This window comes from Thioclava sp. F1Mire-8 (genome assembly GCF_002213165.1).
GTDB lineage: Bacteria > Pseudomonadota > Alphaproteobacteria > Rhodobacterales > Rhodobacteraceae > Thioclava > Thioclava nitratireducens.
In genome coordinates this window covers 1,470,675-1,584,100 of sequence record NZ_NBNY01000001.1, presented here as the reverse complement: position 1 = coordinate 1,584,100, position 113,426 = coordinate 1,470,675, and the positions used below count along the sequence as shown (strand labels likewise).

The window sequence follows — 113,426 nt, the reverse complement described above, 5'->3', positions numbered from 1 at the left end:
CTATTTCGAGTGGTGCCCGATAACCCTTTGAGTCTAGGGGGAGGTCTCGCGCGATGTGTCAAAAGCCGGTCGGATCGATCTCGCCGGTCGGTCAGCCGGGTGGCGGAAAGCGGAGGGTCCCAGAGGCGTCCGCAGCGCTCGAATCGGAAATCTCGAACAGCACGCCGTCACGAAGGTCGGTGAGGTCGCGGCAGAATCGGAGCGTGATCTCGCGCCCGTCCGAGCGACGGGTGAGCGTGAAGACCCCATTGCGCTCCGAGGCTTCGGCTGCGCCCGAGCGGAACACCTCCGCCGCCGCTCTGCGTAAACTCAGCAGCTGGCGGGTGGCCTCTGACTTGCTCCGCTCGAAAGGCGTCAGCGTCTCCGGCAGGGCGAAGGGACGGCGGTTGTCGGGGTCGGTCAATTCGTAGAGCGCCCGCTCCCCGCGCTGATAGATGTCGGGCATGCCCGGAAGCATCATCTTGAGCGCCAGTTGCAGCAGCGACAAGCGTTTCCCCGTCGCGATTAGGCGCGCGAGTTCTGCCGGGGGCTGCGCCTCCCACGCCGCGCAAATCCGGCGGGCGGCGTCCAAGGCGGTTTCTTCGGCCTCGATGTCGGGGAAGGACCAGCGCGTGATCTCTCCGCCTTCGCGCAGGGCCTTTCGGAGGTGCTCTGTCAGGCGTTCGGACAGCTCCGGTCCGGGGGCGGGGTCGTCCCAGATTCCCGAGAGGCTCTGCGTGGCGTACCAGACGAAGCCGGGGGCTGCAGGTGCGGCCGCCTGCATCGCGGCATCGAACAAAGCGGCGAAAGTCTCGGGCCGATGCGAGATCGCCGCGACGCGCATCCGCGTATCCTCGCCCCGTTTCGTGTCATGGCTGGAGGTGAGTGTCAGGCCGCCGGAGCGTTGTCCCTGCGCACTCGCAAACCAGTCATTGAGCCCTTCGGCGTCCAGAACCGGCATATCCGGCTCCGCGCCCACTTCGTTCGCGGCGAGGTAGCGCGTGTGCCGGAAAAAGGCGGTGTCCTCCTGCGCCTTCGCCACCACCGCACCCGTGACCTGCTGGAAGCGTATGCGAAACTTGCGGCTCGCCTTATCTGTGCCGCCCAACAGAAGCCCCGCGAGCAGATCGAGCGCCTCGCGCTGCGGCAGTGTCTCCGCGGCCCCTGCCACGGTCCTTTCGATCACCGCGCGATCCTCGGGCGAGGCGGGCGGCGCGGTGATATAGGTCCGATAGCGCGGGAAGTGGATCAGCAACGCCAGCATCGCGTCGCGCAGCGTCTCGGCGTCGGGCGGGTCGAGGAGGTCCACCGCGAGCGCCGCCTGCGCGAGGTCGATCAGTTGGTGCAGTTCGGCGGCGAGGTCCTCGGGGATCACTTGCGCGCGGGCTTCCCGGCACAGCGTCTCGTAATCGTCGCAGCCACCGGTGCGATCGCGCCAAAGCGTGTCGAGCCGTTCGAACCCATCGGGCGCGGTGAGCACGCGGCAAATCTGGCGCCCCGCCTCGTAACCCGTGGTGCCATCGGGCTGCCATTCGGCGGGCATCGCCTCGTCGCCGGTCAGGATTTTCTCCACCCAGATCGGCACTGCGTCGCCCACAGTCCGGCGCAGCCGTTCGAGATAGGTGAAGGGATCGGCGAGCCCGTCGATATGGTCGATCCGCAGCCCGTGGGCGAGCCCCTCGCGCACCAGCCGCGCCGGCAATTCGGTCATCGCGTCGAAGACGGCGGGGTCTTCGACGCGCATCCCGATCAGACCGGTGACATTGAAGAAGCGCCTATGCGAGAGCGCGCCGCGTTCGCGCGTCCAGTCGCGCAGCTGCCAATGCTGGTGCGTCAGCACGGAGGCCACGTCGCCCAGCGTTGCCGTCCCGGGGGCGAGCGGGAGCCATCCGCCCTCCCATTCCACCGCGCCGCCCTGATCCTCGGTAAGCCGCAGCTTGCCTGCCGCCAGCATGTCGTCGAGCGGCTCGGGCAGGAAGGGCAGGATCAGCTTCTGGGACCAGTCGATCGCGAAGTATTCAGCATATGCGCTGTCGGGGCCGTGGCGCATCGCATCGCGTATCCACGGATTGTCGAGCGAGAGTGCCGTGTGGTTCGGCACAAGGTCGAGCACGACGCCCAGCCCCCGCGCCTGCGCAGCCTCCGACAGGTCGCGAAACCCTGCCTCGCCGCCGAGGACCGGGTCGATCTCCTGCGGGTTGGCGACGTCGTAGCCGTGGGTGGAGCCTTCGGTCGCGGTGAAGATCGGCGAGAGGTAGAGGTGGCTCACGCCCAGGTCTGCGAGATAGGGCAGAAAGGATTTCGCCGTCGCGAAATCTATGCCGTTTCGCAGTTGCAGCCGGTAGGTGGCGATCATCGGATGAGTGGCGGCGGGCTCCTCGGACGGCATCAATCAATCCTCACATCAATGGCGAAGGCGTCCCGACGCGGGTCGCCCATGGAAAACAGCGCGGTGTCCCGGCGCGCGGCGTTGGATGCGGGCGCGCCGAGGCAAACCAGAATGTCGAGCGTCCCGGCGCCGAATGGCCAGCGCGCATGGAAGGCTTTCAGTCCGTGGCGCGTGACCTCGCCGGGCCCCCGCTTGCCACTGCGCAGAAGCGGCAGCAGATGCCTCCGGCGCAGGCTCAGAAGTTCGCGCGTCAGCCGCAACCACTCCCGCGTGCGCCGCCTGGTGTCACCGTAAGGGTAGCACAGGCGCGGCGTGTCAGGAGAGGCGGGGTCGATCATCGCGCTCGTGTCATAGCCGAGGCCTTGCAGCTCTTTCGTTCGGCCTTCGCGCAGCGCGGCGACGGCGTGTTTCGGCGGGTCTGCGAAGAAGGGGAAGGGCGCTGTGGAGCCGACCTCCTCGCCCATGAACAGCATCGGCGTGAAGGGCATCAGCAGTAACAGCGCATGGCTCACCGCACCCGCCTCGTCGCCGATCAGGCTCAGGAGGCGTTCGCCTTTGGGGCGGTTGCCTGCCTGGTCATGGGTGAGGTTGGCATTCACGAATGCGGACCAAGGCAGATGAGCAGCGGGCGCGCCACGAGCTTTCGTCCCGTCGGCCCGCGTCTGACCTTCCTCGACCTGGCCCAGCGTCATTGCGCGTGCCAGATCACCGGACGGGTCAGCGGCATGGGCCTTGTAGTAGCCCTGCGTCTCGCCGGTCAGCGCGACATGCAGCGCATTGTGCCAATCGTCGTTCCATTGCGCATCGTAACCGGCCTCGCGCAGATCGGGGAGGTTGCGCTCGTCCTCGAGGATCAGGTGGATCGGGCGTTCGCGCTCCTTCGCGCGGATCGTTTGCAGAAGCTCAATCAGGAAATGCGGCTCGGACGGGTCACGGATCGCATGGACTGCATCGAGCCGCAGCCCGTCGAGGCGGTATTCGTCGATCCATCCCGTCGCCGTGTCGCGCAGCAGCGCGCGCAGTTCGGGCCGGGTGAAGTCGATCGCATCTCCCCAAGGCGTAGCTTCCCCTCCGAAGGCTTCGGGCGCGTAAGAATGGAGGTAATTTCCGAACGGGCCGAAGTGGTTCAGCACCAAGTCGAGTATTACCACGATCCCGTTGCTTTGGGCTGCGCGTATGAACGCCCGCATCTCATCGGGCGAGCCATAGGCGGGATGCGGGGCGCGCAGGAGCACCCCGTCATAGCCCCAGCCATACGCGCCGTGGAAGTGCGAGACCGGCATGATCTCGATGCCCGTGATGCCGAGGTCGGCCAGTTCGGGCAGGCGTTCCGCAGCGGCGGCAAAGGTACCTTCGGGAGTGAAGGTGCCGATATGAATTTCGAGGATCACCGCCTCGTCCCATGGGCGCCCGTGCCACGGGGCGCCCCAGTCGTAGGCCTCCGGGTCGTGGGTCAGCGAGGGGCCGTGAACATCGCCTTGCTGGAGACGCGCGGCGGGGTCGGGGTAGTCGGTGCCGTCGAGGCGGAACGTGTAGGATAGGCCGTCGCGCGCCGGGATCGAGGCCTGCCAGCCGCCGTTTCCGACCGGTGCCATGTCATGCGCGGTCCCGTCCAGCATCAGTTCTGCGCGCTCTGCCGCAGGGGCCCAGATGGCGAAGTCCCACGACCCGCCCGTTCCGGGATGCGCGCCCCAGCGCAGGGGCAGGGGATCGCTCGCCTCTCTCACGAAGTCGCCTCGTCGGGCGATGCCTCCTCGGCGCGACAGAACGCGTGCAGCGATTGCCAAGGCAGATTCATTTTCTCCTCCCCAGCTTCGTCGCAGCGCGGATTGTCCCGCGTCGTGTCGAGGATATGGTGCCAGCCTTTGCCGGGCAGCGTGAACTCGCAGGCGTCGCCCGCATTGGCGACGATCAGCAACTCCGGATAGCCCTCCAGCCGGTGCCGCAGCCCCACGCAGCACAGACCGCCATCCTGCCAGTCGTCGTCCTTCATCTGACGCCCGGAGGGATGCCACCAGTCGCTGACCGGGGTCGCGACGTTGGGAGCGAAGGCGGGCGGGGCGAGGTGATAGCGCCAGTCCTGCCGGAACCCGATCATCGCGCTGACGCTGTCGCGCAGATCGACCCGCGCGCCCTCCCAGTCGATCCAGGTCGTCTCGTTATCCTGACAATAGGCGTTGTTATTGCCGTTCTGGCTCTGGCCCATCTCGTCGCCCGCGAGGATCATCGGTACGCCGTGGCTGACCATCAGCGTACCCAGCATCGCGCGTGCTCGGCGCAGGCGGGCGGCGTCGATCTCGGGGTCGTCGGTCGGGCCTTCGACGCCCATATTGTCGGACAGGTTGTGGTCGTGGCCGTCGCGATTGTCCTCGCCATTGGCTTCGTTGTGCTTGTGGTTGTAGCTCAGCGTATCCCAGAGCGTGAACCCGTCATGGGCGGCGAGGAAATTGATCGACGAGGTGGCGGGCCGGTGTGTATGGTCGAACTGCACGGGCGAGCCCATCAGCCGGTCGGCAAGCTTCGGCACCATGCCGGGGTCGCGCCGCCAGAAGGCGCGGGTGTCGTCGCGGAACTTGTCGTTCCATTCGCGGAAGGGCCAGGGGAAGCCGCCCACCTGATAGCCGCCTTCGCCCACGTCCCATGGCTCGGCGATCAGCTTCACGCCAGAGAGTACCGGGTCCTGTCGGATCGCGTTGAAGAACGCTCCTTCACGTTCGAAGCCGTCCGGCTCGCGCCCCAAGGTGGACGCAAGATCGAAGCGGAAGCCGTCGACATGCACCGCCTCAACCCAGTAGCGCAGGCTGTCCATGACGAGGCGAAGCACCATCGGATGGGCCACGTTGAGCGTGTTGCCGGTGCCGGTGGTATCGAAGCCGTGGCGGCGGTTTTCCGGCGAGAGGAGGTAGTAGCTGCGGTTGTCGATGCCCTTGAAGCTGAGCGTCGGGCCAAGCTCGTTGCCCTCGGCGGTGTGGTTATAGACGACGTCAAGGATCACCTCGATCCCGGCCTCGTGGAAGCGCTTTACCGCGGCGCGTACCTCGTGCACGTCTTCGCCCGGCAGATAGCTGCGATTGGGGGCGAAGAAACCGATGGAATTGTAGCCCCAGTAATTCGACAGGCCGTTCTCGACCAGATGTCGGTCCTGCACGATGGCGTGGATCGGCAGCAGCTCGATCGTCGTCACGCCGAGCTTCAGCAGGTGGTCGATGATCGGCGGCGAGGCCAACGCCCGGAATGTCCCGCGATCGGCCTGCACGACACCCGGATGGCGCATCGTCATACCTTTCACATGAGCCTCGTAGATCACGGTCTCCGACCACGGGCGATGGAGCACCTGATCCTGATCCCAGTCGAATTGCGGATCGGCCACTATCGCCTTCGGCATGAAGGGCGCGGAATCGCGTGTGTCCTGTTCGAGGTCAGAGTCTCCGACGGGATAGCCAAAGAGCGCGTCGTCCCATTTCAGATAGCCGCGCATCGCCATCGCGTAGGGATCGAGCAGCAGCTTGTTGGGATTGAAGCGAAGGCCGTCCTCGGGGGCAAACGGCCCATGCACGCGGTAGCCATAGGCGAGGCCTTCCTGCGCGCCGGGCAGATGCCCGAACCAGATCCCGCCCTCCTGCTGCGGCATTTCCAGCCGCGTCAATTCCTCTTTGCCCTCGTCGTCGAAAAGGCAGAGCTCCACCTTCTCGGCCTCTCCGGAAAAAATCGCGAAATTCACGCCGTCTCCCGTGACGCGCGCGCCAAGAGTATCGGGTCGCCCCGCAAACGGATCGAAACGCAGCGAACTCGGGGTCATTGAGGGCTCCATATGCGGAAGAAACGGCGACGCGCCAACGGGACCAATGCGCCGCAACGTAATCGGTTCCTGAGCGTGACACGCAAAAACCGGAGGCGATCGAGCTGGCGATCGTGCCCAGCCGGGCTGCGTCATATGCCGTAGCCGTGAATTCTGTCGGGAAAACTTCAAGGAACTCCGCCATACCCCCCGCGTTTCGGAACCATTATTCTCCAATATCAGAGGTTCCGACATGACGAACGACAAGCGCGGACGCCCCGCCACCACAGACGGGGGCGCCCCCGTCCAAAGTCTCGAACATTCGCTCACGGTCGGTTCCGACGGTCCGATCGTTCTGAACGATCACTACCTCATCGAACAGATGGCGAATTTTAACCGCGAACGTATTCCGGAGCGTCAGCCGCACGCCAAGGGCTCGGGCGCGTTCGGTTATTTCGAGGTCACGGGCGACGTCTCGAAATACACCAAGGCGAAAGTGTTTCAGCCGGGTGCGAAGACCGACATCGTCGCGCGCTTTTCCACCGTGGCCGGCGAGCGCGGCAGCCCCGACACATGGCGCGACCCGCGCGGCTTCTCGGTGAAGATGTATACCGAGGACGGCAATTTCGACATGGTGGGCAACAACACCCCGATCTTCTTCGTGCGCGACCCGCTGAAGTTCCAGAGCTTCATCCGAAGCCAGAAGCGCCGCGCCGATAACGGGTTGCGCGATCACGACATGCAGTGGGATTTCTGGACCCTCTCGCCCGAAAGCGCGCATCAGGTGACCTATCTGATGGGCGATCGCGGCATCCCGCGCACCTGGCGAGAGATGAACGGCTATTCGAGCCACACCTATTCGCTCGTCAACGAAGCCGGCGAGATGTTCTGGGTGAAGTTCCATTTCAAGACCGACCAAGGCGACGGCAACGCCCATTTCACGCAGGACGAAGCCGACCAGATGGCCGGCGCCGATAGCGACTTTCACCGCCGCGACCTGTTCAACGCGATCGCCGAAGGCAACCATCCGAGCTGGACGCTGTATTTCCAGATCATGCCCTTCGAGGATGCCAAGACCTATCGCATCAACCCGTTCGACCTGACCAAAATCTGGCCGCACGAAGACTACCCGCTGATCGAGGTCGGCAAGATGGTTCTCGACCGCAATCCCACCGATTTCCACACCGAGATCGAGCAGGCGGCCTTCGAGCCCAACAACATGGTGCCCGGCGTCGGTCTCTCGCCCGACAAGATGCTTCTGGCGCGCGGCTTCTCCTATGCCGATGCGCATCGCGCGCGGCTCGGGGTGAACTACAAGCAGATCCCGGTGAACAAGCCGCAAAGCGAGGTCAACGCCTATACCAAGGACGGCGAGATGCGGGTGAACAAGTCGGAAGACCCGGTCTATTTCCCGAATTCCTACGGCGGTCCGGAGGCGCATCCGCAGCAGGCCGAGGCCGGCCTCTGGTATGCCGATGGCGAGATGGTGCGCGAGGCCTACAAACAGCGCGAGGATGACGACGACTGGAGCCAGGCGGGCGCGTTGGTGCGCGAGGTGATGGATGACGCGGCGCGCGAGCGTTTCGTGACCAACGTCACCGGACACCTCTGCGATGGCGTCAGCGAGAAGGTGCTGCAGCGGGCGTTTGAGTACTGGCGTAACGTCGATGGTGACATTGGCGCTCGGATCGAGAAAGCGGTCCGCGACAAGCTGGGCGGTGAATCGAAAGCGCCGGGCATGGCCTCGGCCAAGAGCATCAGCGGCTGAGCCGGTCGTCTACGAGAACGGGAAAAGGCGGGGGGGCGGCCCCGCCTTTTTGCTGTCACGCTCACTGTCTGCAGCAGGCATCATTCCTCGCCGTCGGCATAGAGCGCGACGACGTCTTCTTCCAGCACGCCGCCGATCGCCTCGAAAGCCCCGCCCGCAGTGCGGAATTCCGACAGTGTCAGGTCGGGGAAGACGAAATATTTTCCGGCGACGTTTTCCTTCTGCGCGCCGAAAATGATCCGCGTGATCCCGGCGAAGCGCGCTGCCGAGAGGCACATTTCGCAGGGCTGCAGGGTGGTGAGCAACACGCAGCCATCGAGCGACGGGTCGTTCTGCGCGCGTGTCGCCTTCGCAATCGCGACGATCTCGGCATGGCGGGTCGGATCGCAGTCGAGATGCACCTCGTTCTCGCCTTCGGCGATGATCTCCCCGTCGCGCAGGATCGCGGCGGCGATCCCCGCCTTGCCCGGTTCTTGTGCGGCTTCTTTGGCCTTGGCGATCAAACGGGCCATCGCCTCGCGTTCGGTCGGGGTCGGTTGCTCGGGCATGGGTCGGTCCTTTCGGCGGTCTGAGGATGAGAGGCGGGCAAGGATGGCGCGCAGGGACGAACGCCCCCAGCTGCGCGCTGTTCCCCGCGCGCGAGTGCGACCAATCCCACACGCATGCCGATTTTTTCCGGAACCCATGTCGACATTCGGCGTTAGGCAGGACTTACAGGTGACCGAAAGGCGCACCGCGAAGCTGCTGCGTCTTCGTGGGGTCCAAGTCTCCACGGGGCGAATCGGGTGGAGCTTTCAGGCGCGGTGACGTGTCCGGAAGCGGAAATCCGGCCTCTCCCCCGTGTGAGGCTGCCCTCGCGCTCCCTCTCGCCGTCGTGACCTGCAAGGGCTGAGCGGGTTTCAAGAGATCACAACCGTTCAGATGACCTTGAGGCAAAGGCATCTGTCGGCAAGTCGTCGCTGACAACTCGGCATTTGGCTGCCGGTTCCATCAATGGAACCCGGGCCCGCCCTTTTGTTCCGTCCCGAAATTTCGAATTTGCGCCCTTCGATACGAATTTGAAGGGACATCTATCATGGCAAAGGCAACGGGTCTGGCTCGGCGCGAGTTTCTCCTGGGCGCGGCGGGCGTACTTGCAACCCCCTACATCGTCACCCCGGCACAGGCAGCAGGTCAGACGGACGAGCGTCGCCTGAGCTTCCACAACCCCCATACCAACGAGAATTTCGACGCGGTCTATTTCTCGAAGGGGCAATATGACGAGCAGGCGATGCGCGAGTTTTACCGGATCGCCCGCGACTGGCGTCAGGAGAAGGAGGTGAAGATCGACAACCGCACGATCAACATCGCCTACAACATGCAGAAACTCCTCGAGCAGAGCACGCCGCTGATGCTGGTGTCGGGCTATCGCACGCCCAAGACGAACCGGCTGGTGCATGGCGCGACGCACAGCTTCCACATGCGCGGCGAGGCGCTCGACATCACGCACCCCCATGTCTCGACCAGCATGCTGCACAAGGTGGCCCTGCGTATCCGTGGCGGCGGTGTCGGCTACTATCCGAGCGAGCATTTCGTGCATGTCGATTGCGGCCCCGTCCGCACCTGGCGCGGCTGAGCGCAAGCGCCACGCGCGTCTCGAACGGCATCGGCGCGGTGCGCTGTGTCCCTGCCTTCACGGAACCGGAACGAGGGCAGGGCGTCGCGCCGCGCTGACGCCTCGACACCCGAGACGGTTCCCTCTTCTCGCGAAGTTTTCACGAAAATTTAGTGCCTCGCGCCGTGTGCGCCCTAGGTGAAGGTCGGCCAACAAGCGCCGCGCGGGCGCTCACCGATAAAACGGCGAGGAGGAACTCATGAAATTGAAGATCAACGGCAAGTCCGTCGACGTGCAGTCCGGCCCGGATACCCCGCTCCTATGGGTGATCCGCGATGAGCTGGGCATGACCGGCACGAAATTCGGCTGCGGGATCGCGCAATGCGGCGCCTGTTCGGTGCTGCTCGACGGGACCGTGCAGCGCAGCTGCGTGCTGCCGGTCAGCGCGGTGGGCGACAGTGAAGTCACCACCATCGAAGAGATCGAGAACGACCCCGTCGGTAAGCGTGTCGTCGAGGCGTGGGTCGACAAGGAAGTGCCGCAATGCGGCTATTGCCAATCGGGTCAGGTGATGGCGGCGACCTCGCTGCTGAAGTCGAACGACAAGCCCACCGAAGATGACATCACGGCAGCTATGACCAACCTGTGCCGCTGCGGCACCTACAACGCGATCAACGATACGATCGCCTCGATTGCCGGTACCGATGCAGCGAAAGCGGGGGATGCGCAATGAACGACCACGATCCCAAGATTTCCGATCCCGGCTACCCGACCGGCGCGCCCGAGAACGTCTCGCGTCGCCGCTTCCTGCTGGCTTCGGCCGGTATCACCGCGGGCTCGCTCGTGCTGGGCTTCGGCCTGAGCGTCGCGCCCAACAAGGCTGCGGCTGCCGCGCAGGAGATGCCGCCCGGCGCCAACGTCCCGGCCTTCCTCGAGCTGCGCAAGGACGGCAAGGTCCGTCTGCTGAGCCCGTTCAACGAAGGCGGGCAGGGTGTCTTCACCGCGATGGCGCAGATCGTGGGCGAGGAAATGGACGTCGCCCCCGACAGCTTCATCGTCGAGAACGCACCTGCAGGCAGCGATTACCTCGTGGTCTACGGCAAGATGAGGATCACCGGCGGCTCGATGTCGGTGCGTACCAGCTACGACACGATGCGCAAGCTGGGCGCGGCTGCCCGGCAGATGATGCTCGAAGCGGCGGCGAAGAAGCTCGACGCGCCGGTGTCCGAACTCTCGACCGAGCCAGGCAAGGTGGTCCACAAGGGCTCCGGCAAGTCGGTGGGCTACGGCGAGCTGGCGGGCGATGCGCTCGACCAGGAAGTGCCCAGCCCGGAGTCCGTGACGCTGAAAGACCCGAAAGACTTCAAGTGGATCGGCGAGCCCGTGAAGCGCGTCGACGTCTACGAGAAATCGACCGGCAAGGCGATGTATGCGATGGATGCCAAGGTCGACGGCATGCTCCACGCAGCCGTCCAGCACGCACCGCGTCTGGGGCTGAAACCCGGCGATATCAGCAACCTCGACGAGGTGAAGGGCATGGCCGGCGTCATGTCGGTGCATAAGCTCGACGGCGCGGTGGCTGTCGTGGCCGAGCGCTTCTGGGACGCGAAAACGGCGGTCGAAGCCGCCAAGGTCGACTGGCAGGAGCCGAGCGAGGAGGAGAAGTCCAAAATCCGCTACATGCCCGCCGATTTCTCGACCGAGGAGTTCGCCAAGCAACTGGCCAACACCAAGGGCGACGGCACCGAGGCCGAGAGCGAAGGCGACATCAAGTCGGGCTTCGACGGGGCAGCGAAGACGGTCGATGCGACCTATCAGAGCCAGTACCTGCACCACGCCCAGATCGAGCCTGCCTCGACGCTGGCGCGGTTCAACGAGGATGGCACGCTCGACATCTGGCTGCCCAACCAGGCGCCCGAGCAGTTCCAGACCCAGATCGCCGATGCGGCGGGGATCAAGCCCGAGCAGGTGAAGGTCAACTCGCCGATGCTGGGTGGTTTCTTCGGGCGGCACTTCCTGTACCCGTCGGCCAACCCCTTCCCGCAGGCGGTCCAGCTTGCGAAGGAGGTCGGCAAGCCGATCAAGGTGATCTGGACGCGCGAGCAGGAATTCCTGCGCGACCCGCTGCGCCCGATGGCGGCGGTGCGTTTCCGTGGCGCGCTGGACGATCAGGGCATGCCGGTGGCGCTGGAGGCGATCTCCGCCTGTGAAGGCCCGACCGAGGCGCTGAACGGTCACAACCCCGACAAGGTCGATGCGATGGCCGTCGAGGGGCTGACCGGCAAGAGCTACGCGATCCCGAACCGCCGCATTGCGCAGAACTATGTCGAGAACCCGACCTCGCTCGCCTATTGGCGCTCGGTCGGCCATTCGATGAACGACTTCTTCTACGAAGCCTTCCTCGACGAGATGGCCGATGCGGGCGGTCAGGACCCCTATGATCTGCGCATGAAGCTGCTCGAAGGGAACGAGCGTCTCACCAACCTGCTGAAAGCGGTCGGCGATCTGTCGGGCGGCTGGAAGCGTGGTCCCTTCGATGCCGAGGACGGCACCCGCCGCGCTCGCGGTGTCGCGATGGCCTCGCCCTTCGGCAGCGAGGCTGCGGCGATTGCCGAAGTCTCGATCCAGGACGGCAAGATCGTGGTGCATGACGTCTGGGACGTGCTCGACCCGGGCAGCATCGTGAATCCGTCGATCATCAAGGCGCAGATCATGGGTGCTGCGACCCTCGGCACCTCGGAGGCGCTGATCGAAGAGGTCGTCTACAAGGATGGCAAGCCGACGGCGCGCAACTTCGACTACTACCCGATCCTCGGGGGTGCGCGGGCGCCGCGCATCCATGCGAAGGTGATCGAGAGTGGCGCGAAGATGGGGGGCGTGGGCGAGCCGCCGCTGCCCGCCGTGCCGCCGGCGATCGCGAACGCGGTCTCGGCGCTGACCGGGCAGCGCGTGCGTTCGATGCCGATGGACAAGCTCGACTTGAAGAAGGGCTGAGCCCGTCCGGACGGAAAGATTTGGGGGAGGCGGCGCGATCCGCCTCCCTTTTCAGTCCTGCGGGGCGACCGCCTTGCGGGCGAGCACGATGAACTGCGCGGCCTCTTCCTCGCTCAACCCTTCCAGGATTTCCGCCTGCAGCCGGGTCACCACTGGCCGTGCGCCCTCCAGCGCCTCCGCGCCTTTGGGGCTCAGATGCAAGCTGCGCGCGCGCCGATCCGTCTCGCTGACGGTCCGCTCGACGAGCCCCTTTTGCACCAGCCGTTTCACCACGTCCCCGATCGTCGCGCGGTCATAGGCAATGCGCGCCGCCAGCTGCGCCTGATCCATCCCCGGTTCGCGCGACAGGGCATCGAGCGCCGCGAATTGCACAGAAGTCAGCTCCAGCGGGGCGTCCTTGATCCGTTTCTGAAACACCGCCGTCGAGCGTTGGTTCAGCCGCCGGATAAGGTGGCCGGGCATGGTCTCGAATTCGTTCGGCATAAGCTGCGCTCCGGTTCTTCCGCGATTTATGTAAGTGTACTTACTATATTGACGCGGCGCCAGTCCCTCCGCTAATAGTAAGTATGCATATCAATTAGGAGGGCGAGCTATGCAGTTTCATCTGAACGGGTTCAACCCCGGCGATCCGGCCATCGCGCCGCGTCATCCGCAGGCGGGTGAGAAGCTCGACACGGTCGACGTTCTGATTGTCGGCTGCGGCCCGGCAGGGCTGACGCTTGCGGCGCAGCTTGCAGCCTTCCCCGAGATTTCCGTGCGCATCACCGAGCGCAAACCCGGCCCGCTCGAAGTCGGGCAGGCGGATGGCATCGCCTGCCGCTCGGTCGAGATGTTCGAGGCTTTCGGCTTCGCCGAAAAGGTGATGAAAGAGGGCTATTGGGTGAACGAGGTCGCCTTCTGGCGGCCCGGCGCGCAAGGCGACGGGCTGCAACGGGCCGACCGGATTCAGGACGTGGCCGACGATCTCTCCGAGATGCCGCATGTCATCCTCAATCAGGCGCGGGTCCATGATTTCTACCTCGAGACGATGCGCAACGGCGCACGCCGTCTGACCCCGGATTACGACCGCGCGCTGACCATGCTCACCCGCACCGACGATCCCGATTATCCGCTCGTCGCTACATTCGACTGCCTCGATGCGCCGGGCGGGACCGAGACGATCCGCGCGCGCTATGTCGTCGGCTGCGACGGCGCGCACAGCACGGTGCGCAAATCCATCGGGCGCGAATTGCACGGCGAATCCGCGCGCCAGCTTTGGGGCGTGATGGATGTGCTGCCGGTCACCGATTTCCCCGATATCCGGCTCAAGGCGGCGATCCAGTCATCCGCCGAGGGCAGCGTACTGATCATCCCGCGCGAAGGCGGCTATCTGGTGCGGTTCTATATCGAGCTCGACGCGCTGCATAGCGACGAACGCGCCGCCGACCGAAATGTCCGCGCCGAGATGCTGATCGAAAAGGCGCAGGCCATCCTCGCTCCCTATACGTTGGAGGTGAAGGAGGTCGCATGGTGGTCGGCCTATGAGATCGGCCAGCGTGTCTGCGACGGGTTCGACGATAGCGACAGCGACAGAGACGGCGACGGCGCGACCGAGCCGCGCATCTTCATCGCGGGCGACGCCTGTCACACCCACAGCCCGAAGGCCGGGCAGGGGATGAATGTCTCGATGGCCGATACGTTCAACCTCGGCTGGAAACTGGCGGCCGTGCTGCGCGGGCAGGCGCGGCCAGGCCTTCTCCGGACCTATTCGGAGGAGCGGCAGGCCAAGGCGCAGGAGCTCGTCGATTTCGACCGCGACATGGCGCGGCTGTTCAGCGCGAAGCCGCAGACCAAGGAGGAAGAGGCGCAGTTTCAGGCCTATTTCCAGAAGCACGGGCGCTATACCGCAGGGGTCGAGACGCAATACGCGCCGGGGCTTCTGATCGGCCACACAGCGCATCAGGCACTCGCTGCCGGGCAGGTCGTGGGCAAGCGGTTCCACTCTGCGCCGGTGGTGCGCTTGGCGGATGCGAAGCCGATGCAGCTGGGCCATGCATTCAAGGCGGATGGACGCTGGCGGCTTCTGGCCTTCGCGCCGGAAGGCGACAGTGGTGAGACGGGCGGGGCGATCGCGCAGCTATGCGACCGGCTCGACGGGCCGGAGGGGCTGCTTCACCGCTTCACGCCGGAGGGCGCGGATATCGACAGCGTCATCGACCTTCGCGCAGTCTTCCAGACGCCCCACCGCGAGATGCTGATCGAGGCGCTGCCCGCGCTCCTGCGGCCCAAGAAGGGGCGCTACGGGCTGGTCGATTACGAGAAGGTCTTCTGCCCCGACGTCACCGGCCCCGACATCTTCGATCTGCGCGGCATCGACCGGGTGCAGGGCGCCTTGCTGGTGCTGCGCCCCGATCAATATGTCGCGCAGGTTCTGCCGCTCGATGCGGTGGACGCGGTCGCGGATTTCTTCGACCGCATCCTGATCCTGCAATCGGCTGGCTGAGGGCGCGTCAGTCGCGGTTCACCTGCACGACGCCGGTCATGTTCTCATCGCCATGGCCGGCTTCGCTCGCCCGCGCGAAGAGGCGTTTGGCGGCTTCGGTCATCGGCATCCGCGCTTCTCCGCCCTCGGCGATGGCATAGCGGAAATCCTTCGAGATCAGGTCGACCGGGAATTGCGGGGTGAAATCCGAGCGCTGCATCGTGCCGGTGATATAGGGCGCGTTCGGCGTCCAGATCGGGGTGGAGGAGAGCGCCTCCAGCGCAAGATCGATATCCATGCCGCCGCGCTCCAGCATCGGAATGATCTCCGCCCAGGCCGCGACCTGAACGCCCAGCATGGCGTTCGTCGCGAGCTTCATTCGCGCGCCCATGCCCCACGTGCCGACATGATGCTGTGCCTTGGCGAGCGGCTCGAGCACGTCATGCACGCGTTTGACGGTCTCGGCCTCACCGCCGAGGAAATAGACCAGCGCGCCGTTCTCGGCCTGTGGCAGCGTGCCCGATACCGGCGCTTCCAGAAAGGTCAGCCCACGTTCGCGGGCGAATTCGCCCAGCTCTGCCGCACCTTCGGGCGTAATGGTCGAGCTTTCGATTGCGACGGAGCTTTCCGGAAGACCTGCGAAAGCGCCCGTTTCCGGGTCGCACCAGACCTCGCGCGAGACATCGGTGTCGCGCAGCATCGAGATCGTGAACTCGGCGGCTGCGGCGGCGTCGCGCGGGGTCTTCGCGCCGGTGGCTCCGGCCTCGATCAGCGGGTCGCAGCGCTCCGGCGTCCGGTTCCAGACGACAAGATCGTGGCCCGCATCCAGAAGGGTTCGCGCCATCCGCGAGCCCATCGCTCCCATGCCAAGAAATGCGATTTTCGCCATGCTCTGCTCCTGTTCGTGATGCTGTTGCTGACCGAATGCGAGGCGCCTTCGCAAGGTTCCGAGAGCGGCAGGCACATGCTGGTGACCGCAAGGGGGCCAAAGGCGCTTCCATCGGTATGAAGATAAATCCGACAGGGGGGCGAACGCTCGTTATCCGGCCTTTGTTCCATGACCGATTGCCCCGGCGGCCACCGTGCCGCTCGCCGGTTCTCCGATTTCTCGTGTGCCGGCTTTGATAAGGGCAAAAATGGAGGCGACGCTCGACATTGCGCGGGTCTATGCGGAAGATGCATCAAGCGCCCGAGCCCGGCGCGGAACCCCGCGCGGCAGCGGGCGTTCTCCCAGGGTCAAGCCAAAGGAGCCGCTCATGGCCTCACGCGCGATCTGGAAAGGCCAGCTCAGACTGTCGCTGGTCAGCATCCCCGTCGAAATTCACTCCGCGACCAAATCCGGCGCGCGACTGTCGTTCCGGCAAATCCATGGGCCTTCGGGCAAGCGTGTCCATTACGAGAAGACCGTCCCCGGCATCGGGCCCATCGACGCCGACGAGATCCTCAAGGGCTACGAGCTCGGCGACGATGAATATCTGCTGCTGGAGCCCGAAGAGATCGACGCGATCAAGCTGGAAACAAAGAAGACGCTTGAGCTTGTGCAATTCGTCGACGCGTCCGAAATCCCGCCGCTTTATTACGACCGGCCCTATTACGTCGTGCCGACCGACGATCTGGCGCAGGATGCCTACCGGGTGGTGCGCGATGCGCTGCGGCAATCGAAGAAGGTGGGGCTTGGCCAACTGGTGATGCGCGGCAAGGAATATCTCTGCGCGCTGCGCCCCTGCGGCGACGGCATCCTGCTGGAGACGCTGCATTATGCGGACGAGATCCGCGAAGCCGACCCGCTGTTCTCCGACATCGAGGACGAAACTGCGGACAAAGAGCTTCTGGAGGTCGCCACTCAGTTGATCGACCGCAAGACCGACAGCTTCGATGCCTCCGCCTTCACCGATCACTACGACGCGGCTTTGCGCGATCTGATCGACCGCAAACGCAAGTCGAAGAAGACGCCCCGCGCCAAGGCGGGCGAGGATGACAGCAGCAGAGGCGGCGATAACGTGGTCGACCTGATGTCGGCGCTGCAGGACAGCCTCAAGGCCGATGGCAGCGACAAATCCGGGGGCAAATCGACGGGTCGCAAATCGTCATCGAAAACCTCCGGCGCGAAGTCATCCGGGTCGAAATCCAGCAAATCCTCCGGCGCGAAGTCCTCAACCAAGAAGTCGGCGTGATGGGAAGCCTCGATCGTTATCTCGAGATGCGCGACTTCGCGCAGACGCCAGAGCCCGATGGCGGCACCGCCTCGGGCCATCTCGCGCCGCGCTATTCGATCCAGAAACACGACGCGACGCGCACCCATTTCGATCTGCGCCTCGAATGGGAGGGCGTGCTGCTGTCCTGGGCGATCACCAAGGGACCGTCTTTCGATCCGGGTGAAAAGCGGCTCGCGGTGCGGACCGAGGATCACCCGCTCGACTATCTCACCTTCGAGGGGACGATCCCGAAGGACAACTATGGCGCGGGCACGGTGATGCTGTGGGATCTGGGGCATTGGCAGCCGCTGATCCCGGTCGGCAAGGCGCTCAAGAAAGGGCATCTGCACCTGCGCCTGCATGGCGCGCGACTGACAGGCGAGTGGCACCTGATCCGCATGAAAACCGAAGGCAAGCGCGAGAACTGGCTGCTGACGAAGGCGGAGGACGCGGCCAGCGGCGCGCGCGATCCGGTTGCGCGCTATCGCCGCTCTGTTATCAGCCAGCGCACGATGCGCGAGATCGCCGCCGACAAGCCGTCCGTCGAGACGCAAGGCGGCAAACGCACTGGCTTCTCCAAGCCGCAGTTGGCGACCCTGTCGGACAAGATGGTCGCGGGCGCGGGGTGGTGGCACGAGCTGAAATTCGACGGCTACCGGGCACTGATCGCGCTTGGAGACGGCGGCCCGCGTGTCTTCACACGCAACGGCAAGGATTGGACGGATCGCTTCGAAGGCCTGCTGCCCGCCTTGGCTGAGACCGATTGCGACAGCGCCCTGATCGACGGCGAGATCGTCGCAGGCGCAGGTCTCGACGGGTTCTCGGCATTGCAAAAGGCGATCACGGCAGGCGGGCCGTTCCGCTTCTACGGATTCGATATCCTGTCGCGCGACGGCGAGGACCTGCGCAAGGCGCCGCTCTCCGAACGCCGCGAGGTGCTGGAGGAGGTGATGAAGCCGCTCCCCGCGCTGGGGCCTGCGCAGCTCTCCCCGGTGATCTCCAAAGACCCCGAAAGTGCCTTCGACACGATCTGCAAAGCGGGCGGCGAGGGGCTGATCGCAAAGCGCATCGACGCACCATATCGCGGGACCCGCTCCAAATCGTGGATGAAGGTCAAATGCGAGCGCCGCGACGAGTTCGTCATTCTCGGCTGGCAGGAAAGCGACAAGCGTGGCCGGCCCTTCGCCTCGCTCGCGCTGGGGACCGCCGAGGGCGACGGCTGGCGCTATGTCGGCAAGGTCGGCACCGGCTTCGACGAGGATCAGGCGGAGGCGTTGGCCAAGGCGATGAAACCGCTCGCCCGCAAGACCGCGCCCGCCGATGTCGAGGCATCGGAGGCCAAGGGCATGCACTGGATCACGCCCGAACTGGTCGCCGAGATTCGCTATGCGGAGCGCACCGGGGGCGACCGGTTGCGGCATGCGGTCTTCCTCGGGCTGCGCGAGGACAAGCCCGCGCGCACGGTACGGCTGGATAACGACGCGCCTTCCGAGGAGCGCCCGAACGTCGCGGGGATCGGGATTTCCTCGCCCGAGCGGGTGGTATTCGAGGGCGTCGGCTATACCAAGCTCGATGTCGCGCGTTATTACGAGGCGATGGCCGATCGCGTCCTGCCGCATCTTGCCGAGCATCCGGTGTCGCTGCTCCGGCTGCCCGAAGGTCTGGGCGGCGAGCGCTTCTTCCAGAAACACGCGGGCCGGGGCTTTCCCGACGGGATCGAGAATGTCGAGATCACCGAGAGTGACGGCAAGACCGCGCAGTACATGATGATCCGCACAGCGGAGGGTCTGGTCGCGGCCGCGCAGATGGGCACGATCGAGTTCCACATCTGGGGCAGCCGCGTCGATCGGCTGGAGCGGCCCGACCGGCTGGTCTTCGACCTCGACCCCGACGAGGGATTGGATTTCGCCGGGGTCAAAGATGCGGCCATCGAGATCCGCGATCTGCTGGCCGAGTTGGATATGCCGAGCTGGCCGCTCTTGTCCGGCGGCAAGGGTATCCACGTGACGGTGCCGCTGCGGCGCAGCGCCGGATGGGACACCGTGAGGCTTTTTGCGCGGGTCTTCTCGCATCTTCTCGTCGCGCGGTCGCCCAAACGCTATACCGCCGAAATGTCGAAGTCGAAGCGGAAGGGTCGGATTTTCGTCGACTGGCTGCGCAACGGCGAGGGAGCGACAGCGATCGCGCCCTATTCGCTGCGCGCACGGCCCGGTGCGCCGGTCGCGATGCCGGTCTCGTGGGACGAGCTGAAGAAAGTCCGCAAGGCCAACACCTTCGATCTGGGCGCGGCGCTGGAGCGTGATGCAGAGATCGCGTTTCCCGATGCCGTCTCGATTAGCCAGGGTCGGGTCGACAAGCTCAAAGATATGCTCGACGCCTCGGAGTGACTGCCTCCCTCACGCGGTGGGCAGGTCGACCAGCGTGTGATGCCCGTCGTCGCGCATCTCGTAACGCAACGTGGCCCCCAGACGCGCCAACGCATCGCGCGCGATCGCGAGGCCTAGGCCAGAGCCATTCGCATCGGCACCTTTGCCCTTGACGAATTTCTGTCCCGCCTGCTGCGCGATCTCTGGCGGCAGGCCGGGCCCGCCATCATGGATGTCGATCAAAAGCGCGTCGTCGGACCCGGTCACACGCGCCTTGATCGCTGCTCCGTCCGGGCTCGCCTGCACCGCGTTCTCGATCAGGTTGCGCAGGGCGAGGGACAGAAGCAGCGGATCGCTGCCGACGCTCGGGGCGTCCAGAGCGCTCTCGAGTTCCAGTGTCACCCCCCGCAGCGTCGCAAGCCCCGCCAGATCGCCCAGCACCTGCCGCAGCAGCCCGGTCAGTTCGACCGGGGTCGCCCGCGTCTCGCGGCTATCCACCTGCGCCAGATCGAGAAGTTGCCGCACCATCCGGTCGGTCCGGTCGACGGAGGTCGAGATTGCGGCAAGGGCGTGTTCCCGGGTGTCGGTATTGGGCGCATGGCGCGCGATATGGGCCTGCGTCTTCAGCCCGGCGAGCGGCGTTTTCATCTCATGCGCGGCGTAGGCGATGAACTCGCGCTCGCGTCCGCGCGCGGCGGCCAGTCGTGCCAGAAGGTCGTCGAGCGCTCCGGCGAGCGGGCGGATCTCGCGCGGTTGCTGGGCAGTGCCGGGCAACGCGCGCAGATCCTCGCTGGGCCGCGCGTCCAGATCGCGGGCGAAGCGGTCTAGCGGTGCCAACCCGCGCGAGATCGCAAGCCAGATCAATCCCCACATCACCGGCAGGATCACCACTGCGGGCCACAGGAACCCTTCGATCACGTCGCGCACCAGCCGGTTGCGCATCGCGAGACTGTCGCCCACCGTGACCTGCCCGCCCAGATCGGGGTCGATGATCGTGTAGACCCGCAGCGCCTTGCCGTCGCGCGTCACATCGCGAAAGCCCGTTGCATCGGCGGGCACCAGCTGCGCGCTCGGCGCCCCGTTCGAGCGTCCGACGAGACCTTGGGTGAAAGACCAGATCTGGCAAAATTGCTGATGCTCGTAGCTCTCGTCATGCGAGAGGGTGATCTGCGCCGGATCGTCACGGTTCAGCGCGATCTGGTTTTTCGAGACCAGAGACGAGACCATGCGCGCCGCCTCCACCAGACGCGCGTCGAGCACGCGCGTCACCTCGGCGCGGGTGGAATTCTCGATCCAGAGCACCGCCGAAAGCCAGACGGCCAGCGTCGCGCCGGTGAGGATCAGGAAGAGGCGGAGGCGGAGCGAGATGGCGAGGTCTCCTCTGGGCGCAGCCGGTAGCCGATGCCGCGCAGCGTTTCGATGAAATCGCGCCCGAGCTTCGCGCGCAGATGGTGGATATGAACTTCGACGGCGTTGCTCTCGACCTCTTCGTCCCAGCCGTAGAGCCGGTCTTCGAGATCCGATTTCGCAAGCACCCGTCCGGGGCGTTCGGCCAGCGCCTGCAACACTGCGAATTCGCGGCGCGAGAGTTTCAGCGGTTGGCCGTTGAAGGCCGCGCTACGGGTGCCGGGGTCGAGCTCCAGCCCGGCATGGGCGATCTGCGCTGCCGCTCGCCCGTCCGACCGGCGCGACAGGGCGCGCAGCCTAGCGGCCAGCTCGTCCAGGTCGAAAGGCTTGCCGAGATAGTCATCAGCGCCTGCGTCCAACCCCGCGACCCGGTCCTCGACCTGATCGCGCGCGGTCAGCAGCAACACCGGCAGCCCGGCGCGGCCTGCGCGCAATTCGCGCAGCAGTTCGAGCCCGGAGCCATCGGGTAGCATCAGGTCCAGCACGAGCGCGCGATATTCCGCCCCTGCGAGTGCCGCGCGCGCGTCCTCGAGGCAGGACACGACATCGGCTGTGAACCCGGCCATGCCGAGCCCCACCCGCAGGCCATCCGCCAATATGCTGTCATCTTCGACGACGAGTATGCGCATCTTTTCTCCTTCGCGGCGGATACACCGCACGAATCTTAAGACTGACTTAAGCTTCGCCCGCGATCCGGCCAACATGAACGCAAAGGCTCTTTCCCGTCTATCGCTGCGCGCCCTCTGGGGCGTGTTTCTGATCTCGCTGCTGTTGCCCGGCCTCGCTGCGGCGCAACGCTTCGATCTTCTGAAGCCCAAAGGGGGCAGCGGTCCGCTGTCGCCCGAAGCGGCGTTTCAGGTCGAGACCGAGTGGCAGGATGACGGGACGCTCGCCGTCTCGTTTGACATCGCGCCGGGCTATTACCTCTATCGCGATCACCTGACGGTCAGCGCCGAGGACGGCGATGCGCCGGTGATCGAGACGCAGACGGGCGAGATGAAGGACGATCCGAATTTCGGCACGGTCGAGGTCTGGCATGATCACACCGAGGCCGTGGTGAGCGACATCACCGGCCCCTTCACGCTGCACTGGCAGGGCTGCGAAGAAAAGGGGCTTTGCTACCCGCCGCAAAGCCGCGAGATCGTGCCGCCGGGTGGGGCCGCGACTGCGTCTGCATCCGGCGCGGCGCAGTCGAACCAAGCCGCTGGGGTGCCGGATTATGCGCAGAGCGACGCGCCTGCCTCGTCTTCCGCGTCTGCGGCGTCCTCAGAGGCCGAAAGCCCTTCACCGGCTGCATCCAATTCCGAAGAAAGCGGGAGCGAGCTGAGCCTCTCTTCAGATGACGGGCTCGTCGCAGGGATAGCGGCGAAAGGCGGCTGGGCGCTGGTGGTGGCCTCGTTCTTCGGTTTCGGTCTGCTTCTGGCCTTCACCCCTTGCGTTCTGCCAATGGTGCCGATCGTGGCCGGGATGCTCGGCGCGCAAGGAAAAGACCTGACGCCTGCGCGCGGGCTCGCATTGACCGGAACCTATGTGCTGGCGATGGCGGTGGCCTTCGGGCTTCTGGGCATCGTGGCAGCGTGGTCTGGGCAGAACCTGCAATTCCTGATGCAGGCCCCTCCGACGGTGATCGCGCTGGCGCTGCTGTTTGCCGTCCTCGCGCTGTCCTCCTTCGGGTTGTTCGAGCTGCGCCTGCCGCAGGCGCTGACCAACAAGGTGAGCTCCGTGCAGGGGCGGCGCGGCACGCTTGCGGGGGCGGCGATCCTCGGCTTCACGTCGACGCTGATCGTCGGACCTTGCGTGACGGCCCCGCTGGCCGGGGCCTTCCTCTATATCGCGCAGACGGGTGACGCCGGGCTCGGGGCCTCGGCGCTGTTCGCGCTGGGGTTGGGACAGGGCGTGTTGCTGATGGCCGTGGGGCTCTTCGGTTCGGCGATCCTGCCGCGCATGGGCGAATGGATGGTCGGCGTGAACCGCGCCTTCGGCTTCGTCTTCCTGGGCGTGGCGATCTGGCTGCTGAGCCGCGTCATCGCCGGTCCTGCGATCCTCGCGCTCTGGGCGCTGTTGATGATCGGCGCAGGCGTGGCCCTGGGCGGTCGCGACCGGTTCGGACCGGAAAGCTCGGGCTTGCGCCGCACCGGGGGCGCGCTTGGCGTCGCGGCACTGCTGGCCGGTGCCATCGAGGGTATCGGTGCGGCAAGCGGGGCCAGCGATCCACTGCGGCCGCTTGCTCCCTTCGCAGCGAGCCAGACCGTCGCGGCTGCCACGTCGGACGTGCTGACGGAGGATGACTTCACCCATGTCGAGACGCCCGAAGCGCTCGACGCCGCACTGGCCGCTGCGAAGGGCGCGCCGGTGATGCTGATCACCACGGCCGAATGGTGCACCGAATGCGCGACCATCGCGCGCGAGGTGATCCCCGACCCGCGGGTGCAGGCCGCGCTGCGCCACGTCACGCCCATCGCGGTCGATGTGACCAATACCGGCGCGCCGCAGCAGGCGCTTCTGAAACGGTTGGGCGTGATCGGCCCGCCGACGCTGATCTTCCTCAACCCAGATCACACGGAGGCGCAGGGCACCCGCCTGATCGGGGATGTCACCGCGCCGAAACTCACGACCTCGCTTTCGGAGATCGCTCAATGACCCTCACCCGCCTCGTCCCCTTTGCCCTGATCGCACTCGCGGCCTGTGCACCCGAGCCGCCTGCCTCTAACCCACAGCCCGCGCCGCAAGCGCCGCAGCTCAGCGCACGCGTAAAAGCGATCTACAGCGCGATGGAGGACGACGGGCGCACGATCCCCGCGGTGAAGCCCAAGTATCTGAGCGAGGAGAAAGCGCGGCAGGAAGTCGATTACTGGACCGACGAGCCGCCCGGCACCATTGTGGTCGACCCTTGGGCGCGCAAGCTCTACCTCGTGCAGAAGAATAACCGCGCGCTACGCTACACCGTCGCGGTGGGCGAGGACGGGCGCGGCTTTTCCGGCAAGGGACGCATCCCGTATCAGCGGGACTGGCCAAGCTGGACGCCGACGCAGAGCATGATCAAGGAGGATCCCGAACTTTACGGGCCGGTCAAGGATGGGCTCGAAGGCGGGTTGGATAATCCCTTGGGCGCGCGGGCGCTTTATATCCACCGCGGGAACAAGGATACGCTCTACCGCATTCATGGAACGATGGATGACAGTTCCATCGGCAAGGCGACCTCGGCGGGCTGCATACGGCTGTTCAATCAGGACATCATCGACCTCGCCGACCGCGTCCGCTCTGGCACGCATGTCGTCGTGCTGACCCGTGCCGAGAGCGGCAAGGGCACGGTGCCGCCGGGCCAGCCGCTGCCGCCCGTTCCCTACTCACCCGAAGATTTCCCCCAGACCACAGGAGACAATACATGATCGATCGCCGGAATTTTCTCACCCTTGCCGGCGTCGCCGCGGGCTCCACGCTGATCCTGCCGACGGCGAGCCTTGCCGAGGTCGACATCTCGCCGGACGCGGTGTTCCACGATCCGGTCGCGCCCGCGATTGGCAACCCGGATGGCGATATCACGCTGGTCGAGTATTTTGACTACCAGTGTCCCTACTGCAAATCGAACCACCCGGTGGTCGAGAAGGTGACCCGCGAAGACGGCAATCTGCGCGTCGTGATGAAGGACTGGCCGATCTTCGGCGCGCCCTCCGTCTATGCCTCGCAGCTGGTACTCGGCGCGCAGAGCATGGGCAAATACAAGGAAGGGCTCGAGGCACTGATGGCGACGGAAGGAAAGCTGTCGAACGATCTGATCGACAAGACACTCTCCGGCGCCGGCGTCGATCCGGACAAGGCGATGGCGGGCTACAAGGCCAACCGCAAGAAGATCGACGCGCTGCTGTCGCGTAACGATGCGCAGGCAGTCGCGATCGGGCTGCGCGGCACGCCCGCCTATATCGTCGGGCGCGACGTCTATCCCGGCGCGGTCGATGCCGACACGCTGCGCAAGGCGATCAGCGACGCGCGCAAGGCCTGAGCTGCGCGCTCTACTATGGCAAAAAAGGCCCCGGGGAGGATCATTCCCCGGGGCCTTTCTCATCGCGGGCCTTCCCTCGGCGGGAAGGGCGCCGGCGATTAGCTGTTGTCGCCGTCTTTCCAGATGCGCAGGGTGCTGATCTTCGCGCCGCCGTTCAGACCCGAGCTGTCGAAGACATAGACGCGCGGATTGCCGGAGGACGCGTTCGCGGTGGCATTGGCGTTTACCACGGTGATGCCTGCGCCGGCGCCGACATGCCATTCGCCGCCGCTCTGCACTTGCTTGACGGACTCTTTGGTCGGGAAGACATAGATCTGGCTGGCCTGCTTAGCGCCGATCTGGAGACCGACCGAGGCTTTGCCGATGTCATAATAGCCTTGGATCTTGCCGTTCTGGACCATGGCACCCGAGCCACCCGAGCCACCGACGCCGAGGTCGATCGTGGTCACTTCGGGGAAGACGAGGACGGCAGCGGAGTCGGTGGCGACTTTCTTGCAGGAATCCTCGAGGCTGGCGCATTGCTTAAGCGCTGCGGCGACCTGCTGGTCCAGGTCGGGGCGCGGCTGGACGCCCTTCGCGTGGTCGATCGTGGATGCGGGCGTGGCGGCCATCGCCATCGTGCCCATGAGCGATGCGGCAATACCAGCGGTCAGGGTGCGAATCTTGGATTGCATGAGATGCCTCCTTTTCAAATTACGGGAATGAAACGAGCCCGCACGGCCCACGTTCCTTTTCGGATCACTCACGTAATTCAGAAAAACGTGTCGGAACCGGAAGCGGACACGCTGAATTCGCGCGCGCGCAGGGAGGCGGCGCGGGAGGCTGAGTGCGGTCACGCCATGAGGCTGTCCAGCACGGCCCCCATGATCGCCGAGGTGTCGCGCCAGTCGGGCAGAGCCGTCCCCGCGGTTGCCGATGCCGCACCCATCCGGGCGCGCAGTTCGGCATCTCCGAGAAGCTGTCTTAGCGCCTCGGCGACGTCGAGGTGGGCATCCACCGGAACGAGAAAACCTGCGTCTGGCGGCACCGTGTCGGGCACGGCGCCGGTGCGACAGGTCACGATGGGCAGCCCGTGCAGCATGGCCTCGCCGAAGACCATCCCGTAGCCCTCGTAGCGGGTCGCCAGCGCGAAGATCGCGGCGTCGCGATAGGCCGCGTCGAGCGCGTCGCGTTCCATCCGTCCGGCAAGCTGTACCCGCGCAGCCAGTCCGAGCCGATCGATCTGCTGGGCGAGCGCGTCCGCCACGTCGGGATCGCGCGCGCCGCCCACGATCTGTGCGCGCCAGTCCAGGTCTCCGATCTCCGCCAAGGCGTCGATCAGGACGTCATGGCCCTTGCGCGCGGCCAACAGCCCGACCGACAGGATCAAGGGCGGGGTCGGTTTCGCGCTCTCCAGCGCCGGAGGACGGTCGAAGCCGGGCAGGGCGATGGAAATCTTCTCCGGAGCGACGCCGAACTCCTTTTGCAGGATCGTGCTGGTATGCGGGCTCGGCACCACGACATGCGCGGCGCGGCGCAGATTTTCTCTCTCGCGCCTCAGCAGATGACGCGCGCGGTCTTCGGCGAGGCCGGTCTCGAGGCCTAGCGGATGGTGCAGCATCGCCACCACGGGCGCCGCCATGTCATCGAGTACCTGCGTATCGATCGAGCCGAACACAAGCCCGTCTAGGATCACCGGAACATTCCTGGGGATCGCGGTCAGCTGCGCGCGCGCGGCCTTGGTTTCCTCGGGTGTCGGATCGGGAAAACCGGGCGGCAGTTCGAGATGCTCGACGTTGCGGCCCTCCGCCCGCAGCGCCTCGAGCAACTTGCGCTCGTAGATGAACCCGCCGGATAGCTGGGCGATGTCTCCCGGAATGGCGAAAACGGCTGGCGTCATTTGATCTCTCTCCCGATTCTGTTTGGCGCGCTGCTCGGCCCCGTCGCGGCGCGGCGCGTTCGGTCCCCTCGTCAGCCAGATAGGCCGCGACCCGCGCGAGGGCGAGGAGAACGGCCGAATGCCACAACAGTGCGTCATCCGGTGGCGAGCCAGTCAGCGCGAGCAGCCTGCCGACCCCGCACCCCGTTGCACCTCGCGTTTCCTCGCGTCTCGCGGCGGGCTTACGCTCAGTGCCCCCGCGTGGAGCGACGCTGCACGATCTGGTAGCCGAGGTCGACGATCTTCTCCTGTGCCGCGGTACCAGAGAGGGAGTCGAGGATCAGTTGCACGGCCCCTTCGCCCATTTCGCGCCGGAACGTGCGCACGGAGGAAATCGACGGCTCGGCGGCTGCCATCATCTCCATGTCGTTGAAGCCGCAGATGCCGAGATCGTCGGGGATGCGCAGGTTGCGGCGCTGCGCTTCGAACATCGCGCCGAGGGCGAGGTCGTCGTTGATGCAGAAAATCGCGTCGGTCTCGGGAGCAATATCCATAAGCTGTGCGAGCAGGTGGCTGCCCAGCGTCACCGAGGAGGCGCGGGTGGTCGTCTGGATACGCTTGCCTTCCTCGACGCCCTGCGCGCGCAACTCGTCGCGGAAACCGTGGAGACGGCGCTGCGTGCGCGGGTCCATCCGCGCGCCGAGGAAACCGGGACGGCGATAGCCCTGTGCGAACAGGTGCGCGGTGGCGGCGCGGGCGGCGTCGTAATGCGAAAAGCCGATCATCCGGTCATAGGGGGCGTCGCCGGTCTCCATGATCTGCACCACCGGGCAGCCCGCCTCGCGCAACAGCGCCTGCGCGGCCTCGGTCTGGTCGATCCCGGTCACGATCAGTCCCGCCGGGCGCTGCCGCAGGAAGACCCGGATCAGGTTCTCTTCCGACAGCGGCGCATAGCGCGAATAGCCGAGCTGGACTGAGTGGTGCGTGCCTTCGACCGCGGAATAGATACCGTCCATCACATCGGCAAAGACGTTGTTCGACACCGAGGGCAGGATCACCCCGATGATGTCCGAGCGGGTCGAGGCGAGGGCGCGGGCCGCGGGGTCGGGAAGGTATCCGAGCGATTCGATGGCGGCGGCGATCTTGTCGCGCACGGCCTGCGAAACGACCTCGGGATTGCGCAGGGTACGCGAAACCGTGGCAACGCTTACACCGACATGATCGGCGACGTCGCGCATCGTAACTGATTTTGTTTCCTTGTTTTTATTCATTTATCCTCCCTGCGAGCGCGCCCCTGCTCAAAAGTGCGATTGACGAATGTAACCGCTTACATTACCCCTCAGTGCCCAAGAAACACCTGTGAACCCGGTAAGGCAAGATGGCAAACAGCAGCAGCGCGAACGCGACACCGGTCCTAGTGATGGGCGTCTGCGGCACCGGCAAGACGACGGTGGCGCGGCTCGTGGCGCAGGCCGTGGGCGGCGTGTTCCTCGATGCTGACGATTTCCATCCGCCCGAGAATGTCGCGCATATGGCCGCCGGTCTGCCGCTCAACGACGAGATGCGCTGGGACTGGCTGGACCTCGTGGCGAAGGGCGTGATCGAGGCGGGGCGCGACGGCAAGACGGTCGCCTTCGCCTGTTCGGCGCTCAAGCGGTCCTATCGGGATCGCCTGCGTCAGAGCCTCGGCGTGATTCATCTCGCGCATCTCACCGGGCCGCACGACCTGATCGCAGCGCGAATGGCCGCGCGCGAAAATCACTACATGCCGATTGCGCTGCTCGACAGCCAATTGGCCGATCTGGAATTGCCGGGGCCCGACGAGGCCCCGCAGACCTGCGATATCCGCGAAGCGCCCGAGGCGCTTTGTTCGCAGATATTGAACGCCTGGGGCCTCACGGCCTCGCAAGTTTGATTTCGTCTATTAAGGGAGGACACCATGACGAAACCGATCCGTAAAATCGCCCTCGCGAGCGTCGCCGTTCTGGCGCTGGCCAGCGCTGCGAATGCCGAAACCCACAAGTACAAGTTCCAGAGCTCGGACCCGGCAGGCAATCCGAACTTCGAACTCCAGCAGAACTGGGCGAAGAACCTCGCCGAGCGCACCGACAACCAGATCCAGGTGGAGATGATGCCCGTGGGCTCCGTCGTCGAGCATAACGAGACGCTGGACGCGACCGGCGCCGGAATCATCGACGGCATCGTGACCGACATCTCCTACTTCGCGGGCAAGGACCCGGCCTTCTCGCTGCTGGGCAACCCGGTCGGCGCATGGTCGAGCACCGATCAGCTGCTGGACTTCATGAACAATGGCGGTGGCCAGAAGCTCGCGAACGACCTGTTCGAGCCCTATGACGTTCATTACATCGGCTCGACAACCACCGGTCTTGAAGCGCTCGTGTCGAAAGTGCCGCTCGACGGCGTGGCTGACCTGAAGGGCCTGAAGATGCGCGCGCCGGAAGGTCTCGTGCAGGACGTCTTCGCGGCGGCGGGTGCTGCTCCGGTGAACCTGCCGGGGTCCGAAGTCTACACCGCGCTCGACAAGGGCGTGATCGACGCGGCCGACTACACCGTGTTCTCGACCAACCAGGCGCAGGGCCTCAACGACATCGCGCCGAACCCGGTCTATCCGGGCTTCCACTCGATGCCGCTCGTCGGCGTCGCGATGAACAAGAAAGAGTGGGATGCGCTCTCGCCCGATCTGCAGAAAGCCTTCGAAGAGTCGGTTAAGGAATTCGCGGACAAGGAAGTCAGCGATCTCGCGGCTGCCGACAAGAAGGCCGTGGCCAAGGCCGAAGCAGGCGGCAAGATCCACGTCCACGACTGGTCGGATGAAGAGCGCGCGAAGTTCCGCCGCATCGCGATCACCCAGTGGGAAAAGGTCGCCAAGAAGTCGGAGAAGGCGCAGCACGTCTATGACGTCCTGACCGACTATCTGAAGAAGAACAACCTTCTCTGATCTGATACCCTAACGGTGCGGGGCTGCCATTGCGGCCCCGCATTTTTCCAGTTTCCTGACAGCAGCGGTTTTTGCAATGTCACAACCCGACAAGACCGGGGTGGATCACCCCGCACATGATCCGCACACGCCGGAACCGGTGCAGAGCGAGGACGAAGCGGCGACCATCGCCGAAGCGGGCATCCTCGGCCGCGCGATCAACGCCGTGGGGATCGTTTTCGCGATCGGTATCATCGCCTCTGCGCTGATCCTGCTAAACGAGGTCGTGCTGCGCTACGGCTTCAACAGCCCGACGATCTGGGCGCATGAGACCACGATCTTCCTCTGCGCGATGGCTTTCGTCTATGGCGGGCTCTACTGCGTTGTGCGCAACAGCCATATCCGCGTCGTGCTGATCTACGATCTGGTGACCGGCCGGGCGAAGCGCATCCTCGACGCGATCATCTCGCTGATCTGTCTCTTCGCGGCGGGCTTCTTCGCCTGGGCCGCCTACGGCATGGTCATCAAGGCGACGATGCGCCCCGGCGGCGGCGTCCATTTCGAGACCTCGGGCAGCGCCTGGGATCCGCCGTTCCCGGCTTACCTGAAGATTTTCCTCCTCGTGGTGCTCGGCCTGATGGTGGTGCAATTCGTGATCATGGCGGTGAACTACCTGCGGGCTGCCTTCGCATCGGAGGCGGGTAAATGATCGAGCATCTGCTGAGTTTCGACCTCTCCGCTCTGGGGATCGGCTACGGGACGGTCCTGCTGTTCGCGCTGCTGATCGGCCTGCTGCTGACCGGCATGCCGCTGGCTTTCGTGACCCTGCTGGTGGCGCTGATCTTCGCGCTCGGCTGGTTCGGCCCGATGGCGGTGCCGCTGATCACCAGCCGCGTCTATTCCTTCGTATCGAGTTTCGTCTTCGTCTCGGTGCCGATGTTCGTGATGATGGCGGCGCTTCTGGACCGATCGGGCATCGCGCGCGATCTGTTCGAGGCGATGAAGCTCGTCGGTGGCCGGATGCGCGGCGCGGTGGCGATCCAGACAATCTTCGTCTCGGTCATTCTCGCGGCGATGTCTGGCATCATCGGCGGCGAGATCGTGTTGCTGGGTCTGCTGGCCCTGCCGCAGATGATCCGCCAGGGCTATGACCGCAAGCTCGCCATCGGCGTGATCTGTGCGGGCGGCTCGCTGGGCACCATGGTGCCGCCGTCGATCGTGCTGATCATCTACGGTCTCACCGCGAACGTCTCCATCGGCGATCTGTTCACCTCTGCCTTCATCCCGGGCTTCATGCTCGCGGCCTTCTACGTGATCTTCGTGATCATCCGGGTGAAGCTGAACCCCGATCTGGCGCCTGCGCCGGAGCCCGACGACCGTCCGTGGTCGGAAAAGATCAAACTGCTGAAGGGCCTGATCCTGCCGGTCCTGGTTATCGGTTTCGTGCTGGGCTCGATCTATGGCGGCATCGCCTCGGTGACCGAGGCCTCGGCGCTTGGTGTGGCGGGCGTGATGCTCTCGACCATCATCCGGGGCGAGCTGACGCTCTCGATGCTCAAAGGGGCCGCGCTGCAGACGCTCGCGACCTGCGGGATGATCGTCTGGATCGGTATCGGTGCTTCGGCTTTGGTCGGCGTGTTCAACCTGATGGGCGGGATCGACTTCGTCTCGGCGCTGCTGAAAGGCGTGTCGGATACCCCGATCATCGTGATCCTCACGATGATGGCGATCCTGTTCTTCCTCGGCATGTTCCTCGACTGGGTCGGGATCGCGCTGCTGACGATGCCGATCTTCGTGCCGATCGTGAAAGACCTTGGCTACGACCCGGTCTGGTTCGGCGTCGTGTTCGCGATGAACATGCAGGTGAGCTTCCTGTCGCCGCCCTTCGGGCCAGCTGCTTTCTACCTGAAGTCGGTCGCGCCGAAGGACATTTCTCTGGGCGAGATCTTCCGCTCGCTGCTCCCCTTCATCGCGATCCAGATCTTCGCTGTGGGGCTGCTGGTGGCCTTCCCGGCGATCACCGGGCACTGAGGCCAACCGGATTGAAACGAAAAGAGGCGGGCTTCCGGGCCCGCCTCTTTGCATGTCTGAGTGTCACGCCGTGCCTCAGGCCGCGGCAGGTTGCTCGCGAAACTCGCTCAGCACCTCGGCGGCGATCTTGAAGGACTTCTGACGCGCCTCCGCGTCGTGGATCATCCCGGTCACCATCAGCTCGTCGGGCTCGTATTGCGCGATCAGACGCGCCAGATCGTCCCGTACCTTGTCCTTGGAACCCGTGGCCGAGCAGGACAGCGCGCGCTGCACCTGAACCATCATCTGCGGCGGCACCTCGGACAGATCCTCGGTCGGGCGCGGCAGCTTGCCCGGCATACCCGAGCGCAGCCGCGCGAAGGCCAGCACCTGAGACGAGCGCAGATATTGCGCCTCCTCATCGGTGTCGGCGGCGAAGACCCCGGCGGCCATCATCGCATAGGGCTTGTCGAGATGGACCGAGGGACGGAAGCTCCTGCGATAGATGTCGAGCGCATCGCCCAGCATATCGGGCGCGAAATGCGACGCGAAGGCGTAGGGCAGGCCGAGGTAGGCGGCAAGCTGCGCGCCGTAGAGGCTCGAGCCGAGGATCCAGATCGGCACATGCGTGCCTGCGCCCGGAATGGCGCGCACCCGGAAATTCTCTGCCTCGTCGCTGAAATAGGCGAGCAGCTCCTGTACGTCTGCGGGGAACGTGTCCTCGGGCGACATGTTGCGGCGCAGGGCGCGGGCGGTGCCGCCATCGGTGCCGGGCGCGCGGCCCAGCCCGAGGTCGATCCGGTCGGGATAGAGCGTGGCCAGAGTGCCGAACTGCTCGGCGATCACCAGCGGCGCGTGGTTGGGCAGCATGATGCCGCCCGCGCCGACGCGCATCCTCTTGGTCACCGAGGCGACATGGCCGATCAGCACCGAGGTCGCGGCGCTGGCGATGCCGGGCATGTTGTGATGCTCGGCCAGCCAGAAGCGGTGATAGCCCGCGTCTTCGGCCATCCGGGCCAGGTCGGCTGTTCCCGCCAGCGCATCGGCTGCGGTCTTGCCTTCGGGCACGGGCGACAGATCGAGAAGTGAGAATTGCTGCATGGGGAACCTCCGTCGGGGCAGAGCTAGCGCGCCGCGCAGGGCTGTCCAACGCCGCGCGCGCCTGTTGATCTCCTACCTATGACCCCGCGTTCCGCTTTGCGAGGGGGCGGCGGGTCTGCATAGTGCGCAGAGCCAAGCGAGGAGGATGGACATGGCCGACCCGGTGCAGATTTCGGTGAGCGCGGAGGGTGTCGCGGAGGTGATCCTCAACCGCCCCGAAAAGAAGAACGCCTGGACCTTGGAGATGTTCGACGTGCTGGCCGAGGCGGCGCAGAGCCTGTCGCAGCAAAAGGGCCTGCGCGCGGTCATCCTGAGCGGCGCGGGCGGCTGTTTCTCGGCCGGGCTCGACCTGAGTGTGATGCAAAGCTTCGCGGCCGATCTGGCGGGGGTGAAGGCGCAGATGGCCGAACCCGATGCGCAGGGCGCGAACCGATTTCAGCGCCCGGTGACGCGATGGGCGCAGCTGCCGGTTCCGGTGATCGCCGCGATCGAGGGCGTGGCCTTCGGGGCGGGGATGCAGCTCGCGCTCGGTGCAGATTTCCGGATCGCGGCGCCGGATGCGCGGCTGTCGATCATGGAGGCGAAATGGGGGCTGATCCCCGATATGGGCATCTCGCAGAGCCTGCCGAAACTGGTCAGCGCGGATATCGCGAAAGAGCTGATGATGACGGGCCGGGTGCTAGAGGCCGGTGAGGCGCAGAAGCTGGGGCTGATCACGCGCGTGGCCGAGACCCCGCTGCGGGCGGCGCGCGACATGGCCGCCGAATTCACCCTGCGCTCCCCCGAGGCGCTGGCGGCGAGCAAGGCGCTGGTGGAGCAGGCATGGACGATGCCGCCCGGCGACGGGTTGGCGCTGGAGGCCGAGTTGCAGGCCGAGATCATCGGCGGTCCCGCGCAGATGGAAATGGTGATGGCGAACCTGCAAAAGCGCGCGCCGAATTTCTCTCAAGGATAGAATGTCAGCGAAATGTCTATAAGGTGAGGGCGTAAACGCACGAAAGGAGAGTGCCGCTCATGCCCGCAGGAGAACGCCGCATAGTCTCATCCCGTCATCTGGCCGAAGGGCCGGGCTGGGAAGCCTCGGAATTCGAATACGGGATGATCATCGCCTACAACTCCTTCGCGCGATGGATGCAGCGCTGCATGGCGGCCTCGGGGATGGAGCTTTCGCCGCTCGAAATCCTCGTGCTGCACAACACCAATCACCGCGACCGCGAAAAGCGGCTCAACGACATCACGTTCCTGCTCAATATCGAGGACACGCATACGGTCAATTATGCGCTGCGCAAGCTGTTGAAGCTGGGGCTGCTGGATTCCGAGAAGCGCGGCAAGGAAGTGTTCTACCGCACCTCGGAAAGCGGGCGCGATCTGTGCGAACGCTATCGGAAAGTGCGCGAGGAATGCCTGCTCGAGCCGATCCAGAAAGGCGGTATGGCGGGCGAAGATCTACGTGAGATCGCCTCGGCCCTGCGTGTGCTCTCGGGCTATTACGATCAGGCGAGCCGCGCGGCCTCTTCGCTCTGAGGTCGCGCGGGTCGTTGGCTCAGTTGCCCATCAGCGAGGGCAGGTAGGTCACGATCCCCGGGACCAGCGTAATCAGCAGAACCGCCAGCAACAGCAGCCCGAAGAAAGGCAGCGCCGCGCGGGCGACCTTGAGGATGTTGTAGCCGGTCAGCCCCTGGATCACGAAGAGGTTGAAGCCCACGGGCGGGGTGATCTGGCTCATCTCGACGACCAGCACGAGGTAGATGCCGAACCACAGCGGGTCGATCCCGGCGGCTTCCACCATCGGCAGGATGATCGAGGTGGTCAGCACCACGACCGAGATCCCGTCGAGGAAGCAACCCAGCAGGATGAAGAACACGGTCAGCACTGCAAGCAGCGCGGTGGGCGACAGCCCGAAGGTGCCGATCCACGCGGCGAGGTTGCGCGGGATGCCGGTGAAGCCCATCGAAACCGACAGCACCGAGGCGCCGAGCAGGATGAAAGCGATCATCGCGCTGGTGCGGGTGGCCGAGAACAGCGCGTCCTTGAAGTCGCGCCAGCGGAAGCTGCCCGTCGCGACCGCGAGGATCACCGAAAAGACTACGCCCACGGCCGCCGCATCGGTGGGCGAGGCGACACCAGTATAGATCGAGCCGATCACGCCGCCGATCAGGATCACGATCGGGATCAGGCGGCGCGACGCCCGCAGCTTCTCGCGCAGGTTCAGGGTGATGTCCTCGCGCGGGATCGACGCGGGATTCATCCACGCCCGGAGCGCGACATAGCCGCCGAACAGGCTGACCAGCATCAGCCCCGGCAGGATTCCCGCGATGAAGAGGCGCGCGATGGATTGCTCGGTCGCGACGCCGTAGACGATCAGGATCACCGAGGGCGGGATCAGAAAGCCAAGCGTGGCCGAGCCCGCCAGCGTGCCGAGGATCAGGCTCTCGGGATAGCCGCGGCGGGTGAGCTCGGGCACCGACATCCGCCCGATCGTGGCCGCCGTCGCCGCGGACGACCCCGAAACGGCCGCGAAGATCGCACAGCCCAGCACGTTCACATGCAGCAAGCGGCCCGGTGCGCGGCCCAGCCACGGGGCGAGGCCGGAGAACATGTCCTCGGACAGCCGCGAGCGGAGCAGGATCTCCCCCATCAGAATGAAAAGCGGCAGCGCGGCGAGCGGCCAGCTATGGCTGTTGCCCCAAAGCGTGGTCGCCATGACGAGCCCGGTCGGCGCGCCGGAGAAGAAGCTGAGCCCCGCCAGCGCCACGATCAGCAGAGACAGCGCCACCCAGACGCCGCCTGCGAGCAGCACGAGAAGCAGGCCCAGAAGAATTGCGAAGGTCATCGGATCGGACATGGTTTACTCCGAAACATCATCGACGAGCACCGGGCGCTTGGCGCGGACGCTCTCGATCAGCGTATCGATGAAGGCGAGCGCCAGAAGGCCCAGCCCGACGACCATCGCACATTGCGGGATCCAGATCGGGATCGCGACGATGCCGGTGGACATATCGCCGTAATGCAGGCTCTCGAGCATCAGCGAGGTCGCGAACCACACAGCGTAGGCGCTGGCCGCGAAGCCAAGCGCGAGCGCTACGAGCTCGGCGACCCATTGGCCACGGGCGGGCAGGCGGGTCAGCACGAGATTGACGCGAATATGGCTGCCGTGGCGCAGTGTGTGGGCCAGCGCCATGAAGCTTGCCGTCGCGAGGAAATAGCCCGCGAAATCGGCATAGGAGGGGATCGTGTAGGAGAGAGCGGGCCCGCCCAGACGGGCGAGCACGTTCAGCCCGACCTGGGCCGTGACCAGCAGGCAGATCGCGAGGATCGAGACGGCGGCGATCCCTCCGGACAGAAGATAGACCTGATCGAGCAGGCGACGCATGGTGGATACTCCGGGGGCTTGTGTGAGGAAGAGCATCGAAAAAGGCCCTCCCGCAGTGGCGGAAGGGCCCCGGATCGAGCGGGCTCAGTTGCCCTGATAGGCCTTGAGCACCTCAAGCGCGTCGGGGCTGGCCTTTTCTTTCCAGTTGGCCAGCATCTCGTCGCCGATCTTCTTCAGACCCTGCTCCAATTCGGGGCTCGGATCGACGATCGCCATGCCGTTATCCTTCATCTCGGCGGTCTTCTCGGCGGCCTCTTTCTTCGACATCTCCCAACCGCGGGTCTGCGCGGTGGCGGCGGCATCCATCACGGCCTTCTGTTCGTCTTCGCTCAGACGGTCGAAGGCGCGCTTGTTCACCACGACGATGTTCTTGGGCAGCCAGGCGTCGATCTTGGTGTAGGTGTCGACGAAGTCCCACGCCTTGGAATTCGCGCCGGTCGAGGGCGAGGTGATCATCGCTTGCAGCTGACCCGTCGAGAAGGCCTGCGGAATGTCGACCGCTTCGACCTGCACGGGCGCGGCCTTGGCGAGCGTCGCAAATTCTTCCAGCGCGGGATTATATGCGCGGAAGCGCAGCCCTGCGAGGTCGTCCACGGATTTGATCTCGCCATTGGTATAGAGCCCCTGCGCCGGCCACGGCACCGAGAACAGCGGCATCAGCCCTTGCTTGTCGAGAAGCTTGGTGATGACGGGCTTCTGCGCCTCCCAAAGCTTTTCGGCCTGATCGTAGCTGGTGGCGAGGAAAGGCTGGCTGTCGACGCCGAAAGCCAGATCTTCGTTCGAGAGCGTCGAGAGGAAGAACTCTCCGATCGGCACCTGACCCGAGCGCACGGCGTTCTTGATCTCGGAATGCGGGAAGAGCGAGCCCGCCGAATGCACCTTGATCTCCAGCTTGCCGTCGGTCGCTTTCGACACGTCCTCGGCGAAGTCGCGGATATTCACGGTGTGGAAGGTGGTGTCGCCATAGGGCGTCGGCATGTCCCAGGTCTGCGCCTGAACGGCTGTGCCCAGTCCCAGCGCAACCGCGAAGCTTGCAGCAAATCTGATCATATCTCTCTCCTGTCGGGTCGCGGCGGAATTCGTGTCCGCCTCTTTTTCATAACGTTGACAAATTGTCTGTAAAATGAAATCAAAGTCAACGATAAGTTTCAAAATCGCGGTCTGAGCCAGTGGAGATGCCCTGACATGATGCTCGAAGAAGCATTGCGGCCCGGAACGGCCCAAGCGCATAGCCCGCAGATTTTGCCGGCTGGCGGAGACGGGCTGCTCGTGCGGTTCGCGCTGGTCGCAGAGCCCAACGCGATTGCGGCGGCGCAGAGCTTTCATCAGCGCGTGACGGAGAGCGATCTGGCCGGTTTGCGCGAGGTCGTCCCCAGCCTCGTGTCGGTTCTGCTGCGTTTCGATCCGGAGGCGGTAACGCGGGCCGAGATGGCCGAGCGGCTGGAGACCCTGCTGTCCGAGGCCGATTGGCTGAGTGCGGCGCCGCATCCCGCGCAGCGCGTCTGGCATTTGCCCGTGGCGTTCGGCGGCGAACACGGTCCCGATCTGGAAGAGGCGGCGAAGCTTGCGGGGCTTTCTCCGCAAGCGGCCATCGACGAGATCACGGCGACCCAGCTGAGCGTCCTCGCCATCGGCTTCGCGCCCGGTCAACCCTATCTCGGTCTGCTGCCCGAGCATTGGAATCTCGCGCGCCGCTCCGAGCTGAACCCGCGCGTTCCGAAAGGGGCGCTCTGCCTGGCGGTGCGCCAATTGGTGCTGTTCGCGAATGCCTCGCCCACCGGCTGGCATCAGATCGCGCGGACGGCCTTCGATGTGTTCCGCCCCGACCAAACCGACCCCGTGCCGCTGCATGCGGGCGACGAGGTTCGCCTCGCGCCGGTCTCCGGCACCGAGATGGACGCGCTTTTGAAGGCGGGCGATCCGATGGGCGGCGCGCGTTGCGAGGTGCGGTCATGAGCGGCGGATCGCTGATCCTGCGGAGCGTCGGGCCAAGCGTGAGCGTGCAGGACATGGGCCGCCCCGGTCGCATGGCGCAAGGCATCTCGCGCGGTGGCGCGGTCGATCCGCTCGCATTGGTCGAGGCGGCGGCGCTTCTGGGGTCGCGCAAACCGCTTCCCGCGTTGGAAATGGCGGTGAGCGGCGGGCGGTTCGAGGTCACGGCTCCGACGCGGATCGCCCTGACGGGTGCGCCGATGCAGGCGGAGCTTGACGGACGCCCCCTGCGCTGGGGCGCGAGCCACAGAATGGAACCGGGCGAGGTGCTGTCGATCGGTGCCGCGCGCGCGAGCATGTTCGGCTATCTCACCTTCGCGGGCGGGATCGAGACGCCCGAAGTCCTGGGCAGCCGCTCGGCGCATCTCACCGCCGGGATCGGATCGGCGCTGGAAGCGGGCGCGCGCCTGCCGCTCGGTGCGGACCCCGAGCCCGACGCGCCCGGGATGGTTCTCACGCAGGACGACCGTTTCTCGGGCGGCACGTTGCGGATCATCCCGGGACCGCAGACGGGCCTGTTCGACGAGGCCACTTTCGCGCGGCTCAGCACGACCGAATTCACCCGCGCCCGGCAGGGCAACCGTCAGGGCGTGGCGCTCGAGAGCGATGCGCCTGCGCTGACCTCGGACAAGGCCAAAGGGCTCGCCTCGGACGTGATCTTCGAGGGCGATATTCAGATGACGGGCGCGGGCACGCCCTATGTGCTGCTCGCCGAATGCCAGACCATCGGCGGCTACCCTCGGATCGGCACCGTGCTGCCCTGCGATCTGCCGCGCATCGCCCAAGCCGCGCCGGGGACGAAACTGCGGTTCAAAGCGGTGACACTGGAAGAGGCCGACGCCTTGGCCCTGCGCTGGGAGGCGCAGCTTCAGGCACAGCGGGCCAAGCTGCGCCCGTTGATCCGCGATCCGCACGACATTCATGACCTGCTCAGCTACCAATTGATCAGCGGCGTGACGGCAGGGCGCGAATTGGAGGAAGAAAATGGCTAAGATCGACCTGAACGCCGATATCGGAGAAAGCTTCGGCCCGTGGATCATGGGCAACGACGCCGCGCTGATGGAGGTCATTACCTCCGCCAATGTCGCCTGCGGTTTCCACGCGGGCGACCCGGATGTGATGGCGCAGACGATGCGCGCAGCTGTGGCCAACGATGTCGGTATCGGCGCGCATCCGGGCTTTGCGGATCTGCAGGGCTTCGGCCGTCGGCGGATCAAGCTCAGCGCCGAGGAGCTGACGAATCTGGTCACTTATCAACTGGGCGCCGCGCAGGCGATGGCCCGCGCGGCGGGTGGCGCGGTGCGGCATTTCAAGCTGCACGGGGCGCTGTCGAACATGGCCTCGGAGGATATCGAGATCGCGCGGGCCTGCTATTCCGCCGCCCTGAAAGTGCAGCCCGACATCATCCTCGTCGTTCTGCCGCAGACCCCGATGGAGCAGGTTGCGCGCGAGTTGCAGGCCAATTGGGCGGGCGAGATTTTCGCCGATCGCGCCTATGAGGACGACGCTTCGCTGATGGCGCGATCGAAGCCCGGTGCGGTGCTGCATGACGCCGGAGAGGTCGGCGCGCGGATCGAGGAGATGCTGCGCAAGGGCGCGATCGTGACCGCCTCGGGCAAGGAAATCCCCTGCAAGATCGACACGGTCTGCCTGCACGGCGACGGGGCAGAGGCGCTGGCGATGGCGCGGGCACTGCGCGGGCACCTGACCGAGGCTGGCTTCGAGATCGGCCGCTTCGGGGCCTGATCGGCTCAGATCATCCGCGCGTGCAGGTTCCACAGCAGCCACAGCGTCCCGCCGCCCATCAGCAGCAAGATCAGCGTGGTGAACAGGATCAGATGCAGGTCTTCCTGCTTCTGCCCCTTCAGGCGGATATGCAGGAAGAAGCGGAAATGGACCACGATCTGCACGATCGCGGCCACGGCGGTTGTCCACCAGATCGCCACTTTCGGCAGCAGATCCCACGCCACCAGTGCGAAGATCGGCAGTGTCAGCGCCAGCGCGAGCGCATAGCCGATCAGGTAGCTGCGGGCCTCTTGGCGTCTTTCGTCATGTTCGCTCATGCCAGCCCCCCGATATAGACGATGGAGAAAATTCCGATCCAGACGATGTCGAGGAAGTGCCAGAGCACCGCGAGACGCACCATCGACAGCTTCACCCGGTCGTCCAGGCCGTAAACGAGCATCTGCCCCAGGATCGCGACGGCCCAGAGGCAGGAGAACGTGACGTGCAGCCCATGCAGCGGCACCAGCGCGAAGAAGGACGACAGGAATCCGCTGCGCTGAGGTGTGCCGCCTTCCGAGAACATCTTCAGGAAGTCGTGGATCTCGAAGCCCACGAAGGTCAGCGCGAGCGCCATCGCGATCAGCAACCACAGCACCATCTTCACCGGGCGCGGCTCGTGCTTGAGTGCGAGATGCGAAAAGCCGATCGCGACCGATGACGTCAGCAGCAGCATCGTCTCGATGAAGATCGACTTCAGCTCGAACAGTTCCTGCGGGCCGGGGCCGCCATTCGTGTTGGGCCGCATCACCACATAGGTCGCCATCAGCAGGCCGAACAGGATCGCATCGGACATCATGAAGACCCAGAAGCCGAAGACTTCGGTTTCGGCTTGGTCGTCGGCGCTCTGGTGCTTGGAACCAAGGTTGAGGCCGGGATGGCGGGTGGTCTGGCTCATCGCGTGGCCTCCTGCGACATCGGTATGGCGTGGCCGCGGTTGTCGCGGGTGTATTCGGACGTGCGGGGCACGCGCGGCGTGCGAGCGGCCAGTTCGCGGAAGGCGCGCCATTCCTTGCGGACTTCCTCGGCAGGGACGCGCTTCTCGGTGTCGCGCCGGAAGCCCTGAGCGATGATCACCAGCGGCACCAGTGCCGCAAGCGGCAGAACCGCCCACCACATGTACCATGTCAGCGTGAAGGCCAGCGCCGTGCCGAGCGCCCCGATCACCGGGCCGAACGCGGCGTTCTTCGGCAGCCAGATATCCTCGAACCCGTCCTCGGGCGGGCCGAGATCATGACCCGAGGCTTTCAGCGTCGCAAAGGCGTCGCGGCCCTCGACACGGGGCAGGGCGGGGAAGTTCCATTCCGGCGCGGGGGCGGGGATGCCCCATTCGAGCGAGCGCCCGTCCCACGGATCGCCTACCGGCACGGCCAGCCGCTTGCGATCGCGCACCGAAACCCAGAGTTGCACGATCAGCGCGAGGAAACCGGCGAGGATCAGGACCGCGCCGCCCAACGCGATGATCGTCCATGGCAGCCACTGCCCGGAGAAATAGCCCGACATCCGCCGCGGCATTCCCATCAGCCCCAGTACGTAGAGCGGGAAGAACGCCCCCACGAAGCCGAGTATCCAGCACCACGCGGCGCGGTAGCCCCATTTCTCGTCGAGCCGGAACCCGAAGGCCTTGGGAAACCACATCGTGTAGCCCGCGATCATTCCGTAAAGCAGTCCGGGGATCAGCATGTTGTGGAAATGCGCCACGAGGAACAGCGTGTTGTGGACCTGGTAGTCGACCGACGGGTTCGCCAGAATGATGCCCGACAGCCCGCCGATGGTGAACAGGAACAGGAAGGCGATGGCGTAGAGCATCGGCACCGAGATGCGCACCCGCCCGCGAAACATCGTCAGCATCCAGTCGTAGATCTTGACCCCTGTGGGCACCCCGATCGTCATCGTGGCAATGCCGAAGGCGGCATTCAGATTGGCGCTCTGGCCCATCGTGAAGAAATGGTGGACCCAAACGGTGAAGCTCAGCACCGCGATTGCCATCGTCGCGATCACCAGTGCGGTGTAGCCGTAGAGCGTCTTGCCCGAGAAGGTCGAGAATACCTCCGACCAGACGCCGAACGCGGGCAGGATGAGGATATAGACCTCCGGATGGCCGAACAGCCAGAACAGGTTGGCGTAGTTCATCATGTTGCCGCCACCCCCATTGGTGAAGAAGTGGAAGCCCATGTAGCGATCCAGCGCGAGCAGCGCCGTCGCGATGGTCAGCGGCGGCATCGCGAAGATCATCAGGATCGAGGTGCAGAGCGACGTCCAGGTGAACAGCGGCATCCGCATAAGCTTCATGCCGGGGCAGCGCTTCTTGTAGATCGTCACGGCGAAATTCAGCCCCGTGAAAGTCGACCCGATCGACGACAGCGTCACCGCCCAGATCCAGTAATCCGGCCCCGCGCCGGGGTTGTAGGCGGCTTCCGTATAGGGCGGGTAACCGGACCAGCCGCCGGTCGAGAAGGGCTCGAGCACCAGCGAGATCATCAGGATCAGGCCGCCCGCGATCGTCAGCATCAGCGAGACCGAGTTCAGCACCGGGAAGGCCACATCGCGCGCGCCGATCTGCAACGGCATCACGAAATTGATCATGCCGGTCAGGAAGGGCATCGCCATGAAGAAGATCATGATCGTGCCATGGGTGGTGAAGAGCTGCGCGAAATGGTCGGGCATCACGATCCCACCGCCGTCATGGCCCACCACCTGCTGGCTTCGCATCACGAAGGCTTCGGCCAGCGCCCGCGCCAGCATCACGAAGGAGAAGACGATATACATGATGCCGATCTTCTTGTGATCGACCGAAGTCAGCCACTCGCTCCAGAGCGGGCGCCACCATCCTTTCACCGTGATCAAGATAACCACGACGACGAAGCCCAGCACCGCCATGCCCGCAGCGGCAGTGCCAGTGATGCCGGAGAGCAACTCGGTCCTGCCATCGGCGCGCACGATATCGCTGACCGGTAGCGCGTCCAGCGTCAGGCGTCCGAAGGGGAAACCCCAGATGCTGCTCCATGTGTTCATTGTTGCGTCTCCTTCAGGCCGGCGATCTCGTCGAACATTCCGCTCGGCGCGGTCGAGAACAGGATCGGCTGCTCGGTAGGCTGGTCGAGCGCGCGGGCCAGTTCGACCTTGTTGCTTTTTTCCTCCAGCGCTGCGCGTGCCTTGTCGTCGAGAGGCAGGCCGCGCGCCTTCGCCGCCTTCACCCAGCGTGCGAATACCTCGTCGTTCATGGCGCTCGCCTTGAAATTCTGCGTGTAGAACCCTTCGCCGTTAAACTGCGTGTTGCGGCCCTCGAAGGTGCCGGGGCCGTCGGCGGCCAGATGCAGCTTCGTCTGCATCCCCTTCATCGCGTAGATCTGGCTGCCCAGCCGCGGGATCATGAAGCTCTGCATCACCGTGTCGGAGGTCAGATGCAGCTCGAGCGGGCGCGAGGCAGGGAAGGCCAGCTCGCCCACGCTCGCCACGCCTTCTTCGGGATAGAGGAACAGCCATTTCCAGTCATAGGCGACCACATCGACGACCAGCGGCTTGCCCGCCTTGCCCGCCACCGGGTTGTAAGGATCGAGGGTGTGGGTCCGCTGCCACAGATAAACGGCAAGCATCAGCACGACCAGGATCGGCACGCCCCAGGCCAGAATTTCGAACACCGTGGCGAACGACCAGTCGGGGCGGTATTCGCCCTTCGAGCGTCCGTAGCGGTAGCGCCGGATCAACCACGGGGTCGCCGCGAAAACCGGGATCACGACGATCGCCATGAGGATCAGGATGATCTTCAGATGAGTAACCTGAGCGGAGGCGATCGGCCCGGCCGGGTCGAGAAAACTCTCTGCTCGCGCCTCTCCCGCGCCGGTCCAGCCCCAGCCCATCCAGAGGGCCACGACCGCTCCGGAAAGGAGGGGGGCTCTGCGGATCGAGGCGGCAAGGGACATGGCAAACTCGCGTGCACAAGGGGGTGTGCGGAAACGGTAGACCGACCTCCTCGTCGGACAAGTTCGGCTGCCCAACACGTTTTTTTCACGGAACCATGCGGGCCGCTCCACGTTATGCGCGTTTCTTGGTCCTGCGAGGCTGTGTGTCATTGGCTGCGCCTCATCTCGTTCGGGCACAGGTCGTGGCGCATCGCCCAGTCGAGAAGCGCGCCGTCGAACCGCTCGGGTGCGACCTCCTCCAGCCCGGGGATTTCATGCAGGATGATCCGGAGCGCGCGGCGCTGTGTCTCTGTCAGGCGTGCGTCTCTCCAGAGGCGGTAGATCCCGCGCGGCAGTCTCCTCTGCGGCCGCGCGGTGCTGTAGAAAAGAGCGAAGGGAATGGATTTCACCTGTGCGACGTAGCTGGAAAATTGCGGCAGGAACTGCCCGGTGAACTCGTCGGAGCCCGGGGGAAATACCTCAGCCAGCGCCATCACCGCGCGGCCCTGCGCTGCCGCCTGCGTGGTGGAGAAGACAAAGCTCACCGCCAGCGTAAGCACCAGCATTCCCGTCACCCCGGTGATGACCGAGATCAGCGACCAGCCGGTGCCCGCGGGGTTGGCGTAGCCGCCGCCCAGCGTCGAAAGAAGGTGCCCGGCGTAGGAGAGGCTGTCGGCGAAGCTCGCCGCAGGCAGGCCCTTTGTCGTTTCGAGCGATCGGCTCGCTGCGAAGAAGATCAGGCTCCAGCCAAAGGCGACCGCAGCGATCCAGACCGCGCCCAGCCACGCCATCGTCACCGGTCCGCAAATCCGATGCGCGATCCGCGTGTGACCGATCGTGCGCATCCGCGCGAAGCCGAACCGCGCGACGGCACGCGAGAGCGCCCCGGACTGTCCTGCGCCCAACGCGCACAGAAGGATATCCCAAAGTGAAATCGCGACGAGGGCGGCGCCGAGGAGGATGAGGAAAGTGGTCAACGAAAGCTCCGGAAGGATGGAAAGGAAAGGTGGTCAGGCGGTCTCGGGTCTGACGAGCGGCAGGTAATGGCGCCGCGTCATCAGCATCAGGACCGCGAGCAGAGGCGTCGCGAGCGCGAGCCCGAGAATGCCGAAGAAGCTGCCCATCAGCAGTTGGAACGCGATCACCAGCGCCGGCGGCAGCGACATCGCCCTCTCCTGGATCTGCGGTGTGACGACATTGCTCTCGAGCGCCTGAACGCCGAGATAGAGCAGCACGACCCAAAGCATCGTGATCGGACTCACCGTCAGACCCATCGCCATGGCGGGGATCGCTGACAGGACAGGGCCGATATTGGGAATGAAGGTCAGAAGCCCTGCGAGGATCGCGAGGATCGCGGCCAGCGGCACGTTCAGCGCCCAAAGGCCGATGAAGGTCAGCACGCCGATCACCGTCATCGAAATCATCTGCGCGAAGAGCCAGCCAGACAGGGCCGCCCAGCCGGTCGCGAAACTCGCGACGATCCAGTCGCGGTCAGAGGCCGGAAAGAGCGCGGCGATCCCGCGCCGATACAGCTGCGGCTCCACCGCGCCGTAGACACCGATGAAGGTTATCAGCAACGCGTTCCCGAGCATGCCAATCGACACCATCACGGTCGTCGCGGCTCCTTCGCCGGACGGCGCCATCGCGCCCAGATCGATCGAGCGCGTGAAGGAATGCAGCCAGCCATGCGAGTCGATGAATTGCTGTGCCTGCTTTCGTGCCTCGGGCAGGGCGCTCAGCAACTGGTCGAGCTGGTCTGACAGCCCCTGCGCTGCATATACGAAGAACAGCACCCCAAGCCCGATCAGCAGCAGCGCGTAGATCAGGAGCCCCCAGCCTTCGCCAATACGCAGCCTGCGCGCGATCGCGTTCCCGCCCATGCGCAGAAAAACCGCGATGAGCAGCCCGGCGAAGATCAGCAGCAGGATATGGGGAGCGATCAGGACCAGCAGAAGGAAAATCGCGATCGGCAGCCAGAAGGCGATCCGCTCGCGCGTGACCCATGTGCGCAGCCCCCGCGGCGCCTGACGCGCGTCTTCGGTGCGGGGTTGAGCCGGGTGTGACATGTCGCTCTCCGTGGCAGGTTTCGCTTGCTGAAAAGCCAACCAGTCGCCTCCGTCGAGGTTCCGTGCTCGCGACACTGCGGAAGTGAATTGTCATCCCGCTTTGGCGTCCCCTCGTACGCGCGCGAAGCAGACTGTTTTTCCCGGACTTCTCGGAACAAGATGAAAAGATATGAAAAAATGTACCCGAAAAAAAAGTTCGGAATGTCTTATGTTAATCGCCTAAACTTTTTTGCCGACGCTCCGCCATCGGGCGGAACTGCGCGCTTCAAGGGGGCGTTGAGCGGACGAATATTTCAGACGTGACAGCCGTCACCATTCGTTCAATCCGGAGGTTTTTTCAGTCATGCCCGCCCGTCTCATCGTCGTGTCCAACCGCATTCCCTCCGAGGCGACGCCCTCGGGTGGGCTCGTGGTGGCGCTCCACGAGGCGCTGCGCGAAAAGGGCGGCATCTGGATCGGCGCGCATCCCGAGATCGGGTCCGAAGAGCCCGCCCTCATCGATATGGGGGGCACCCAATACGAGAAGCTCGCCTTCCGTCTGACCGAGGAAGACCGCGAGGCCTATTACCTCGGCTTCGCCAATTCCGTGCTCTGGCCGATCGCGCATCACCGCACCGATCTGGTCGAGATCAATCGCAGCTTCGACGAGGGCTACCTCCGGGTGAACCGCCGTATCGCGCAGCAGATGGCCGAGGTGATTTCGCCCGAAGATCACATCTGGATTCACGACTACCATTTCTTCCCGTTGGCCGAGGAACTGCGCAGCCTCGGCGTAACCAATCGCATCGGCTTTTTCCTTCACATCCCTTTCCCCAACATCACCGATCTCGACGTGTTGCCCGATCCGCCCGCCTTCGCGCGCTGGCTGGCGCATTACGATCTCGTCGGGTTGCAGACGCGGGCCGACGTGGCGCGCTGTCTCGAGATGTTCCGCGCCGATCCGAGGGCAGAAATGTTGCCCGACGGTGCGATCAAATTCGGCGCGCAGGAGGTATCCGTCCGGTCCTTTCCGATCGGTATCTCGGCTGAGAGTTTCGCCCGGGCGGCGCAGGACTGCGCGCCGCCGCCCGCGCACGAATTGTTCGGAGACGCCTATGTCATCGGCGTCGACCGGCTCGACTACTCCAAGGGCTTGCCGCAACGCTTCCGCGCGTTCGAGCGCTATCTGGAGACCTACGACACGGGGCCGCGCGCCTCGCTGGTGCAGATCGCGCCGCCGTCGCGCGAAAGCGTGCGGGCCTATCAGGAGATCACCACCGACCTGCAGCAGATCGCGGGGCAGGTGAACGGGCGCTTCGGCGAGGTCCATTGGGCGCCGATCCGTTTCCTGCACCGCCCCGTGCCGCGCGACGAGATCGCGGGGTTGCTGCGCGGCGCACGGGCCGCGCTCGTCACGCCGCTTGCGGACGGGATGAACCTCGTGGCGAAGGAATATGTCGCGGCACAGGACCCGGAAGATCCGGGCGTGTTGGTGCTGTCGCGCTTCGCGGGCGCCGCAGAGGACATGACCGAGGCCCTGCTGGTCAACCCGCATGACGTCGACGAGACGGCGGCCGCGATCCGCCGGGCGCTCACGATGCCGCTCGAGGAGCGTCAGGCGCGCCATACCGCCTGCCTGAAGGTAGTCGAGGCGACCGATACGCGGATCTGGGCGCGCAGCTTCCTCAATCGGCTCGCCGCCTGCACACCCGCGTTGCGCATTACCGGGCGCGCCGCCGAATGGCTTCGGGACGAAGAAGAGGGCCGGGAATTCGACCCGGGCGCGCGCCGCTCTATTTCAAAGGAGGAGGTCTGATATGACCATGATGTCACGAAATCTGGAGACGACCGCGTCGGAGGAGGGCGCGCTCGTCCTGATGCTTCATCCCGGGAATTGCGATCTCGAGTGCCACGGCGCGTTCATCGAGGCACTGAAGGATGACCGCTCTCACATCGTTTGCCTGTCGCAAGAAGGCGGTGGGCGCGGGGCGCTGATCGCCCAGCTCGGCGCTTGTGGCGCGACGCCGATCTGCGCATCCTTCCTGACCTATAAAGACGAGGCGCTCTCCGATCCGGAAGAGCATGGCTCGATCGCGCATGTGCTGTCCTACATCATGCAGGCGCATGGTTTGACGCGCATCTTCGTGCCCAAGCACGATGGCGATCACGCGTGCCATGTCGCAATCGAAGCAATCGCGCAGAACCTGTCGCGTATCACCGGAGCGCCGGTCATTCACGCCGACGATCTGCCCGCGGAAAGCGACCTGGTCGCCGGTGGCGGCGATCCTGGCGGGAGCGGCTCGATCCTGAGCGCACATGCCTGAACGGGTTCTCTCCGGGGCCGAGCGCTCGGTCAAAGAACAAGCCGCTCGCGCATGAAGCTGCGCGAACGGCCCGGGATCGGCTTGTCGAAAAGCGGACCCTCGACAGGCCTCCCTAATGCTCGGGGCTTTGCCTGAAGCCCGTCACTTGGGCATGATCACCTTGTCGATTACGTGGATCACGCCGTTGCTGGCTTCGATATCTGCCTGCGTGACGCTGGCGTCGTCGACCATGACCGCGGGGTCGGTCTTGATCGTGACTTCCGAGCCCTGCACCGTCGCGGCCATCATCCCGTCGCTCAGATCGCCGGACATTACCTTTCCGGGCACGACGTGATAAGTCAGGATCGAGGTCAGCTTGTCCTTGTTCTCGGGTTTGAGCAGGTCATCGACGGTGCCTTCGGGCAACGCGGCGAAGGCCTCATCCGTGGGCGCGAAGACGGTGAAGGGGCCTTCGCCCTTGAGCGTGTCGACGAGACCCGCAGCCTGCACGGCGGCCACGAGCGTCTCGAAGCTGCCTGCGTTCACGGCGGTGTCGACGATATCCATTCCGCCATGATTGTCGGCATGGGCGGGGGCGGAAACGAGCGCCGTTCCGGCGAGGACAGCGGCCATGAAGGTTCTTCTCAGCATTCTCTTTCTCCCTTGGTTGGATCGTTGGCAGATCCGATGTTGGATCATGTGAGAGATACGGGAGATGCGCGGTAGCGGATCACGCGCGGCTCGCAATTTTGCGCGTATTCGTGATGTCGCGTGATCGCGGGCGTTCGAAGCGGTCAGCCGTCGAGAAGATGGAGCAACTGCGCCTCGGCGCGGCGCAGCCCGTCCACCGCCGGAGCGTCCTGAGCGATGCTGGCGAGCGCCTCCGGCTCGGCCTCGCTCAGTGCAATTACCTTGGGGTGGATATAGGAATTGCGCGCGATCGCCGGCGTGTTGTGAAGGCGCGCGGCGGCAGCCTCCGCCATCGCCTTGATCGTCACCCGCCCGTCATCCGCCTGCCGCATCGCCGCCTCGAGCGCCGCGGCCGATCCGTTCCAGGTCCGGAAGGTCTTCGCCGTCAGCCCTTCGGCCCCGGTGCGATCAGTGAGGAAGGCGTTCACCTCCTCGGAGCGCACGGAGTGGGGCTCCCCCGCCTCGTCCAGCCACGTGATCAGCTCGGCGCCCGGCAAATCGTCGAGCCGCGTCAGGGCGCGTTCCAGCGTCTTGTCGCGGAGCTCGCTTTCGACCTGCGCGCCCCCCTTGCCGGTGAAGGAGAAATGCAGCGTGTCCCCGTCGAGCGTCATATGCGCCCCACGCAATGTCGTCGCGCCGAAACTGCGGTTCTCGCGGGCGTAATCGGCATTGCCGACGCGGATCGCGGTCCGGTCGAGCAGCGCCAGAACCGCGGCCAGCGCGAAGGCCCGGTCGCCCGGATCATGGCCGCGCAGATCGTTCAGGATCGCGCGACGCAGGCGTGGCAGCACGGTGCCGAATTCCGCGAGCCGGTCGAATTTGCGCTGCGCGCGAAACTCGGTCCAGTCAGGGTGATAGCGGTATTGCTTGCGCGCCCGCGTATCGCGCCCCGTCGCCTGCAGATGCCCGTTCGGACGTGGTGAAATCCAGACGTCCTCGTAGGCAGGGGGCACCGCCAGCGCCTCGATCCTCCTACGCTCGGCACCGCGCGCGATGGTCGTGCCATCCGGGGCGGTATAGGTGAACCCGCGCCCGCAGCGCCGGCGCGTGATGCCTGGTCGGTCATCGGGATAATAGACGAGATCGGGCAGATCTTTCATGGGGCGAGAACGCCGGGGGTCTCGGCGCAGTTCCCCGCGTGTCGCGCCTATCGCGGGGCTTCGCGCAAGTCATCGGGGCGGTCGATATCGTGCAGCGTTCCGGGCGGCAGCGAAATCCGTCGCAAGTCGGGGGCGCGGCGCAGCAACGCCCCGGCGCCGCGGTCGCCTGTCAGCCGCAAAGCCGCGCCGAACAGCCTGCGCGGGATCAGCGCGGGCGGTGCGAGGCGGCCCTCGGAAGTGGCCATCCCCGGATGCGGTCCGGGTGTCGCGAGAAGCTGGCGCAGATGCGCCCGCGAGACATTGGGCATGTCGCCAAGGACGATCAGGAGATGGCTGGCCCCGCTGGCGTGCGCGGCGCGGATCGCGCGATGCAAGCTCGCGCTCTGGGCGCGGCCCGGACCGATGCAGAGAAGGTCGAGGCCCGCGCCGCGTAGCTCCTTCGGAAGCCGGGGGCTGCGGGTGATCGCGGCACGTCGGGGGAGGCCAAGGCCCCGCAGCGTCTTCGCGGCACGCAGCACGAGCGCGGCCTCTCCGCCGGAACGCGCGGCCAGCTTGTCACGGGCACCGAAGCGCCGCGACGCGCCCGCCGCAAGAACCACGCCCATGATCTTGCGCGCCAAGCTTCAGACCCGCGCGAGTTGCAGCACTTCGGCCAGCACGGAGACCGCCAACAGCCGCGGCTCGCGCGCCTGTTCGATGAGGCCGACCGGACCGCGCAGCCGAGAGATCGCGGCTTCCGAGAGCCCTTTGCGGCGCAGCGCCACCGCGCGCTGACGTGCCGTTCGGCGGCTTCCCTGCGCGCCGATGAAGAACGCGTCGCTTTCCAGAAGCTGCGCGAGGATCGGGATTTCCCGGTCGTGATCGTGGAAGAACAACAGCGCCGCCATGCGTGGATCGGGCGCGATCTCGCCAAGCGGGTTGCTGCGCCGGAATTCGTGGCTCGTCACGCCGGGCAGGGTCACCGGTTCGGGCATGACGAGATCGGCCTGATAGCCCGCGCCCGCCGCGAGCTGGGCAAAAGTCTCGGCTTCGATCCCGGTGCCGAAGACCACGAAACGCGGCTCGGGCACGAGATGCAGGCTCAGATCGGTCTCGGGCTGCGGCGCGAGCGTCAGAACGCCCTGCGCGCCCGAGAGGTGTAGCGAAAACGGCATGCGGGCAGCGATCGCCTTGGCCATCCGCTCTTGAGCGGAGACCGGCGGGGCAGGAATCACGGCGATGTCGAGCGCGCCGCCGCAGGGCAGCACGAGGTCGATGAAGGGCGAGCCTTCGCCGTAGCGCAAGTGCCGCGGGCAGCCGTCCTGTGCGACCTTTTTCAGATGTAGCTCAATATCGGCATCGATGCAGCCCGCCGAGAGATGGCCCCGGATGTCGCCGCGATCGTCGAGGCTCATAGCGGCACCGAGGGGGCGGTAACCCGCCCCCTCGATCCGCGTCAGAATGGCCAGCGCCGCCAACCGTCCCGGCGCGGGCAGCGGTATCTCCGCCATGCCGAGCCGGGTTTCAGTATGTGCGCGCGCGCGGAGCGGACTACCGTCCATCAGCAAACCCCTCGAGAACCTTGTCCGGCGTGGCCGGATAGTGATGCAGCCGAATGCCCGTGGCGTTGTGGATCGCGTTGATCACCGCGGCGCCGGAGCCCGAGATCCCGAGCTCGCCGACGCCCTTCGACTGGATCGGGTTGGCCTCGTCGTCGCGTTCGGGCAAGAAGACCACTTCGATGTCGCGCGGAATATCCGCATGCGAGGCGACATGGTAATTGGCCAGATCCCGGGTGACAATATGGCCGGTGCGCGGATCGTGACCAAGCTCTTCGAGCAATGCCGCGCCCACGCCCCAGACCATGCCACCGACGGCCTGGCTGCGCGCGGTCTTCTCGTTCAGCACGCGACCGATCCCGAGAACGCCGAGCATCCGACGCACCCGCACCTCGCCCGACACCTCGTTCACGGCGACTTCAACGAAATGCGCGCCATACCCTGCGGAGAAGTGGGTCTCGGCGGTTTTGCCGCCCTCGATCCTGCCTTCAGCGCTGATCGGATCGCTGAGCAGATCGACCAGCTTCGCGCTCTTGCCGTCGCCGGAGACCTCGCCGTTGCCGAGCTTCAGATCCTCGATCCGGCAGCCGAGCTTGTCGGCAAGCTGTTCGCGGATCTTGCGCGCGGCGAGGAAGACTGAAGACCCAGACGACGACGCCCCGAAGGAGCCGCCCGAGCCCGACGCGCCCGGCAGGTCGCTATCGGCCAGATGCACGGAGACCTTATCGATCGGCAGGCCCAGCATCTCGCCCGCGATCTGGCCGAGGATGGCGTAGCTACCGGTGCCGATATCGGTCATGTCGGTCTCGACCAACGCACCGTCCGCGCTGAGCGTGACGCGCGCCGCAGAGGGCACGAGGAAGTTCGACCGCCCGGCGCCCGCAACGCCCATGCCGATCAGCCATTCGCCTTCGCGGCGCGTCCCTGTCTTGGGGCGCTGGTCCCAGCCGAAGCGCTTCGCGCCTTCGCGCAGGCTTTCCTCCAGCGCGCGGGCCGAATAGGCCTGACCGGTTTCGGGATGCTTTTCGGGTATGTTGCGCAGCCGCAGTTCCACCGGGCAGATACCCAGCTTCTCCGCGAGTTCGTCCATCGCAGTCTCCATTGCGAAGGTGCCGACCGCTTCACCGGGTGCGCGGACCGAGCCCGAGGGCGTGCGGTGATTGCGAGAGATATGCTGACGCATCACCCGGTTGGGCGCGGCATACATGAAGCGGCTCGCGGCATTCACCGGTTCGGAGAAGGCTTCCTCTTCGAGATTGGAGACTCGATCCTCGTGACCGATCCCGGTCAGCTTGCCGCTCTCGTCGGCGGCGAGACGAAGACGCTGCCACGTCTCGGTGCGGCGCAGCACGGCGTCGAAAACGGTCTGACGGCTCAGCACGATCCGCACCGGGCGTTCGAGCTCGCGCGAGGCCAGCGCCGCCGCGATATGTTCCGAAGAAATGCCCAGCTTGGAGCCGAACCCGCCGCCCACATAGGGCGCGAGGATATGCACCTTGTCCGACTCGACGCCAATCGCATCGGCCAGCTCCTCCTTGTTGAATCGCACCATCTGCAGCGACCCATGTAGAACAAGGCGACCGTCCTTCCACTCGGCGATACCGGCATGCGGCTCCATCGCCGCCGAGACGTGACCAGCGGTGGTGTATTCGATATCCACCGACTGCGCGGCCTTCTCCATCGCGGCGTCGAGGTCGCCCTGGATGCTTTCGCGGCCCTCGTTCAGTTCGAGATCCACCCCGGCCGGGTCGACCGGTGCGCCGGGGTTCTGTTCGTAGCTGATCTTGATCCGTGCGGCGGCATCGCGCGCGGTCTCGAAGCTTTCCGCGACCACGAGGCCGATCGGCTGGCCGTGATAATCGATGCGGTCTCCGGGCTGCACGGGCGACGCACCCGCCATGCCCTGCGCCGGGTTGCGAACGAATTTCGGCCCGTGGAACAGCCCGACATATCCGGGCAGTTTCTTCGCTTCGCTCTCGTCGAAGCCGGTGACCTTGCCGCGCGTGATCGTCGCGCGCAGCATCACGCCGTGGACCATGCCTTCAAGCGCGAATTCGGCGGCATAGGGCGCGGTGCCGGTGACTTTCAGCTTGCCCTCGGGACGATCGAGCGGGGCGCCGACCAGACCCTGATTGGTTTCATCCAGCAGCCGCGGCTGCGCTTCATCCATCGTGAACGTGTCGCTCATGCCAGCGCCTCCACCTTGTCCGTTCCGGTCGAGGCCGGGGCCATGCCCGTCGCCTCGCGCATCACCGCGACCAATGCGCGGCGGGTCATCTCGCGTTTGAAATCGTTGCCCTCGTCGGTGACAGCGTCGGCCAGCAGCACGTCGGCGGCCCTGCCGAACAGCTCCTCCGAGGGGGTCTCGCCTTCGAGCATCGCGTTTACTTGCGCATCCGCCCAGGGGCGCGCGCCGATGCCGCCGAAAGCGAGCGAGGCGGTCTTGATCGTCTCGCCGTCCATTTCGACCACGGCGGCGACCGAGACGAGCGCGAATGCATAAGAGGCGCGGTCGCGGATCTTGCGATAGCTCTGCGTCGCGTTCGGCTGCGGGGCAGGGAGGATCACTGCGGTGATGATCTCGCCCGGCTCGAGGCAGGTCTCGATCTCCGGGGTTTCGCCGGGCAGCTGATAAAGCTCGTCCAGCGCCACGGTGCGGGTCGCTCCATCGGTGCCACGGATTTCCACCCGCGCATCGAGCGCGCGCATCGCCACCGCCATATCGGAGGGGTGGGCTGCGCGACAGGCGGCCGAGGTGCCCAGGATCGCGAGCATGCGGCTGACGCCGCCCTTCGCGGCGCAGCCCGCACCGGGGTCGCGCTTGTTGCAGGCCATTGCGGGATCATAGAAATAGGGGCAACGGGTGCGTTGCAGCAGGTTGCCGCCCGTGGTCGCCTTGTTGCGAATCTGGCCCGAAGCGCCGGCGAGCAGCGCGCGCGACAGCACCGGATAGGCGCGGCGCACCTGCGGATCGGCCGCAAGGTCGGCATTGCGCACCAACGTGCCGATCTTCAGCCCGCCCTCATGCGGCTCGATCTTGTCCAGCCCGTCGATATTGTTGATGTCGATAACCGTCTCGGGGGTCATCACCTGCAGCTTCATCAGGTCGAGCAGGTTGGTGCCTCCGGCGATGAACTGCGCGCCGTCACCCGCCTTGGAGGCCGCGTCATCGAGTGCGTTGGCGCGGAGATAATCGAAAGGTCTCATTATTTCTCCTCCGCTTCGGCGACACGCGAGATGGCCTCGCGGATGAAGGGATAGGCCGAACAGCGGCAGAGATTGCCGCTCATTCGCTCGGCGATTTCGGCATCGGTCAGCTCCGACGTGCCGGTGAGGCTGTCGCTGACATGGCTGGGCGCGCCTTCCCTGGCCTCGGCCAGCATGCCCGTCGCCGACATGATCTGCCCCGGCGTGCAATAGCCGCACTGGTAGCCATCGCAGGAAACGAATTCCTGCTGCAGCGGGTTGAGGTTCTCGGGCGTGCCGAGCCCTTCGATCGTCGTGATCTCGGAGCCTTCATGCATCACTGCGAGGCTCAGGCAGGAATTCACCCGGCGGCCATCGACGAGCACCGTACAGGCGCCGCACTGGCCATGATCGCAGCCCTTCTTCGAGCCGGTGAGTTGTAGATGATCGCGCAGCGCGTCGAGCAGCGTCACGCGCGGATCGAGGTCGAGCGCGCGCGCCTCGCCATTGACGTGAAATGAAACCTTCATGGGGTCCCCCTTGTCCGGAATTCGGGCTTGGCGCAGCCATCTGGGGAGGCAGGCGCTCAAACCAGCTGAATGTGGAACACCGCGCGCGCGGCACAGGTTCCTGAGATAAAGCCCTCACGTTGCGGTGAGGGCTTTGCGGACGCGGTTCGCGTCTTGGGCGGGGGCGAGGTCCGTGCCGCGCCGCCCGGCCTGTGTTTTGCGCCGCGATCAGTTCTGCGGCAGCGCGTAGACGGCCACCAGATCACCCACGGCGGGCTTCAGGATCGAGTTGCCGCCCGAGATGAAGGCCACGTATTCGCGCCCCTTGTACTCGTAGATCGCCGGGTTCGCGACGACCGGGGCCGACAACTGCGAGGACCACAGTTCCTTGCCGGTCTGGATGTCGTAGGCGCGCGCCTTGGCATCCATCGTCGCGCCGATGAAGATCAGCCCCGACTTGGTCACCGCCGGACCGCCGATCGTGGGCGAGCCCATGCTCTCTGGCATGAAGAACCCGTATTTCTGCGAGCTGCCCAGCGGCTTGCGCCACTTGACGTCGCCGGTGTGCATGTCGATCGCGACCAGCTCGCCAAAGGGCGGTTTCCAGCACGGCATCCCGAGCCAGTTCAGCGCGTTGCCGAGGCTCATGCCGTAGGGCGCGCCTTTCTGCGGGTAGAAGCCCGCTTCGTTGCCCGAGCCGCTGGCGTTCTTCTCGTAGTTCTGGCGCTCCCACAGTTTGATGTACTGCACGATATGCGAGGTGTTCACGACCGCGATCTGAGCGTTAGGATCGAAGGCCACGCCGCCCCACTGCACGCCGCCCGCACTGTCGGGATAGGCCAGCGTGCCTTCGCCGGTGGTGGTCGGGGGGGTGTACATCCCCTTGTAGGTGAGGTTGTCGAACAGCTTCGAGCAGGCGCCGCCGGAAACTAGATCGGCAATCCCCCAGACCTCCGGCTTTTTCGACTGGTCGAGAAGCGGCGCCGGTTTGGTCGGGAAGGGCTGGGTCTTCGCATAGACCTCACCTTTCACCGTGCCGTCGCCTTGCGGGACGGGACGTTCCTCGATCGGCCAGACATCTTCGCCGGTCTCGCGGTTCACGACGAACAGGAAGCCCATCTTGGTGCCCTGCATCAGCGCCGGGATTTCCTTGCCGTCGACGGTGATGTCCATCAGCGTCGGCGCGGAGTTGATGTCATAGTCCCAGATGTCGTGGTGGACCCATTGGCGCGACCAGACGACCTTGCCGGTATCGAGATCGAGCGCGGTGGTCGAGGTTGCGTAGGGGATTTGCTGCGTCCGGTTGCCGCCCCAATAGTTCGGCGAGGGCGAGGCCACCGGGAGGTACACCATGTTCAGACCCGGATCGACGGACATCGCGGTCCAGACATTCGCGGTGCCGGTCTTGCGGCGGATGTTCTCGGGCAGGGTCTCGAAGGACCATTGCAGCTTGCCGGTCTGCGCATCGACCGAGAAGACCGCACCGGGAGGAGCTTCGGCCCATTCCCAGTCCTGACCGGCCCAGCCGAGGATCAGGTGATTGCCCGCAACAGTCGGCGGCTGCAGCACGGAGAGCGGGAAGCGGTCATTGACCGTGTTCCACTGGTTCACGTCCAGCACGCCGTCCTTGCCGAAATCGGGGCAGGGCTTGCCGGTATCGGCGTCGAGCGCGAAGAGCCGCGCGTCCATCGTGCCGATATAGACGATTTTCTGACAGACCTTGCCCGCGACCGGGTTCTCGGCCTGCCAATAGGCGACGCCGCGGTTCTTCAGCGCGGGCTGGGTCAGCGCCTCGAGCTTGGATTTCGTGTCGAAGGCCCATTTCTGCTCGCCCGTGGCCGGGTCGAGCGCCAGCACGCGGTAGAAGGGCGTGCCGATATAGAGCGTATCATTGGCGAAGATCGGCGTGGCCGACCAAACGGTCGCGGGCTTGTCGCCCGAGCCATCTGAGACGTCGCCGGTATGGACCTGCCAGACCTTCTCCAGATCGCCCACGTTGTCGGGATTGATCTGGGTCAGCGGCGAATATTTCTGTGCGGAGAGCTGGCCGTGGAAGCTGTTCCAGACGGGCTTCTCGGGCACCAGCGGTTTGCCGTTGCGCTCGCGCGTGCCGCTGGCGAGCATCGGCTGAGCGACGCTATCCGCCACCGGTTTGGCCTGATCCGCGCTGGCCTCGGGGCCGGAAGGCGTGGACTCGTTGGCGGCAGGGTCGTTGGTCTGCTGGTTCTGATTGGTTTGGGTGTCGGATTGGGTGCCCGTGGAACCCGTCTCCGTGGAACCGCTGTCTGCGGTAGCGCCCGTATCGGTGTTCGTGCCGGCGTCGGTGCTCGAGTTCGTACCGGCGCCCGTGCCGGACGTGTCCGATTGCGTGGCTGCATCCGTGGTTGCCGTATCCGTGCCCGACGTGGTGCCGGTATCGGTCGTGCCGCTGTCGGCTGCGGGTTGGGTCGTCGTATCTGTTGCGGTGCTGTCGGTCGCGGTCGTGTCCTGCGCGTACCCGGCGGCCGCAAAGAAGGCGAGGGCGAAGGCGAGCGAGACGGTCTTGCGGTTCATGCGTAAGCTCCTTTCGAACGCGCGCCCCGGCTCGAGGCGATGTCGTAAATGAGGCCGATCAGCACGACGCCCATCGCCGCGATCAGCCACCATTCATGCAGGAAATAGCCAGCTGCAGCGGTGCCGATCAGGCCGAGCGCCACGAGGACGCGCAATGTCGTGCGGATTCCGCCCGGCTCTGTCATCTGGATCGCGATCCCTGCGAGAGCGATCAAAACGGAGGAGGCGATCACCAGCCCTGCGCCGAACGTGCCGGTTACGCCGGTCATGGGGGTGACGTAATTCCAGATCGCGATGGCGGCGCCGACGAGCGCCCCCAAAACAGTCAGGATGCTGCGTGGCCGTGACGCTGAGCGGGAATGTGCCAACGGAACTCTCCTTGGTAGGTGCTTTATCGCCCAACGCGCGGTGTGTCTTTTGAGGTCCATGAAAATTGAACTGATTTGAGCCCCGGGCGCAGGAACGCGCTTGGCACGGGGGCCTCTGCCGCTTTGGTGGCCAGCATGCGAGAGGATGCAGCAGCACGAAAAAGCGGGCGGAGCGATTTCGTCGCCCCGCCCGCCGCGGTGTCGTGAGAGATGTGCGCCCCTATTTCAGCGCTGGCGGTATTCGCCCTGACGCTCCAGCATCCAGCCGGGATATTCCGCGGGCAGGGCACTGAGCTTGTCGAGGCTCTCCAACTCCTCCGCGTCGAGCGTGATCTTCGTCGCGGCGATGTTGTCGGTCAGTTGGTCCTCGCGCTTCGCACCGACGATGACGCTGGTGACTACTTCCTGATGCAGAAGCCATGCCAGCGCGATCTGCGCCACGCTCGCATCGCGCTTCTCCGCCATCGGACGCATCGCGTCGATCAGGTCGAAAGCGCGGTCCTTTTCGACCGGCGGGAAGTCGAAATTGGCGCGGCGCCCGTCGGAGCCCTTGCCGTCGCGGTCGTATTTGCCGGACAGCAGACCGCCTGCGAGCGGGCTCCAGACCATCAGGCCCATGCCGGTGTCGCGCAGCATCGGCACCACTTCGCGTTCCAGATCGCGCCCGGCGATCGTGTAATAGGCTTGCAGCGACAGGATCGGGGCGAGCTTGCGGGCCTCGGCGATGCCGATCGCCTTCATCACCTGCCACGCGGCCCAGTTCGACAGGCCGATATAGCGGATATGGCCGTGCTGAACGAGCGTGGTCAGCGCCTCCAGCGTTTCCGAGATCGGCGTCATCGGGTCGAAGCCGTGGATCTGATAGAGGTCGATATGGTCGAGCTGCAGCCGCTCCAGGCTCTGCTTGCACTGCTCCATGATGTGATAGCGCGACGCACCGCGCTGGTTGATGCCTTCGCCCATCGGGCCGAGCACCTTGGTCGCGATGACCACCTCGTCGCGGGCGATACCGAGATTGCGCAGGCTCTGGCCGAGGATGCGCTCGCTCTCGCCACCGGCATAGACATTCGCGGTGTCGATGAAGTTGATGCCCGCGTCGATCGCGGTCTTCACCAGCCCGTCGGCGTCATCCTGCCGCAGCTGGCCGATCTGGCCCCACATGCCCTCCGACCCGCCGAAGGTCATCGTGCCGAGGCAAAGTTCCGAGACGAGGAGGCCGCTGGGGCCGAGAGGTCTGTAACGCATGGATCGCTCCTTTCGCATCTGTAGGGGCCCGGTTCGGACGGCCCCTCTGGTCCGGGTAGATGGCGCGCGCCGCGCTCGCGGCGAGCGTCGCAGGGTAGGGCTGGCGCGCACGATCGTGTCATCGCGCGAGGGGGCGGAGGCGTCAGTCCTTGGCGCGCTCCAGCTTCATCGGCGTGAACCACGGTGTGAGGATCACCCCCGTCGCTACAACGAGCGCGTAGCCGATCGCCGACATCATCGCGCTGCGATAGGCCTCGTGATCGCCCTGATCCGCGCCGCCCAACATGCCGAAGAAAATCCCGCCCATGATCGCGATCCCGAAGGAGATTCCGACCTGACGGAGCGCCTGCACCGCACCCGAGGCCGAGCCGCTGTCATTGCTGTCCGCCGACGAGAGCGCGACCTGGAACAGCGGCGACACCGTGTTGCCCATGCCGAAGCCGCCAAGGAAGAACCAAGGTGCCATTCGCCACCAGCTGATCGCGTCGCCCATCGACCAGATCGCCCATAGCTGGCCCGCAAAGCCCGTCGCAAGCAGCATGCCGCCTCCGGTCACGCGCCAGCGTATCCAGCGGTCGCCGAACCAGCCGGTCGTGGCCGAAGCAAGCAGGACGCCGACCGGGAAGGGCGTCGTCGTCAGGCCCGATTGCAGCGGGGTGAGCCCGTAGCCCGCCTGCAGGTAGAGGGCGATGGTGAAGAAATAGCTCGGTACCGCAGTGAATAGCGCCGCGTTCAGAAGGCTGCCCGACAGGAACGAGCCGGAACGCAGCAGGCGCATCGGCAGAAGCTGCGGGGCTTTGCGCTCTTCCTGATGGCGTTGCCAGCGGATGAAGATCCAGCCAAGGACTGGGGCCGCGAGCATCATCGGATACATCCATCCCTGCCAGCCGATCGACGGCGCCTCGACCAGCGGGAACAGCAGCGCCAGCATCGCCACGGCGGCGATCGCGATGCCCACCTTGTCGATGCCCAGCTTGCGGTTGCCCTGTCCCTTGGGCACCAGCATCAGCGCGGCGATGAAGGTGGCGATGCCGAGGGGAATGTTCACGAGGAAGATCGGACGCCAGCCGAGCCCGTAGATATCGGCGGTGAGCAGGAACCCACCCATGATCGGCCCTGCCACCGAGGCCAGCCCGGCGGTCAGCGCGAACAGGCCGAAGGCAGCGCCGCGCTGCTCCGGCGGGAACAGGCGCGGCACCAGCGCCAGCGTCTGCGGCGTCATGATCGCGGCACCGACGCCCTGCGCGATGCGTGCGGTGACCAGCGTGCCGATCCCCGGGGCGATGCCGCATATCAGCGAGGCGGTAGTGAACAGCGCGATGCCCGAGACGAATAGCTTGCGCCGTCCCAGCAAGTCGCCCATCCGTCCCGCCGGCAGCAATAGGATCGCGAAGGAGAAGGTATAGCCCGCGACGATCCACTCGATCAGGTTCGGCGGGGCCGACAACTCTTCCTTCATCGACGGCAGGGCGACGTTGACGATCGTGATGTCGATCAGGTTCATGAAGTTCGCCAGCAGCAACACGGCTGCGGCGGCCCAGCGGCGGGTGGGCGAAAGCGGGGATGCTTGTTCGGGTTCGGCCATTCGGAGTCCGTTCTGTCGCGGCTGTAACGCCAAGGGTAGCTAGCGGAGGGGCGAAGCTGGTCAATAGTGGGTCTTTCGGAGGGGTCACGCGGAACAACTTTCGAGTGTGTCAAAATACATACGCACAGGGGCGCGCGAGTGGATGCATCGCGGGCGCAGGGATTCGAAGGGGAACGGCGCGGGGAGGCTTGGGTGCGGGCAACGGGGCTTGGCGTTCGTTGCGAAAAAAAAGGGCCTCGCGCAAGTTTCAAAAAGATTTCTCGGAGGCCCGTGAAATGCGCTCTCACATGGGTGTGAGCACCGTTACGTCAGACTTGCGCCATGCCGCGATCATGCCCTTGATGCCCTATCAACGAAAAAACGGGGCCCCGCGCTCGCCTTAACGTTGCGCGCGACCGGACCCCGGAAATGGAGGTATCCCTTGAAGTCGATTGCCGCGATCTCCGCTTTTGCCCTGATGTTGGGCAGCGCCGCACCCGTTCTCGCCCAGTCGAGCAAAGTGCCCGAAGGCACCAAGCTCGCCGCTGACCAGACCTTTACCTACTGGCTGCAGGACGATCTGAAGACGCTCGATCCGGATCTGAGCACATCGAAGGACGGTAACGACGTTCTTCAGCAGATGTTCGAAGGTCTCTACCAGCAGGACGATCACGGCAATCTCGTGCCTGCGCTCGCCAAGAGCTACGAGGTCTCCGACGACAAGAAGACCTACACCTTCCACCTGCGCGACGAGAAATGGTCGAACGGCGATCCCGTCACCGCGCAGGATTTCGTCTATGCATGGCGTCGTCTCGCCGATCCGGCTACCGCCTCGCAATACTCGTGGTATATCGAGCTGATGCAGGTGAAGAACGCCCATGATGTGATCGCGGGCGACAAGAAGCCGAGCGAACTTGGCGTGAAGGCGCTCGATGACCACACGCTGCAGGTGACGCTCGACAGCGCGATCCCCTATTTCCGCCAGATGCTCGTTCTGTCCTCGACCTTCCCGGTGCCGCAAAAGGTCGTGGAGAAATACGGTTCCGACTGGACCAAGCCCGAGAACATGGTCGTCAACGGTCCTTACAAGCTGAAGAGCTGGAAAATCGGCGACTCGATCGAGCTGGTGAAGAACGACGCTTATTACGATGCCGCGAATGTCACGCTGACCGATCTGAAATTCATCCCGATCCAGGACAACGACCAGGCGCTGACGCGCTACGAGGCGGGGGAGCTGGACTTCGTGCAGACCCCGGCGGGTCAGTATCCGCGTCTGAAAGATGAGTATCCGGATGCCGCGCACGCTCCGCCGCGCTCCTGCGTCTACGCCTACCGCTTCAACGTCGGCCCGAACGGCCCCGAGGCGCTGAAGGACGTCAAGGTCCGCAAGGCGCTGTCCTACGCGATCAACCGCGACATCATCGTCGACAAGATCCTCAAGGGCGGCCAGAAACCGGCCTATACCTGGACCCACTGGGCGACCGCGAACTTCAAGGCGCCGGACGTGGCTTATGCCGACATGACCCAGCAGGAACGGATGGACAAGGCCAAGGAGCTTCTGAAGGAAGCCGGCTACGGTCCCGATCACCCGCTGAACCTGCGGATCATGTACAACACCTCGGCCGACCACAAGAAAATCGCGATCGCGGTGCAGCAGTTCTGGAAGCAGATCGGCGTGAAGTCGACGCTCGAGAACTACGAGTGGAAGGTCTATCTCGACAAGCTCAACGGGCAGCATGACTTCGACGTGGCCCGCACCGCATGGTGTGCCGACTACAACGAGGCCTCGACCTATCTCGACGTGAACACCTCGTGGTCGGATCAGAACTCGGGTCAGTGGTCGAATTCCGAATACGACAAGTTGATGAAGGACTCGAAGACGGCGGAAGATCCGCAAGAGGACTATACCAAGGCGGAAAAGATCCTCGCCGAGGACATGCCGCTCGCGCCGATCTACGCCTACTCGCTGCCGATGCTGCTGAACCCGCAGATCAAGGGCTACCCGTTCGATAACGTCCAGCTGAACTGGTACGCGAAGAACATGTACAAGGTCGCAAAGTAAGCCGGCTGAAACGATAACGGGCGGGCCGCGCGATCGGCCCGCCCGACTTATTTCGGGACACTCTTATGATCGTCTACATTCTCAAGCGTCTGGCCATCGCGATCCCGACGCTCCTGGTGCTCATCATCGCGAGCTTCCTCTTGATGCACACGGCGCCTGGCGGGCCGTTCTCGTCGGAGCGGGCCGTGCCGCCCGAGGTGCTCGCCAATCTCAACGCGAAATACGGGCTCGACCAGCCGCTGTGGAAGCAGATCGCGACCTATCTCTGGAACGTGGTCGCCCATTTCGATTTCGGGCCGTCGTTCTCGTATAAGGACCGCTCGGTGAACGACATCATCGCGCAGGGCTTCCCGGTCACGCTGACCTACGGCTTCCTCAGCTTCATCGCCGCCGTTCTGGTCGGCGTCACTCTCGGCGTCACCGCCGCGATCAAGCGCAACTCGTGGCTCGACTACCTCGCCGTCGGCATTTCCATCGGCGCGCAGGTGCTGCCGAACTTCGTGATGGCGCCGATCCTCGTGCTGGTGTTTACGCTGTCGCTGCACTGGCTGCCCGGCGGCGGCTGGAGCTTCGACGATCCGCGCTTCTGGATCATGCCGGTGATCGCGCTTTCGACCTCTTACATGGCCTCGATCGCGCGGATCACGCGCTCGTCGATGCTGGAGACGCTGAGCTCAAACCACATCCGCACCGCGCGGGCCAAGGGTCTGCCGAAGCGCAAGATCATCATGCGGCACGCACTGAAACCCGCGCTGCTGCCGGTGATCTCCTATCTCGGTCCGGCCTTCGTTTCGATGATCACCGGCTCGGTGATCGTGGACGTGTATTTCACCACGGGCGGGATCGGCAAAAGCTTCGTGGATAGCGCGCTCAACCGCGATTACGCGGTGATGATGGGGATCACGATCCTGCTGGGCACGCTGACCATCCTGTTCAACCTTGTCGTCGATATCGTCTACGGATGGATCGACCCGAAAATCCGGTACTGACATGGTCATAGACGAATCCAAGATGACCTCGCTCGCCGAGGCAACGAGCCGCGAAGACGTGGCGGGCCGCTCGCTCTGGGCGGACGCGCGCCGGCGGTTCTTCAACAATAAGGCCGCGATTTTCGGGCTGGCGCTGCTCGTCTTCGTCGTGGCCTTCGCGCTGTTTGGCAACCTGATCGCGGCGTGGAACAATTCCGACATCGACTACAACGTGATGGGCGATGCCACGGCCTCTGCGCCGTCCTTCGCGAACGGCCATTACTTCGGCGCCGACGATCTGGGCCGCGATCTGTTCGCGCGCACCGTGCAGGGCACGCAGATCTCGCTGTTGGTCGGCGTGATCGGCACGCTGATCGCGGTGTCCGTGGGCACGGTCTATGGCGCGATCTCGGGCTATTTCGGGGGCCGCGTCGACGGCTTCATGATGCGCCTCGTCGATATCCTGCTGGCGATCCCTTACATGTTCGTGCTGATCCTGCTGCTGGTCATGTATGGCCGCTCGATCGGGATGCTCTTCGTGGGCGTCGGGTTGATATCCTGGCTGGAGATGGCGCGGATCGTGCGCGGCCAGACGCTGACCCTGAAGAACCGCGACTATGTCGAGGCCGCGCGCGCCATCGGCGTGCCTGCGCCGACGATCATCCGCCGCCACATCCTGCCAAACCTCGTGGGCGTGGTCGTGGTCTTCGCGACGCTTCTGGTGCCGCTGATGATCCTGACGGAGAGTTTCATCTCTTTCCTCGGGCTCGGCGTGCAGGAGCCGCAGACCTCGCTGGGGGCGCTGATCTCTGAAGGGGCGGGGACGATGAGCTACGGCACGCTGTGGCAGCTGGCCTTCCCGCTGTTCTTCTTCGTCACCACCCTGTTCGGTTTCTATTTCGTAGGGGACGGGCTGCGTGACGCGCTCGACCCGAAGGAGCGCTGATATGCCATTGTTGGAAGTCAACGACCTCAACGTCCGGTTCGCAACGCAGGAGGGCGAGGTTCACGCCGTCAACGGCGTCAGTTTCGCGCTCGAGCGCGGCGAGGCGCTGGGCATCGTCGGCGAGTCCGGTTCGGGCAAGTCGCAGCTCAGCTTCTCGATCCTCGGACTGCTGGCCGCGAATGGGAAGGCCTCGGGCTCGGTGAAATTCGACGGGCGGGAGATCCTGAACCTGCCCGAGCCCGAGTTGAACAAGTTGCGCTCCGACCGGATCTCGATGGTCTTTCAGGATCCGATGACCGCGCTCAACCCCTATATGCGGATTTCGGACCAGATGGCCGAAGTGCTGATGCTGCATAAGGGCTTGGGCAAGCGCGCCGCCGTGGCTGAGGCCGCGCATATGCTCGAACTGGTGAAGATCCCGGACGCGAAGAACCGCGTGCGTCTGTTCCCGCATGAATTCTCGGGCGGGATGCGCCAGCGCGTGATGATCGCGATGGCCCTTCTGTGCAAACCAGATGTGCTGATCGCAGATGAGCCGACGACCGCGCTCGACGTCACCGTGCAGGCGCAGATCATGGACCTGCTGGGCGAGCTGCGCCGCGAGCTGGGCATGGCGACCGTGCTGATTACTCACGATCTGGGCGTCGTCGCGGGCTTCTGCGAGCGGGCGATCGTCATGTATGGCGGTCAGGTGATGGAGCAGTCGCCCGTGGATCCTTTGTTCGCCAACCCGACCCATCCCTATACCAAGGGCTTGCTGGCCGCGCTGCCGCGTCTCGATGCGGAAGTCGCGATGACCCCGATCCGGGGCAATCCGCCGAACATGACCGGCGCGCCGAAGGGCTGCCCGTTCTGCCCGCGCTGCGATTTCGTCGAAGAGGTCTGCGCCGACGTTATGCCGCCGCTGACGGAGTTCGCGCCGGGCCGCGCCCGCGCTTGCCACCGTTCCATTGAAACGATCGAGGAGGCCGCCGCATGACGACCCCGCTGATCGAGGCCCGCGACGTTCGGGTCACTTTCGAAATCCGCCGCGCCTCGGACCTGCCGTGGACCGAGCCGCCGAAGCTGCGCGCGGTCAATGGCGTGAACTTCAAGCTGGAGCAGGGCAAGACGCTCGGCATCGTGGGCGAGTCAGGCTGTGGCAAGTCCACGTTGGCCCGCGCGCTGATCCGGATGCTGCCCGCCGAGGGCGAGATCATTTGGGAGGGCAAGACCGATCTGCTGCCGCTCTCGCCGCGGCAGATGCTGAAATACCGTTCCGACATCCAGATGATCTTTCAGGATCCGCTGGCCTCGCTCGACCCACGGATGACCGTAGGCGAGATCATCGCGGAGCCGCTGCGCACCCATCGCCCGAAGATGGGCCGCAAGGAGCGCAAGCAGAAGGTCCGCGAGGTGATGGAGAAGGTCGGTCTTCTGCCGAACCAGATCAACCGCTACCCGCACGAGTTCTCGGGCGGTCAGTGTCAGCGCATCGGCATCGCCCGCGCGCTGGTCGTGGAGCCGAAGCTGTTGATCTGCGATGAGCCGGTCTCGGCGCTCGATGTCTCGATTCAGGCGCAGGTGATCGCGCTTCTCGAAGATCTGCGCCGCGATCTGGGCCTGACGGTCATCTTCATCGCCCATGACCTCAGCGTTGTGCGCCATGTTTGCGACGAGGTGATGGTGCTTTATCTGGGCCAGATGATGGAGGCGGGCGCTACCGAGAAGATCTTTGCAGAGCCACAGCACCCGTACACGCAGGCGCTTCTGTCGGCGGTGCCGATCCCAGACCCGGAGATCGAGCGCAACAAGACCCTGATCGCGCTGGAAGGCGATCTGCCGAGCCCGCTGAACCCGCCATCGGGCTGCCCGCTGCGCACCCGCTGCCCGCGGGCGAGCGAGGTCTGCGCCACGACTCCGCCGACCGAGGAGGTCGCCGGGCGTCAGGTCTTCTGTCACCATCCCGGCCCTGCGGCCGAAGTGCAGGCGGTGCTGTCGGAGAGCTGAAATCTTGTGCGGCGGGCGGTGATGCATCGCCCGCTCACGCGGATTTGCGCAGGTTGACGCAAGGTCTTTGTCCAATCGGTCAAAAGACTGTTACGATCCCCGGATAGAGCGCTCCGGCAAGGAGCCAATTGTCTCGGAGGATCCCCCTATGTCGCTTATTTCGCGTCGTCAGTTTCTCGTTACCACCACCGCCGCAGGCGGTCTCGTGATGGTCCACCCGTTCACCGCGCGCGCGGCTGAAGGTCAGGCCCACCTGCGCCTGCTGTGCACTACCGATATTCACTGCCATATCCGGCCCTACGATTATTATGCCGACAAGCCTGTCGATACCGTGGGCCTGTCGCGCACTGCGACCCTGATCGAGGGCGTACGCGCGGAAGCCGCCAACACCCTGACCTTCGATAACGGCGATTACATGCAGGGCAACCCGATGGCCGATTACATTGCATACTCCAAGGGAATGAAGGAGGGCGACACCCACCCGGTCATCGCGGCGATGAACCTGCTGGGCTATGATTGCGGCACTCTGGGCAATCACGAGTTCAACTACGGGATGGATTTCCTCAAGAAGGTGAACGACCGCGCAAACTACCCGATGGTCTGCGCGAACTTCGCCCATAAGCTGGGCGCGACCCCGCGCGAGGACGACCTTTACCTGCCGCCCTACCTGATCCTCGACCGCGAACTGACCGATGGGGCTGGAAACAAGATGCCGATCCGCGTCGGCGTGATCGGCTTCGTGCCGCCGCAGATCATGCAATGGGACCGCGCGCATCTCGAGGGCAATTACCAGACCCGCGACATCGTGGAGGCCGCGAAAGCATGGGTTCCGCAGATGCGCGAGGAGGGCGCCGATCTGGTCGTGGCGCTCGCCCATACCGGAATCGACAACGGTCCTCAGACCGACGGCATGGAGAACGCTGCCTTCTACGTCGCAGGCGTCGACGGTATCGACGCGGTGATCACCGGGCACCAGCACCGTAACTTCCCCGGCAAGGATTTCTCGGGCCCCGGGATCGACAATGAGAAGGGCACGCTGCAGGGCAAGCCCGCGGTGCAGGCGGGCTTCTGGGGCAACCACATGGGGCTGATCGACCTTATGCTGAGCCGCGACGGCGGCAAGTGGAAGATCGATAGCCACAGCTCCGAGATCCGCCCGATCTTCGCGCGCGGCGAGGATCGTTCGATCACGCCGCTGACCATCGATTACAAGCCGATCCTCGCGGCCACCGATCAGGTGCATGAAGAGACGCTCAAATATGTCCGCGCCAAGGTGGGCGAGACCGAAGCGCCGCTCTATTCCTACTTCGCGCTGGTGGCCGACGATCCCTCTGTGCAGATCGTCTCGAACGCGCAGATCTGGTACGTGAAGAAACTGCTGGAGGGCACGCCCGAAGGCAAGCTGCCGCTTCTGTCGGCGGCGGCGCCGTTCAAGGCCGGCGGGCGCGGCGGTCCGGATTACTTCACCGATGTTCCGAAAGGGCCGGTGGCGATCAAGAACGTCTCCGACCTCTATCTCTATCCGAACACGCTACAGGCGGTGAAGGTCACCGGCGCGCAGGTGAAGGACTGGCTGGAGCGCTCTGCAGGCATGTTCAACCAGATCGAGCCGGGTGCGAAGGACGCGACGCTGCTGAACCCCGATTTCCCGTCCTACAATTTCGACGTGATCGACGGGGTGACCTACCAGATCGACATCACCCAGCCCGCGAAATTCGACAAGGACGGCGTGGCGGTGAACCCCGACGCGAACCGCATCGTCGATCTGAAATTCGAGGGCAAGCCGATCGATCCGAAGGCCGAGTTCGTGATCGCGACGAACAACTACCGCGCCTCGGGGGGCGGCAGCTTCCCCGGCGCGGACGGCTCGACCGTGATCTACCGTGCGCCCGACACCAACCGCGACGTGATCGTACGCTACATCCACGACAAGGGCACGATCAACCCGAAGGCCGACGCGAACTGGTCCTTCGCGCCCGCGGGCGGCGCGACGGTGCTGTTCGAGACCGGGCCGAAGGCACAGGCCTATGTCGAGGACGTGAAATCCCGGGGTCTCGACATCGAGCAGGCGGGCGACGGCGAGGGCGGCTTCGCGCTCTATCGCATCACGCTCTGAACTGCCTTGGACAGAGGCTGAAAGGGGCGCCATCGGCGCCCCTTTTCCACGCAGTGCTGTCGCGAGGCGCTTTGCCTCCGGTATCTCGCGAATACGTGAACTCCGCGCGGGGCGCGAACTGACACCGGAATTGCGGTGCGGATGTCGCGAGCGGCTGCGTTGATTGGAAAGTTTACCATTTAAAACAATAAGTAAGACAAGCCGTCTTTCCAGAGCCTCACGGCACGCAGCATTTGTTTCCTGCATTTCCCGCCGCGCGCGAGTGGCGACAGAACCAAGCGGGCCTATCGTAGAAATGGAACAACGCCGGGACAACCGGGCTGCGGACAGGAGTTTCAGTATGAGCATTGGTCGGATGACGCGGCGCGCCGCGCTTGGGATGCTGCTTGCGGGCGGGGTCGCCGCGCAGGCATTGGCGCAGGGAATGCCGGGCGGCGCGCGTGGCCCGACCGAGGTCGGCGTGATGCAGGTCGAGACACGGTCCGTGCCCTATACCGTCACCCTGCCGGGCCGCGCCGTGGCCTATGAGCAGACCGATATCCGCCCGCGCGTCGCCGGCACCATCGCCTCGATTGATTACGAGGCGGGTCACAAGGTCGCGACGGGCGACGCTCTGTTTCACATCGACGACGACACCTATCAGGCCGAGCTGACCGCAGCCGAGGCCGAGAAGGCGAGCGCCGACGCCAATGTGCAGGCCGCGCAATCGCAGGTGGACCGCTACACCAAGCTGGAGAAGACTTCGATTTCGGTGAGCGATCTGGAGACGGCGAGGGTTACGCTGGCCCAAGCCAAGGCCTCCGCGCTGAGTGCCGAGGCCGATCTTCAGACCGCGCAGCTCAATCTCGACCGCACGGTGATCCGCTCGCCTATCGACGGCTACCCGGATGTGGCGAACGTCTCCGTCGGCTCGCTGGTCACGGCGAACCAGTCCGACGCGCTGACCACGGTAACGCGGCTCGATCCGATCTATGTCGATGTTTCCGAGAGTGCGGCGCGGATCATGCGGGTGCGTCAACGGATCGATCAGGGTACGCTTCAACGCGGCGATCAACTGAAGGTCTCGCTGCTGCTGGAGACCGGTGAGGAATATGACGGCACCGGCACGCTGGTCAGCCCCGGCGCGACCGTATCCTCGACCACCGGCACGGTCGATTTCCGGTTTAAGTTCGACAATCCCGACCGGCTGATCCTGCCGGGCCAGTTCCTGCGCGCGAAGATCACGCTGGGCACGACTCAGGCGATCCTCGTGCCGCAGCGAGCGACCACGCGGGAAGGGGATGGGTCGCTTTCGGCCTTCGTCGCCGCGGATGGCACGGCGAAGAAGGTGACGCTGACGACGGCGGGGACCTATCAGAACGCGTGGATCGTGACCGGCGGCATCGAGAGCGGCGATCAGGTGATCCTCGACGGGCTGAAGAACCTGCGTGACGGGGCCGAGATCAAGACGGTGCCGGTGACGATCAACGCGCAGGGGGTCGTGAAGGATGCGAGCCCCTCGAGTGACGAGACCGATACGGCGAAGGCGGAGTGAACCCGGCATGATCCGCTTCTTCATCCATCGCCCCGTCTTCGCGATCGTGCTCGCGCTGGTGACGATGCTCGCCGGCGGCTACGCGCTCACGCAGCTTCCCGTCTCGCAATATCCAGAGGTCGCGCCGACCACGATCCGCATCTCCGCCAGCTATTCCGGGGCGACCGCGCAGGCGGTCGAGAACTCGGTGACGACGCCGATCGAGGACTCGCTGACCGGGCTCGATGGGCTGCTCTACATGGAGAGCTCTTCCAACCAGGGCTCTGCGCGGCTGACGCTGACCTTCGACGGCTCGGTCGATCCGATCGATGCCGAAAACGAGGTGCAGACCAAGATCCGCAAGGTCGAGAATGCGCTGCCTGATGCGGTGCAGACCTCCGGGGTGAATGTCTCGCGCTCGTCCTCGGACATCCTGATGGTCGGGGCACTGGTCTCGACCGATGGCAAATATTCGACCGTCGAGCTGGGCAACATTCTGGACACCGAAGTAAAAGGCGCGATCGAGCGCACTGCGGGCGTGGGCGGGATCAACGTCTTCGGCTCGGGCTACGCGATGCGGGTCTGGCTCGATCCCTACAAGCTCGAGCAATACCAGCTGACGCCGACGGACGTGACCGCGGCAGTACAGGCGCAGAACACCACCGTCTCGGTCGGCTCGCTGGGCGATCTGCCCACCACCGAAGGCCAGCAGTTCACCGCCACGATCACCGCACAGAGCCAGCTGACCTCGGTCGAACAGTTCGAGAAGATCCTGCTGAAAACAGAACCCGACGGCTCTGCGGTCTATCTGGGCGATGTCGCGCGGATCGAGATCGGGCAGGAGAATTACGGCACCAATTCCAGGTTCAACGGCATGAATGCGGCAGGGTTCGGCGTGAACCTCGCGAACGGCGCGAATGCAGTCGATACGGCGGCGGCAGTGCGTGCGACGCTGGATCGGATGTCATCGTCGCTGCCCGAGGGTGTCAAGTTCCAGATCGCCTACGACACCTCGCCCTTCGTGCAGCTTTCCATCGAGAAGGTCTATCACACGCTGGCCGAAGCGATCGTGCTGGTGCTGCTGGTGATCCTCGTATTCTTGCAGAAATGGCGCGCGACATTGATCCCGATCGTCGCAGTTCCCGTGGTGCTGCTGGGCACATTCGCGGTGCTGCTGGTCGCGGGCTATTCGATCAACACGCTGACAATGTTCGCGATGGTGCTGGCGATTGGCCTCTTGGTCGATGACGCGATCGTCGTGGTGGAGAACGTCGAGCGCGTGATGGAGGAGGAGGGGCTCAGTCCCCTCCAAGCCACCGAGAAAAGCATGTCCCAGATCACCGGCGCACTGATCGGGGTGGCGCTTGTGCTGTCGGCGGTGTTCCTGCCGATGGCGTTCTTTCCCGGCTCGACGGGCGTGATCTATCGGCAATTCTCGGTAACGATCATCACCGCGATGGTGCTCTCTGCCGTGGTTGCGCTGATCCTGACGCCTGCGCTGGCGGCCAAACTCCTGCGCCCCTCGACGGGCCGCGCGATTGCGCCGGCGCGCGCTTTCAATATCGGTTTCGCGAAAGTGCAGCGTGGCTACGCCGGTGCGGTCGCGCGCATCGTGCACAAACCCTTCCTGATGGCGCTGGTGCTGGTTCTCGTGCTGGCGGGCGCTTGGGGCGTGATGACCCGGCTGCCGTCCTCCTTCCTTCCGAAGGAAGATCAAGGCGTGCTCATGGCGATGGTGAACCTTTCGGAAGGGTCGACGACGGCACAGACGTCGGATGTGGTCGACCAGATCACCCAATACCTGCTGACGCAGGAGAAGTCCGATGTGGCTTCGGTCTTCGCGACGCTCGGGTTTTCCTTCGGGGGTGGCGGACAGAACACTGCGATGGTCTTCGCCAAGCTGAAGGATTTTGGTGAGCGCACTGGCGCGGATCAAACCGCCGCCGCGATTTCGGGGCGGGCGAACGCCCATTTCGCAGGTCTGCGCGCGGGGCAGGTCTTCTTTCTGCAACCGCCGGCGATCCGCGGGATCGGCAATTCTTCGGGCTTCCAGATGTACCTGGTGGATCAGGGCAATAACGGGACCGCTGCGCTGAAGGAGGCAGGCGATCAGCTCGTGGCCGAGGCGAAATCGGATAGCCGCCTGACCAATGTCCGGGTCAGCGGCGATGAGGACAAGGCAGCACTGCAGCTGGATATCGACCAGCAGAAGGCCGAAAGCTTCGGTCTGACGCTGAGCAACCTCAATTCGATGCTCTCAGTGATCTTCAGCGGGAGATCGGTGAACGACTTCGATCTCAATGGCAATCTGCGCCCGGTGATCGTGCAGGCCGATGCGCCCTACCGGATGCAGCCGGAGGATATCGACACTTGGTATGCGCGCAACGCCTCCGGTGAAATGGTGCCGTTCTCGTCTTTCGCGACGACGAAATGGGTCTCCGTCGCGCCGAAATTGTCGCGCTATGACGCGGCCAATGCGATCGAAATCTCGGGCCAGGCGTCGGACAGCGCAAGCTCCGGCGCGGCGATGGACGCGATGGAGCAGCTGGTCAATGACCTGCCCGGCGGCTACGCGGTCGCCTGGACGGGGTTGAGCTATCAGGAACGCCAGTCCGGCGATCAGGCGCCCTATCTCTATGCGCTCTCGGTGCTTGTGGTCTTTCTCTGCCTTGCCGCGCTTTACGAGAGCTGGTCGATCCCGCTGTCAGTGATGCTCGCCGTGCCGGTGGGCGTTCTGGGGGCGCTGGTCTCGGCGTGGGTCTTCGGGCAGTCGAATGACGTCTATTTCAAGGTGGGTATCCTGACGACCATCGGTCTGGCGGCGAAGAACGCGATCCTGATCGTGGAATTCGCCAAGAACCTCGAGGCCGAGGGCAAGGAGCTGATCCCCGCGACCATCGAGGCGGCACGGCTCCGCCTGCGCCCGATCCTGATGACCTCGCTCGCCTTCATGCTCGGCGTGGTGCCGCTGGCGATCGCGACCGGGGCAGGGGCCGCGGCGCAGAACGCGATCGGCATCGGCGTGCTGGGCGGGATGGCGGCGGCAACCTTCATCGGTGTCTTCATGGTGCCCGCCTTCTACGTCCTGATCCGCAAACTCACTCCGGGGCGCTGAGGCGGGGGGCGATTCCGTCGCGGAGCCGGCGGCGTCAGGCCCATGACCGCCTCAGCGACCTGTCACATCCGCCTGAATCGGGGAATGCGGGGAACAAAGCGTTGAAGACGCAAGTTTCCCCGCCAAGGAAAGCCGGCAAATGCCGGAAAGAACCGATAAAGGAGTGAAGTTATGCTGAGCATGATCGGGGGCCTCATCGTCCTCATCCTCGACATCTGGGCCATCGTGTCGATCTTTGGTTCGGGAACGTCCACCGGCAAGAAAGTGCTGTGGATCTTGCTGATCATCATCCTGCCGGTGATTGGCTTCATCATCTGGCTGATCGCCGGACCGAAGGGCGCGAAGGCGACAGTTTGAACGACGCGGAGGCAAAGGGACGAGCCGCGCAGTGCCCTGCGTATCGTTCCTATCGGCTCTGCTACCCTATTGCTGCTGGCGCTCGCGCTGGCTGTCTGGATCAGCCCTTGGTGGCTGATCCTTTCGCTTTTTGCGAGGCCGTTACGCCAACTGCTGCGAGCCGCGCCGGGAACGCCTTCCTGCGATGAGCGGGGTCGGGTGAACGCAGCCGCCGCAAGGGGTTCGCGGCGGCTGCTGCCCGACGGAGACGAGTGTGGGGAATCTCCGTCAGGGTCTCGTACTGTTCCCGAACGGGAACGTAAAAGCGGACGGTCCCACGGGTCGAGAGCGCTACGCGCATGTCCTCGACACGAAGGCGTCCGGAATGTCTAAGCTGCGCGAAGGGCTGACCCGCAAAGGAGAAGCGGATCGACGGCAACAAAGGGCATTTGCACCGGATGGGGGCACGCACGCAACCGTAATCGGGCTGCACAGGGCGGATATTCGCCGGTAGCCGCGACGGAACGGGCAAACCGAGCGGACCGGGAGGACGAGATGGACGAAGCCGAACGGATAGGAACCGAAGCTGCACGCTTGCTGGATATGAGCCCGCAGCGGGTCAAGCCGTTGGCGGGCGGCGATCTGAGCCCGGTTCTGGCGATGGACCTGCCGAGTGGGGAGCGGGTGATCGCCAAGGGCGGGCCGAGCCCGGAGACCGAGGCAGAGATGCTTCGAACGCTGGCCGACGCGGGCGCGCGGGTGCCGAAGGTGCTTGCGGTCTCTCGGATCTGCCTCGTTATGGAGGCGCTATCCCAGAGCGGCGGGCTGAGGGGCGCGGGCTGGCTGGAACTCGGCGAGTCGCTTCTCCGCCAGCACCGTGCGCCGGGGGCGCCCGATGATACGCCCTATGGTTGGCCCGTCGATTACGCTTTCGGCCCGGTGCCGATCCCGAACGCAGGGCAAGCGACATGGACCGAGTTCTGGGCCGAGGCAAGGCTGCGCCCGTCGCTGCCCGAACTGCCCGCGCCGCTCGCCCGCCGGGTCGAGAGGCTCGCGGCGCAGATCGACGAGCATCTGCCGCCACGCCCGTTCCCGTCCTTGCTGCATGGCGATCTCTGGGCGGGAAACGTGTTGGGCGACCAGGGGCACCTGAGCGGGTTGATCGACCCGGCATGTTATTACGGCGACGCGGAGGTCGATCTCGCGATGCTTCATCTCTTCGGCGCGCCGGGGCGGGAATTTGCCGTGGGCTACGGCGCGCTGCCGCCCGGTTGGGAAGCGCGCCGGGTGATCTATCAGCTATGGCCCGCGCTCGTGCATCTGCGCCTGTTCGGGGCCGGTTATCACGGAATGGTGGCGGGGCTTCTGGACCGGATCGGCGTCTAACGGGGAACCAGCGCGGCCATGAGGCGCTTTGGCTGCATTGAGAGGTGTTCACGGTGTCCCTGCCCAATGTCTCGATCTCGCGGCTGCCCGCGCTCAACTGGTCGCGCGGATTGCCCGCAGCGCTGGCGCTGAGCGGGCTGGTCGGGATCGTGCTGATGCTCGACCTGCCGCGCGGGCAGGAACTGGCGGCGCTCGGCGCGGGGTTTGCCACCTCGACGGGGCAGGGCAAGTCGATCCGCAACCGCCGCTGGCCCGTCACCTTCCTCGACATCGCCGGTAAGCTCGTCGGGATCTTCGCCGGGATGGTCGCTGCGAAGATCATGATCGGCGGCGTCGCGCTGAGCGTGCCGGGAATGCTGCTCGGCGCCTTCGCGGTGGGCTTGTTGTCACGCCGAGATATGAGCCTGTGGTGGCTGTTCCTGCAAAGTTGGCTGTTCTTCTCGCTCTCGACCTTTCTCGTACAGTTCATCCCGTCGCCCGGGCCGGTGCTGCTCGCCGTCGGCGGCGCGATGGTCTGGGTCTTGGCCGTGGAAGAGGCGGTTCGGGTGATCTGGAAACACTTCGCGCCCGAAACCGGTCCAACGCTCGACGGGCAGGTGCCGCCCGACGGCATCGCGCCGCGCAACTCGCTGATCGGGCAGGGGCTGCAGGCGATGGGCGCGGTGGGGCTGTCCTACGGGATCGCGGTCGCCCTCTCGATCAACCACCCCTACTGGGCACCGCTGTCAGCGCTGCTGATGTTGCGCCCGCGCCCGGGCATGACATGGGAGCGCGTCTTCGTGCGCAGCCTCGCGACGCTTGCAGGTGCGGTCGGAGCGAGCCTGCTTGTGCTGTGGCTCGGGCCGCACAGCGCGCTTATGCCGGGGCTCTACGTGATATTCGGCGTGACCGCGATCCTGTTTGCTCCGCCCGCGCATTACCCGACCTTCGTGGCTTTCCTGACCGCGCTGATCGTGGTGATGGTCTCGATGGGCAATGATGCGCCGCTGTCGAACGCATGGGGCCGGATCGCGGGGACGGTGCTGGGTGGGGCCTCGGCCCTGGCAATGAGCTATCTCGCCCATGCGATCCGCAAGCGGCTCGGCTGGGAGGAAAGCCTTCCCGAGAGCGATGCCGCGTGAACGAAAACGGCCGCCCCGAGGGACGGCCGTTTCAAATCGCGATGTCAGCCGATCAATCGGGCAGGATGCGTACGCCGCCCTTCGCCGCCGAGCTGGCCAGCAGCGCATAAGCCTTGAGTGCGGTCGAGACGGCCCGCTTGCGCGGCTCTGCCGGTTTCCACGGCAGCGGCCCTTTTGCCTCGCGGCGCGCGGCCAGAACATTGTCGGCCACGGCGAGGTTGATCGTGCGGTTCGGGATGTCGATCTCGATGATGTCGCCGGTCTCGACGAGGCCGATCGTGCCGCCTTCTTCCGCTTCCGGGCTCACATGGCCGATTGAGAGGCCCGACGTGCCGCCCGAGAACCGCCCGTCGGTCAACAGCGCGCATTTGGCGCCGAGGCCTTTCGATTTCAGATAGGAGGTCGGGTAGAGCATCTCCTGCATCCCCGGTCCGCCGCGCGGACCTTCATAGCGGATGATGACCACTTCGCCCTCGACGACCTTGCCGGTGAGGATGCCCGACACCGCGTCGTCCTGGCTCTCGAACACCTTCGCGGGGCCCGAGAATTTCAGGATCGAGTCGTCCACGCCTGCGGTTTTCACGATGCAGCCCTGCTCGGCGATGTTGCCGTAGAGCACCGCCAAACCGCCATCCTGCGAGAAGGCATGTTCCGCGGTGCGGATCACGCCGCCCTTACGGTCGCGGTCGAGCTCCTTGTAGCGGTTCTCTGTCGAAAACGCCTGCGTGGTGCGCACGCCGCCCGGAGCCGCGCGATAGAACTGGTGGATGGCGTCGTCATTCGCGACCATCACGTCCCACTTCGCGAGCGCTTCGCCCATCGTTTCCGAGTGCACGGTGCGCACGTGTTCGTGGATCAGGCCGGCGCGGTTCATCTCGCCGAGGATGCCCATGATGCCGCCTGCGCGGTGGACGTCTTCCATATGGACGTCCTGCTTCGCCGGCGCGACCTTGCAGAACACCGGAACCTTGCGGCTCAGCCGGTCGATGTCTTCCATCGTGAACTCGACCTTGCCCTCATGCGCGATCGCCAACAGGTGCAGCACGGTATTCGTGGACCCGCCCATCGCGATATCGAGGCTCATCGCGTTCTCGAAGGCCTCGAAGGTCGCGATCTCGCGCGGCAGCAGGCCCTTGTCTTCCAGCTCGTAATGGCGGCGCGTGATCTCGACGATCTTGCGGCCCGCCTCGAGGAACAGTTCCTTACGGTCAGCATGGGTGGCGAGCATCGAGCCGTTGCCGGGCAGGGCCAGACCCAGCGCCTCGGCGAGACAGTTCATCGAGTTCGCGGTGAACATGCCAGAGCACGACCCGCAAGTCGGGCAGGCGGCCTTCTCGATCGCGAGCACGTCCTCGTCGGAGTATTTCTCGTCGGCCGCCGCGACCATCGCATCGACCAGATCAAGGTCGTGACCGATGATTTCCGCGCCTTCCTTCCCGGCCTCCATCGGGCCGCCGGAGACGAAGATCACCGGGATGTTCAGGCGCATCGCGGCCATCATCATGCCGGGGGTGATCTTGTCGCAGTTCGAGATGCAGACCATCGCATCGGCGCAGTGGGCGTTGACCATGTACTCGACGCTGTCGGCGATCACTTCGCGCGAAGGCAGGGAGTAGAGCATCCCGTCATGGCCCATCGCGATCCCGTCGTCGACGGCGATGGTGTTGAATTCCTTCGCGACACCGCCCGCGCTTTCGATCTCGCGCGCGACCATCTGGCCGAGGTCCTTGAGGTGGACGTGACCGGGCACGAATTGGGTGAAGGAGTTCACGACCGCGATGATCGGCTTGCCGAAGTCGTCATCCTTCATGCCGGTGGCGCGCCACAGACCGCGCGCACCTGCCATGTTGCGGCCATGGGTGGATCTACGGGAACGATAAAAGGCCATAAGATTTCCGTTTCTGTCGCGCCCGAGGGGACTCGGGCAATTTCCTGTCGCGGGCCTGAATATAACATGGATCGCCCGATGAACAGTGGCGAGATGGCGCGGGTGGACTGTGCGATGGTGCGAGATGTTGGGGAGAGCGCGTCTCGGCGGGCTTCCAGTGGAAGCCTGAGCGGGGAGCGCGCCGCGTGGCGCGACGCAGGGCGCCTCATACGGGAGACGATGGTCTTGCGCGGCGCGCGCGCGACGCCCCCGGAAGACACGCGGCAAAGCTTGCGCATCCGCCGCCTTCACCTACCTTTCATCCGATGCCCGACACCGCCGCCACGCCCCTCCTGCCGCAACGCTTCTCCGACTGGTTCGCCAGCCGCGGCTGGGAGCCGCATAGACACCAATTGGAGGTGCTGGCGTCGCGCGAAGATACGCTCCTGATCGCGCCGACCGGGGGGGGCAAAACGCTGGCCGGTTTCCTGCCGTCGCTCGTCGATCTTGCGGAGAACCATGACGGCCTGCACACGCTCTATGTCTCGCCCCTGAAGGCGCTCTCGAAGGATATCGCCCGCAACCTGCGCGCGCCGGTGGACGAGATCGGGCTGGACCTGCGGATCGAGGATCGCACCGGCGACACCTCGGCCACGCAGCGCCGTCGTCAGCGGGTCGATCCACCGCAGATCCTGCTGACGACGCCGGAGAGCCTCGCGCTGATGCTGTCATACCCCGAGGCGCCGAAGATTTTCGCGGGGGTGAAACGGGTGGTGCTCGACGAGATCCATGCGCTGGCCGAAAGCAAGCGGGGCGACCAGTTGATGCTGGGCGTCGCGCGGTTGCGCAGCCTGTCGCCGGGCCTGACCGTTACCGGGCTGTCGGCGACGGTCGAGGCCCCGCAGGCGCTCGCAGATTTCATGGGCGGCGCGCGGTTGCGCAGCCTGTCGCCGGGCCTGACCGTTACCGGGCTGTCGGCGACGGTCGAGGCCCCGCAGGCGCTCGCAGATTTCATGGGCGGCGCGCGGTTGCGCAGCCTGTCGCCGGGCCTGACCGTTACCGGGCTGTCGGCGACGGTCGAGGCCCCGCAGGCGCTCGCAGATTTCATGGGCGGCGCGCGGGTGATCATGGCCGACCCGGGCCCGCCGCCTGATATCGAGATGTTGCCGACCGAGCTCCCCGCGCCTTGGGCCGGCGGCGGCGGACGGCACGCCGCGCGCGACGTGATGGCGGCGATCGAGGACGCACGCCTCAGCCTCGTTTTTCTTAACACGCGCGCACAGGCGGAGCTGTTCTTTCAGGCGCTCTGGGAGGTGAATGACAACGCCCTGCCGATCGGGCTGCATCACGGCTCGCTTTCGCGGGAAGCGCGGCACAAGGTCGAGGAGGCGATGGCGAATGGCGCTCTGCGCGCCGTGGTCTGTACCGGCTCGCTCGATCTGGGGCTCGACTGGGGCGATGTCGATCTGGTCCTGCAGGTCGGCGCACCGAAGAACGTCAAACGCCTCGTGCAGCGGATCGGGCGCGCCAATCACCGATATGACGAGCCTTCGCGCGCCCGGATAGTGCCCGCGAACCGCTTCGAGATTGTCGAATGCGCCGCCGCTTTGGAGGCCGTGCGCGAGAACGATCTCGACGGCGGCGGACGACGTTGGCGCGGCCCGCTCGACGTGCTGTGCCAGCATATCCTGCTGACGGCCTGCGCCGGGCCGTTCGAGGCGGATGCGCTTTATGCCGAGGTGCTGGGGGCGGGGCCCTACGCCACGCTGCCGCGCGCCGATTTCGATGCCTGTCTCGAGTTCTGCGCGACGGGCGGCTACGCGCTGCGGGCCTATGACCGCTGGCAGCGCCTGCTGCCGCGCGACGGAAAATGGCAGCTCCGCGACCCCCGCGCGACCCGCGATCTGCGGATGAATATCGGCACGATCACCGAGACCGAGAAGCTGAAAGTTCGCCGCAAATCCCGGCGCGGCGGCACGCCTCTGGGCGAGGTCGAGGAAGGCTTTGCCTCGTCTCTGACCCCCGGCGATACCTTTTTGATCGGCGGGCAGGTGGTGCGCTACGAGAGCCTGCGCGAGATGGTCGTCGAGGTGACGAGTGCCGCCACGCGCGAGCCGAAGATCGCCGTCTTCTCGGGGCTGAAGATGGCGACCTCGCTGGAGCTGTCGCAACGGGTGCAACGGCTGATCGCCTCGCCGGAAGACTGGGACCAGTTGCCGCCCCACACCCGCGATTGGCTGGCACTGCAGCGCGATATCTCGACCCTGCCAGCACCCGGCACACTGACCTGCGAGACCTTCCTGCGCGGCGGACGGGCATTCTTTTGTCTTTATGGCTTCGCGGGGCGCAACGCGCATCAGACGCTCGCACTGCTGCTGACGCACCGGATGGAGCAGGCGGGACTGGGGCCGCTCGGCTTCGTTGCCACCGATTACGCGCTGCTGATCTGGTCGATCGACCCGGTCGAGGATCCCGCCCCGCTGCTGTCGGCAGAAGGTCTGCGGGAAGGCCTGCGCGACTGGCTGGAGAGCAACGCGGTGATGAAGCGCGCGTTTCGGTCGATCGCGACGATTGCAGGGCTCATTCAGCGCAATCTGCCGGGGCAGCGCAAATCGGGCAAACAGGCGACGTTTTCCTCGGACATCCTCTATGACACGTTGCGCCGCTACGATCCCGATCACCTCCTTCTGCGCATCACTCGCGAAGAGGCTAGCCGCGGTCTTGTCGATTTCGAGCGGATCGAGGAGATGCTGGCCCAAGGGCAGAGAATCGTGCATATCCGCGCCCCGCATGTGACGCCGCTGGCCGCGCCGCTGTTGCTCGAACATGGGCAGGTCGGCATTCGCGGCGGCACGGGCGAGGCACGACTGATGGAAGAAGAGGCGCAGGCGATGATGCGCGAGGCGGGGCTGGAATGAGAGAGATCACCTTCGCGGGGCAGCGGTTCGAGGCGCAACCGTCGGGCGCGCTCTATTGGCGCGAGGAGGGCGCGCTGATCGTGGCCGATCTTCACTTGGGCAAGTCCGAGCGGATGGCGCGGCGCGGCGGTGCGCTGCTGCCGCCCTTCGAGAGCCTCGACACGGTAATCCGGCTCGAGGCCGAGGTGCTGCGCCTGCGGCCTTCGCGGCTGATCAGCCTTGGTGACGCCTTCGATGACGACGCGGCCGCGAGCGAAATCGCCCCGGAGATCGCCGGGCGTCTAACCCAGCTCGCGGCCCTGACCAAGCTGCTATGGATCGCGGGAAACCACGATCCGATCGGCCTGGGCCGGACCGTCGAGGAGACGCAGATCGGCCCGCTCACGCTGCGCCATATCGCCGGTTTCGGGCCGGACCTCTCCGGCCATTACCATCCCAAAGCCAAGATCGCCCGGCGCGCCTATCGGGCGTTTCTCATCGGTCGCGATCACCTGATCCTACCCGCGTTCGGCACCTATACCGGCGGGTTGGATTGCGACGGGCCGGAGCTGTCGTCGCTGGTCGGGCCGGGGGTAGCGGTGCTGACGGGGCCGGGGATGCCGATGCGCCCGATCGGTCAGAGCGCGCTGCGCCAGTCGCGATAGCCCGCCCGTTCCAGCGCCTCGCGCGCCGCGATGAAGCCGGGGCGATCGGGCTCCGGGTCGGGGATCGGCACGACCGGCGCGAGGTCGTCCAGACCCAGACCATGCTCGCGCCGCCCTGCGCGGATCAGGGCGAGATACCATTCGAACGGCGCGATCCCGTCCCGGCGCTGCAAGGCGCGATAGGTGAAGGCACGTGCGCCGTCCTCGAGTACTAGCGCGATTTTCTCGTAATGCAGCCCGGCCCCCTCGGCGGCATCGAGCGCTGGAATGTCGTTCTCCGCGATCTCAAACAACACGCCTCGGGTGCTCGCGTCGCCCTGCGTGATCGTGGCCTTTGCGCTCCCGTCGCGCCCGCGTTTCGAGAAATCGAGCGAATGTCCGGGGATCTCCGCATGGCCGATGACGCGCGCCGAAGGGCAGCGCGCGGCAAGCCGGGTGGTCAGCAAGTTGGACCCGTAGGCGAGGTAGGGGATCATCCGCTTACCCTCAGGCTCATCGCGAATGTCTCCTGCCCGCCGGGGGGCAAGATCATGCTGTCGAGTCGCGCGGCCAGTTCCGGCCCGGCGCCTTCCGAAGCAGGCAGCCCGTGCCACGGCTCAATGCAGATATAGGGCGCACCGGGTTTCTGCCACAGCGCGAGATTGGGCAGGTTGGAAAAGCGGAAATCGAGCACCGGCCCGCCCTCTCCGCAATAGCGCAGCCCGTCGCCCGCGCCTTCAGGGAAGATCATCGCGTCGTCTTCAAACTGTGCCGGATCGAGGGTCAGCGCGCCCGTCGTGAAGGGCGAAGGCATCCGCGCGCGCCCCAGCATACCATCCACGAGCCGAGCGAGCGCAGGCTCCGCGCCGTTGCTCAGCTCGATCCGATGCGGGCCGGTCGCACCGGGCAGCGGCCAACGAAACGCGGGGTGAAAGCCGAAGGAAAACGGCATCTCTCGCTCGCCCGCATTGCTCACAGTAGCGGTGACGCGCAGTTCCGACCCCACGACTTCGTGGACGATCTCAAGACGGAAATCGAACGGATAGGCCGCCGTGTCATGCGAGGGTTCGAGCAGGTGGCAGCAGCGGGATTGCGTCAGCTCGGTCACGCGAAAGGGCAGGTCGCGGGCGAAGCCGTGCTTGGAGATCGCGTGGGGCGTTCCATCGATCGTCACCCCGTCGGGCGCGGGAAGGCCGACGATGGGGAAAAGGATCGGGGCCTGCCCGCTCCACCAGGCCGGGTCGCCCTCCCAGAGCAGCTCCTGCCCCTGATAGCTCAGCCCCTGCATCTCAGCGCCCAGATCGGCGATGGTGACGCTGAGGCTGTCGGAAGAAATCTGCGGCATGTGTCGGGATCCGGAGGTTGTGACGTGTCTCGCCTTGGTATCGCGCCGCCGGAGATGATCCAAGCCCGCGTCCGTTTCGTGCCGAGTGAGGGGGGGCAGCGCCCGACCTTGGGGTGAGCCGCGTCTCGGAGGGCTTCCTTTGGAAGCCTTCAGCGGCGAACGCGCCGCGCGTCGCGGCGCAGGGGGGCTTTGCTGTCGTCCGGTTTGGGCGATTTATCTCGCAAGCCCGGAGGACGGGGAGGCTGTGAGCTGCATCGCCAATGCGCCCCTCCCGGGGGGAGGGGTGAGCCGGGACTAGCGGCCTTCCAGTGGAAGGACGCCCGGCAAACGCCCGGAGTGCAAGCGAAGGGCCAGACGGGCGCCTGTGATGAGAAATGAGGGCAGCGCCCGAGCCTTGGGGTGAGCCGCGTCTCGGAAGGCTTCCAGTGGAAGCCTTCAGCGGCGAACGCGCCGCGCGTCGCGGCGCAGGGCGGGCTTCGCTGTCGGTTGGTTTGAGCGGTTTATCTTGCAAGCCCGGAAGACGGGGAGGCTGTGGGCTGCGTCGCCAATGCGCCCTCCCTGGGGGAGGGTCGGGCGCTGCCCGGGCTGGTCGCCCGGGCGGGGGGGCGAAGAACTCACCCGATCTCTGAATAAAAACGCATTAGAGCCGTCAGGATGTCATCCGCGTTCTTGAGGGCCTGATCGATTTCGGACATGGAATATTCGTTTTCTTCGTTGACACGTGCTCCCTTCGGCCGGGCATTTACGCGAACGGTTCCTTCCCGTTGGACGTGGACGCCATGGATCGCGAGGTGGCGCGCGTCATGATAGCGATGGAGCCACCCTGTCAGTTCGCTTATGTAGGGGCGCCACCTGTTACCTTTTTCCAGTTGTGCTGCTGTTTTTCCAAAGGCGGAAATAAGGTCACGGGTTCCGAAGCTACGCAGCTCATTCCGACGCTCGATGTATTCTGGTGTTTCCGTGACACGCTTCTCAACCGCACAGATCACATTCGAAATGGTAAGCTCAATACGCGCACAAGTCTGAACATATACTCCGAGCTTTCGGAGATAGTCTGGGTCGAGTTCCTGTTCGACTGAATAGCGAGGCTCCGTCACCGCGCCTCCTCAAACATCCAGCTCCTCCACGAACTGGGCGTTCTCCTGAATATACTGGAACCGCAGCTCGGGCTTCTTGCCCATAAGGCGCTCGACCAGATCGCCGGTCTCGTTCGGCTCGTCGTCGTGGATCGTGACCCGGATCAGCTTGCGCGTCTCGGGATTCATCGTGGTCTCTTTCAGGTCCTTCGCGTCCATCTCGCCCAGACCCTTGAAACGCTGCACGTCGATCTTGCCCTTGCCGCCCAGACCTTTCTCCAGCATCGCCTCCTTCTCGGCGTCGTCGGCCACATAGATGCGTTTGGCGCCCTGGGTCAGGCGGTAGAGCGGCGGGCAGGCGAGATAGAGGTGCCCCTGATCGATCATCGGGCGCATCTGGGTGAAGAAGAAGGTCATCAGGAGCGAGGCGATATGCGCGCCGTCCACGTCCGCGTCGGTCATGATGATGATCTTGTCATAGCGCAGGTCGTCGACGTTGAACTTGGTGCCGAGGCCGACGCCGAGCGCCTGCGTCAGGTCGTTGATCTCCTGGTTCGAGCCGAGCTTTGAGCTTGCCGCGCCGAGCACGTTGAGGATTTTGCCGCGCAGCGGCAGCAGCGCCTGGTTTTTGCGGTCGCGGGCCATCTTGGCCGAGCCACCCGCCGAGTCGCCCTCGACGATGAACAGCTCGGTGCCCGAACGGTTCGTGGCCGAACAGTCGACCAGCTTGCCGGGGAGGCGCAGCCGCTTGGTGGCCGATTTGCGCTGGGTCTCTTTCTCCTGCCGGCGCTTGAGGCGTTCCTCGGCGCGCAGCACGAGGAAATCGAGGATCGCGCCTGCGGATTTCGTGTCCGAGGCCAGCCAGTTGTCGAAGTGGTCGCGCACCGCGCCCTCGACCAGACGCTGCGCCTCGACGGTGGCCAGACGGTCCTTGGTCTGGCCCACGAATTCCGGCTCGCGGATGAAGCACGAGACCAGCGCGCAGCCGCCGGTGATCAGGTCGTCGCGGGTGATCTGCGCGGCCTTCTTGTTGTTCACCAGCTCGCCATAGGCGCGGATGCCCTTGAGGATGGCGGACCAGAAGCCCGCCTCATGGGTGCCGCCCTCGGGGGTGGGCACGGTGTTACAGTAGGACTGGATGAAACCGTCGCGCGAGGGCGTCCAGTTGATCGCCCATTCGACCGAACCCGGCACGTTGAACTTCTCGCGGAACTCGACCTTGCCCGAGAAGGGGCGGTCGGCATAGGTGCTGGCGCCGCTCAGCGTCTCGGTCAGGTAATCGGCGAGGCCGCCGGGGAAGTGGAAGGTGGCCTCGGTCGGCGTCTCGCCGTCGTCGATCTCGGATTTCCAGCGAATCTCCACGCCCGAGAAGAGATACGCCTTCGAGCGCACCATCTTCAGCAGACGTGCGGGCTTGAACCGGTGATGGCCGAAGATCTGCTCGTCGGCATGGAAAGTGACCGTGGTGCCGCGCCGGTTCGGCGCCGCGCCGATCTTTTCGACCGGACCTTCCGGGATGCCGCGCGAGAAGCGCTGTTCATATAGCTCCTTGTTCTTGGCTACCTGAACGACCATCGAATCCGACAGCGCGTTCACCACCGAAGCGCCCACCCCGTGCAGACCGCCCGAGGTTTCGTAGGCGTCGCCCGAGAACTTGCCGCCTGCGTGCAGTGTGCAGAGGATGACTTCCAGCGCGGATTTGCCCGGGAATTTCGGGTGCGGGTCAATCGGGATGCCGCGCCCGTTGTCGCGCACGACGATCGAGTGATCGGCCAGCAGCTCGACCTCGATGCGGCTGGCGTGACCGGCCACCGCTTCGTCCATCGAGTTGTCGAGCACCTCGGCCACCATGTGATGAAGCGCGCGTTCGTCCGTGCCGCCGATATACATGCCGGGGCGTTTTCGCACGGGTTCGAGACCTTCGAGCACCTCGATCGAGGAGGCGTCATAGGAATCGGTCTGGGGCGTCAGAAGATCGTCGGCCATGCTGCTCGCTTTCTCTTGTAGTTTTCTAAACAAGAGATACCGCAGGTTGGGGCGGAGGAGCAAGAAGACCCCACCGCCCCGATGCGTTCCGAAAGCCCCACAACCCCCGGAAACGACCGACTCTCAAGCGACGCGCGCCATGAGCAGCATCGACCCCACCGCCATTGCGATACCGAGGACTTCCCGCAGGGCGAGTTTTCCGCCGAACAGTACGACCCCCATCGTCACCAGAGCCATCAACGTGAAAAGCGTCGGGGCCACGCCGGTTTGCGCCAGCGACACCTGCCGCAAGGCCAGAAACCAACCTGCTGCCGAGGCGGCATAAAGCGCGCCACCGAGCAAGACAGACGGCGAATGCAGCGCGTGCCCCCTTTCAACCGCGGATTTCAGAATGAAATCGCCCGCGATCACGACCAGCGTCGCACTCAAACACAAGCTGTATCCAAGCAAGGCAGGCATGGTGTCCTCTAACCCTCTTCACCCCGTTAAGATGACGTAAGGGAAAGATCTTGGCCAAACCTGAATTTGCCCTGCTGCGGAAATCCTGACCGCTTGGTAAGGCGGACCTGACCGAAAGGCGAAGTAGTGGCTAAGCGCCTGCCCATGGTTTGAGCAAAGACGCGGAGGTGCATCCCTGCGCGTATACCTTTCGGTCTAGACGTTACGCCGAACCCGCCGAATCAAATCGCCTCGGCCTCGCGCTTGTCCCACATTGCCCGGAAGGCCTTGCGGCTCTGGCAAAGCTTGATCCAGCTTTGCAGTCGCGGATAGGGGGCGAGGAACTCGGGGTGGTCCTGCCCGTAGCGCAGAACCTCCGCCAGATTGAGATCGGTCACGGTAAACCGGCCACCCACGATATGGCTATGCGTCTCCAGATGGGTCTCGAGCGCGGTCAGCGGGCGAGCGAGCTTCGAGCAGAGGGATGCGATCTCGGCCTTGCCCTCGGGCGTGTCCTGTTCCTTGCGGCGATAGACGAAGCTGAGCGCGAGCGCGTCGGTCTCGATCCAGGTCGCGGCGAAGAGCGCCCATTGCTCCATCAGCGACAGCTCGCGCTCATGCGCGGGGGCAAGGGGCCCGCCCGCCTTGCGAGCGAGATGCAGGTTGATCGCAAGCGACTCCGTTAGGATCAACCCGTCTTCCTCCAGCACCGGGATCGCGCCCATCGGCGAGAGCTTGCGGAACTCCGGCGAGCGGGTGTTGAGCGGCACCTCCGGCGCGAGCGGATCCTTGAACCGGTTCACCTGCACGACTCGGCGCAGACGGAACGGCAGGCCCAACTCCTCGAGCAGCCAGAGCGCCCGGCTCGCCCGCGAATGATAGTTGCCGTAGATCGTGATCATGTCCGTTCCCTCGTTTCGAGCGATTTTGGGGGCGTTTTTATCCGCCGGAAGGCCAGCAGACACGGGTTTTTGACACGTATCAAGGCACATCACGCGGGATTGCGCGACGCTTCGCAAGGTTCAGCCAACGGAGGGATAGGCATGAAGGATCAGGCCACGACCGAACGGGATACGACTGCAAAAGCCGCGGTCGCCGAGATGGCGGTCGACGCGCCTTCCCTTCCGGCGGAGGGATCGCCCGCAAGCGTCGAGGCCCTGCTGAAGGAGGCGGGCCCGAAGCAATTCCCGCGCGTCGATCCCAACGCGGTGCGGCTGGCCTTCGAGACGGGCAAATATCCCTATCGTCGCAAAATGGCGCGCCCCGCTTACGAGACGGAGAAAGCGCAGCTTCAGGCCGAATTGCTCAAGGTCCAGAAATGGGCGCAGGAGACCGGCGAGAAATTCGTGATCCTCTTCGAGGGCCGCGACGCCGCGGGCAAGGGCGGCACGATCAAGCGCTTCACCGAGCATCTCAATCCGCGCTTCGCCCGGGTCGTGGCGCTCAACAAGCCCTCCGAGGAGGAGCAGGGTCAATGGTATTTCCAGCGTTATGTCGAGCATCTGCCGACCGCGGGGGAGATGACCTTCTACGATCGCAGCTGGTATAACCGCGCGGGCGTCGAACGCGTGATGGGCTTCTGCAAACCCAACGACTACCTCGAATTCATGCGCCAAACCCCGGAGTTGGAGCGGATGTTCGTGCGCTCGGGCATCCGGCTCTACAAATACTGGTTCTCGGTCACCCGCGAGGAGCAACGCCGCCGGTTCACGGCACGTGAAACCGATCCGCTCAAGCGCTGGAAGCTGTCGCCGATCGATCTGGCAAGCCTCGATCGCTGGGACGATTACACCGAGGCGAAGGAGGCGATGTTTTTCTATACAGATACCGCCGATGCCCCTTGGACCATCGTGAAATCGAACGACAAGAAGCGCGCGCGGCTGAACTGCATGAAGCATTTCCTCTCGACGCTGGACTATCCCGACAAGGATCCCTCGATCGCGACACCGCCCGATCCGCTGATCGTCGGCCATGCGAGCCATGTCGTGCATTCCTCGCAGCATATTCTTGGTGCATCTCTTCATCCCGATCAGCGTCGCGTGACCAAATCCTGAGCATGTGATCGCCGAGCGGGAACTCCCGGGCCCCTTTCGCCTTGTCCCTTGGCGTGTCGCAATCCATGTCAAAGAGAGGAACCGGAGGAGCGCATGGGCTGGAACGAAAGATTCGCCGGAGACGAGTATCTCTATGGCACGACACCGGCGGATTTCGTGGCGCGTCAGGCGTGGCGTCTCGCGCCTGGGGCGCGGCTTCTGAGTATCGCCGATGGCGAAGGTCGCAACGGCACCTATCTCGCGAGCCTCGGGCTGCAGGTGACCGCCCTGGAACCCTCGGAAAACGCGCGCCGAAAGGCTGCCGAACTGGCGCAGGAGCGGGGCGTGTCTATGCAGACGATCGACGCCGATCTGCGCGGCTACGACTGGCCGCGGGGGGAATACGACGCCGTGCTCGCCTGCTTCATCCAGTTCGCCGACCCCGCCTTTCGGGCAGAGATTTTCGACGGCATTGCGACCGCACTCAAACCCGGCGGTCTCGCTTTGATCCACGGCTTCGCGCGCCGCCAGCCGCGCTACGGCACGGGCGGCCCGGGGATCGTGGAACAGCTTTACGATCTCGATCTCCTGCGTGACGCCTTCCCGCGCTGGGAGGTGCTGCATCAGGCCGATTACGATGCCGATCTAGACGAGGGCGCGGGCCATTCCGGGCGCGCGGCGCTGATCGATTTCGTCGCCCGCAAACCCGCGCGGTGATTCTGCAGCTTTCGGCAGGAAATTCGGGACTTCGCGCGGCTTCTACGCATAGCGCTCGATGTTCCGTCGCGCTTTCTGCACGGTATTCAGGCGTTTTTGCATCCTCCCTCGGCGGTCGGCCGGAACTCGCCGAAGCGCCCGCGCGTGCCTATCGCTCCGCGAGGGGAGATGTGTGTTTGCGCACAAAGGAGTGTCTTCGGAATGACACGATTGCGTGTAACATCAATTCGATACGTTTTCGCCATCGCAGACTGGAGTTCCTCATGCGCAAGCCTCTCCTCGCCCTGACCTTGACCCTCGCCGCTACCGCCTCTTTCGCGCAATCGCCCAAGGATGCGGTGGACGCGCGCCAGGGCTATTTCGATCTGCTCGGCGCCCAGATGGCCGTGCTCGCGCCAATGGCGCAGGGCAAGACCGAGTTCGACGCGGCCAAGGCACAGACCGCCGCTGACAACATCGCGGCGCTCGCCAAGGTCGATATCCGTCCGCTCTTCGTCGAGGGCACCTCGGTCGACGACATGATGGAGACCCACGCGAAGTCGGAAATCTGGTCGAACATGGATCTCTTCGGACAGAAGCTCGACGGTTTGCATCAGGCCGCGGCGGAGATGCCTGCCGCAGCGGGAAGCCTCGACACGCTTCAGCCGGCCGTCGGGAAACTCGGCGGCGCCTGCAAGAGCTGCCATGACGAGTTCCGCGCGAAGTAACACCTGATGAAAGACACTGCCGCCGCCCCCGCGAAGAAGACCGTCACGGTCTGGGATCCCGTCGTGCGCCTGTTCCACTGGCTTCTGGTACTGGCTTTTGCCGTTGCCTGGGGCCTGGGGGAGTGGGGGCCGAACCAGATGACATGGCATTTCTATGCGGGCTACGTCATCGCGGGACTGTTGGCGGTGCGTCTGATCTGGGGGTTCGTGGGGCCGCGCACGGCGCGGTTCTCGCACTTCCTCTATGGGCCCAAGGAGGTGGCGGATTATCTTCGCCACCTGCCATCCAAAGAAAGCTCCGACCATGTCGGGCATAATCCGCTTGGCGGCTGGTCTGTCGTCGTGATGCTGGGGCTTCTGATCGTGCAGGTCGTGACCGGGCTGACATCCGATCCGCAGGACTATATCAACGTCGGTCCGCTTGCGGGCTCCGTGCCCGAGAGCATCAGCACGAGCTGGGCGCCCAAGATCCACGAGCTTGTCTCGACCTTGCTGCTGATCGTGGTCGGCATCCATATCGCGGCCATCGTCTATTACCGGGCGTGGAAGGGCGTGAATCTCGTCAAGCCGATGATTACCGGCAAGAAAGAGGTGGGGGAGTAACCGCTCTCTTGACCGCCGCAGCGGGCGGGGCTAGCGCTCGCTCATGACGAGCAACGATCCCCATCAGAGCGCGCCGCCGCCCCAGTCGCAGAGCCAAGCGATGCCTCTCGCCCGCCATGTGCGGGCGATCTTCACTCTGGGCCTGCCGCTGATCGGCTCCAATCTCGCGCAGATGCTGCTCAACGTGACCGATACGGTGATGGTGGGCTGGTATGGTGTCGAGGCGCTGGCGGCGCTGGTGCTGGGCACCTCCTATTTCTTCTCTATCTTCATGCTGGGCAACGGGATCGCGCTGGCGGTGATGGGGCGCGTCTCAGCGAGCTTGGGCGCGGATGACGAGGTGCAGGCGCGGCGCGACACCCGAATGGGAATCTGGCTGTCGGTCGTGTTCGGCGTCGCGATGCTCCCGCTGTTCTGGAATTCCGGCGCGGTGCTGGAGATGCTGGGTCAGAAGCCCGAGATCGCGGCGCTCGCACAGGATTACCTACGTATCCTCGGCTTCGCGCTCGCGCCGGGGCTCGCGATGATGGTGATCCGGTCCTACCTGTCGGCGCAGGAGCGCACAGCGGTGCTGCTCTGGATCACGCTTGCGGCGGTTCTGCTGAACGCGGGCGTCAACTGGATCCTGATCTTCGGCAATTGGGGCGCGCCTGAACTGGGCGTGCGCGGTGCGGCGGTCGCTTCGCTCAGCGCGATGGTGCTGAACCTCGTCGCGCAGGCGATCTATGCCGCGCGTGCGCCAGGACTGACTCATATCCGGCTGTTCCAGCGCTTCTGGCGGCCCGATTGGGAGGCGTTCTGGATCGTTGCGAAGATGGGGCTGCCGGTGGGGCTGACCTCCGTCGCGGAAGGCTCGATGTTCCAGGCCTCGGCGCTGATGATGGGCTGGATCGGCACGGTCGAACTGGCCGCGCACGGGATCGCGCTGCAGGTCTCCTCGATCACCTTCATGGTGCATGTCGGTCTCTCGAATGCAGCCACCGTGCGGGCAGGTCGGGCGCATGGGCGGCGTGACCCGCGCCTGCTGCGTGACGGGGCGTTGGCGGTGACGGGGATGTCGCTGGGCTTCGGTTTGCTGACGGTCGCGGTCTTCGTCTTCGCGGGGCCTTGGCTCACGCGCCTGTTTCTCGATGCGGACAACCCGGCCACGCCCGAGATCGTCCTCTACGGCGTTCGCTTTCTGATGGTCGCGGCGATCTTCCAGCTGTTCGACCTGATGCAGGTGATGGCTCTGGGACTGCTGCGTGGCGTGCAGGATACGCGCGTGCCGATGTGGATGGCGGTGGCGAGCTATTGGCTGATCGGCATCCCGGCCAGCTACTTTCTCGCCTTCACGCTGAATCTTGGCGGGGTGGGTCTGTGGTTCGGCCTCGTCCTCGGCCTCGCATCGGCGGGGGCGATGATGATGCGCCGGTTCTGGCGCGGTGCATGGCTGCATCCGCGCCCGGCAGCGGCTTAACGCACGCCAAGTCCCGCTTTCATCAACGTCTTGCGCACCGGTCCGAGCGAATAGAGCGCGCCCAAGACGCCCGCGCGAAGATCGCGCAGTGGCTGGGCCTCGACCATCGAGGCACGGTTGAGCAGATCGATCCCCACCTCGCGCGCCTTCACCTCCGGCCAGCGGCGACGGTGATAGGCGTCGAGCATCTTCGTCTCGCCCAGATGCACCGGCTCTTCCTCGGCCAGCTTCAGAAGGCAGGCCAGATCGGCGAGGCTCATGTTCAGCCCCTGTGCGCCGATCGGCGGAATGACATGGGCGGCCTCGGCGATCAGGGCCACGCGCTGGCCCGAGAACCGATCCGCGATCTGCGTCATCATCGGCCAGACCGCGCGGCGGGTCTCCAGCTTCAGCGGCCCGAGAAGCCCGGTCGAGCGTTCCATGATCGCTGCTTCGAATTCCTCCGTGGGCAGCGCGGCGAGGCGCTCGGCCTCGGCGGCGCGCTCCATCCAGACGATCGCGGAAGACGGCTTGCCATCGCGGTCGGGCAGCGGCACCAGCGTGAACGGCCCACCCGAGCGGTGGATCTCGGTAGAGACGTTGTCATGCGGGATCGGGTGGGTGACAGCGAAGGCCAGTGCCTTCTGGCCGTAGCGGATCGTCTTTACGCCGAGGCCAGCCGCTTCGCGCACGAAGGAATTGCGGCCATCGGCCCCGATCACGAGACGGGCCCGCACATGGGTGCCGTCCGACAGCGTCACCTCGGCGCCGCGTTCGCGGGTCACGAGGCCAGTCGTCGCGATGCCGGGGCGGAAATCGACGAGCGGATTATCGGCAAGAGCGGCCACCAGCTCGCGGCGCAGCAGCCAGTTCGGGAAGTTCCAGCCGAAGGGTTCGTCGGACAAGTCGGCCGCGTCGAAATCGCGGGTCAGCCGTGCGGTCGGGCTTTCGCCGCCCGCATCGACGATCCGCATGATCTGCAGCGGCGCGGCATAGGGCAGGAGCCGATCCCAGATTCCCGCCGCTTTCAGCACCTCCCGCGAAGGACGCAGGAACGCGGTCGAGCGCATATCCGCGCCCTCGGCTGCTTCTTCGGTGACCGGCGGCGTGGGATCGACGCAGATCGTGGTGAAGCCGGCCTGCCCGAAGGCCGCGGCTGCGGTCAGGCCGGCGACCCCGCCGCCGGAGATCAGGATATCGGTGTCGATGGGTGTGCGGGTCTCGGCCATGGGGCGCCTCCGTCAATGTCCGTGCCATTTTGCCCTCCGGCGCGGGCAGGTGCAATGATCCGCCGCTGGGATGCGACGTGGCGACACAGCGGAACGCGAGACGGCCCCGTGCAAATCCCGAAGGGGGAGCACAAAAAGAAACAGCCCGGATCGCGCGGATCCGGGCCGTGTTCGCCATGGGCGAGAATTCTTCGAATACGAGGTCAGCCGCCTGCGGTCATCACCACGAGAAGGGCGAGCATGATCCAAGTCGCGCCAACAGCCCAGAGGATGAGGCCACCGAGGCCCATGGTCACAACCATGCCAGCGGCCAGAGCCACGACGACAAGCGCGAGGGTGAACATGAAAGCAGGCGTAATCTGCTTGTGCTCGGTTTCGGAATGATTGGCCGCATAGGCCGAAACGCCGGAGTCGGCAGTCGTCATGGTCATATCGATTCTCCCGTTTGCTGTCTCCCTGACAGGCCCCCGTCACTTAAAGATGCATCGCGGACCGATAAAGACGCGAAGCCGTGCCATATTGTCGCAGAGTCGTCACTTTGCCTTCAATCGCGCGTGATCTCGCGCAGGAACGCGGCGAGATCGGCGGTGTGGTAGTGGATGTGATCCTCTGGCGCAGGGGCGGGGGCGACATGCACGGTCTTCATGCCGAGCGCGTGGGGATGGCGCAGGTTGCGGGCGTCGTCCTCGAACATAGCGCCGCGCGTGGGCTCGATCCCGGCCTGCGCGAATATCCGGTCGAAGGCTTCGCCGCGCGGCTTTGGATGAAACTCCGCATGCTCGACACCATAGACCCCGTCGAAAAGCCCGGTCAGCCCACGCGCCTCGATGACCCGTGTGGCATAGGGGGCCGAGCCGTTCGTGTAGACGATCTTGCGGCCCGGGAGCGCGTCGATGCCTTCGCGCAGCGCATCATCCTTGACCAAATGATCGAGTGAGATCTCGTGGACTTCGTGCAGATAGGGCGCCGGGTCGACGTCGTGCTCGTGCATCAGCCCGGCCAGCGTGGTGCCGTAAAGCTGCCAGTAGTGGTTGCGCAGGTGATCGGCCCGCGCCCGATCAACGCCCAGCGAGCGCATCACGAAATCGGTCATCTTCACCTCGATCTGGTCGAAGAGTCGCGCCTCCGGCGGGTAGAGCGTGTTGTCGAGATCGAACACCCAGGCGTCGACATGCGCGAACTCGGCAGCGAGGTCGCGGTCGGCGGGGGAGGCGGAGGCGGGGGCAGGCGCGGTGCTGTCTGTCATGGGCTGCAAGCTAAGTTGCGGGGCGCGCGGGTGCAATCTGCTTGTCACCGGGTGCGCGCCGCGCCTAATCTCTGGCAGATCTCGAAAGCAGGATGCATGCAAAAAGACGCCTACACTCTCATACTCGACGCCATCGACGAAGGCGTCTACCGCCCCGGGGACCGCTTGGTCGAATCCGAATTGGCGGAGCGGTTCGGAGTGTCACGCACCCCGGTGCGCGAGGCGTTGCAGCGGCTCGAAACCCAACAGATGCTGGCCCGCGACGGGCGTTCGCTCATCGTCGCCTCGCTCGATCACAACCAGTTGGCGGAGTTGTATGTCGTGCGCGCCGAACTGGAGGCGCTGGCGGCGCAGCTGGCTGCGAAACATGCGGCTCCCGAAGAGGTCCGGGTGCTGCAGAACATGATCGACGAAGATCGCGGCCAACTCGACGATCCGGAAGCGTTGAGCCGGGCCAACCGCCGGTTCCACCACCAAATTCACCTCGCCTCGCATAATCGTTACCTCGTCCAGCAGCTCGATCTTGTGCACCGCTCGATGGCGCTTCTCGCGACCACCTCTCTTGCGGTGAAGGGCCGGGGCGAGGCGGCGCTCGACGAGCATCAGGCGATTGTCGATGCGATCCGCGAGGGCAATGGCGACGCGGCGGCCTCGGCGCTGCGCGCCCACATCTCGCGCGCCTTCGAGACGCGCCTCACGCTCGACGCGGCGCATCACGGGACGGCGGGCCACTGGGCCGAGGCTCTCTGATTATCCGATAAGCGGTGCATGGGCCTCGCGTTGCGGGGGCGGGCGCGCCGAGGCCTCTGCGGGGGCGATCTCGTCGCCGGGTCGGGCCTCCGACGCTGTCGCGTCACTGTCGTCGAAAATGCCGTGGCTCGTCTTGTCCCAGTAGAAGGGGCGCGCGATCAGTTCGTAGAGCGCCTTCCAGCCCGCCAGCGCGCCCAGCGGATAATAGAGGTGGAGCGTCGGGATCCATTTTATCAGGTTGCGATGCTCCGCCCCCCGGCAGGCCCAGGCAGAGGTCGTGATCGCGATCAACTCGGACAGAATGAAAGTCCCCATAACCAACGCGAAGACCGGGCCGGGCAGGGCGCTCGCGATCGGATGCCACAGCCCGAACAGCGCGAGCCAAAAGCTCCACAAGACCGGCGCCAGAACATATTGTGAGAGCGAGCCGAGGATCAGGATCTGCACGCCGAGAAAGCGTTTCGTGCCCAGATCCCGCCAGAGCTGCACCGGATCGCGCATATGCACCGCCCATGTCATCGCGTAGCCCTTGAGCCAGCGCGAGCGCTGTTTGACCCAAGGCAGGGCGCGGCAATTCGCCTCCTCGAAGGTGGCGGCAGCGATCAATTCGGTGCGGTAGCCGTGCCGCGCGAGACGTACGCCAAGATCGGCATCCTCGGTCACGTTATGCGCGTCCCAGCCGCCCAGCTCCTCCAGCGCGTCGCGGCGGAAGAAGAGGGTTGTTCCGCCCAAGGGCACGACGAAGCCGAGCCGCGCGAGCCCGGGCAGGAACATCCGGAACCACGTCGCATATTCCACGGTGAAGCAGCGCGCGAGCCAATTGGTGCGCGGGTTGTAATAGTCGAGAACCCCTTGCAGGCAGGCCGTCTCGGGCGGGGCCGCGAGGAAACGTTGGGCGACGATCTGCAGTTGATCCGGCTCGGGCGCGTCCTCGGCGTCCCAGACGCCGATCACCGAGCCGCGACAGAAGTTCAGCGCGTAGTTCAATGCGCGCGGCTTCGTCTTAATCGGCCCGTCGGGTACCGTGACCACCCGCATCCAGCGTGGCAGATCGGCGTTCGCAAGAGCCGCACGGGTCATCGTGTCGCTGTGTTCGATGACAAGGATCACATCGATCAATTCGCGCGGATAGCGCAGCTTGCCGAGCCGCGAGACGAGCCGCGCCGCGATGTCGGTCTCGCGAAACAGCGGGACCATCACCGAGATGATCGGCAGCCGCCCTTTCGGCGCGCCCCGGATGAGTGCGTCCGGGCGGGGCTTGCGCTGTTCGGTGATCTCGCTCGCAAAGGCTGCGAGCTTGAGCGCCATCGAACCCACGAGCGTCAGCATCACCCACCCGAAGAAAAGCCCGAGAAGCAGGTTGGGCGCAAGCAACATTCCGAGCCCGGTCACCGCGACAAGCCCCGCCGCGATTTGGCTGGCGCGCCGTTCGTTATGGTTGCGGCAGCTCTCGACCGGGTCGACCTTGATCTCTGCGTGTCGGATCAGCGCGGTCTCGCGGCATGTGAGCAGGCTGTCATGCACGCAGCATTCCGCGGCCAGTACGAGCCGGTAGGGCGCATGGCACGTGGGTAGCGAAGCCTGTAGAGCCTCGAAATCCTCGGGCCGTGCGGTCGCGATGAGGGTGACGCCGCCGACGCGCCGCCAGGGAACCATCGCGTGCTTCAGGCAAAGCTCAGGTCCGATGGCATCGATGAGGCGAGGATCGGGCGGCTCGGCTTGCAGGTCGACCACTGAGGCATGTCGTTGTTCAGCCAAGGCGGCCATCAGATCGGTCTCATGTACCCAGCCATTCGCGAGAAGGATATCACCAAGCCTTACATCTTCGCGCTGCCGAAGCGCCGAGGCCGTGAGCAGATCGGCCGGATCGACCGCGTCCCGATCCAGCAGGATTTCTCCCAGAGGTGGGCGCGCGGCGCGGCCGGCGTGTCGTTTTGGCTTGGCATCAAGGCTGCGCCGTCTGAGCGGAGCAATGGAATTCGCGATTGGATTGGTCAGCAGCAGCGGCGCCGGTTTGGCGTTAGTCGCTGGTGTTTTGAAAAGCTTTTGCCGCGCGCCCATGCCAAACCTCGCATCTGTCCTTGAAGGCAGGATGCGAGCGTTTGATTAATAGGCAGTTAACCTCAGTTCGGAGCCTATAGTCGCCGGAAGAGCGTTACGACTTGCGCGCGCGCATCGCGGTCGCGAAGCGCTCGAACAGGTAGTAGCTGTCCTGCGGGCCAGGGCTCGCCTCGGGGTGATACTGCACCGAGAAGACCGGGCGATCGGCCATCGCAATGCCGCAGTTCGAGCCGTCGAACAGCGAGACATGGGTCTCGGTCACACCCTTGGGCAGGGTCTGGCTGTCGACCGCGAAACCGTGGTTCATCGAGGTGATCTCGACCTTGCCGGTGGTCAGGTCCTTCACCGGGTGGTTCGCCCCGTGGTGTCCGTGGTTCATCTTGACGGTCTTCGCGCCAAGGGCGAGCGCCAGCATCTGGTGGCCGAGGCAGATACCGAAGACCGGAAGCTCGGTTTCCAGAACGCCCTTGATCATCGGCACGGCATATTCCCCGGTCGCTGCCGGATCGCCCGGACCGTTCGACAGGAAGACCCCATCGGGTTCAAGCGCGAGCACGTCCTCGGCCGTCGCGGTGGCTGGCAGCACGGTCACGTCGCAGCCAGCCGAGGCGAGGCAGCGCAGGATGTTGCGCTTCGCGCCGTAGTCGATGGCGACAACTTTCAGGTCGTTGCCTTCGGCTTTCTTGTAACCCTCGGGCCAGGCCCACCGCATCTCGTCCCAGCGGTAGCTTTGCGCACAGGTCACGTCTTTCGCGAGATCGAGCCCTTCGAGCCCGGACCATTCGCGGGCCTTGCGTACCAGCGCCTCGATGTCGAAGACCCCGTCGGGGTTGTAGGCGATCGCGACATGCGGCGCGCCTTGCTGGCGGATTTCGCGGGTGAGGCGGCGAGTGTCGATGCCGCCGATGCCGATGCGACCGCGCTTCTCGAGCCACTCGACCAGAGTCTCGGCGGCGCGCCAGTTCGACGGCTCGGTCGGGTCCCATTTCACCACCATTCCGGCGGCAACGGGATCGTTGGTTTCGTCATCTTCCGGGTTCACGCCGGTATTGCCGATATGGGGGAAGGTGAAGGTCACGACCTGGCCCGCATAGGAGGGGTCGGTCATGATTTCCTGATAGCCGGTCATCGACGTGTTGAAGACCAGTTCGGCCACTGTCTCGCCCGGGCGGCCGAAGCCCTTCCCGTAGAACAGCGAGCCATCAGCGAGTGCGATCAATGCAGTGGGCTTTTCCGATGCGGACTGGCTTGCAGGCATGGCGCGACTCCCCGATGTCAAAATTCGCCGGAACCTAGACGCGCTGGGCGCGGGGGTCAAGAGGGCACGAGATAATTGCGAATTGCTTATTTATCAACAACTTGCAAGAGTTGTGCGCGTTTCGCAATACCGCTATTCTGGCGCCTTCACGGAAGTAGGGACACGATGTGATGCAAATGCGCGACAAGATCGCCGCCGCGTTGAAAACGGCGATGAAGGAAAAGGATCAGGAGCGGCTCTCGACGCTGCGGCTGGTCAATGCCGCCATCAAGGACCGCGAGATCGCGATGCGTGCCGAAGGCGAGGGCGAGGGCACTGTCGGCGACGCCGAAGTGCTTGCGATCATGGGAAAGATGGTGAAACAGCGTCAGGAAAGCGCGCGTGCCTATGAAGAGGGCGGGCGGCTGGAACTGGCCGAGAAGGAACAGGCCGAGATCCGCGTGATCGAGGAATTCCTGCCGCGCCAGCTGACCGAAGACGAGGTGAATGCTGCCATCGAAGCGGCCATCGCGAAACTCGGTGCGGATTCGATTCGCGACATGGGCCGCGTGATGGGTGAGCTGAAAGGCCAATACACCGGACAGATGGATTTCTCGAAGGCGGGCCCGATGGTGAAGGATCGCCTCGCCTCGTGATCGGCAGCTGCCTTCGCTGGCCGGGAACAACGCCCCCTCGTGGGGCGTTTTCTTTTGCGCATTTTTGAAAGGAGGCGGCGATGCCAGCACAATCGAAGGCACAGCAGAAAGCTGCGGGCGCGGCGCTTGCCGCCAAGCGCGGCGAGATGAAGGTGGGCGATCTTCAGGGCGCCTCGAAGGAAATGTATGACAGCATGTCCGAGAGCGAGCTCGACGATATCGCGAGCACCAAGCGCAAGGATCTTCCCGACAGCAAGGACGACTGATCCGTCCGCTTGCCGCGGGGATCAGGAGGGCAGCGGCGCACGCGCGGCTGCGAGCCGGATCACCAGTTCGCGGTGCAGTCGTTGCCGTTCCTCGGGCGTGAGGAAAGCACCGATCTCGACCTCGCGAGGGCCGCCTCGCAGGGTCAGGTAGGCTGCGACCGGCCCGCCTTTTCCGTGAAGATCGACCTGTACCCAATGTGGATTCGCCGCCCAGTCGCGCGACGGCTTGCCCGGTTCGTGGCGGATAAGGTGCAGCTCGGGCCCGTTGAATGTCAGGATCTCGAGCACTTCGCCCGTGCGATAGCTGTGCGAGATCGCCCACCACACCCCCGCGATGGCGAGCGCGATGAAGGGCAAGAGCCCCCAAAGCTCCACGTGACCCAGCAGTGAAAGTAGCGGCAGGCTGACCATGACGACGGTCGCCGCGATGAAGAAGACGAAACCTTTACGCGGCAGGGAGCGGTAGGGCCACAGGTGCAGCTGATCGGGCAGGGGCGCCGCCTCGGAGCGGGGCGCCTCCATGGTTTGGCCTTCGGTATCCGTCCAGCGATAGGGCATGATCCGCCCGGTCCTTCCTGCAACCTTTCGCCCTTTTGCAAACGGCCCCGGATCGCTCCGGGGCCGTTCTCGTTATCAGGAGATGTAGATCACTAGTGCGCGTGGGCGTGATCCCAATCCTCGCGCTTCGGGAGCTCTTCGAAAGTGTGCTCCGGCGGCGGGGAGGGCAGGGTCCACTCCAGCGTATCGGCATACTCGTTCCAGTAGTTGTTCTCGGTGACGCGCTTACCCTTGAACAGGGTGTAGAACACGATGCCGAGGAAGAACACGAAGCTGGCGAACGAGATGAACGCACCGATCGAGCTGACGAAGTTCCAGGTGGCGAAGGCCTCCGGGTAGTCGATGTAGCGGCGCGGCATGCCCTGACGGCCGAGGAAGTGCTGCGGGAAGAAGATCAGGTTGGACCCGATGAACATCATCCAGAAGTGCAGCTTGCCGGCCCATTCCGGGTATTGGCGCCCCGACATCTTGCCGATCCAGAAGTAGACGCCGGCGAAGATCGCGAACACCGCCCCCAGCGACATCACGTAGTGGAAGTGCGCCACGACGTAATAGGTGTCGTGGTAGACGCGGTCGAGCGGGGCTTGGCTGAGCACCACGCCGGTCACGCCGCCGATTGTGAACAGGAACAGGAACCCGATCGCCCAGAGCATCGGTGTCTTGAACTCGATCGAGCCGCCCCACATCGTCGCGATCCAGCTGAACACCTTCACGCCGGTTGGCACCGCGATCACCATCGTCGCCACCATGAAGTAGCTCTGCTGGGTCAGCGACAGGCCGACCGTGTACATGTGGTGCGCCCAGACGACGAAGCCCAGAACACCGATCGCCACCATCGCATAGACCATCGGCAGGTAGCCGAAGACCGGCTTACGCGAGAAGGTCGCGATGACGTGGCTGATGATGCCGAAGCCCGGCAGGATGATGATGTAGACCTCGGGGTGTCCGAAGAACCACAGGATGTGCTGGTACAGGATCGGATCGCCGCCACCCGACGGATCGAAGAAGGTGGTGCCGAAGTTGCGGTCCATCAGCAGCATGGTGATCGCGCCTGCCAGAACCGGCAGCGAGAGCAGGATCAGCCAGGAGGTCACGAAGATCGACCAGGCGAAGAGCGGCACCTTGTGCAGCGTCATGCCCGGCGTGCGCATGTTGAGGAAGGTCGTGATCATGTTGATCGCGCCAAGGATCGAACTGGCGCCCGAGACGTGCACGGCGAAGATCGCGAGGTCCATGGAATAACCGCCCTCGTGGACCGATAGCGGCGGGTAGAGCACCCAGCCCACGCCCGAGCCCGAGCCGCCACCGCCACCCGGCGCCAGCAGCGAGGCGATCCCGAGCGAGGTGCCCGCGACATAGAGCCAGTAGCTGAGGTTGTTCATCCGCGGAAAGGCCATGTCCGGCGCGCCGATCTGGAGCGGCATGAAGTAGTTGCCGAAGCCCCCGAACAGCGCCGGGATGACGACGAAGAACATCATCAGGACGCCGTGATAGGTAATCATCACGTTCCAGAGGTGCCCGTCGGGGGTGCATTCCTCGGCCGAAGCGATGAAGCGCGCGCCTTCGGCGCACATGTATTGCACGCCCGGCTCCATCAGCTCGAGGCGCATGTAAACTGTGAACAGGACCGAGATCAGCCCCACCGCGCCTGCGGTGAAGAGATACAAGATCCCGATATCCTTGTGATTGGTCGACATGAACCAGCGGGTAAAGAACCCGCGCGACTCATGTGCGCCCTCGCCGTGAACGGCTGCGTCCGCCATAGTGATCTCCCATTTCTCCCGACAGACCCGGGTCTCCCGTCCCTTTGGGTCTGAATGTCGGGAGGTTATGAAGATTTGGAGGGCAGGGCAAGAATTCAGCACACGATGCCGTGAAAAAATGTCGCAGCTCTGTCAGGTGTGAGTGATCCGTGATCTCGCGCCCTTGGCACGCGGAACGCGGGCTGAGACCGCCCCGCGCGACAGTTGCGAATCCGCGACGCGGCTCACAAAAAAGCGGACCCTCGAAAGGGTCCGCCAACGAACGCGTGATATGTTCGTTTCGCGATCAGGACTCGGGCGCGTCGGGCGACACTTCTTCCGAGCCGAGATAGGCCGCAATGTCTTCCTGGTTCTTGCGCTGCTTGTAGGCCATGCCGGATTTCGCCTTGGGATCGCCGGTTTGTTCCTCGAGGAACTTCGTGGGATCGGTGATGTATTCAGCGAGCAGCTCTTCGGTCCAGACGGCGCCGGTTTCGGCGTATTCCTTGATCCCGTCCTTGTATTTATAGCCATCGACGGATGCGACCTTGCGGCCGATGACATTGTAGAGGTTCGGGCCGACCTTGCCGCCTTTGAAGATCGCCGTGCCATCGGGGGCGACGATCGAGTGACAGGCCTTGCACCGTTTGAATTCGTCTTTGCCTTTCTCGACGTCCTGCGCGAGCGCGGGGCCCGCAACGGCGACGGCGGTGATCATGGCAATAAGGCTGAGTTTCATCGCGTCTTCCTTGTTGGTTTTGAGTTAAAGCTCGAGCCCTCCCGACCCGGCTTTCACAGGGCAGTCACGCTGCCTTGAAGGGCGTTCTAACATGCATGATTGCCTATGTGTCCACTAAACTTCCGAGGTCGCATTTAGTTTACTCACGAAAATGCGACTGAATGTCGCACGCAGCGCGACGTCAAGATCGGCCATTCCCACCGGCAGGCCGAGGTCGACGAGGCTGGTGACCCCGTGCTCGCGAATCCCGCAAGGGACGATTCCGTCGAAATGCGAAAGATCGGGCTCCACGTTGATCGAGATGCCGTGGAAGCTGACCCATTTGCGCAGCTTCACTCCAATCGCGGCGATCTTGTCTTCGCGCAGGCTGCCGTCTGCCGCCTTCGGTTTGTCGGGACGTTGCACCCAGACGCCGACGCGGCCGTCGCGAATTTCGCCTTTCACGTTGAATTCGTCGAGCGCGGCGATCACCCAGTCTTCGAGCTGGCGCACGAAGCAGCGCACGTCGCGCCCGCGCTTGTTCAGGTCGAGCATGACATAGGCGACGCGCTGGCCGGGCCCGTGATAGGTGTACTGACCGCCGCGCCCGGCCTCGAAGACGGGGAAACGCTCGGGATCGACAAGGTCTTCACGCTTGGCGGAGGTGCCGGCCGTGTAGAGCGGTGGATGCTCGAGCAGCCAGATCATCTCCTCGGCCTCGCCTGCGGCGATCTTGGCGACGCGGTCTTCCATGAAGGCAAGTGCCTCGTCGTACGGGACCGGGCTGTCACTTACGCGCCATTCCACCATTTCTTAACCTCACCCGCCGGAATTCCTCACCCGGCGTCAATAATTCTTGCCACATCACCGATTCGGAGCGCAAACTTTACCTATTGGTAAGGTCGCGCACCCCCCGCGCCGGTCACATTCCGACCGGTCCTGTCGTGCAGAAACATGGAATTTGCGGGGCAACAGGCAAGACCGGAAGTCATTTGATTGGAGGGTTCAGGAATGAAACACAAGTTCGTTCTGGCGGGTCTTGCGCTCGCCGTCGCTACGGGCGGACCGGCCACGCCAGCATTGGCGGGCGGTTCGGATATCGTCGGCGGGGTGATCGGAGGGATCATCGGCGGCGCGATCGTGAACGAGGCCAACCGCCAGCCGCGTACGGTCACCAAGCGCACCTATTACAAGAAGCCGACCATGTCGTCGGCGCAGCGCGAGGCCAATCGCGAGGTGCAGGTCTCGCTCAACCACTTCGGATGGAATGTCGGCACACCGGACGGGGTGCTGGGGCGCAACTCGCGCGCGGGTATCTCGCAATACCAGGCTTTCATGGATTTCCCGATTACGGGTGAGCTGACCGATATTCAGCGCAGCATCCTCACCACCGCCTATCAGAAGGCGAGCCTTGGCGGTTCGGCGGTTGCGCAGACGATCTCGACCCATCCGCAGGGGATGCGCGGGCTTCTGATGCAGACGCGCGACCAGATGCTGGGCACCGGAGATGCGACTTATGCCGGCAACTCGATCGGTGGTTTGCCGCCGCAGATTTCCGAGGCCGTGTTCGAGATCGCGCGCAGCTCCAATGTCGAACCGCAGCAGTTGATGGCGCGGTCGGGCTTCGTGCAGCTGGCCGATCTGAACAATGACGGTCGAACCGATTACCTGCTCGACACCTCGGTGCTGGGGCCGGGCTTCTGGTGCAACGACAAGAGCTGCGCGGTGCGGGTCTTCGCCTCGACGCCGAGCGGCTTCTCGCGCAACGATTTCCAGGCCTATAACGCGACGCCTGCCATGTTTACCTGTCAGGCGGGGGCCTGTCAGAAGATTGGAGCGAACGTTCAGAACAACGCGCCGGTCACGGCTGCAGCACCTGCGCCAGCTCCGGCCCCTGCTGCGCCGTCTTTCTCGACGCAGATGGCGTCGCAGCCGGCGCCTGCGATGCCGTCCTTCGTTGCGCCCGCGCCGGTTGCCGAACCGGTGCCGGTGTCGCTTGCGTCTTTCTGTTCGAAGACCAGTCTCATCACCTCGTCGAATGGCGGCTTCGTCACGGAGGCCTCGCTGACCGATCCGGGGCAGGCTCTGGGCGAGCAGTTCTGCCTCGCGCGCGGGTACGCGCTCGATGAAGGTGCGGCGCTGGAGGCCAAGATCGGTGGCTTCACGCCCGAGCAGATCGCTGCGCAATGCCGCGATTTCGGGGCGCTTCTGTCCGAGCAGGTGGCCGCCATCGGCAGCACCCCGCGCGAGGCGACGCTTGCCAAGGTGAAAAGCTTCATCGCCGGTTCGGGCATGAGCCCGGCGCAGCTGTCGGGCACCGCGAAGGTCTGCCTGTCGGTCGGCTACCGCACCGACGACATGGAGGTGGCGCTGGGATCGGCGCTGGTTCTGGGTGGTCTGGGCGAGGGAGCCTATGACGAGCTTGTCGGCCATCACCTTATGCAGGGAATCGGCACCGCCGAGCGCCCCGATCTCGCGATGGATTGGTACGAGAATGCGCTTTCGGCGCAGCCGGTCTTCGCGCCCGCACAGCCCGAGCGTAGCGGTCTCATCCGCAAGGCGGCCCTGATGATGAACGGCCGCGCCGATGCGTCGTCGGCGCCGAAGCCCGCGATGGCCCTGCCAAGCTTTGCCGCGAAAGCGGCAGAGCTCGTGGAAACCGCGGCGCCGCAATAACCTATCGCTTGCGCAGGCCGGGACCGCCCGGCCTGTCGCGACGGCAAGAGCGTGAATGAGAAAAATTCTCGCCAATCCCGAAATACCCCCTTTTCATCCCCCAAGCCTTTGGCTAATACGCGCCACACCAAGCCTAGACAGTGCGGTCGTGGCGGAATTGGTAGACGCGCAGCGTTGAGGTCGCTGTGGGGTAACTCCCGTGGAAGTTCGAGTCTTCTCGACCGCACCATCTCTCTCCCTAGGAGAGATCTGACTGACCCGACGCGGGTTATCCCCCACATCAAGTTCACCGTGACACGTCGAAGATGCGTGTGCATCGCCGCTTGGCGGATTCCTGGGGTTTTTCATTATCTTTCAGATGGTTAGTTCGCTTTTGCGGGCGCCGTGCGCTCGGCTCAGCGCTCGGAAGGTGCTCTTGCTGGTCCTGTTCCTCGACAGCGGCTTACGCTGAGCGAGGATCGCATGACCTGCCACATCACCGGAATCGTCATCCCCGAGAGCACGATCAGCCCCAATTGTACGGTCAGCTTCGAGCGGCTCGGCGGAATCGTCACGAGCGTCGAGAAGGGGGGGACGCAGCGCGGGGGCCTCGGATCGTCTCGGCATAGATTGACGCGAATGGCGCGCTCGTGAGCGATCTCCCCGCGGGCGTCTTTGCGCGAGTCGGGTGGCGACGCGGATAGAATAGTTTCCGCCACTCGATCCGGCGGGGTCGCCGCAGCTTTACGCGATGGGAATCCCCGTGCGTCACGAAAGGCACCCGGCTCTCGACGCCGCGCGGTCCGCGCCGGGTCAAGAGCCTGCAGCCGGGCGACCTTGTCACCACGCTGGATGACGGGCCGCAGCCGGTTCTATGGTGCGCGCACCGCCGGTTCGGGGCAGCTCGCTGCCAATTCGCGGCTGCGTCCGGTCCGGCTGCAGCCCTGCGCGTCCGGTAATCGCCGGGCGCTCGTCCTATACGCGCAACATTGCGTCTGGCTGCTGCTGCCGCGTCACACCTTGGTCAAGGCCTAAGGCGCGTGGGTCGAAGGCTTCTGGACCGGGCCGCTGGCGCTACCTGCGCTGCCCTCCTTCGACCTGGCCGCTCCGCTGCGCGCGCGACCCGATCTGACCCAGGTCCATTTCCTCGGCGCGACGCTCAATACGGTCTATGGTCCGCGTGTCCGGCCAAGGTGACGCAGCGGCAATTTTGCCGCTCCAAATGCAAGTCTTGGTCGCTCCTTGCGCGACAGGTGACGCAAAACGGCAATTTTTCGGGCGAATCCGTGCTGTGATAGCCCTGTGACGCGGGTTTTTGATTTCCGGGTTGAAAAACGGAAGTGCCCTTGCTTTAGTCACATGCACGGGAAATGACCAACGACAAAAAACAACGGGGAGCCCGCTTTGAACAACGCAGCTAGCGGCGATGGATTCGTCGTATTCGACCGCGTGCAGAAGAGCTATGACGGCGAAACGCTCGTCGTGAAAGATCTCAATCTCTCGATCGGCAAGGGTGAGTTTCTAACGATGCTCGGCCCGTCTGGATCCGGAAAAACGACCTGCCTTATGATGCTTGCAGGTTTCGAGACCGCCACGAATGGCGAGATACGCCTCGACGGCGAGAACATCAACATGGTGCCTCCGCACAAGCGTGGCATCGGCATGGTGTTCCAGAACTACGCACTCTTTCCTCACATGACCGTAGGCGAGAATCTCGCCTTTCCGCTCGAGGTGCGGGGCATGGGCAAGGATGAGCGCGAAACCAAGATCAAGCGTGCGCTGGACATGGTGCAGATGGGGAGCTTCATCCATCGCCGTCCGGCGCAGCTTTCAGGCGGTCAGCAGCAGCGGATCGCACTGGCGCGCGCGCTGGTGTTCGACCCCGAGCTGGTCCTGATGGACGAACCGCTCGGTGCGCTCGACAAGCAGCTTCGCGAACATATGCAGTTCGAGATCAAGCACCTGCACGAAAGCCTCGGGATTACCGTGGTTTACGTCACCCACGATCAGGGCGAGGCGCTGACCATGTCGGACCGCGTCGCTGTGTTCAACGACGGGCGCATCCAGCAGCTCGCACCGCCGGATGAACTCTACGAGCGCCCGCAGAACAGCTTCGTCGCGCAGTTCATCGGCGAGAACAACAAGCTTCCGGGCAAGGTCGAGACGCTGAACGGCGACACCTGCACGGTGCGACTCGAGAATGGCGAGATCATTGACGCGACGGCGGTCAACATCCGCGAGGCGGGGCAGGAGACGCTGGTCTCGATCCGCCCCGAGCGGGTCGAATTCAAGCCCGAGATGATGCCTTCGGGCGCCCATACGATCACCGCGGACGTACTCGAAGTGATCTACATGGGGGACATACTGCGCACCCGGATGAAGGTCGCGGGATCGCGGGAATTCGTCATGAAATCGCGCAACACGCTCGATCAGGTGCGACTGACGGAAGGCCAGACGGTCAAGATCGGCTGGCACCCGCAGGACGCGCGCGCGCTCGATCTCTGAGAATGCGGAGTGTGCGGACCAAGCTCCGCACGCTCCGATCTGCCGCAACACGCGGCCAAGCGGCGAAAACGCCGTAAAACCACAAAAGCTCAACCAACTGGGAGTAAAACCAAGATGAAAAAAGCTATGATCCTGAGCACGGCGCTCGTCGGCCTCGTGGCCGGGGCGGCGCAGGCCGAGCAAGTCACTGTCCTGTCCTGGGGCGGGGCCTACGAAAAGAGCCAGGTCGAGGCCTATAACAAGCCCTTCACCGAGGCGACCGGCATCGACGTGAACATGGAAGCCGCCGACAATCCCGGCACCCCGATCAAGGCGCAGGTCGAGGCGAACAACGTCTCGGTCGACGTGGCCGACGTCGAGAAGTCCGACGCGATCCGCCTGTGCGACGAAGGTCTGCTCGAGCCGATCGACCCCGACACCGACCTCGCCGCCGCCCCCGACGGCACCCCAGCGAGCGAGGACTTCATCGACGGCTCCTTCACCGATTGCGGCGTCGCCAACATCGTGTGGTCGACCGTGATGTCCTACAATGCGGACAAGGTCGACGGCACGCCGACCTCGATCGCCGATTTCTTCGACACCGCGAAATACCCGGGTAAGCGCGGGCTGCGCAAGTCGGCGAAAGGCACGCTCGAAGTGGCGCTGATGGGCGCAGGCGTTCCGGCCGCGGACGTCTACAAGGTGCTCGGCACACCCGAGGGCGTCGACAAGGCCTTCGCCGAGCTCGACAAGATCAAGAGCGATGTCGTGTGGTGGGATGCCGGCGCGCAGCCGCCGCAGCTGCTGGCCGATGGCGAAGTGGTGATGTCGACCGCCTATAACGGCCGTATCTTCAACGCCGAGGTCGCCGAGGGCCAGCCCTTCAAGATCGTCTGGGACGGCCAGCTTCTGGACTTCGACTTCTTCGTGATCCCGAAAGGGGCGCCGCATATGGAAGCCGCGAAGAAATACTTGAAGTTCGCGACCGAGACCCAGCAGCTCGCCAATCAGGCGAAGTGGATCTCCTACGGTCCGGCGCGCAAGTCCTCGGCTCCGTTGGTCGGCATGTATCAGGACGGCAAGACCAAGATGGGCCCGCATATGCCCACCGCGCCTGAGAACATGTCGAACGCTCTGGTCAATGACTCGGAGTTCTGGGCGGACCACGACACCGAACTGAGCGAGCGCTTCAACGCTTGGCTCGCTGGCTAAGTCCTGCGAGGGTCGCGCGGCACTCCGCCGCGCGGCCCGACCTGTTCGATGTCAGGAGCCCCGTGGATGTCAGCCTTCCGGTCGTCTCTGGCCAGCTTGTGCCTCGGCTTTTTTCTGTCGCTGTCCGTCACCTTGCCCGCACGAGCGGATGAAGATGCGGTGGTCGGCTACGAGACCGGCGATACGCAGATGAACATGGCGATCGGCCAAGCCCGCGCGACTTATGAAACCGTCTTCATTCCCGCGGTGCGCGCCCGGTCCGGCTCGCGTTTCATGCTCAAGGCAGGGATCGATACCCCCGCCAATGGCCTCGAACATATCTGGATCGCGCCGATTTCGATCTCCGCGCAGAAAATCACCGGCACGTTGATGAACGAGCCCGTGCATTTCAAGGCGCATGCAGGAGACGAGATTACCTTCGCGCCGAACCAGATTTCCGACTGGAGCTTCCGACGCGAAGGCAAGCTCCACGGTAACTATACGACGCGGGTGATGCTGCCCGATATTCCCGCCGAGCAAGCCGCGAAACTGCGCGCACAGCTCGCCCCGCTGCCCTGAGGGGCCAAGGAGACACGATGAGCGACGCAACGATGGATGCGAGCCTAAACGGCCCTGAACCAACACAGTTGAAGACCGCCGACGGGCTGCCGCTGAAGGTCGCCCTCGCGAAATCGCAGGCCCGCGCGAAACGCCGCGCCTTCCTGCTGGTCGCGCCTCTGTTCCTTTTTGTCCTGATCACCTTCGTGGTCCCGATCGGGCAGATGCTGCTGCAATCGGTCTATAACGACGGCTTCTCGAAGAATGCGCCGGCGCTTGGGCAATGGTTCGACGCGCATCCGCTGGGCTCGCCCATCGACGAGAGCGCCTATGCGGCGCTCGCCTCGGACCTCAAGCAGATGAAGGAAAACCGGACGCAGGGCGAGGCGGGGACGCGGATCAACTATGACGTCGCGGGCACGCGCTCGCTCTTCACCTCGACCGCGCGCAAGATCGAGCGTCTCGAGCCGCCATGGAAAGAGGCCATCCTCGGCGTGGACGAGGGGTGGAGCGATCCGAACCTGTGGCGGGCGATGCGCTCTGCCTCGAGCCCCTATACGGTGGATTTCTACCTCGCCGCGATGGATCACAGCCGCGACAAGGACAACAATATCGTGCCGGTCGATCCGCAGCGCGCGATCTACGGCAAGCTGTTCACCCGAACCGCGATCCTGTCTCTGGTGATCACCGTGCTGTGCATGATCCTCGCCTTCCCGATCGCGCATCTTCTGGCCTCGCTGCCGCTGGCGAAATCCAATCTTCTGATGATCTTCGTGCTGCTGCCCTTCTGGACCTCGCTGCTGGTGCGGACGACCTCGTGGATGGTGCTCTTGCAGCAGCAGGGCGTGATCAACGATCTGCTCGTCTGGTCGGGCCTGATCGGCAACGATAACCGGCTGGAGATGATGTATAACCAGACCGGCACGATCGTTGCGATGACCCACATCCTGCTGCCCTTCATGGTGCTGCCGCTCTATTCGGTCATGCGGACCATCCCGCCGAGCTATGTCCGCGCGGCCCGCAGCCTTGGGGCCACCTCGTGGACCGCTTTCCGCCGCATCTACCTGCCGCAGACGCTGCCGGGGATCGGGGCAGGGGCGCTTCTAGTGTTCATCCTCTCGGTCGGCTACTACATCACCCCCGCCCTTGTCGGTGGTGCAGACGGTCAGCTGATCTCGAACATGATCGCGTTCCATATGCAGAAATCGCTCAACTGGTCGCTCGCGGCAGCACTCGCCTCGATGCTGCTGGGCGGCGTCATCATCCTCTACTGGCTCTATGACCGGCTGGTGGGCATCGACAACATGAAGCTGGGCTGAGGAGAAACACAGATGGCCGTTCCCGCATATGCAAGCCCGCTCGAGAGAACCTGGCACTACGCCTATCTCGTGATCTGTGGCCTGATCTTCTTCTTCCTGATCGCGCCGATCGTGGTGATCATTCCGCTTTCCTTCAACGCGGAGCCTTACTTCACCTTCACCGAGAAGATGCTGAGCTTCGACCCCTCCGGCTATTCGATGCGCTGGTATGACATGCTGCTGACCTTCGGGATGCAGGAGCCGCAGGTCGAGCGCAGCTGGTCGTGGTGGATGGATGCCTGGCAGCATTCGACCTGGATCGACGTGGCGAAGAACTCGATCATCATCGGCTTCTTCTCGACGATCCTCGCGACGGTGCTGGGCACGCTGGCCGCCCTCGGCCTGTCGCGCCCCGAGATGCCGTTCCGCCGTGCCATCATGGCGGTGCTGATCTCGCCGATGATCGTGCCGATCATCATCACCGCGACGGGGCTGTTCTTCTTCTACTCGAAGACCGGGCTCGCGCATTCCTATCCGGGCATCATCATGGCCCACGCGACCTTGGGCATCCCCTTCGTGATCATCACCGTGACCGCGACGCTGGTGGGCTTCGATCACTCGCTGACCCGCGCGGCGCAGAACCTCGGCGCGGATCCGCGCACGACCTTCTTCAAGATCGTGATGCCGCTGATCCTGCCGGGCGTGGTCTCGGGTGCGCTGTTCGCCTTCGTTACCTCCTTCGACGAAGTCGTCGTGGTGCTCTTCGTGGCAGGCTACGACCAGCAGACGATCCCGCGTCAGATGTGGAACGGTATCCGCGAGCAGATCAGCCCCGCGATCCTTGCGGTGGCGACGATCCTCGTCTTCGTGTCGATCGCGCTGCTGACCACCGTCGAGCTGCTGCGCCGCCGCTCCGAGCGCCTGCGTGGGATGTCACCTGGCTAAGGCGTCAAGCGTCAGCGGGCAGCGCTCGCCCTCATAAAACGTCTCAAGGAGCCGGGTGAACACCGGCTCCTTTTTCTTTGAGGCGGCCTCGAACAGCGTCGCGCAGGAGCGCAGCTTCAGCGCATCGACCGGCCCCATGATCTCCTCGATGGGCGTGTCCGCATGGGCGAGCACCGCCTCGGAGGCCTCTACCAGCCGCGCCCGCAACACCGGATCGGCAAGATAGGCTCGCGCCTCGGCCAGATCCGCGATCCCGTATTCCACCGCTCGGGGCGACCGCCCGAGCGAGGCCAGTTGCGGGAAGATCCACCAGATCCAATGGCTAGTCTTGCGACCTTGGCGGAGCTCGCGCAACGCGGTCGGATAGTCGCGGGCTTGGGGGGCGTGGAAGCGTTGGGTCATGGGATGAGCCTAGCACGCTCTGGACATCGCGAGGAGGGCCGCGACCGATCCGAGGGTGGGCGCAATCGCGCCCGCCCTGGGGGCGGGTCGGGCGCGGCCCGGCCTAGGGGCCGGGCGAAGAAAACCTGCTAGAGCGGCTTGTCTTTATTTGCGCCAATTGCATTCAGCCAGATTACGAAGTCTCGGCCAATAGGAGTTAGGCGAATACATTCTGCATCTACGTCGACTAGACGAAAATCAGTCAAGTAACGGATGTAACCTTCGAAGGGTACAGACGCGAGATCAGTGAGTTCCTTTTGGAGTATTGCATACTCCTTCCGCGCTTCTTCGAGAGAAATCTGCCCACCGCGCTGGTTGAGCAATTCAAGAGCTCGAATCTGACTGCCAAAAATGTTGCTGTATGCGGACGCAAAATGTCTCAGCAACCGTTCTTTCGCCACAGCCGCGATCAGAATTTCTAGACGTTCGTGCTCTGGATGGTCTTCAAGTTCTTCTCTGACGCTATCCCTTATTTCTCGCTGTGCAGGCGTCAAATTCTCCTCAAGGATTGGTAAAACCTTATTCGACCGTTGTTCACCGGGCAGTGAATCGTCTAGCGCACCGGAGTTCCCGCGTTGCTGCGGAATAAACTCTGCGCGATTGTTTCCAACGGTTAGGTGCTTGATATTTCGCAACAAACCTTTGAGTGGTTCACGGAAAATAAACGCAATGACAACGATCGCCACCGGCCAAGAAAGCCATCTTAGCGCTTCCACTAAAAGCGCTATGTAAGGCAAACCGGTGGACGGTTCATAACTAACGTTCAGCACTCGTTACCCCCAAACCTCCGTAAACTCCCGCCACTCGCCTTTGCTCATGCCAGACGTCTCCTGCGTGATCTCCTCGCCCGCAAGACGGCGCTTGAGCAGCTCCACCGCCTTGCCCGACAGGTTCACCCCGCCCAACCTATAATCCTCGAAGGCCGAATAGGCCGCGGGGACCCAGTCACGCACGATGTCGCACATGGTCTCGGCATAGACGCGGATCTCGTATTGCGCGTGGCTGTCGGCGCGCAGGCGCAGGAAGTGGAAGAGGTTGTGCAGGTCCACCTTCCAATACCATTGCGTGTAGATATTGGTCGGCAGGTTCATCCGCGCCAG

General features: G+C 64.7%; 101 protein-coding genes and 1 tRNA gene (1 of these 102 only partly in view). 51 read left to right on the top strand and 51 right to left on the bottom strand.

Annotated features, from left to right (window positions below; genetic code table 11):
• Nucleotides 1-91: 91 nt before the first annotated feature.
• The 3 genes from treY to glgX are packed head-to-tail and all read right to left on the bottom strand — an operon-like array spanning nt 92 to nt 6,167.
• Nucleotides 92-2,368 (bottom strand): malto-oligosyltrehalose synthase, encoded by a 2,277-nt coding sequence (gene treY / locus B6V75_RS07250; RefSeq protein WP_088719166.1) that lies wholly within the window; start codon nt 2,366-2,368, stop codon nt 92-94.
• Complete coding sequence (treZ, locus tag B6V75_RS07245) at nt 2,368-4,095, bottom strand: malto-oligosyltrehalose trehalohydrolase (protein WP_240496922.1); 1,728 nt, start codon at nt 4,093-4,095, stop codon at nt 2,368-2,370. The genes treY and treZ overlap by 1 nt, the downstream gene beginning before the upstream one ends.
• Nucleotides 4,092-6,167 (bottom strand): glycogen debranching protein GlgX, encoded by a 2,076-nt coding sequence (gene glgX / locus B6V75_RS07240; protein WP_240496921.1) that lies wholly within the window; start codon nt 6,165-6,167, stop codon nt 4,092-4,094. The genes treZ and glgX overlap by 4 nt, the downstream gene beginning before the upstream one ends.
• Before the next feature lie 232 nt (nt 6,168-6,399).
• Here glgX and B6V75_RS07235 point away from each other — a divergent pair, with 232 nt between their 5' ends.
• Nucleotides 6,400-7,914 carry a catalase gene (locus B6V75_RS07235; protein WP_088719164.1) on the top strand — a complete coding sequence of 505 codons (1,515 nt, stop codon included), beginning with the start codon at nt 6,400-6,402 and terminating at the stop codon, nt 7,912-7,914.
• An 80-nt stretch (nt 7,915-7,994) separates the two neighbouring features.
• On the opposite strand, the gene B6V75_RS07230 is transcribed toward B6V75_RS07235, so the two are convergent.
• On the bottom strand, nt 7,995-8,462 hold the full coding sequence (locus B6V75_RS07230; RefSeq protein WP_166504562.1) for a nucleoside deaminase: 468 nt from the start codon (nt 8,460-8,462) through the stop codon (nt 7,995-7,997).
• Between the two features lie 527 nt (nt 8,463-8,989).
• Here B6V75_RS07230 and B6V75_RS07225 point away from each other — a divergent pair.
• From B6V75_RS07225 to B6V75_RS07215, 3 genes are all read left to right on the top strand, one after another.
• Entirely contained in the window at nt 8,990-9,529 is a 540-nt protein-coding gene (locus tag B6V75_RS07225; RefSeq protein WP_075776331.1) for a DUF882 domain-containing protein, read from the top strand.
• A gap of 238 nt (nt 9,530-9,767) precedes the next feature.
• Nucleotides 9,768-10,241 carry a (2Fe-2S)-binding protein gene (locus tag B6V75_RS07220; protein WP_075776330.1) on the top strand — a complete coding sequence of 158 codons (474 nt, stop codon included), beginning with the start codon at nt 9,768-9,770 and terminating at the stop codon, nt 10,239-10,241.
• Complete coding sequence (locus tag B6V75_RS07215) at nt 10,238-12,502, top strand: molybdopterin cofactor-binding domain-containing protein (RefSeq protein ID WP_088719162.1); 2,265 nt, start codon at nt 10,238-10,240, stop codon at nt 12,500-12,502. Before B6V75_RS07220 ends, B6V75_RS07215 begins: the two co-directional genes overlap by 4 nt.
• Nucleotides 12,503-12,553: 51 nt before the next feature.
• Here the strand turns inward: B6V75_RS07215 and B6V75_RS07210 are convergent, their stop codons facing one another.
• The gene (locus B6V75_RS07210) at nt 12,554-12,985 is read right to left on the bottom strand and encodes a MarR family transcriptional regulator (RefSeq protein WP_233243013.1); all 432 of its coding nucleotides are present in this window, start codon (nt 12,983-12,985) and stop codon (nt 12,554-12,556) included.
• A gap of 109 nt (nt 12,986-13,094) precedes the next feature.
• On the opposite strand from B6V75_RS07210, the gene B6V75_RS07205 reads away from it, so the two are divergent.
• Nucleotides 13,095-14,984: an FAD-dependent monooxygenase gene (locus B6V75_RS07205; protein ID WP_088719161.1), complete on the top strand. Its 1,890-nt coding sequence runs from the start codon at nt 13,095-13,097 to the stop codon at nt 14,982-14,984.
• A 7-nt stretch (nt 14,985-14,991) separates the two neighbouring features.
• Here B6V75_RS07205 and B6V75_RS07200 read toward each other — a convergent pair whose 3' ends face one another.
• A complete protein-coding gene (locus B6V75_RS07200; RefSeq protein WP_088719160.1) occupies nt 14,992-15,852 on the bottom strand; it encodes an NAD(P)-dependent oxidoreductase in 861 nt (286 codons plus the stop codon).
• A gap of 367 nt (nt 15,853-16,219) precedes the next feature.
• Here B6V75_RS07200 and B6V75_RS07195 point away from each other — a divergent pair, with 367 nt between their 5' ends.
• Together B6V75_RS07195 and ligD are read left to right on the top strand one after the other, a co-directional pair.
• Nucleotides 16,220-17,137, top strand: coding sequence for a Ku protein (locus B6V75_RS07195; protein WP_088719159.1), 918 nt, complete (start codon nt 16,220-16,222; stop codon nt 17,135-17,137).
• Nucleotides 17,137-19,545: a DNA ligase D gene (ligD, locus tag B6V75_RS07190; RefSeq protein ID WP_088719158.1), complete on the top strand. Its 2,409-nt coding sequence runs from the start codon at nt 17,137-17,139 to the stop codon at nt 19,543-19,545. The genes B6V75_RS07195 and ligD overlap by 1 nt, the downstream gene beginning before the upstream one ends.
• 9 nt (nt 19,546-19,554) lie before the next feature.
• Here the strand turns inward: ligD and B6V75_RS07185 are convergent, their stop codons facing one another.
• The gene (locus B6V75_RS07185; protein ID WP_276206179.1) at nt 19,555-20,847 is read right to left on the bottom strand and encodes a sensor histidine kinase; all 1,293 of its coding nucleotides are present in this window, start codon (nt 20,845-20,847) and stop codon (nt 19,555-19,557) included.
• 17 nt (nt 20,848-20,864) lie between these two features.
• A complete protein-coding gene (locus B6V75_RS07180; protein WP_075776322.1) occupies nt 20,865-21,560 on the bottom strand; it encodes a response regulator transcription factor in 696 nt (231 codons plus the stop codon).
• Nucleotides 21,561-21,633: 73 nt separating this feature from the next.
• Between B6V75_RS07180 and dsbD the strand changes: the two genes are divergently transcribed.
• From dsbD to B6V75_RS07165, 3 genes are read left to right on the top strand one after another with little or no spacing between them, the layout of a single operon-like run.
• Entirely contained in the window at nt 21,634-23,571 is a 1,938-nt protein-coding gene (gene dsbD, locus B6V75_RS07175; protein ID WP_240496920.1) for a protein-disulfide reductase DsbD, read from the top strand.
• Nucleotides 23,568-24,320: a L,D-transpeptidase gene (locus tag B6V75_RS07170; protein ID WP_088719156.1), complete on the top strand. Its 753-nt coding sequence runs from the start codon at nt 23,568-23,570 to the stop codon at nt 24,318-24,320. Before dsbD ends, B6V75_RS07170 begins: the two co-directional genes overlap by 4 nt.
• Entirely contained in the window at nt 24,317-24,931 is a 615-nt protein-coding gene (locus B6V75_RS07165) for a DsbA family protein (RefSeq protein ID WP_088719155.1), read from the top strand. Before B6V75_RS07170 ends, B6V75_RS07165 begins: the two co-directional genes overlap by 4 nt.
• A gap of 98 nt (nt 24,932-25,029) precedes the next feature.
• Here B6V75_RS07165 and B6V75_RS07160 read toward each other — a convergent pair whose 3' ends face one another.
• The 3 genes from B6V75_RS07160 to B6V75_RS07150 all read right to left on the bottom strand — a co-directional run bounded on the left by B6V75_RS07160 (nt 25,030) and on the right by B6V75_RS07150 (nt 28,060).
• Nucleotides 25,030-25,605: a YSC84-related protein gene (locus B6V75_RS07160; protein ID WP_088719154.1), complete on the bottom strand. Its 576-nt coding sequence runs from the start codon at nt 25,603-25,605 to the stop codon at nt 25,030-25,032.
• Between the two features lie 158 nt (nt 25,606-25,763).
• Nucleotides 25,764-26,810, bottom strand: coding sequence for a glycosyltransferase family 4 protein (locus B6V75_RS07155; RefSeq protein ID WP_088719153.1), 1,047 nt, complete (start codon nt 26,808-26,810; stop codon nt 25,764-25,766).
• A 227-nt stretch (nt 26,811-27,037) separates the two neighbouring features.
• Entirely contained in the window at nt 27,038-28,060 is a 1,023-nt protein-coding gene (locus B6V75_RS07150; protein ID WP_075776316.1) for a LacI family DNA-binding transcriptional regulator, read from the bottom strand.
• Nucleotides 28,061-28,167: 107 nt separating this feature from the next.
• Here B6V75_RS07150 and B6V75_RS07145 point away from each other — a divergent pair, with 107 nt between their 5' ends.
• The 4 genes from B6V75_RS07145 to B6V75_RS07130 all read left to right on the top strand — a co-directional run bounded on the left by B6V75_RS07145 (nt 28,168) and on the right by B6V75_RS07130 (nt 31,758).
• Nucleotides 28,168-28,704, top strand: coding sequence for a gluconokinase (locus B6V75_RS07145; protein ID WP_075776315.1), 537 nt, complete (start codon nt 28,168-28,170; stop codon nt 28,702-28,704).
• Between the two features lie 24 nt (nt 28,705-28,728).
• Nucleotides 28,729-29,748: a TRAP transporter substrate-binding protein gene (locus B6V75_RS07140; protein WP_075776314.1), complete on the top strand. Its 1,020-nt coding sequence runs from the start codon at nt 28,729-28,731 to the stop codon at nt 29,746-29,748.
• Nucleotides 29,749-29,824: 76 nt separating this feature from the next.
• Nucleotides 29,825-30,436: a TRAP transporter small permease gene (locus B6V75_RS07135; RefSeq protein WP_077701141.1), complete on the top strand. Its 612-nt coding sequence runs from the start codon at nt 29,825-29,827 to the stop codon at nt 30,434-30,436.
• Complete coding sequence (locus tag B6V75_RS07130; RefSeq protein ID WP_075776313.1) at nt 30,433-31,758, top strand: TRAP transporter large permease subunit; 1,326 nt, start codon at nt 30,433-30,435, stop codon at nt 31,756-31,758. Before B6V75_RS07135 ends, B6V75_RS07130 begins: the two co-directional genes overlap by 4 nt.
• A 75-nt stretch (nt 31,759-31,833) precedes the next feature.
• Here B6V75_RS07130 and B6V75_RS07125 read toward each other — a convergent pair whose 3' ends face one another.
• Nucleotides 31,834-32,838: an LLM class flavin-dependent oxidoreductase gene (locus tag B6V75_RS07125; RefSeq protein ID WP_075776312.1), complete on the bottom strand. Its 1,005-nt coding sequence runs from the start codon at nt 32,836-32,838 to the stop codon at nt 31,834-31,836.
• A 151-nt stretch (nt 32,839-32,989) separates the two neighbouring features.
• Between B6V75_RS07125 and B6V75_RS07120 the strand changes: the two genes are divergently transcribed.
• Both B6V75_RS07120 and B6V75_RS07115 read left to right on the top strand, forming a co-directional pair.
• Nucleotides 32,990-33,793, top strand: coding sequence for a crotonase/enoyl-CoA hydratase family protein (locus B6V75_RS07120; protein ID WP_088719152.1), 804 nt, complete (start codon nt 32,990-32,992; stop codon nt 33,791-33,793).
• Between the two features lie 59 nt (nt 33,794-33,852).
• A complete protein-coding gene (locus tag B6V75_RS07115; RefSeq protein ID WP_088719151.1) occupies nt 33,853-34,362 on the top strand; it encodes a winged helix DNA-binding protein in 510 nt (169 codons plus the stop codon).
• 19 nt (nt 34,363-34,381) lie between these two features.
• Here B6V75_RS07115 and B6V75_RS07110 read toward each other — a convergent pair whose 3' ends face one another.
• The 3 genes from B6V75_RS07110 to B6V75_RS07100 form a co-directional block, all read right to left on the bottom strand.
• On the bottom strand, nt 34,382-35,683 hold the full coding sequence (locus tag B6V75_RS07110) for a TRAP transporter large permease subunit (protein ID WP_075776309.1): 1,302 nt from the start codon (nt 35,681-35,683) through the stop codon (nt 34,382-34,384).
• Nucleotides 35,684-35,686: 3 nt separating this feature from the next.
• Nucleotides 35,687-36,211, bottom strand: coding sequence for a TRAP transporter small permease (locus tag B6V75_RS07105; RefSeq protein ID WP_075776308.1), 525 nt, complete (start codon nt 36,209-36,211; stop codon nt 35,687-35,689).
• Nucleotides 36,212-36,295: 84 nt separating this feature from the next.
• Nucleotides 36,296-37,261, bottom strand: a complete 966-nt coding sequence (locus tag B6V75_RS07100; RefSeq protein WP_088719150.1) for a TRAP transporter substrate-binding protein — start codon at nt 37,259-37,261, stop codon at nt 36,296-36,298.
• A gap of 135 nt (nt 37,262-37,396) precedes the next feature.
• Here B6V75_RS07100 and B6V75_RS07095 point away from each other — a divergent pair, with 135 nt between their 5' ends.
• The 3 genes from B6V75_RS07095 to B6V75_RS07085 are packed head-to-tail and all read left to right on the top strand — an operon-like array spanning nt 37,397 to nt 39,949.
• Nucleotides 37,397-38,167 carry an allophanate hydrolase subunit 1 gene (locus B6V75_RS07095; protein ID WP_088719149.1) on the top strand — a complete coding sequence of 257 codons (771 nt, stop codon included), beginning with the start codon at nt 37,397-37,399 and terminating at the stop codon, nt 38,165-38,167.
• Complete coding sequence (locus tag B6V75_RS07090; protein WP_088719148.1) at nt 38,164-39,195, top strand: urea amidolyase; 1,032 nt, start codon at nt 38,164-38,166, stop codon at nt 39,193-39,195. The genes B6V75_RS07095 and B6V75_RS07090 overlap by 4 nt, the downstream gene beginning before the upstream one ends.
• A complete protein-coding gene (locus B6V75_RS07085; RefSeq protein WP_088719147.1) occupies nt 39,188-39,949 on the top strand; it encodes a 5-oxoprolinase subunit PxpA in 762 nt (253 codons plus the stop codon). The genes B6V75_RS07090 and B6V75_RS07085 overlap by 8 nt, the downstream gene beginning before the upstream one ends.
• A 5-nt stretch (nt 39,950-39,954) precedes the next feature.
• Here B6V75_RS07085 and B6V75_RS07080 read toward each other — a convergent pair whose 3' ends face one another.
• From B6V75_RS07080 to B6V75_RS07055, 6 genes are all read right to left on the bottom strand, one after another.
• Nucleotides 39,955-40,266 carry a cytochrome C oxidase subunit IV family protein gene (locus B6V75_RS07080; protein ID WP_075776304.1) on the bottom strand — a complete coding sequence of 104 codons (312 nt, stop codon included), beginning with the start codon at nt 40,264-40,266 and terminating at the stop codon, nt 39,955-39,957.
• The gene (locus tag B6V75_RS07075; RefSeq protein ID WP_075776303.1) at nt 40,263-40,883 is read right to left on the bottom strand and encodes a cytochrome c oxidase subunit 3; all 621 of its coding nucleotides are present in this window, start codon (nt 40,881-40,883) and stop codon (nt 40,263-40,265) included. The genes B6V75_RS07080 and B6V75_RS07075 overlap by 4 nt, the downstream gene beginning before the upstream one ends.
• Nucleotides 40,880-43,000 carry a cbb3-type cytochrome c oxidase subunit I gene (locus B6V75_RS07070; protein WP_088719146.1) on the bottom strand — a complete coding sequence of 707 codons (2,121 nt, stop codon included), beginning with the start codon at nt 42,998-43,000 and terminating at the stop codon, nt 40,880-40,882. Before B6V75_RS07070 ends, B6V75_RS07075 begins: the two co-directional genes overlap by 4 nt.
• Entirely contained in the window at nt 42,997-43,908 is a 912-nt protein-coding gene (locus B6V75_RS07065) for a cytochrome ubiquinol oxidase subunit II (RefSeq protein WP_146735108.1), read from the bottom strand. Before B6V75_RS07065 ends, B6V75_RS07070 begins: the two co-directional genes overlap by 4 nt.
• Before the next feature lie 146 nt (nt 43,909-44,054).
• The gene (locus B6V75_RS07060) at nt 44,055-44,864 is read right to left on the bottom strand and encodes a hypothetical protein (protein ID WP_077701143.1); all 810 of its coding nucleotides are present in this window, start codon (nt 44,862-44,864) and stop codon (nt 44,055-44,057) included.
• A gap of 33 nt (nt 44,865-44,897) precedes the next feature.
• Nucleotides 44,898-45,953, bottom strand: coding sequence for an AI-2E family transporter (locus tag B6V75_RS07055; protein WP_088719145.1), 1,056 nt, complete (start codon nt 45,951-45,953; stop codon nt 44,898-44,900).
• Between the two features lie 343 nt (nt 45,954-46,296).
• Between B6V75_RS07055 and B6V75_RS07050 the strand changes: the two genes are divergently transcribed.
• Together B6V75_RS07050 and B6V75_RS07045 are read left to right on the top strand one after the other, a co-directional pair.
• Nucleotides 46,297-47,748: a trehalose-6-phosphate synthase gene (locus tag B6V75_RS07050; RefSeq protein WP_088719144.1), complete on the top strand. Its 1,452-nt coding sequence runs from the start codon at nt 46,297-46,299 to the stop codon at nt 47,746-47,748.
• 1 nt (nt 47,749) lies between these two features.
• Nucleotides 47,750-48,256: a hypothetical protein gene (locus tag B6V75_RS07045; protein ID WP_088719143.1), complete on the top strand. Its 507-nt coding sequence runs from the start codon at nt 47,750-47,752 to the stop codon at nt 48,254-48,256.
• Nucleotides 48,257-48,397: 141 nt separating this feature from the next.
• On the opposite strand, the gene B6V75_RS07040 is transcribed toward B6V75_RS07045, so the two are convergent.
• From B6V75_RS07040 to B6V75_RS06990, 11 genes are all read right to left on the bottom strand, one after another.
• Nucleotides 48,398-48,886: a fasciclin domain-containing protein gene (locus B6V75_RS07040; RefSeq protein WP_088719142.1), complete on the bottom strand. Its 489-nt coding sequence runs from the start codon at nt 48,884-48,886 to the stop codon at nt 48,398-48,400.
• Between the two features lie 143 nt (nt 48,887-49,029).
• Nucleotides 49,030-50,025 carry a DNA topoisomerase IB gene (locus B6V75_RS07035; RefSeq protein WP_088719141.1) on the bottom strand — a complete coding sequence of 332 codons (996 nt, stop codon included), beginning with the start codon at nt 50,023-50,025 and terminating at the stop codon, nt 49,030-49,032.
• Nucleotides 50,026-50,072: 47 nt separating this feature from the next.
• Nucleotides 50,073-50,645, bottom strand: coding sequence for a nucleotidyltransferase family protein (locus B6V75_RS07030; protein ID WP_088719140.1), 573 nt, complete (start codon nt 50,643-50,645; stop codon nt 50,073-50,075).
• 3 nt (nt 50,646-50,648) lie between these two features.
• Nucleotides 50,649-51,566 (bottom strand): XdhC family protein, encoded by a 918-nt coding sequence (locus B6V75_RS07025; protein WP_088719139.1) that lies wholly within the window; start codon nt 51,564-51,566, stop codon nt 50,649-50,651.
• Nucleotides 51,556-53,751, bottom strand: coding sequence for a xanthine dehydrogenase family protein molybdopterin-binding subunit (locus tag B6V75_RS07020; protein ID WP_088719138.1), 2,196 nt, complete (start codon nt 53,749-53,751; stop codon nt 51,556-51,558). The genes B6V75_RS07025 and B6V75_RS07020 overlap by 11 nt, the downstream gene beginning before the upstream one ends.
• Nucleotides 53,748-54,770 (bottom strand): xanthine dehydrogenase family protein subunit M, encoded by a 1,023-nt coding sequence (locus B6V75_RS07015; protein ID WP_088719137.1) that lies wholly within the window; start codon nt 54,768-54,770, stop codon nt 53,748-53,750. The genes B6V75_RS07020 and B6V75_RS07015 overlap by 4 nt, the downstream gene beginning before the upstream one ends.
• Nucleotides 54,770-55,279 (bottom strand): 2Fe-2S iron-sulfur cluster-binding protein, encoded by a 510-nt coding sequence (locus B6V75_RS07010; protein WP_075776292.1) that lies wholly within the window; start codon nt 55,277-55,279, stop codon nt 54,770-54,772. The genes B6V75_RS07015 and B6V75_RS07010 overlap by 1 nt, the downstream gene beginning before the upstream one ends.
• A gap of 207 nt (nt 55,280-55,486) precedes the next feature.
• On the bottom strand, nt 55,487-57,811 hold the full coding sequence (locus tag B6V75_RS07005; protein WP_088719136.1) for a pyrroloquinoline quinone-dependent dehydrogenase: 2,325 nt from the start codon (nt 57,809-57,811) through the stop codon (nt 55,487-55,489).
• Complete coding sequence (locus B6V75_RS07000; RefSeq protein WP_075776291.1) at nt 57,808-58,179, bottom strand: hypothetical protein; 372 nt, start codon at nt 58,177-58,179, stop codon at nt 57,808-57,810. The genes B6V75_RS07005 and B6V75_RS07000 overlap by 4 nt, the downstream gene beginning before the upstream one ends.
• A gap of 225 nt (nt 58,180-58,404) precedes the next feature.
• Complete coding sequence (locus tag B6V75_RS06995) at nt 58,405-59,424, bottom strand: aldo/keto reductase (RefSeq protein ID WP_088719135.1); 1,020 nt, start codon at nt 59,422-59,424, stop codon at nt 58,405-58,407.
• Nucleotides 59,425-59,566: 142 nt separating this feature from the next.
• Nucleotides 59,567-61,009, bottom strand: coding sequence for an MFS transporter (locus tag B6V75_RS06990; RefSeq protein ID WP_075776289.1), 1,443 nt, complete (start codon nt 61,007-61,009; stop codon nt 59,567-59,569).
• 421 nt (nt 61,010-61,430) lie between these two features.
• Here B6V75_RS06990 and B6V75_RS06985 point away from each other — a divergent pair, with 421 nt between their 5' ends.
• From B6V75_RS06985 to B6V75_RS06935, 11 genes are all read left to right on the top strand, one after another.
• Nucleotides 61,431-63,050 (top strand): peptide ABC transporter substrate-binding protein, encoded by a 1,620-nt coding sequence (locus B6V75_RS06985; protein WP_341865727.1) that lies wholly within the window; start codon nt 61,431-61,433, stop codon nt 63,048-63,050.
• Nucleotides 63,051-63,115: 65 nt separating this feature from the next.
• Nucleotides 63,116-64,039: an oligopeptide ABC transporter permease OppB gene (gene oppB / locus B6V75_RS06980; protein ID WP_075776288.1), complete on the top strand. Its 924-nt coding sequence runs from the start codon at nt 63,116-63,118 to the stop codon at nt 64,037-64,039.
• A gap of 1 nt (nt 64,040) precedes the next feature.
• On the top strand, nt 64,041-64,964 hold the full coding sequence (locus tag B6V75_RS06975; RefSeq protein ID WP_075776287.1) for an ABC transporter permease subunit: 924 nt from the start codon (nt 64,041-64,043) through the stop codon (nt 64,962-64,964).
• Nucleotide 64,965: 1 nt separating this feature from the next.
• The gene (locus tag B6V75_RS06970; protein ID WP_088719134.1) at nt 64,966-65,943 is read left to right on the top strand and encodes an oligopeptide/dipeptide ABC transporter ATP-binding protein; all 978 of its coding nucleotides are present in this window, start codon (nt 64,966-64,968) and stop codon (nt 65,941-65,943) included.
• Entirely contained in the window at nt 65,940-66,953 is a 1,014-nt protein-coding gene (locus tag B6V75_RS06965; RefSeq protein ID WP_088719133.1) for an oligopeptide/dipeptide ABC transporter ATP-binding protein, read from the top strand. The genes B6V75_RS06970 and B6V75_RS06965 overlap by 4 nt, the downstream gene beginning before the upstream one ends.
• Before the next feature lie 148 nt (nt 66,954-67,101).
• Nucleotides 67,102-69,069 carry a bifunctional 2',3'-cyclic-nucleotide 2'-phosphodiesterase/3'-nucleotidase gene (locus B6V75_RS06960; protein WP_088719132.1) on the top strand — a complete coding sequence of 656 codons (1,968 nt, stop codon included), beginning with the start codon at nt 67,102-67,104 and terminating at the stop codon, nt 69,067-69,069.
• Nucleotides 69,070-69,409: 340 nt separating this feature from the next.
• A complete protein-coding gene (locus B6V75_RS06955) occupies nt 69,410-70,603 on the top strand; it encodes an efflux RND transporter periplasmic adaptor subunit (protein ID WP_088719131.1) in 1,194 nt (397 codons plus the stop codon).
• Nucleotides 70,604-70,610: 7 nt separating this feature from the next.
• Nucleotides 70,611-73,697, top strand: a complete 3,087-nt coding sequence (locus tag B6V75_RS06950; RefSeq protein ID WP_088719130.1) for an efflux RND transporter permease subunit — start codon at nt 70,611-70,613, stop codon at nt 73,695-73,697.
• A gap of 171 nt (nt 73,698-73,868) precedes the next feature.
• Nucleotides 73,869-74,054, top strand: coding sequence for a PLDc N-terminal domain-containing protein (locus B6V75_RS06945; RefSeq protein WP_088719129.1), 186 nt, complete (start codon nt 73,869-73,871; stop codon nt 74,052-74,054).
• Nucleotides 74,055-74,588: 534 nt separating this feature from the next.
• On the top strand, nt 74,589-75,419 hold the full coding sequence (locus B6V75_RS06940) for a fructosamine kinase family protein (RefSeq protein ID WP_240496919.1): 831 nt from the start codon (nt 74,589-74,591) through the stop codon (nt 75,417-75,419).
• Nucleotides 75,420-75,472: 53 nt separating this feature from the next.
• Nucleotides 75,473-76,540 (top strand): FUSC family protein, encoded by a 1,068-nt coding sequence (locus B6V75_RS06935; RefSeq protein WP_146735107.1) that lies wholly within the window; start codon nt 75,473-75,475, stop codon nt 76,538-76,540.
• Nucleotides 76,541-76,592: 52 nt separating this feature from the next.
• On the opposite strand, the gene ilvD is transcribed toward B6V75_RS06935, so the two are convergent.
• Complete coding sequence (gene ilvD, locus B6V75_RS06930; RefSeq protein WP_075776278.1) at nt 76,593-78,428, bottom strand: dihydroxy-acid dehydratase; 1,836 nt, start codon at nt 78,426-78,428, stop codon at nt 76,593-76,595.
• 305 nt (nt 78,429-78,733) lie between these two features.
• Here ilvD and B6V75_RS06925 point away from each other — a divergent pair, with 305 nt between their 5' ends.
• Both B6V75_RS06925 and pdeM read left to right on the top strand, forming a co-directional pair.
• Nucleotides 78,734-81,325, top strand: coding sequence for a DEAD/DEAH box helicase (locus B6V75_RS06925; protein ID WP_088719127.1), 2,592 nt, complete (start codon nt 78,734-78,736; stop codon nt 81,323-81,325).
• Entirely contained in the window at nt 81,322-81,969 is a 648-nt protein-coding gene (gene pdeM, locus B6V75_RS06920) for a ligase-associated DNA damage response endonuclease PdeM (RefSeq protein ID WP_088719126.1), read from the top strand. The genes B6V75_RS06925 and pdeM overlap by 4 nt, the downstream gene beginning before the upstream one ends.
• Here the strand turns inward: pdeM and B6V75_RS06915 are convergent.
• From B6V75_RS06915 to B6V75_RS06890, 6 genes are all read right to left on the bottom strand, one after another.
• Complete coding sequence (locus B6V75_RS06915; RefSeq protein WP_088719125.1) at nt 81,942-82,445, bottom strand: gamma-glutamylcyclotransferase family protein; 504 nt, start codon at nt 82,443-82,445, stop codon at nt 81,942-81,944. The genes pdeM and B6V75_RS06915 overlap by 28 nt on opposite strands.
• A complete protein-coding gene (locus tag B6V75_RS06910; protein WP_088719124.1) occupies nt 82,442-83,293 on the bottom strand; it encodes an aldose 1-epimerase family protein in 852 nt (283 codons plus the stop codon). The genes B6V75_RS06915 and B6V75_RS06910 overlap by 4 nt, the downstream gene beginning before the upstream one ends.
• Before the next feature lie 614 nt (nt 83,294-83,907).
• A complete protein-coding gene (locus B6V75_RS18425) occupies nt 83,908-84,390 on the bottom strand; it encodes a hypothetical protein (protein WP_146694510.1) in 483 nt (160 codons plus the stop codon).
• 9 nt (nt 84,391-84,399) lie between these two features.
• Nucleotides 84,400-86,355: a DNA topoisomerase IV subunit B gene (gene parE / locus B6V75_RS06900; RefSeq protein WP_075776271.1), complete on the bottom strand. Its 1,956-nt coding sequence runs from the start codon at nt 86,353-86,355 to the stop codon at nt 84,400-84,402.
• A 123-nt stretch (nt 86,356-86,478) separates the two neighbouring features.
• Nucleotides 86,479-86,814 (bottom strand): hypothetical protein, encoded by a 336-nt coding sequence (locus tag B6V75_RS06895; RefSeq protein ID WP_143597868.1) that lies wholly within the window; start codon nt 86,812-86,814, stop codon nt 86,479-86,481.
• Between the two features lie 221 nt (nt 86,815-87,035).
• Nucleotides 87,036-87,695, bottom strand: coding sequence for a glutathione S-transferase family protein (locus tag B6V75_RS06890; RefSeq protein WP_088719122.1), 660 nt, complete (start codon nt 87,693-87,695; stop codon nt 87,036-87,038).
• A 198-nt stretch (nt 87,696-87,893) separates the two neighbouring features.
• Here B6V75_RS06890 and ppk2 point away from each other — a divergent pair, with 198 nt between their 5' ends.
• From ppk2 to B6V75_RS06865, 5 genes are all read left to right on the top strand, one after another.
• Nucleotides 87,894-88,847 carry a polyphosphate kinase 2 gene (gene ppk2 / locus B6V75_RS06885; RefSeq protein WP_088719412.1) on the top strand — a complete coding sequence of 318 codons (954 nt, stop codon included), beginning with the start codon at nt 87,894-87,896 and terminating at the stop codon, nt 88,845-88,847.
• 93 nt (nt 88,848-88,940) lie between these two features.
• Nucleotides 88,941-89,543 carry a class I SAM-dependent methyltransferase gene (locus B6V75_RS06880; protein ID WP_088719121.1) on the top strand — a complete coding sequence of 201 codons (603 nt, stop codon included), beginning with the start codon at nt 88,941-88,943 and terminating at the stop codon, nt 89,541-89,543.
• A 263-nt stretch (nt 89,544-89,806) separates the two neighbouring features.
• Nucleotides 89,807-90,250 (top strand): cytochrome c, encoded by a 444-nt coding sequence (locus tag B6V75_RS06875; RefSeq protein WP_075776266.1) that lies wholly within the window; start codon nt 89,807-89,809, stop codon nt 90,248-90,250.
• Nucleotides 90,251-90,256: 6 nt separating this feature from the next.
• The gene (locus B6V75_RS06870; protein WP_088719120.1) at nt 90,257-90,853 is read left to right on the top strand and encodes a cytochrome b/b6 domain-containing protein; all 597 of its coding nucleotides are present in this window, start codon (nt 90,257-90,259) and stop codon (nt 90,851-90,853) included.
• A gap of 100 nt (nt 90,854-90,953) precedes the next feature.
• Entirely contained in the window at nt 90,954-92,312 is a 1,359-nt protein-coding gene (locus B6V75_RS06865) for an MATE family efflux transporter (RefSeq protein WP_088719411.1), read from the top strand.
• Here the strand turns inward: B6V75_RS06865 and B6V75_RS06860 are convergent.
• From B6V75_RS06860 to B6V75_RS06850, 3 genes are all read right to left on the bottom strand, one after another.
• Entirely contained in the window at nt 92,309-93,520 is a 1,212-nt protein-coding gene (locus B6V75_RS06860; RefSeq protein WP_088719119.1) for a UbiH/UbiF family hydroxylase, read from the bottom strand. The genes B6V75_RS06865 and B6V75_RS06860 overlap by 4 nt on opposite strands.
• A gap of 203 nt (nt 93,521-93,723) precedes the next feature.
• Nucleotides 93,724-93,951 carry a hypothetical protein gene (locus B6V75_RS06855; RefSeq protein ID WP_075776263.1) on the bottom strand — a complete coding sequence of 76 codons (228 nt, stop codon included), beginning with the start codon at nt 93,949-93,951 and terminating at the stop codon, nt 93,724-93,726.
• 113 nt (nt 93,952-94,064) lie between these two features.
• On the bottom strand, nt 94,065-94,766 hold the full coding sequence (locus tag B6V75_RS06850; protein WP_088719118.1) for a pyrimidine 5'-nucleotidase: 702 nt from the start codon (nt 94,764-94,766) through the stop codon (nt 94,065-94,067).
• A 96-nt stretch (nt 94,767-94,862) separates the two neighbouring features.
• Between B6V75_RS06850 and B6V75_RS06845 the strand changes: the two genes are divergently transcribed.
• Nucleotides 94,863-95,516, top strand: a complete 654-nt coding sequence (locus B6V75_RS06845) for a GntR family transcriptional regulator (RefSeq protein ID WP_075776261.1) — start codon at nt 94,863-94,865, stop codon at nt 95,514-95,516.
• On the opposite strand, the gene B6V75_RS06840 is transcribed toward B6V75_RS06845, so the two are convergent.
• The gene (locus tag B6V75_RS06840) at nt 95,517-97,283 is read right to left on the bottom strand and encodes a glycosyltransferase (RefSeq protein ID WP_240496918.1); all 1,767 of its coding nucleotides are present in this window, start codon (nt 97,281-97,283) and stop codon (nt 95,517-95,519) included.
• A gap of 12 nt (nt 97,284-97,295) precedes the next feature.
• Here B6V75_RS06840 and B6V75_RS18845 point away from each other — a divergent pair, with 12 nt between their 5' ends.
• The gene (locus B6V75_RS18845; protein WP_240496917.1) at nt 97,296-97,601 is read left to right on the top strand and encodes a hypothetical protein; all 306 of its coding nucleotides are present in this window, start codon (nt 97,296-97,298) and stop codon (nt 97,599-97,601) included.
• Between the two features lie 70 nt (nt 97,602-97,671).
• Here the strand turns inward: B6V75_RS18845 and carA are convergent, their stop codons facing one another.
• Nucleotides 97,672-98,835 (bottom strand): glutamine-hydrolyzing carbamoyl-phosphate synthase small subunit, encoded by a 1,164-nt coding sequence (gene carA, locus B6V75_RS06835; RefSeq protein ID WP_088719116.1) that lies wholly within the window; start codon nt 98,833-98,835, stop codon nt 97,672-97,674.
• Nucleotides 98,836-99,005: 170 nt separating this feature from the next.
• Between carA and B6V75_RS06830 the strand changes: the two genes are divergently transcribed.
• Together B6V75_RS06830 and B6V75_RS06825 are read left to right on the top strand one after the other, a co-directional pair.
• Nucleotides 99,006-99,470, top strand: a complete 465-nt coding sequence (locus tag B6V75_RS06830; protein ID WP_075776259.1) for a GatB/YqeY domain-containing protein — start codon at nt 99,006-99,008, stop codon at nt 99,468-99,470.
• 80 nt (nt 99,471-99,550) lie between these two features.
• Nucleotides 99,551-99,736: a DUF3008 family protein gene (locus tag B6V75_RS06825; protein ID WP_075776258.1), complete on the top strand. Its 186-nt coding sequence runs from the start codon at nt 99,551-99,553 to the stop codon at nt 99,734-99,736.
• Between the two features lie 21 nt (nt 99,737-99,757).
• On the opposite strand, the gene B6V75_RS06820 is transcribed toward B6V75_RS06825, so the two are convergent.
• From B6V75_RS06820 to lipB, 4 genes are all read right to left on the bottom strand, one after another.
• Nucleotides 99,758-100,294 (bottom strand): DUF2244 domain-containing protein, encoded by a 537-nt coding sequence (locus B6V75_RS06820; RefSeq protein WP_088719115.1) that lies wholly within the window; start codon nt 100,292-100,294, stop codon nt 99,758-99,760.
• A gap of 92 nt (nt 100,295-100,386) precedes the next feature.
• Nucleotides 100,387-102,057: a cytochrome c oxidase subunit I gene (gene ctaD, locus B6V75_RS06815; RefSeq protein WP_075776256.1), complete on the bottom strand. Its 1,671-nt coding sequence runs from the start codon at nt 102,055-102,057 to the stop codon at nt 100,387-100,389.
• Nucleotides 102,058-102,343: 286 nt separating this feature from the next.
• The gene (locus tag B6V75_RS06810) at nt 102,344-102,775 is read right to left on the bottom strand and encodes a c-type cytochrome (protein WP_075776255.1); all 432 of its coding nucleotides are present in this window, start codon (nt 102,773-102,775) and stop codon (nt 102,344-102,346) included.
• A gap of 114 nt (nt 102,776-102,889) precedes the next feature.
• A complete protein-coding gene (gene lipB / locus B6V75_RS06805; RefSeq protein WP_088719114.1) occupies nt 102,890-103,564 on the bottom strand; it encodes a lipoyl(octanoyl) transferase LipB in 675 nt (224 codons plus the stop codon).
• A gap of 201 nt (nt 103,565-103,765) precedes the next feature.
• Between lipB and B6V75_RS06800 the strand changes: the two genes are divergently transcribed.
• The 8 genes from B6V75_RS06800 to B6V75_RS06765 all read left to right on the top strand — a co-directional run bounded on the left by B6V75_RS06800 (nt 103,766) and on the right by B6V75_RS06765 (nt 111,885).
• Nucleotides 103,766-105,430 carry a peptidoglycan-binding domain-containing protein gene (locus tag B6V75_RS06800; protein WP_088719113.1) on the top strand — a complete coding sequence of 555 codons (1,665 nt, stop codon included), beginning with the start codon at nt 103,766-103,768 and terminating at the stop codon, nt 105,428-105,430.
• A 142-nt stretch (nt 105,431-105,572) separates the two neighbouring features.
• Nucleotides 105,573-105,659: transfer RNA gene (locus B6V75_RS06795), tRNA-Leu, on the top strand.
• Nucleotides 105,660-106,131: 472 nt separating this feature from the next.
• Nucleotides 106,132-106,368: a Hint domain-containing protein gene (locus tag B6V75_RS18930; protein ID WP_088719410.1), complete on the top strand. Its 237-nt coding sequence runs from the start codon at nt 106,132-106,134 to the stop codon at nt 106,366-106,368.
• Between the two features lie 445 nt (nt 106,369-106,813).
• Nucleotides 106,814-107,914 carry an ABC transporter ATP-binding protein gene (locus B6V75_RS06785; RefSeq protein ID WP_088719112.1) on the top strand — a complete coding sequence of 367 codons (1,101 nt, stop codon included), beginning with the start codon at nt 106,814-106,816 and terminating at the stop codon, nt 107,912-107,914.
• A gap of 114 nt (nt 107,915-108,028) precedes the next feature.
• Nucleotides 108,029-109,105 (top strand): ABC transporter substrate-binding protein, encoded by a 1,077-nt coding sequence (locus B6V75_RS06780; protein ID WP_075776251.1) that lies wholly within the window; start codon nt 108,029-108,031, stop codon nt 109,103-109,105.
• Nucleotides 109,106-109,171: 66 nt separating this feature from the next.
• Nucleotides 109,172-109,663 (top strand): DUF2314 domain-containing protein, encoded by a 492-nt coding sequence (locus B6V75_RS06775; RefSeq protein WP_168174449.1) that lies wholly within the window; start codon nt 109,172-109,174, stop codon nt 109,661-109,663.
• A gap of 17 nt (nt 109,664-109,680) precedes the next feature.
• Entirely contained in the window at nt 109,681-110,961 is a 1,281-nt protein-coding gene (locus B6V75_RS06770) for an ABC transporter permease (protein WP_088719110.1), read from the top strand.
• A 12-nt stretch (nt 110,962-110,973) separates the two neighbouring features.
• Nucleotides 110,974-111,885, top strand: coding sequence for an ABC transporter permease (locus B6V75_RS06765; RefSeq protein ID WP_075776248.1), 912 nt, complete (start codon nt 110,974-110,976; stop codon nt 111,883-111,885).
• Here B6V75_RS06765 and B6V75_RS06760 read toward each other — a convergent pair.
• The 3 genes from B6V75_RS06760 to thyX all read right to left on the bottom strand — a co-directional run.
• Nucleotides 111,874-112,287: a DUF1810 domain-containing protein gene (locus B6V75_RS06760; protein WP_088719109.1), complete on the bottom strand. Its 414-nt coding sequence runs from the start codon at nt 112,285-112,287 to the stop codon at nt 111,874-111,876. The genes B6V75_RS06765 and B6V75_RS06760 overlap by 12 nt on opposite strands.
• 128 nt (nt 112,288-112,415) lie before the next feature.
• On the bottom strand, nt 112,416-113,096 hold the full coding sequence (locus B6V75_RS18420; RefSeq protein ID WP_143597869.1) for a hypothetical protein: 681 nt from the start codon (nt 113,094-113,096) through the stop codon (nt 112,416-112,418).
• A 3-nt stretch (nt 113,097-113,099) separates the two neighbouring features.
• Nucleotides 113,100-113,426, bottom strand: partial view of an FAD-dependent thymidylate synthase gene (thyX, locus tag B6V75_RS06755; RefSeq protein WP_075776246.1) — the final stretch only. The gene runs 588 nt beyond the window's last position; 327 of the gene's 915 nt are visible here — the last part of the coding sequence; its start codon lies beyond the right edge, outside the window; its stop codon occupies nt 113,100-113,102.

Excerpts from the sequence above, each read along its gene's own strand:
- B6V75_RS07075 (WP_075776303.1), bottom strand. The coding sequence starts at position 40,883 with ATGAGCCAGACCACCCGCCATCCCGGCCTCAACCTTGGTTCCAAGCAC.
- B6V75_RS06955 (WP_088719131.1), top strand. The coding sequence starts at position 69,410 with ATGAGCATTGGTCGGATGACGCGGCGCGCCGCGCTTGGGATGCTGCTT.
- B6V75_RS07095 (WP_088719149.1), top strand. The coding sequence starts at position 37,397 with ATGATGCTCGAAGAAGCATTGCGGCCCGGAACGGCCCAAGCGCATAGC.
- B6V75_RS06800 (WP_088719113.1), top strand. The coding sequence starts at position 103,766 with ATGAAACACAAGTTCGTTCTGGCGGGTCTTGCGCTCGCCGTCGCTACG.
- B6V75_RS07115 (WP_088719151.1), top strand. The coding sequence starts at position 33,853 with ATGCCCGCAGGAGAACGCCGCATAGTCTCATCCCGTCATCTGGCCGAA.
- B6V75_RS07140 (WP_075776314.1), top strand. The coding sequence starts at position 28,729 with ATGACGAAACCGATCCGTAAAATCGCCCTCGCGAGCGTCGCCGTTCTG.
- ctaD (WP_075776256.1), bottom strand. The coding sequence starts at position 102,057 with ATGGCGGACGCAGCCGTTCACGGCGAGGGCGCACATGAGTCGCGCGGG.
- B6V75_RS07040 (WP_088719142.1), bottom strand. The coding sequence starts at position 48,886 with ATGCTGAGAAGAACCTTCATGGCCGCTGTCCTCGCCGGAACGGCGCTC.
- B6V75_RS07035 (WP_088719141.1), bottom strand. The coding sequence starts at position 50,025 with ATGAAAGATCTGCCCGATCTCGTCTATTATCCCGATGACCGACCAGGC.
- B6V75_RS07220 (WP_075776330.1), top strand. The coding sequence starts at position 9,768 with ATGAAATTGAAGATCAACGGCAAGTCCGTCGACGTGCAGTCCGGCCCG.
- B6V75_RS07180 (WP_075776322.1), bottom strand. The coding sequence starts at position 21,560 with ATGCGCATACTCGTCGTCGAAGATGACAGCATATTGGCGGATGGCCTG.
- B6V75_RS06825 (WP_075776258.1), top strand. The coding sequence starts at position 99,551 with ATGCCAGCACAATCGAAGGCACAGCAGAAAGCTGCGGGCGCGGCGCTT.
- B6V75_RS07125 (WP_075776312.1), bottom strand. The coding sequence starts at position 32,838 with ATGCAGCAATTCTCACTTCTCGATCTGTCGCCCGTGCCCGAAGGCAAG.
- B6V75_RS06775 (WP_168174449.1), top strand. The coding sequence starts at position 109,172 with ATGTCAGCCTTCCGGTCGTCTCTGGCCAGCTTGTGCCTCGGCTTTTTT.
- B6V75_RS06995 (WP_088719135.1), bottom strand. The coding sequence starts at position 59,424 with ATGCGTTACAGACCTCTCGGCCCCAGCGGCCTCCTCGTCTCGGAACTT.
- B6V75_RS07215 (WP_088719162.1), top strand. The coding sequence starts at position 10,238 with ATGAACGACCACGATCCCAAGATTTCCGATCCCGGCTACCCGACCGGC.
- ilvD (WP_075776278.1), bottom strand. The coding sequence starts at position 78,428 with ATGGCCTTTTATCGTTCCCGTAGATCCACCCATGGCCGCAACATGGCA.
- B6V75_RS07210 (WP_233243013.1), bottom strand. The coding sequence starts at position 12,985 with ATGCCGAACGAATTCGAGACCATGCCCGGCCACCTTATCCGGCGGCTG.
- B6V75_RS06945 (WP_088719129.1), top strand. The coding sequence starts at position 73,869 with ATGCTGAGCATGATCGGGGGCCTCATCGTCCTCATCCTCGACATCTGG.
- B6V75_RS07045 (WP_088719143.1), top strand. The coding sequence starts at position 47,750 with ATGACCATGATGTCACGAAATCTGGAGACGACCGCGTCGGAGGAGGGC.
- B6V75_RS07105 (WP_075776308.1), bottom strand. The coding sequence starts at position 36,211 with ATGCGTCGCCTGCTCGATCAGGTCTATCTTCTGTCCGGAGGGATCGCC.
- B6V75_RS06780 (WP_075776251.1), top strand. The coding sequence starts at position 108,029 with ATGAAAAAAGCTATGATCCTGAGCACGGCGCTCGTCGGCCTCGTGGCC.
- B6V75_RS07015 (WP_088719137.1), bottom strand. The coding sequence starts at position 54,770 with ATGAGACCTTTCGATTATCTCCGCGCCAACGCACTCGATGACGCGGCC.
- B6V75_RS07050 (WP_088719144.1), top strand. The coding sequence starts at position 46,297 with ATGCCCGCCCGTCTCATCGTCGTGTCCAACCGCATTCCCTCCGAGGCG.
- B6V75_RS06990 (WP_075776289.1), bottom strand. The coding sequence starts at position 61,009 with ATGGCCGAACCCGAACAAGCATCCCCGCTTTCGCCCACCCGCCGCTGG.
- B6V75_RS07025 (WP_088719139.1), bottom strand. The coding sequence starts at position 51,566 with ATGGACGGTAGTCCGCTCCGCGCGCGCGCACATACTGAAACCCGGCTC.
- B6V75_RS07055 (WP_088719145.1), bottom strand. The coding sequence starts at position 45,953 with ATGTCACACCCGGCTCAACCCCGCACCGAAGACGCGCGTCAGGCGCCG.
- B6V75_RS06870 (WP_088719120.1), top strand. The coding sequence starts at position 90,257 with ATGAAAGACACTGCCGCCGCCCCCGCGAAGAAGACCGTCACGGTCTGG.
- B6V75_RS07065 (WP_146735108.1), bottom strand. The coding sequence starts at position 43,908 with ATGTCCCTTGCCGCCTCGATCCGCAGAGCCCCCCTCCTTTCCGGAGCG.
- B6V75_RS07145 (WP_075776315.1), top strand. The coding sequence starts at position 28,168 with ATGGCAAACAGCAGCAGCGCGAACGCGACACCGGTCCTAGTGATGGGC.
- B6V75_RS07070 (WP_088719146.1), bottom strand. The coding sequence starts at position 43,000 with ATGAACACATGGAGCAGCATCTGGGGTTTCCCCTTCGGACGCCTGACG.
- B6V75_RS07100 (WP_088719150.1), bottom strand. The coding sequence starts at position 37,261 with ATGATCAGATTTGCTGCAAGCTTCGCGGTTGCGCTGGGACTGGGCACA.
- pdeM (WP_088719126.1), top strand. The coding sequence starts at position 81,322 with ATGAGAGAGATCACCTTCGCGGGGCAGCGGTTCGAGGCGCAACCGTCG.
- B6V75_RS06810 (WP_075776255.1), bottom strand. The coding sequence starts at position 102,775 with ATGAAACTCAGCCTTATTGCCATGATCACCGCCGTCGCCGTTGCGGGC.
- B6V75_RS07150 (WP_075776316.1), bottom strand. The coding sequence starts at position 28,060 with ATGAATAAAAACAAGGAAACAAAATCAGTTACGATGCGCGACGTCGCC.
- glgX (WP_240496921.1), bottom strand. The coding sequence starts at position 6,167 with ATGACCCCGAGTTCGCTGCGTTTCGATCCGTTTGCGGGGCGACCCGAT.
- B6V75_RS07080 (WP_075776304.1), bottom strand. The coding sequence starts at position 40,266 with ATGAGCGAACATGACGAAAGACGCCAAGAGGCCCGCAGCTACCTGATC.
- B6V75_RS07005 (WP_088719136.1), bottom strand. The coding sequence starts at position 57,811 with ATGAACCGCAAGACCGTCTCGCTCGCCTTCGCCCTCGCCTTCTTTGCG.
- B6V75_RS07165 (WP_088719155.1), top strand. The coding sequence starts at position 24,317 with ATGATCGATCGCCGGAATTTTCTCACCCTTGCCGGCGTCGCCGCGGGC.
- ligD (WP_088719158.1), top strand. The coding sequence starts at position 17,137 with ATGGGAAGCCTCGATCGTTATCTCGAGATGCGCGACTTCGCGCAGACG.
- B6V75_RS06760 (WP_088719109.1), bottom strand. The coding sequence starts at position 112,287 with ATGACCCAACGCTTCCACGCCCCCCAAGCCCGCGACTATCCGACCGCG.
- ppk2 (WP_088719412.1), top strand. The coding sequence starts at position 87,894 with ATGGCGGTCGACGCGCCTTCCCTTCCGGCGGAGGGATCGCCCGCAAGC.
- B6V75_RS06910 (WP_088719124.1), bottom strand. The coding sequence starts at position 83,293 with ATGCCGCAGATTTCTTCCGACAGCCTCAGCGTCACCATCGCCGATCTG.
- carA (WP_088719116.1), bottom strand. The coding sequence starts at position 98,835 with ATGCCTGCAAGCCAGTCCGCATCGGAAAAGCCCACTGCATTGATCGCA.
- B6V75_RS06950 (WP_088719130.1), top strand. The coding sequence starts at position 70,611 with ATGATCCGCTTCTTCATCCATCGCCCCGTCTTCGCGATCGTGCTCGCG.
- B6V75_RS06845 (WP_075776261.1), top strand. The coding sequence starts at position 94,863 with ATGCAAAAAGACGCCTACACTCTCATACTCGACGCCATCGACGAAGGC.
- B6V75_RS06850 (WP_088719118.1), bottom strand. The coding sequence starts at position 94,766 with ATGACAGACAGCACCGCGCCTGCCCCCGCCTCCGCCTCCCCCGCCGAC.
- B6V75_RS06820 (WP_088719115.1), bottom strand. The coding sequence starts at position 100,294 with ATGCCCTATCGCTGGACGGATACCGAAGGCCAAACCATGGAGGCGCCC.
- B6V75_RS06875 (WP_075776266.1), top strand. The coding sequence starts at position 89,807 with ATGCGCAAGCCTCTCCTCGCCCTGACCTTGACCCTCGCCGCTACCGCC.
- B6V75_RS07085 (WP_088719147.1), top strand. The coding sequence starts at position 39,188 with ATGGCTAAGATCGACCTGAACGCCGATATCGGAGAAAGCTTCGGCCCG.
- B6V75_RS06880 (WP_088719121.1), top strand. The coding sequence starts at position 88,941 with ATGGGCTGGAACGAAAGATTCGCCGGAGACGAGTATCTCTATGGCACG.
- B6V75_RS07130 (WP_075776313.1), top strand. The coding sequence starts at position 30,433 with ATGATCGAGCATCTGCTGAGTTTCGACCTCTCCGCTCTGGGGATCGGC.
- B6V75_RS06975 (WP_075776287.1), top strand. The coding sequence starts at position 64,041 with ATGGTCATAGACGAATCCAAGATGACCTCGCTCGCCGAGGCAACGAGC.
- B6V75_RS07230 (WP_166504562.1), bottom strand. The coding sequence starts at position 8,462 with ATGCCCGAGCAACCGACCCCGACCGAACGCGAGGCGATGGCCCGTTTG.
- B6V75_RS07135 (WP_077701141.1), top strand. The coding sequence starts at position 29,825 with ATGTCACAACCCGACAAGACCGGGGTGGATCACCCCGCACATGATCCG.
- B6V75_RS06830 (WP_075776259.1), top strand. The coding sequence starts at position 99,006 with ATGCAAATGCGCGACAAGATCGCCGCCGCGTTGAAAACGGCGATGAAG.
- B6V75_RS06865 (WP_088719411.1), top strand. The coding sequence starts at position 90,954 with ATGCCTCTCGCCCGCCATGTGCGGGCGATCTTCACTCTGGGCCTGCCG.
- B6V75_RS06915 (WP_088719125.1), bottom strand. The coding sequence starts at position 82,445 with ATGATCCCCTACCTCGCCTACGGGTCCAACTTGCTGACCACCCGGCTT.
- B6V75_RS06940 (WP_240496919.1), top strand. The coding sequence starts at position 74,589 with ATGGACGAAGCCGAACGGATAGGAACCGAAGCTGCACGCTTGCTGGAT.
- B6V75_RS07225 (WP_075776331.1), top strand. The coding sequence starts at position 8,990 with ATGGCAAAGGCAACGGGTCTGGCTCGGCGCGAGTTTCTCCTGGGCGCG.
- B6V75_RS07195 (WP_088719159.1), top strand. The coding sequence starts at position 16,220 with ATGGCCTCACGCGCGATCTGGAAAGGCCAGCTCAGACTGTCGCTGGTC.
- B6V75_RS06770 (WP_088719110.1), top strand. The coding sequence starts at position 109,681 with ATGAGCGACGCAACGATGGATGCGAGCCTAAACGGCCCTGAACCAACA.
- B6V75_RS06890 (WP_088719122.1), bottom strand. The coding sequence starts at position 87,695 with ATGATCACGATCTACGGCAACTATCATTCGCGGGCGAGCCGGGCGCTC.
- B6V75_RS06965 (WP_088719133.1), top strand. The coding sequence starts at position 65,940 with ATGACGACCCCGCTGATCGAGGCCCGCGACGTTCGGGTCACTTTCGAA.
- B6V75_RS07120 (WP_088719152.1), top strand. The coding sequence starts at position 32,990 with ATGGCCGACCCGGTGCAGATTTCGGTGAGCGCGGAGGGTGTCGCGGAG.
- B6V75_RS06925 (WP_088719127.1), top strand. The coding sequence starts at position 78,734 with ATGCCCGACACCGCCGCCACGCCCCTCCTGCCGCAACGCTTCTCCGAC.
- B6V75_RS06960 (WP_088719132.1), top strand. The coding sequence starts at position 67,102 with ATGTCGCTTATTTCGCGTCGTCAGTTTCTCGTTACCACCACCGCCGCA.
- B6V75_RS07020 (WP_088719138.1), bottom strand. The coding sequence starts at position 53,751 with ATGAGCGACACGTTCACGATGGATGAAGCGCAGCCGCGGCTGCTGGAT.
- B6V75_RS07155 (WP_088719153.1), bottom strand. The coding sequence starts at position 26,810 with ATGACGCCAGCCGTTTTCGCCATTCCGGGAGACATCGCCCAGCTATCC.
- B6V75_RS07235 (WP_088719164.1), top strand. The coding sequence starts at position 6,400 with ATGACGAACGACAAGCGCGGACGCCCCGCCACCACAGACGGGGGCGCC.
- B6V75_RS06765 (WP_075776248.1), top strand. The coding sequence starts at position 110,974 with ATGGCCGTTCCCGCATATGCAAGCCCGCTCGAGAGAACCTGGCACTAC.
- B6V75_RS07200 (WP_088719160.1), bottom strand. The coding sequence starts at position 15,852 with ATGGCGAAAATCGCATTTCTTGGCATGGGAGCGATGGGCTCGCGGATG.
- treY (WP_088719166.1), bottom strand. The coding sequence starts at position 2,368 with ATGCCGTCCGAGGAGCCCGCCGCCACTCATCCGATGATCGCCACCTAC.
- B6V75_RS06860 (WP_088719119.1), bottom strand. The coding sequence starts at position 93,520 with ATGGCCGAGACCCGCACACCCATCGACACCGATATCCTGATCTCCGGC.
- lipB (WP_088719114.1), bottom strand. The coding sequence starts at position 103,564 with ATGGTGGAATGGCGCGTAAGTGACAGCCCGGTCCCGTACGACGAGGCA.
- B6V75_RS07090 (WP_088719148.1), top strand. The coding sequence starts at position 38,164 with ATGAGCGGCGGATCGCTGATCCTGCGGAGCGTCGGGCCAAGCGTGAGC.
- B6V75_RS07205 (WP_088719161.1), top strand. The coding sequence starts at position 13,095 with ATGCAGTTTCATCTGAACGGGTTCAACCCCGGCGATCCGGCCATCGCG.
- parE (WP_075776271.1), bottom strand. The coding sequence starts at position 86,355 with ATGGCCGACGATCTTCTGACGCCCCAGACCGATTCCTATGACGCCTCC.
- B6V75_RS07110 (WP_075776309.1), bottom strand. The coding sequence starts at position 35,683 with ATGTCCGATCCGATGACCTTCGCAATTCTTCTGGGCCTGCTTCTCGTG.
- dsbD (WP_240496920.1), top strand. The coding sequence starts at position 21,634 with ATGAACGCAAAGGCTCTTTCCCGTCTATCGCTGCGCGCCCTCTGGGGC.
- B6V75_RS18845 (WP_240496917.1), top strand. The coding sequence starts at position 97,296 with ATGTACCCAGCCATTCGCGAGAAGGATATCACCAAGCCTTACATCTTC.
- B6V75_RS06840 (WP_240496918.1), bottom strand. The coding sequence starts at position 97,283 with ATGGCCGCCTTGGCTGAACAACGACATGCCTCAGTGGTCGACCTGCAA.
- B6V75_RS06855 (WP_075776263.1), bottom strand. The coding sequence starts at position 93,951 with ATGACCATGACGACTGCCGACTCCGGCGTTTCGGCCTATGCGGCCAAT.
- B6V75_RS07170 (WP_088719156.1), top strand. The coding sequence starts at position 23,568 with ATGACCCTCACCCGCCTCGTCCCCTTTGCCCTGATCGCACTCGCGGCC.
- B6V75_RS07010 (WP_075776292.1), bottom strand. The coding sequence starts at position 55,279 with ATGAAGGTTTCATTTCACGTCAATGGCGAGGCGCGCGCGCTCGACCTC.
- B6V75_RS07160 (WP_088719154.1), bottom strand. The coding sequence starts at position 25,605 with ATGCAATCCAAGATTCGCACCCTGACCGCTGGTATTGCCGCATCGCTC.
- B6V75_RS06970 (WP_088719134.1), top strand. The coding sequence starts at position 64,966 with ATGCCATTGTTGGAAGTCAACGACCTCAACGTCCGGTTCGCAACGCAG.
- B6V75_RS06895 (WP_143597868.1), bottom strand. The coding sequence starts at position 86,814 with ATGCCTGCCTTGCTTGGATACAGCTTGTGTTTGAGTGCGACGCTGGTC.
- oppB (WP_075776288.1), top strand. The coding sequence starts at position 63,116 with ATGATCGTCTACATTCTCAAGCGTCTGGCCATCGCGATCCCGACGCTC.